This is a genomic window from Streptomyces sp. NPDC096324 (assembly GCF_044763015.1).
Taxonomy (GTDB): domain Bacteria; phylum Actinomycetota; class Actinomycetes; order Streptomycetales; family Streptomycetaceae; genus Streptomyces.
Genome location: NZ_JBIWFK010000007.1, coordinates 495,143 through 594,562, shown reverse-complemented (window position 1 = coordinate 594,562; position 99,420 = coordinate 495,143). Strand labels below are relative to the sequence as shown.

The window sequence follows — 99,420 nt, the reverse complement described above, 5'->3', positions numbered from 1 at the left end:
CCCGTGAACGTCTCCACCCACAACGGCTCAACCCTCAACACCCCACGCATATAAGGAAAATGCCCAGATCACGGCATTGTGCAACGCGCTTTAGGCGGGAGCGCCGAGTTCCGCCCAGACCGTCTTGCCCGCGACTCCGGACGTCCGCAGGACCCCCCAGTCCAGGCAGAGCCGCTGCACGATGAACATGCCGTGGCCGCCGGGACGGCCGGCGCGGTGCGGGGTGCGCGGGGCGGGCTGGCCCGACCCCCGGTCGGAGACCTCGATGCGCAGCACCTTGTTGTCGAGGGAGATCCGGAGCCCGTCCGGGCCCTCGGCGTGCAGACAGGCGTTGGTGACCAGCTCGGAGACGACCAGCAGGACGTCCTCGGCGGCCGCCCGCCGGTCGGCGCCGGCCGCGGGCAGCCAGCCCCACGCGTACAGCGCCTGCCGGGCGAAGTCGCGGGCGAGCGGCACGACACCGCTCTCGCCGGCGAGACTCAGCGACCGGACCTGACGGCCGACGGACTCGGAAGCCGCTCCGGCGGCCGGGGACGCGCCGCCGACGGGCGTCGCGCCGGCCATGGAGGCACGGTCGGCGGGCGTCTCCCCGGCCGGGGAGACGCTCTCGCCGGGCGTCGCGCCGTCCACGGGCGCCACGCTCCGCGCGGACACCGCGGAAGCCCCGCCGTCGCCCGGATCCGGGCCGCGGTCGCCCGGCGTGCAGGGCCGGGTGGTGCTCATCAGCGCTTCACCTCACCGATTCACCGGTTCACGATTCAAGACTCAGTACGCAGTACTCAGTACGGATGGAGCAACGGCTTTCGCCGCTGGTGGATCAACAACTTCCGCCGCCCCGGCCGCCGACCCCTGGACCGCCGGCGCATCCAGGATGTCTCCTGCCCGACGGAACGGTCCGAACACCCATTTTTTCGGCACGAGCCCCGTGACGCCAGTAACGCGGCGATCACGCAGAGGCGCCCGGGGCGGGAACGGCGACATGGCGAAGGCCTGCGGCTCAGCCGGACAGCGCCGCTTCGAGCGTGTCGTGGACGGTGAAAACGGCCTCCGCCCCGGTGATCTCGAAGACCCGCGCGACCACCGGCTGCATCGCCGCCAGATGCACCCCGCCGCCCGCGGCCTCGGCCTTGAGCCGGGCGCCGAGCAGCACATTGAGCCCGGTGGAGTCGCAGAACTCCAGACGGGAACAGTCGATGATCAGGCGCGCATACCCCTTTTCGAGGCAGCCATCGAGTGGCTCACGCAACAAATCGGCCGTGTGGTGATCGAGCTCACCCGCGGGAGTCACGACGGCACTCGTGCCCTCTTCCCGCACCTCGACAAGAAGCCGGCCAGACTGTGCGCTGCCGACCGTCCCGCGGTCCATGCCGTCTCACTTCCGAGTGTCGCGACTACTGACGTACGCACTCGAACACTACGCCTTCTCTACGTCACCCGACACCCGAACAACCCTATGAAAACGGACATTTCACCACGAATGACACTTGCGGTGGGTTCGGGAAACCGGGTAGGGCTAGTAGAGACACCTATCCGACCCGGCCGGCTTTGGAGGCGCCGCACACCGCAGTGCACGTATTGGCATCGGCGGCCATATGCCGAGAACGATGGAGGACACATGTCACCCCGGCTCGACGCATCGCAGACCCTGACGGCGACGTCGACTCCTTCTCCGGGTTCCCCGGAGCACGTCGACGCGACCGGAACCCACGGAGTCGACGCACTCACCGGACTCGACGGACTTCCGGAGATCCCCCCGTACGACAAGGTGGGGCCGGTGGACGCGCGGGCTCTGTCCAAGACGCTCTTCGCGCGGCTGGAGTCCCTCGAAGAGGGCACGCACGACTACGCGTACGTACGCAACACCCTCGTCGAACTCAACCTCGCGCTGGTGAAGTTCGCCGCCTCCCGCTTCCGCTCCCGCAGCGAGCCGATGGAGGACATCATCCAGGTCGGCACCATCGGCCTGATCAAGGCGATCGACCGCTTCGAGCTGAGCCGGGGCGTCGAGTTCCCCACCTTCGCGATGCCGACGATCATCGGCGAGATCAAGCGCTTCTTCCGCGACACCTCCTGGTCGGTGCGGGTGCCCCGCAGGCTCCAGGAACTCCGGCTCGACCTGGCCAAGGCCGGCGACGAGCTGGCCCAGCGCCTCGACCGCGCCCCGACCGCGAACGAGCTCGCGGAACGGCTCGGCATCAGCCGCGACGAGGTCGTCGAGGGCATGGCCGCGTCGAACGCCTACACGGCCAGCTCGCTGGACGCCCAGCCCGAGGAGGACGACTCCGAGGGCGCGCTCGCGGACCGCATCGGCTACGAGGACAACGGACTCGAGGGCATCGAGTACGTGGAGTCCCTCAAGCCGCTGATCGCGGAACTCCCGCAGCGCGACCGGCAGATCCTCTCCCTGCGCTTCGTGGCCAACATGACCCAGTCCGAGATCGGCGACGAACTCGGCATCTCCCAGATGCATGTCTCCCGGCTCCTGTCGCGCACCCTCGTGCGACTCCGGAAGGGCCTGACCGTCGAGGAGTGACACGGCTTCGCGGCCCGCGCGGCCGTGCGTCCGAGCGGTCCGGCGCCGACGGCGCCGGACCGCTCCGTGTTTCTCCCCGGATGTCCGCCCCGCCCCACTGGCAACCTCCTTGTCCCGCAGGGGGGTTGGGGGCGCGGAGGATGAGAGCGCTCCCAAGGAATCGTTGTCCGGCAGCTCTTTCCCCAGAAGGCCGATCCCGTCACCATGGGCATCCCAAACTGGCCGGTACGTCAGGACGGGACGAGCACGCACCAGGTGCGGGGAGGCGGAGAGACATGGCACAGGGCGACCCGGCCGACAGAGACATCCCGGCCGAGGCCGACGGACTGCCCGCGGGGGCGTCCGACGCACGGCTGACCGAGCTGCTGCGCGCCGGCACCTCGACCGCGTACGCGGCCCTCCAGGAACTGCGCGCACGCCACCGCGCCCCGGTCCTCGCCTACGCCCGGATGTGCACCACCGGCGACTCCGGAGCCGGACAGCTCGCCGCGCAGACCTTCACCCTCGCGGCCCGCGAGACGGCGCGCGGCATCGACCCGAACGTCCCCTGGCGGCACCAGCTCCAGCTGCTGACCGGGCGCGTGGCCGCCTCCTGGGCCCGGGACCAGCGGGCCGCGGGACTCGACCCCGGGCTGCTCCTCGTCCTCAGCACCGCGGGCCCCGGCGGCCCCGTCCCCTCCCTGCTCCCCGCCTTCCAGTCCCTCCCGTCCCGCGCCCAGGGGCTCATCTGGTACGCGGTCGTGGAGCGCGAGCCCGCCGAGCGGACGGCGGTCCTGCTCGGTCTCACGGCCGAGGACGTCACGTACGGCACCGAGCAGGCGCTCCAGTCCCTGGGCCAGGCCTGTCTGCGGTACCGGCTGGCCGCCTCGGACGATCCGCGCTGCGGGGACTTCCGCCGGCTGATCGAGGAGTCGGTACGGCCCGACAACCCCCGCTCCAGCACCGACCTGCACACGCACATGGCGCGCTGCCCGCACTGCTCGGCCGCGTACGAGGAACTGACCGCGCTGCGCGACCACCCGCGCTCCGCCCTGGCCGAGGGCCTGCTGCCGTGGGCGGGCACGGCGTACGTCTCGGACGACCCGCCGGGGACGGGAGCCGTCCCGCCCGTTCCCGCCGTCCCTCGGACGTCGGTGCTGCCCTGGCCGCCGTCCCGCCGGTTCGTCCTGACCTCGGCGGCGGCGCTCGGGGTGGCCCTGGCGCCGGTGCTGTTCCTGCTGCTGTCCTCGGGCGAGGCGCCGTCCACGGGTGCGGCGGGCTCGGTCGGCACGCCCTCGGGCCCGCCCCCGGTGACCGTCACGGCGACGGTCCCGGTCACCCCGTCGGCCCCCACGCCCTCGGCCTCGGCCTCGCCCTCTCCTTCGGCGACCTCAGCGTCGCCCTCGCCGTCCCGCACTTCGGCGCCGAGGTCACCGAGCCCGAGGCCGACCCCGACCGTCGTCCTCCGCCCGCCGGGCGGAGCCGCCACCCAGGTGGTGAACGTCGCCTCGGGGCTGTGCCTGGACATCCGCGACGGCGACTTCGACAAGGGCACCGACGTCATCACGGCGCCCTGCACTTCCTCCTCCACCCAGCGCTGGCGCGTCGACAGCGGTTCCCTGCGGTCGGCCGCGGACGACGACTTCTGCCTGGACAGCCGCGGCTCCGTCGACCGGGGCGTGGGCATCTGGGAGTGCTCCTCGCTCGACGGCGGCCACGGCGACAACCTCCGTTTCACCGTCGACGGGGACGGGGTGATCCGCCCGGCCGTGGCCATCGAGACGGCCGTGACACCGGACGGCGACGGCGGGCTGTCCCTGGTGCCGCTGACCGGGGGCACGGGCCAGCGCTGGCGCGCGGGCAGCGCCTGAGGGATGGGTGGCCCGCCCCCGTCGGCGGGCTCAGATCTCGCGGACGCCGCGCCGCCAGACGCCGGTGACCAGCGGGACGCCCGGACGGTAGGCGAGGTGGACGTGGCTCGGGGCGTCCAGCAGGGTCAGGTCCGCGTAGGCACCCGGCGCGATCCGGCCGACGTCGTCCCGGCGCAGCGCCCGCGCGCCGCCCGCCGTCGCGGACCACACGGCCTCGTCCGGGGTCATCCGCATGTCCCGTACGGCGAGGGCGATGCAGAAGGGCACGGACGAGGTGAACGACGAGCCGGGGTTGCAGTCGGTGGACAGGGCCACCGTGACACCGGCGTCGATCAGCCTGCGGGCGTCGGGCCACTCGGCGCGGGTGGAGAACTCGGCACCGGGGAGCAGGGTCGCCACGGTGTCGCCGCTCGCGAGGGCGTCGACGTCCGCGTCCGTCAGGTGGGTGCAGTGGTCGGCGCTCGCCGCGTCCAGCTCGACGGCGAGCTGGACACCGGGGCCGTACGAGAGCTGGTTGGCGTGCACACGCGGGTGCAGGCCCTTGGCCTTGCCGGCCGTGAGGATCGCCCGCGCCTGGTCGCCGTCGAAGGCGCCCTTCTCGCAGAAGACGTCCACCCAACGCGCGTACGGGGCGCAGGCGTCGAGCATCTCGCCGGTCACCAGGGCGACATACGCGGCCGGGTCGTCGGCGTAGTCCGGGGAGACGATGTGCGCGCCGAGGTAGGTGACCTCGTCGGTGTGCGAGGCGGCGATGCGCAGCGCGCGGGCCTCGTCCTCGACGGTCAGGCCGTAGCCCGACTTGGTCTCGAAGGTCGTGGTGCCCTGGCGCAGGGCCTCGCGCAGGTAGCGGGTGAGGTTGCGCTCCAGTTCTTCGTCGGAGGCGGCGCGGGTGGCGGCGACGGTGGTGCGGATGCCGCCCGCGCTGTAGGCGCGGCCGGACATGCGGGCGTTGAACTCCTGGGTGCGGTCACCGGCGAAGACCAGGTGCGAGTGGGAGTCGACGAAGCCCGGGAGCACCGCGCGGCCACCGGCGTCGACGCGGTTGTCAGTGGCGGGTGCTTTGCTTGATTCACCGGTCCACGCGACACGGTCGCCGTCGATGACGACGGCCGCGTCCTGGATCAGACCGAGCGGGGAGCCGTCACCTTGGGAGGGATCGTTGGTGACCAGACTGGCGATGTTGGTGATGACGGTCGTGCTGCTCATGGCGTCCTCAGGGGTGGCGGGACTGCTGGTGGGGGGCGTCGGGCGGGCGGTGTCTCCCGCCCGCCCGGGAGTCAGGAGCGCAGCGCCTGGACGGCGTCCGCGAGCGCTGCCGGCACATCGGGGACGAGCGTGTGCGCGCCGTCGCGCACGACGTGCCGGCCCGCCACGACCGTGTGCCGGACATCGGCGGCCGTGGCCGCGAATACGGCTGTCTCCGCGCCCAGGCGGGGCACCGGTCCCGCTGTTCTGACCGAGTCGAGGGCGATCGTCGTGAAGTCGGCGAGGGCGCCCGGCTCGATGGTGCCCGCGTCGTCCCAGCCGAGGGCCGCGTGGCCGTCGGCGGAGGCGGCGCGCAGCAGGGCGGCGGCCGTCCAGTGACCTCGGGTGCGGGTGCGCAGCCGTTCGTTCAGCTCCATCGCGCGGGCCTCTTCGAGGAGGTCGATGACGGCGTGGCTGTCGGAGCCGAGCGAGAGGGGTGAGCCCGCGCGCTGGAGGGCGACGGCGGGGCCGATGCCGTCGGCGAGGTCGCGTTCGGTGGTGGGGCACATGCAGGTGCCGGTGCCGGAGCCGCCGAGCAGGGCGATGTCCTCGTCGGTGAGGTGCGTGTTGTGGACGCCGGTGGTGCGCGGTCCGAGGACGCCGTGGTCGGCGAGCAGGCGGGTGGGGGTGCGGCCGTGGGCGGCGAGGCAGGCCTCGTTCTCGGCCGTCTGCTCGGACAGGTGGACATGGAGCGGGGCGCGCCGCTCCTCGGCCCAGCGCGCCACGGTGGCGAGCTGTCCGGCGGGCACGGCCCGTACGGAGTGGATCGCCGCGCCGATCCGTGCGTGATCCCGGTCCTTGAGAAGTGAAGAGCGTTCCGCCCAGGCGTCGGCGGTGCCGTCGGAGAAGCGCCGCTGGTGCGGGTTGGGCGGCTGGCCGAAGCCGGAGGAGAGGTAGGCCGTGTCGAGCAGGGTGATGCGGATGCCCGCGTCGGAGGCGGCGGCGACGAGGGCCTCGCCCATGGCGTTGGGGTCGGCGTAGGGGGTGCCGTCGTGGGCGTGGTGCACGTAGTGGAACTCGCCGACGGCGGTGACTCCGGCGAGCGCCATCTCCGCGTACACCGCGCGGGCCAGCGCGTGGTAGGTGTCCGGGGTCAGCCGGTCGGCGAAGGAGTACATGATCTCGCGCCAGGTCCAGAAGGTGCCGGAGCCGACCTGGACGGTGCCGCGCAGGGCGCGGTGGAAGGCGTGGGAGTGGGCGTTGGCGAGGCCCGGGAGGGTGAGTCCGCGCAGGATCTCGGCGCCCGGCGGCGGGGTGTCGACGCCGGTGCGGACGTCGGTGACGCGGCCGTCGGCACCGGCTTCGGAGCCGCCGGCCGACACGGTCACGGCGACGCCCGGCTCGACGTGGGTGTCGAGCCAGGCGTGTTCCAGCCAGTACGTCTTGGTCACCTGCAGGCCAGCCCTTCGAGTACGTCGGCGAGTGCGGTCACCCCGGCCACGCAGTCGTCCTCGGCGGCGTACTCGGCCGGGGAGTGCGAGACACCCGTGGGGTTGCGTACGAACAGCATGGCGGTCGGGACGGTGCCGGAGAGGATTCCGGCGTCGTGTCCGGCGCCGGTCCCGAGCACGGGGACGTTCAGGACGGCTTCCCGGTCCTTGCCCAGGATGCGGGCGAGTTCGTCGCGCAGGGCGTGCTCGAACTCGACGACGGGGGTGAACGACTCGCGGATCACGTCGAGTTCGACGCCCTGTGCCTCGGCGTACTCGCGGGCCGCCTTCTCGACGCCGCCCACGACGGTGTCGAGGGTGGCCTGGTCGGCGGCGCGGGAGTCGAGCCAGCCACGCACCAGGGAGGGGATGGCGTTGACGCCGTTCGGCTCGACGGCGATCTTGCCGAACGTGGCGACGGCGCCGGCGAGCCGGGCCTCGCGGCGGGCGGCGAGGACGGTCTCGGCGTAGGGCAGCATCGGGTCGTGGCGGTCCACGAGCCGGGTGGTGCCGGCGTGGTTGGCCTCGCCGCGGAAGTCGAAGCGCCAGCGGCCGTGCGGCCAGATGGCGCTGGCGATGCCGACCTGGTCGCCGCTGAGGTCCAGGGCGCGGCCCTGCTCGACGTGGAGTTCGACGAACGCGCCGATCCGGCCGAGGCGTTCGGGGTCGGGGCCGATGGCGGCGGGGTCGTGTCCGGCGCGCTCCATGGCCTGCGGCAGGGTGATGCCGTCGGCGTCGGTGAGCCGGTGCGCCTGCTCGACGGTGAGCTGTCCGGCGGCGAGCCGGGAGCCGACGCAGGCGAGACCGAAGCGGGCGCCTTCCTCGTCGCCGAAGTTGACGATGGCGAGGGGCTTGGCCAACCGGACGCCCCGGGCGCGGAGTTCGTCGAGGGCGGCGAAGGAGGAGACGACGCCGAGGGGGCCGTCGAAGGCGCCGCCGTCGGGCACGGAGTCCAGGTGCGAGCCGGTGACCACGGCGTCGCCCTCGGCGGGGTCGCCGAGCCAGGCCCATTGGTTGCCGTTGCGGTCGAGCTCGTAGGTGAGTCCGCGGGACTCGGCCTGCTGCCGGAACCAGGCGCGGCAGTCGGTGTCGGCCCCGGTCCAGGCGAACCGGCGGTAGCCACCGGAGGCGGAGCTGCGGCCGATCGGCAGCAGCTCCGCCCACATGCTGTGGAACGTCACGCGTCGCCGCCCTCGTGGCCCTCGCGCATCGGGATGCGCACACCGCGCTCGTCCGCGACGGACTCGGCGATGTCGTAGCCGGCGTCGACGTGGCGGATGACGCCCATGCCGGGGTCGTTGGTCAGCACGCGGCGGATCTTCTCGCCCGCGAGCTTGGTGCCGTCGGCCACGGAGACCTGGCCGGCGTGGATGGAGCGGCCCATGCCGACACCGCCGCCGTGGTGGATGGAGACCCAGGAGGCGCCGGAGGCGACGTTCACCATGGCGTTCAGCAGCGGCCAGTCGGCGATCGCGTCGGAGCCGTCGAGCATGGCCTCGGTCTCGCGGTACGGGGAGGCGACGGAGCCGCAGTCCAGGTGGTCGCGGCCGATGGCGAGAGGCGCGGCGAGCTCGCCGGAGGCCACCATGTCGTTGAAGCGCTCGCCGGCCTTGTCGCGCTCGCCGTAGCCGAGCCAGCAGATACGGGCGGGCAGGCCCTGGAAGTGGACGCGCTCGCCGGCCAGCTTGATCCAGCGGTGCAGGGACTCGTTCTCCGGGAAGAGGTCGAGGATCGCCTTGTCCGTCTTGTGGATGTCGGAGGCCTCGCCGGACAGGGCCGCCCAGCGGAAGGGGCCCTTGCCCTCGGAGAAGAGCGGGCGGATGTAGGCGGGGACGAAGCCGGGGAAGGCGAACGCGCGGTCGTACCCGGCGAGCTGGGCCTCGCCGCGGATCGAGTTGCCGTAGTCGAAGACCTCGGCGCCGGCGTCCATGAAGCCGACCATCGCCTCGACGTGCTTGGCCATGGACTCACGGGCGCGGGTGGTGAAGCCCGCCGGGTCCTTGGCGGCCGCGTCGGCCATGTCGTCGAAGTCGACGCCGATGGGGAGGTAGGCGAGCGGGTCGTGGGCCGAGGTCTGGTCGGTCACGATGTCGATGGGCGCGCCCTCGGCGAGCATGCGGGGCAGCAGCTCGGCGGCGTTGCCCAGGAGGCCGATGGAGAGCGGCTTGCGCTGGTCGCGGGCCTCGACGGCGAGCTGGAGGGCGTGCTCCAGGGAGTCGGCCCTCACGTCCAGGTAGCGGTGCTCGATGCGGCGCTCGATGGCGCGGGGGTCGACGTCGATGCAGATCGCGACGCCGTCGTTCATCGTCACGGCGAGCGGCTGGGCGCCGCCCATGCCGCCGAGGCCGGCGGTCAGGGTGATGGTGCCCGCGAGCGTGCCGTTGAACTTCTTCGCGGCGACGGCGGAGAAGGTCTCGTAGGTGCCCTGGAGGATGCCCTGGGTGCCGATGTAGATCCAGGAACCGGCGGTCATCTGGCCGTACATGGTCAGGCCGAGCTGCTCCAGGCGCCTGAACTCCTCCCAGTTGGCCCAGTCGCCGACCAGGTTGGAGTTGGCGATGAGGACGCGCGGGGCCCACTCGTGGGTCTGCATGACACCGACGGGGCGGCCGGACTGGACGAGCATCGTCTCGTCCTGCTTGAGGGTCCGCAGCGTGCGGACCATGGCGTCGAAGGAGCGCCAGTCGCGGGCGGCCTTGCCGGTGCCGCCGTAGACGACGAGCTTGTCGGGGTGCTCGGCGACCTCGGGGTCGAGATTGTTCTGCAGCATCCGCAGGGCGGCTTCCTGCTGCCATCCCAGGGCGCTCAGTTCCGTACCGCGTGGCGCTCGGACGGGGCGGGGTCCTGACATGGTCTGCCTCCTAGCGGACTGTTGCTGTGGATATTCACATCCTGGCTCTTTGAATAGAGCTAGTCAATAGGTGCGCGGCCCCGCGCGCGGCCCTCCCGGATGTTTGGCTGGGACGCATGGGCGCAGACATGGACAGGGCAGGGGATCGGGCGGACGACGGCGACGACCGGGCGGACGGGGCTGCGATGTCTTCGGCGGAAGCTTCGGACGCGACACGGGTCGCACGGCGGGACGACGCCGTGCGGGCCGCCCTTGAACAGGGGCTCCTCACTCCGGACCGTCCCATCGTCGCGCTCCTGGACGTCCCCGGCATCCGGGCCTCGGCCGCCGCGCTGCGCGCCGCCTTCGAGACGGTGACCGCCCCCGGCACTCCGGTGCTGCACGCCTTCGCGGTCAAGGCCACACCCCTCGTGCCCGTCCTGCGACTGCTGCGCGAGGAGGGCATCGGCGCCGAGGTGGCGAGCCCCGGGGAGCTCGCGCTCGCCAGGGCGGCCGGGATCGCGCCCGGACGGACCGTGCTCGACTCGCCGGCCAAGACGCCCGCCGACCTGCGCGAGGCGCTGGCGCTGGGTATCGCGGTCAACGCGGACAGCCCGCAGGAGCTGGACCGCATCGACGCCGCCGTCCGCTCCGCGGCCACCCGCTCCCCCCTCGGAATCCGGGTGAACCCGCAGGTCGGCGGGGGTTCGATCGGGGCAATGTCGACGGCGACGGCGACCTCCAAGTTCGGGGTCGCGCTACGGGACGAGGGGGCCCGCGCCTGGATCGTGCGGGCGTACGCCGACCGGCCCTGGCTGACCCGGCTGCACGCGCACTCGGGCTCGCAGGGCATGCCGCTCCCGCTGATGGCACGGGGTGTCGCGGAGACGTACGCGCTGGCGGAGGAGATCAACCAGCACGTCGGACGACGGCAGGTCGACACGATCGACATCGGCGGCGGACTGCCGGTCGACTTCGGCTCCGACGCCATGGCACCGACGTACGGGCAGTACGCGCGGCTCCTCGCGGAGGTGACACCGGGGCTGTTCGACGGACGGTACGGGCTGGTCACCGAGTTCGGGCGGTCCCTGCTGGCCAAGCACGGGACGGTGCTGGCCCGGGTCGAGTACACGAAGTCCGCCGGGGGCCGGGCGGTCGCGGTCACCCACGCCGGGGTGCAGGTGGCGACCCGCACGGTGTACGCGCCGGGATCGTGGCCGCTGCGGATCGCCGCGTACGACGCGAAGGGCCGGCCCAAGACGGGGCCGGACGTCGTCCAGGACGTCGCGGGCCCGGCCTGCTTCGCGGGTGACCTGCTCGCCGAGGGCCGCCCGCTGCCGCTGCTCGAACAGGGCGACCACGTGGCCGCGCTGGACACCGGCGCGTACTACTTCGCCCACCACTACGCGTACAACTCCCTGGCCCGCCCCGGCGTCTACGGCTACGCCCCGGCCGAGGGCGACCCGGGAACCACCCGCTTCGCGGTCGTACGGGCCCCCCAGACCCTCGCCGAGATCGTCACCGAATCAGGCGGCCCCCACACCCGCTCACTCACCGCGCTGTAGGAAATCCAGCCCCTCCGGCCGACCGACGAATCCAGCCCCTCCGGCGCTTGAGGAGCGGGGTCCGGGCGGAGCCCCGAGGCGACACCGGCGGACACCCACGGCGCACTGAAAACGCCGGGCGCCCTTTCGCACCCAGGTGCGCCCCCGCCACACGGCTCCAGGGCAGCACAAACCGCCTCCAGGGGGTTTAGGCGCGCCCGAGAATGTGGTCAATCGACCCACCTTAGTCATCCCGGGCATTTTCCACAGGAAAATGCCCGATCACTCCCTTCCCGTGCACACAGTGCGTAACTTCGTCGTCACTCGGCCGAACCCTTTGGCGGGAGGGAGACACGGTGCCCGGTATCGACGAGTGCCTGCTGGAGGCCATGACACTGCCCGGTGCGCGGGGCGCCTCGGTGGTCGACTGGACCAGCGGCCTGGCCCTGGGCACGGTCGGCGACGCTCCGGGCGACGACCACGAGACGACCGCGGCGGAGGCCGCCGAGCTGGCCCGGCTCGCCGCGGAGAACCGCTCGTTCGCCCCCAAGGGCGGCTCCGACTGGTCCGAGTGGTCCGATCAGGAGACCCCGATCGAAGACCTGATCATCAGCAACCGCGACAGCTATCACGTCCTGCGCTTCGTCCGCACCGCCTTCGACAGCAGCGTGTTCCTGCACCTGTGGCTGGCCCGTTCGGACGGCAACCTCGCCCTGGCCCGCATCCGGCTGGGCGAGATGGCCGGACGGCTGGTGCTCGTATGACCACCGTCAGGACACCTCCCCCGCCCCGGCTCCCGATACGGGACCCGGCACCGGGCGCCGCCGGCGGCGCCTCACCGATGCTCAGCAGGCTCGCCGACGAACGGGCCACCGGCGTCCTCATCCGCGAGCGCGGCACCCTCTACCTCGCCGACGGCGAGGTAGTGCACGCCGAGAGCCCGGCCACACCCGGGCTCGACGTCCTCTTCTCCGTCCACGGCGTCCTGGACCCCGAGGTGTGGCGGGAGGCGGTCGCCACGGCCGGCGCCCGCCGCCGGGTCGGCCGGTTCCTGATCGACACCGGACGGATCGCGGAGGGCGCGCTGGAACTGTGCCACCTCGGCTCCCTCTACGACGCCGCGTACTTCGTGCTCGGTCCGAGCAGCACCCCGAGCCGCTTCCGGTACGGCGCCGCGCACTGGTTCGGCCCGCTGCGCCCCGTCCCGGTCGCCGCGCTGGAGCGCGAGACGGTGCGCCGGCGCGAACTCCTGCACCGGATCTGGCCCGACCCGGCGACCGACACCGCACCACTGCGGCGCGCCCTGCTCGCCGCGGGACCGTCGGTGCCGCTGCGCCAGGAGGCCGTCCTCGGCCGGGTGGACGGCGTCCGCACGGCGGCGGACGTGTCCCTCGCACTGGGCCGGCCGGCCTTCCACACGCTCGTCGACCTGCGCCGGCTCGCCGCCGCCGGACTCGTGACGGCCGCGCCCGAACCGCAGCCGCTCCCCCCGCCCAGCGTGCTCACCCAGACCTCCGCCGATCCCGACGTCGCGTTGCTGCGGCGACTCAGAGACGCGCTGGAGGCCTTGTGAGTCCCAACCCCGCGGGAGGCCTTGTGATCCGCGCGCTACGACAGCGTGCCGAGAGGAGACTGCTGATGGCGGCGGAGGCCGAAGTCCTGGACGAACTCCATCGGCTCCGGGCCCGGGTGCCCCAGCTGACCGGAGCGCTCGCGGCCAGCGCCGACGGTCTCGTCCTCGCCCACGACACGCCCGGCGTGGAGCCGGACGGCCTGGCCGCGCTCACCGCGGCCGCCCTGGGGGTCGCCATACGGATGGCCGAGTCCACCGGTCACGGCGACCTGCGCGAGCTGCTGGTGCGCGGCGTGCACGGCTACGTGGCGACGTACGCCGCGGGCGGCTCCGCCGTGCTGACCCTGCTCGCCCAGGACCGGGTCAACGTCGGCCGGCTGCACCTGGAGGGGCGGCGCTCCGGCACCCGGATCGGCGAACTCGTCGACGCCGCCACGGCTCGCGGGGAGCCGGCCGCCGAACCGGCCAAGCCCACCGCCAAGCCCTCCGCGAAGACCCCACTGCGCACGCGCACCCCCCGCGGCACCACTCCGCGGTCCACATCCACTCCTGCCACCAACCACCCGAGAACATCAGAGAGCTGAAGGAGCACCCCATCATGACGAACACCGAGACCGCCCTCAAAGAGGCTCTGGCGTCCATCGAGGGCGCGACCGGTGCCGCCCTCGTCGACTACACGAGCGGAATGGCGCTGGGCACCATCGGCGGCAGCAAGAGCTTCGACCTCACGGTCGCGGCCGCCGGCAACACCGACGTCGTCCGCGCGAAACTGCGCACGATGGAACACCTGGGCCTGAAGGGCGACATCGAGGACATCCTGATCACGCTGTCCGACCAGTACCACCTGATCCGGCTGATGAAGGGGCGGGGCGGAAACGGCCTCTTCCTGTACCTGGTGCTCGACCAGAAGCGCGCCAACCTGGCCATGGCCCGGCACCAGTTGAAGCGGATCGAGGCCGATCTGGAGATCTAGTTCCGCACCGGGTCCGGTTCCGTTCCGGTCAGTGACGCCGCGCCCCACCGGGCGCGGCGTCACCCGCCACCACTCCGGTGGCCCGGACGGCGCGGACGGGCTTGCCCACGGGCGCTCCGGCGCGCGGGCCGAGCCAGTCGACACGCACCCAGATCAGCGCCTGCTCGTTCCGCTCCACCCGGCCGAGCCTGGTGGCCTTCAGCCACAGTCCGACACCCGCCCCGGCGAGCAGCATGCCGCCCGCGGCGGGCACGGCGAACGAACTGCCCAGCGCTGCGGCGAAGGCGAGCAGCAGCCACCAGCGGTGACCCCGGCGCCAGTTGCGCACGGTCACGGCACGGTCCTGGAGCACATCGTGCTTGCCGGCGCGGGCGGCCGAGCGGACCAGGGCGTCGTACCGCTTCGTACGCCGGCGCGCCACGACGGCGGCCGTGACGAGAAACAGCGCGGCGCCCGCCATGACGCCGATCCTGCGCCCGGTCAGCCCGGGGAGCAGTACGCCCACCCCGGCGGCCAGTACCCCGCACCACCACAGCGGCGATGCTCCCGCCCGCACCACGACGGCCACTCGGGCCAGTCCCTGTCCTCCACGCGCCACGATCCGCCTCCCGTCCCCGCGCCTGCCCGTCCACGGGCAGGCCGCCGACGGCCGCCACGCCCGTATGTCCTCGGGCGCGCAGGTTAGCCACGGAAGGTGAGACGCGTCTGAGAAACAGCCGCACTCACCGCGCGGGCGCCGGGAGGGACGCCTCCTACTCCACGAACAGGCCCCGTACGGCGGCCCGTGCGTCGAACTGCTCCAGCCGCGCCTGGGCGTCCGGCAGGTCGTCGCACATGGCCTCCAGCAGGACGCGGCCCAGCAGCATCGGCGCGCACGCGGTGTCGAAGGCGAGTCCGGTGCCGACGGCGGCGGGGAGCAGCAGGTCGGACACCTTCGCCACCGGCGCGAACGCCGAGTCGGCGACCGTGACGACGGTCAGCCCGGCCTCCTTCGCGTGACCGAGGGCGTCGAGGACCTCGCGCGGGTGGCGGGGCAGCGCGAAGCACAGCAGGGCCGTGGCCCCGGCCCGTACGGCCGCGTCGATGCGGTCCTGGAGCATCGTGCCGCCCTCGTGCAGCAGCCGGACGTCGGGGTGCACCTTGGCGGCGAAGTAGGCGAAGCCGTAGGCCTGGGAGGCGGCGGCGCGCAGCCCGAGGACGGGCAGCGGGCGGGACGCGGCGAGCAGCCGCCCCGCCCGCGCGACCGGCCGCGGATCGGAGAGCACGGCGGCGAGGTGACGCAGGTTCTCGATCTCGGCCTCGACGGCCTGCTGGTACTCGTTGTACGAGGCGGTGTCGGCGGCCGGTTCGGCGGGCGCGACCTCGCGCAGGTGGCGGCGCAGCGCCGGATAGCCGTCGAAGCCGAGCGCGACCGCGAAGCGGGTGACGGAGGGCTGGCTGACTCCGGCGAGTTCGGCGAGTTCGACGCTGGACAGGAAGGGCACGTCGGCGGCGCTGCGCACCATGCTGTGGGCGATGCGCCGCTGGGTCGGGGTGAGCCGGTGCCCCTCGAAGAGACTCTGGAGCCGTCCGGCGGGGCTGTCGCTCACGCCCGGGTCGCCTTCCGCCCCGCCGTCCCGCCTCGCCTCGTCGGCACGCGTCGCCCCGCCGTCACGCGCAGCCGCGTCGCCCCGCGTCACCCCGTCGCCGCTCGTCGCGCCGCCGACGCCCGTCACTTCGCCGACCCCCGTCGCCGTGCCGTCCTCCATCGTCCCGCCGCCCCCCATCGCGTCGCCGTCCCCGTCCTTGTCGCCGCCTGCGGCCCTGTCGCCGAGCGTGCTCATGACGTGCTCCCCCTCCAGATGTCCGTGAACCGGTCGAGCAGCGCGGCGGCCGCCGTCACGTCGTCCGTGAGCGGCCGGTCGGTCTGCTCCGCGTCGAGCACCGCCTCGGCCAGCTCCAGTGCCCGCCCGGCCGGCAGCTCCGGGTCGGGCCGCAGGTCGCGCTGGCGCAGCGCCCGTACCGCGGCGACCAGTTCACAGCCGACGACGAGACGGTACGCACCACACGCACGCAGCGTCTGGCGTGCGGCGAGTGAGGCGAAGCTCGCCTGTTCCTCGACGCCCCGGGAGAGTACAGCGTGGCCGAGCGAGGCGGGCGCGGAGAAGGCCCGCAGGTCACCGAGCGCGGCACCGGCGGCGTACTCCAGGATCATCACGCCCGAGGACGCGGGCTCGTGGTCGGCGAGGAAGGGGCGCAGCCGGGTGTAGGCGGGTTCGTTGAGGGTGGACAGCCGGGAGGTGGACAGGCGTGCCACCTGGGTGACGGCGAGCCTGAAGTGGTCCAGGGCGAGGGCGAGTTGGGCCTGGTAGAAGCCGCCGTGGTGGTAGGCGGCCATGTCCTCGGGGCAGATGAGAGGGTTCTCCGCGGCGGCGTTGATCTCCACCGTGAAGACCGCCTCCAGCGCGTCCGCCGCGTCGTGGGCGGGGCCGTGGATCTGCGGCAGGCAGCGGAAGCCGTACGGGTCCTGGATGCGTCCGAGCGGTGGCGTGGGCCGGTCGGCGGCGCCGATCAGCTCCCGCATCCGGCGCGCCACCTCGATGGACCCCCGGTGCGGGCGGGCCGCGTGCACGGGTTCGGCGTAGGCCTCGTGGGACCCGTCGACCGCGAACAGGGACAGCGCCGCGACGACCTGGGTGGCCCCGATCAGCCCGCGCAGTTCGTGCAGCGCGAGGGCGGACTGTCCGAGGGTGAGGGCGTTGCTGCTGATGAGCGCGAGCGCGTCGTTGTTGTCGAGCTGCTGCGGCTCGGGGACGAGGTCCTCGCCGGACCGGGCCGGCGAGCCGTCGGGGCCTCTCCACGGGTGTTCCCCCGCGAGGGCGAGGCCCATCTGGGCCAGGGCCGCGATGTCCCCGGTCCCGACCGAGCCGAACTCGTTGACGGCCGGGTACGCGCCGCTCTCCAGTGCCGCGCACAGCGCCGTCACGACGGTGGGCCGCAGTCCCGCGCCGCCGGCGAGGAGCTGGTTCGCGCGGACGGCGAGCATCGCCCGGACCTGCCGGGCGGGCAGTTCCGCGCCGATGGCGCCCGCGTGGCTGCGCAGCAGGCGCAGTCCGTGGCCGGCGGCCGCCTCGGTCGGGACGTCCTCGCCGCGGTTGGCGCCGACGCCGGTGGAGCGGCCGTAGACGCGACCGGTGGCGGCGATGCGCCGGGCGGCGCACCAGGACTCCTCGACGCGCTTCATGGCGTCCGTGCCGGGAACCGGCCGCGCGGCCCCGTCGGCGAGCCGTACGACGTCGTCGACTCCGGTGCCGCGGCCGTCCAGGACCACGAGCGCGACGGCCGCCGGAGGGGTCACCGCACACGACGTGTCCACGATCCGGGACGACACCACGCGCACACCTTTCCATTCAGGTACCGAGAACTCTGCATGACGATATGCAGACCGGCAAGGGGCGTCTTCCGGGGGCCCGGCCCCGCCGCAACAGGGGGGCTATCCCCAGTGCCAGACGCGTCCCGGCTGCCTAACGTGATGGACATGACCGGTATGAACGCCCGCCATGACGACGCGGAGCTGAAGAAGGAACTCGACGCCACCCTGCACGCGCGCAGGGAACTGGGCGAGGAGTACGAGTCCGCGCTGGTCGACTCGTTCCTGGAGAAGGTCGAGCAGCACCTCGACGGCGCGGTCGACCGCCGGGTGCGGCGCCGGCTCGCCGAACAGCAGATGGTGGTGGCGCGCGGGTCGCGCTCGCCCCAGTCCGCCGACTCCTGGGGCGAGCGCTTCGGTTTCGGCATCGTCTCGCTCGTCCTCGCGATCCCGCTGTCCGCGATCGGCGCCGCCCAGGCCCACCTGCCCGGTCTGCTCGTCGCCTGGGGCGGCATCGTCGGAGTGAACGTGGTCCAGGCGGCGCGCCTGTCCCCCGGTTTCTTCGGCCGCCGCGCGTCCCGGCAGGAGTCGGACTGGGAGGAGTAGGGGCCGGAAGTGCATACGAAAGGGCCCGGCGCTCGGGATGAGCGCCGGGCCCTTTCGACGTTATGCGCGGGGACCGCCGCACCCCCGGTGAAGGGGGGCGGGACGACGGCGGTCCCCGCGAGGGACGCGGGCCGGGTCAGGACCGGGCTTGCGCGTCCTAGGCGTCCATGGAGGTCCGGGAGCCGCTCCGGAGGTCCTTGGCGCCGTTCGGCGCCGGCCTGGCGGGGAGCCGCTCCCGCCCTGCCGACACCCACTAATGTGCCGGACCCGTGTTAAGCGGGTGCTGCGCGGACGTGACGCGCTCGTACCACTTCCGCGAAGTTCACCCCGGCCGGCGCCGGAAGATCCACACGGATCCGACACTTCGAGCGGAAATCCTGCTCAGGCCCCGGACGGGGTCAGGCCCTGGTGCCGCCCTTGGCCAGGAAGGACAGCAGGTCCTGCCGGCTGACGACACCGGTGGGCTTGCCCTCGACGAGCACGATCGCCGCGTCGGCACCGCCGAGCACGGACATCAGGTCGCCGACCGGCTCACCGGAACCGACCTGGGGCAGCGGCGCCGACATGTGCTTCTCCAGCGGGTCCTCCAGGGAGGCCCGCTTGGTGAACAGCGCGTCCAGGAGCTCGCGCTCCACGACCGACCCGATGACCTCGGCGGCCATCACGTCCGGGTGACCGGCGCCCGGCTTGACGATCGGCATCTGCGAGACGCCGTACTCGCGCAGCACCTCGATGGCCTCGCCGACGGTCTCCTCCGGGTGCATGTGCACCAGCGAGGGGATCGAGGCGCCCGCCTTGTCGTTCAGGACGTCGGCGACACGGGCGCTCGGGCCGGTGTCCTCCAGGAAGCCGTAGTCGGCCATCCACTCGTCGTTGAAGATCTTGCTGAGGTAGCCGCGACCGCTGTCGGGGAGCAGCACGACGACGACGTCGTCGGGGCCGAGGCGCTCGGCGACCCGCAGCGCGGCCACGACGGCCATGCCGCAGGAGCCGCCGACGAGCAGCCCCTCCTCCTTGGCCAGGCGGCGCGTCATCTGGAAAGAGTCCTTGTCGGACACCGCGACGATCTCGTCCGCGACCGTACGGTCGTACGCGGTCGGCCAGAAGTCCTCACCGACGCCCTCGACGAGGTAGGGCCGGCCCGAGCCGCCCGAGTACACGGACCCCTCGGGGTCGGCGCCGACGACCTGCACCTTGCCGTCGCTGGCGTCCTTCAGATAACGGCCGGTGCCGGAGATCGTGCCGCCGGTGCCGACACCCGCGACGAAGTGCGTGATCTTCCCCTCGGTCTGCTCCCACAGCTCGGGGCCGGTCGAGTGATAGTGCGAGAGGGGGTTGTTCGGGTTGGAGTACTGGTCCGGCTTCCAGGCGCCCGGGGTCTCCCGCACGAGCCGGTCGGAGACGTTGTAGTACGAGTCCGGGTGCTCCGGGTCGACGGCGGTGGGGCAGACCACGACCTCGGCCCCGTACGCGCGCATGACGTTGATCTTGTCCGTGGAGACCTTGTCGGGGCAGACGAAGATGCACCTGTACCCCTTCTGCTGCGCCACGATCGCGAGGCCGACACCGGTGTTGCCACTGGTCGGCTCGACGATCGTGCCGCCGGGCTTGAGCGCGCCGCTCTCCTCCGCGGCCTCGATCATGCGCAGGGCGATGCGGTCCTTCACGGATCCGCCGGGGTTGAAGTACTCGACCTTCGCCAGGACGGTCGCCTGGATGCCCGCGGTCACGTTGTTGAGCCTCAACAGCGGGGTGTTGCCGACGAGACTGATCATCGAGTCGTGGAATTGCACCGTTGTCTCCGGAGCTGCGTTTTTTACAGGAATGGTCCCGTCAGCCTACGGCCCTGCGCAGGCGTTCACCCGCAGTTGAGATTGGCCCACCCGCACTTCGGGGCAAGCAGTGGTTGTACGGCTACAGGAGGTGGCGGCGACGGATGTCGAGCATGTCGAGGGCGAGGGTGGCCCGGCGGATCGCCGCGGGCGCGGCGTACGGCGGGGGCGGCATCGGGCTGGTGGGTGCGGCGACTGTCGGTCTGGTGCTGGCCGAGGTGCAGTTCGTGAAGCGGCATGTGAACAACGGACACGCTCCCTACGCCCCGCGCGCCGACGGTCTGTACGGGTACGACTACACCGGCGCCTCTCCTGACGAACCCCCGCTGCGGCTGACGATGCTCGGTGACTCGACGGCCGCCGGCCAGGGAGTGCGCAGGGCCCGCCAGACGCCGGGCGCGCTGCTGTCCTCGGGGCTCGCGGCGGTGGCCGAGCGGCCGGTGGAGCTGTGCAACGTGGCGCTGCCCGGCGCCCAGTCGGACGACCTGGACCGCCAGGTCGCGCTCGCCCTCACGGACACCGCACGGCTGCCCGACATCTGCGTGATCATGATCGGTGCGAACGACGTGACGCACCGGATGCCGCCGACGCGCTCCGTGCGTCATCTGTCCGCGGCGGTACGCAGGCTGCGCACGGCCGGTGCGGAGGTGGTCGTCGGCACCTGTCCCGACCTGGGCACGGTCGAGCAGGTGCAGCAGCCGCTGCGGTGGCTGGCGCGGCGCGCGTCCCGGCAGCTCGCGGCCGCCCAGACGATCGGGACGGTCGAGCAGGGGGGCCGTACGGTGTCGCTGGGCGACCTGCTGGGCCCCGAGTTCGAGGCGAACCCGCGCGAGCTGTTCGGGCCGGACCACTACCACCCATCGGCCGAGGGGTACGCGACGGCCGCCATGGCCCTGCTGCCCACCGTCTGCGCGGCGCTGGGCCTCTGGCCGGCAGAGGAGGAGCGGCCCGACGTCTCGCGTCACGAGGGGTTCCTGCCGGTCGCCCGTGCCGCCGCGGAGGCCGCGTCCGAGCCCGGCACCGAGGTCGCCGCCGCGATGCCCACCGGGCCCCGTGGCCCCTGGGCCCTCCTGAAACGCCGCCGCCGCCAACGCCTCCCGGCAACGGACCCGGCCCCGACCCCGTCCAACTGACCCCACCGGCTCCCGTCCGGGGGATCCGGCCCCACCCGCCCGCGGGTGCGTGGGGGGGCGGGCCGCGCAGTTCCCCGCGCCCCTGCCTCTCTCACCCCGACCGGCACCGGAATGCGACCCCGGTCGGGCCGCCAGGCGAGGCCGTACCCGACTGCGGGCCCGTGGGGCCGGCCGCGCAGTTCCCCGCGCCCCTGGCTCCGTCACCCAGCCCGGCACCGAATGCCCAGCCCCGATCCGGGCAGGCCCGTAGCCGGGTGCGGCTCCATGGGGGCGGGCCGCACAGTTCCCCGCGCCCCTGGGTCCGTCGCCCTGCCCTGTGTCTGAAAGGCGGAGGCACGAATTTTCAGCCCCTCCGGCGATTGAGGAGCGGGGTCCGGGGCGGAGCCCCGTGGGCGGTCACCCCTGCGCGGGGGCACCTGTCCACCCCTCCCGGGAAACGCACCCCTCCCCCAAGGCGCCCCCGCCAGCAAAAAGCAAGCGCTTAGAAAAGTGCGGCCGGTGTCACACCCCCGCACCGGTGACCTCGACGGTACGTACGGGTAACTTCCCAAGCAGCCCTGCACACTTCCCGTACGCCAATGGAGCCGTGATGCCCGAAGCCGTGATCGTCTCAGCCGCCCGATCCCCGATCGGCCGCGCCTTCAAGGGCTCTCTGAAGGACGTGCGCCCCGACGACCTGACCGCCACGATCATCCAGGCCGCCCTCGCCAAGGTCCCCGAGCTGGACCCGAAGCTCATCGACGACCTGATGCTCGGCTGTGGCCTCCCCGGCGGCGAGCAGGGCCACAACCTCGCCCGCATCGTGGCCGTGCAGATGGGCATGGACCACCTCCCGGGCTGCACCATCACCCGCTACTGTTCCTCGTCCCTCCAGACCTCCCGCATGGCCCTGCACGCCATCAAGGCGGGCGAGGGCGACGTCTTCATCTCGGCGGGCGTCGAGATGGTGTCGCGGTCCGTCAAGGGCACCTCCGACGGCATGCCCGACACCCACAACCCCCTCTTCACCGACGCCGAGGCCCGCACCCTCGAGGTCGCACAGTCGGAGGGTTCGGCCTGGCACGACCCGCGCGAGGACAGCCTGATCCCGGACGCGTACATCTCGATGGGTCAGACCGCCGAGAACCTGGCCCGCCTCAAGGGCGTCACCCGCCAGGACATGGACGAGTTCGGCGTGCGCTCGCAGAACCTCGCCGAGGAAGCCATCAAGAACGGCTTCTGGGAGCGCGAGATCACCCCGATCACGACCCCGGACGGAACGGTCGTCAGCAAGGACGACGGCCCGCGCGCGGGTGTGACGCTGGAGGCCGTCCAGGGCCTCAAGCCGGTCTTCCGCCCCGACGGCCTGGTCACCGCCGGCAACTGCTGCCCGCTGAACGACGGCGCCGCCGCCCTCGTGATCATGTCCGACACGAAGGCCCGCGAGCTCGGCCTGACCCCGCTCGCCCGCATCGTCTCGACCGGCGTCACCGGCCTGTCCCCCGAGATCATGGGCCTCGGCCCGGTGGAGGCCAGCAAGCAGGCGCTCGGCCGCGCCGGCCTCACGGTCGACGACATCGACCTGTTCGAGATCAACGAGGCCTTCGCCGCCCAGGTGATCCCGAGCGCCCGTGACCTCGGCATCCCGCTGGACAAGCTGAACGTGAACGGCGGCGCGATCGCCATCGGCCACCCCTTCGGCATGACCGGCGCCCGCATCACCGGCACGCTCATCAACAGCCTCCAGTTCCACGACAAGCAGTTCGGTCTGGAGACCATGTGCGTCGGCGGCGGTCAGGGCATGGCGATGGTCATCGAGCGTCTGAGCTGACCGCGATGACCCGTTCCTGTGACGGGAATTGAACCCAGCGTGAACGAATCGGCCCAGAAGCCCGGAACCACCGGGCCTCTGGGCCGATTTGTGATCCAATCCCATCCAAGATGTGACCTATGTCCCCCTGGAAGGGTATTTCCGCAGGTCAGGTGCATTGCACAGCTAAACCCGAGGCCCAAAGTCCTGTCCTATTCGTGACGTTACGCACTGACAGTTTGATGGTTCGCCCTTCAAGCTGATGTAGGAAGTCGGGGGCCGACCTTGAACCGGGAGTACGTCAGTGAGCGCCATGCCGATTGCTCTGCTGCTCGCCACCGCCGCAAGCGCGGCCGTGGGCGTCGCCGTTCTGCGCACCCTGTGGGGTGTGCGTCGGCAGGTGGCAGCCCTGCACAGCGAACTCGTCGCGAGCCGTGCCAGTGCGGCACGGGCTCTCGTGCCCGCGGCGCGCGGATCCGCCGACGCGGACGAGATACGCACGGCCGTGGCCGATGCGCTGGCCGAGGAGCGGGAGCGGGAGCTCGCCGAGGCGCGGGCCTTCTGGGCCGCCCAGGAGGCGCGTGACGCCTCCGACGCGCCGTCGCTGCTCGGGCTGCCGGACAGCGAGCTGTTCCTGCCGCGACACTCCGACTTCGTGGGCCTCGACCACCTGGAGCCGGTGACCGAGACCGGCACGGACCTGGAGGACTTCCACCAGAGCGGTACCGCCGGCGACTCCCCGGAGCTCGCCGCGGCCCGCCGCCGTCACCCCTCGCACCCGGACTTCGTCCCGGTCCAGTCGCCGGTGGTCAGCGACCACGAACGCACGGTGGCCCGCCTGGAGGAGCTCGCCGAGTCCCGTACGGAACTGGCGGACGTCCGCCCCGGCCCGCTCGGCACCCTCGACGTCTACGTCTTCGCCGACGGCACGACCCTGTGCATGACCCCGGGCCACCGCGAGACCGCGCAGCGGCTCGCCGCCGCGCTGACGGCGGGTGAGGCCCCGGTCCTGCTCGGCGGCTCCGGCGTCTCGGGCGCGTACGCGCTGACCTTCTCCTTCGGCGAGGAGAGCGTCTACATCCTGGCGGACCGCGTCATAGCGTCGCTGTAGCGTCCGCCCCGGGGGGCGGACCGCGGCACCCCGCGCGCCGGAGTCGACCGAGCAGGTCAGACCCCGGCGCGTTTCTGCGCCTCGGCCACGAGCGTGACCGCTTCGGCCAGTTCCTCCTCGTTCTTCAGTACGAGGGCCAAGTCGTGCGCGGCGACCGTGATTTGGTCGGCGGCGGCGAACATCCCGGCGTCGGGCATCTCCCGGGGCTCCCCCGACGGGTCCTCGACCCGCTGGGCGCGCAGCGCGAACTCCCTGGCCAGCCCCAGTGCCTCGGCCGCGGCACTGCGTTGCAGACGGCTCTGCGGGGCGGCTCGCAACCGGTCGGCGAAGTGGTCCACGGCTCGGGTCAACGGCGTCGTATCCAGCACGCCGCGAGACTACGCGCAGCGGCGGGACTGTTGCCAACAACCCAACCCTCAGGCACGGTGGCGTGAAGGACCGGCTTACATCCCCTTTGCGTTCGGAGGCGCCGATGTCCCAAGTCTTCTCCGAGGAGACCCATCGCAACCTGCTCGCCCGCATCCCCCATTGCACCGGTCGTGAGATCTCCGACTGGCTTCGCACCGTCGACGAAGGCCCCGCCCTCTTCCGTTTCGAGGAGAAGGTGAGCTGGCTCCGCGCCGAACACGACCTCGCGTACGGCCACGCCAAAGCGATCATCCACGAGTACGACCTGAGGAGGGCCGCGCGCAAACTGCTGTGAGCGCGCACCACCGGAAGACCAGCGTCCGACGACACACACGCGACGAGGCACCCATGACGAAGGGCCCGCGAACTGGTGGTTCGCGGGCCCTTCACATCGGCTGACGGCCTGTCCGGCCGCCGGCGTGACTAGTCTCTGCCGCTGAAGATGGCGACCAGCCTCAGCATCTCGACGTAGATCCACACGAGGGTCATGGTCAGGCCGAACGCGGCCAGCCAGGCCTCTTCCTTCGGCGCACCGTAGGTGATGCCGTCCTCGATCTGCTTGAAGTCGAGGGTCAGGAAGAACGCGCCGATCAGGATCGCCAGGATGCCGACGGCGATGCCCAGCGGGCCACTGCTGCGCAGTCCGCCGTCGGGGGCGACCCCGAAGGCGACCAGCAGGAGGTTCACCGCCATGACGGCGATGAAGGCGATGGCGATGGTGATGCCGATGCGCGCGTACCGCGCGGTGACACGGATCCAGCCCGCCTTGTAGACGAGGAGGGTGGCGCCGGCGACCGCCATGGTGCCGAGCACGGCCTGGAAGGGCGCGCCGTGCCACTGCGAGTTGTACATCTCGCTGATGACACCGAGGAACACGCCCTCGAAGGCGGCGTACCCGATGATCAGCGCGGGCGAGGCCGCGCGCTTGAAGGACTGAACCATCGCGAGGACGAAGGCCACCAGGCCGGAGCCGATGGCCAGGCCGTAGCTCGTGCTGGAGACGGGCAGCAGCGCCCAGGCCAGGACGGCGCCGACGACGACCGTGCCGAGCGTCATGGCCGAACGCATGACGACGTCGTCCATCGTCATACGGCCGGTGGTGACCGGGGCCTGCGGCGGAGCGCCCTGCTGGAGGCCCTGCTGTGCGTAGGGGTTCTGCGCGTACGGGTTCTGCGCGTAGGGGTTGCCGCCCTGCTGGGCGTACGGGTTCCCCTGCGTGCCGACAGCGGGTCCCCCGGCCTGCGGCGCCGCGTTGAAGCCCGCGTAGCCGTTGTCGCGGCTGAACCCCCGTCGCGAGAAGACCGGGTTACTGCTCCTCATTTCACTCCTCCATGGCCACCGTGCGTGGCCTTGGCCTCAAGGGTAATGGGTAGGCAAAGGAAGGACCCTAGTGCTTGAGGAGGATCTTTCCCTCGTTGTGCCACCGTACGCGTGTGCCCCCTGCTGCGCCCGCACTGGTACGAAGCCGTGACACCGCTCTTCGCGACGGCGGCTCGCCGCGCTCGGACGGGGAGGCCCGTACGGCCCTCCGCGGGGTCCGCCGCGGCGGTACGCATCCCCCGCCCTCCCCTTCCTGTTCGTTCGGTGAAAATTCCTTCACCTCGTGGGGCGGCGAGAGTCCGCCGCCGGGGAACGGCCGTCAATGGGTGAGCGGGATGCCGCGCAGAGGGCGAAGGCGAGGGGGATGCAGCCGGCGGGCCACGCTCGGAGAGTTCCGACTGTGGCCCGCGTCCTGCGTCACAGGGGCGGGAAGTGCCCGGAACCGGACTTGAACCGGTACGCCCGCGAGGGGCAGCGAGGTTTAAGCTCGCCGTGTCTGCATTCCACCATCCGGGCAGACCATGGGCTCCGCATCGAGGTTCCGAGCCTATCGGGGCGCGTCCCCCGAACAGCGGGCGTGCGTACCGATGTTGTCTTATTTTATTGACGTCTGAGGGTGCATCAGACCGCCGCACAGGCCGTCAGCACTTGCCAACAGCCTCCCGGACCCGCGCAGCCCGCGTACGGGGATTGACGGAATTTCACCGTCCGAGCGCGATCACGCCGAGCCCCGGACCAGGTCCCGGGCCGGCTCCCGGGAGTACGGCCGCGCGCCGCGCGCTCCCCGGCGGCGACCCGGACGGCTCTCAGGGCGTTCCGTCATACCCAGGTATGACACGACCGCTCGCGGTCCGACCCGAGGCTGCCCCCGGAACCGGAACAGCGGGTGACTACAGGGCGCGAATCGGCACGGACGATGGAACACGTCCCCAGCAACGTCCTCGTCCCGACAGGAGCACCCTCCCGTGACCACCACTCCCCTCGCCGGCACAAGCACCGCGGTCGCAGCCCGCGCCACGGAACTGTCGAAGGTCTACGGGCAGGGCGAGACCCAGGTGGTCGCGCTCGACCGGGTCAGCGTCGACTTCCGGCAGGCCGAGTTCACCGCGATCATGGGCCCCTCGGGGTCGGGCAAGTCCACGCTGATGCACTGCGTGGCGGGACTCGACACCTTCTCCTCCGGCTCGGTGCGCATCGGCGACACCGAACTCGGCTCCCTGAAGGACAAGCGGCTCACCAAACTGCGCCGGGACAAGATCGGCTTCATCTTCCAGGCGTTCAACCTGCTGCCGACGCTGACCGCCCTGGAGAACATCACGCTCCCGATGGACATCGCGGGCCGCAAGCCCGACAAGGAGTGGCTGGACACCGTCATCAAGATGGTCGGCCTCGCGGACCGGCTGAGCCACCGGCCCTCCCAGCTCTCCGGCGGCCAGCAGCAGCGCGTCGCCGTCGCCCGCGCCCTCGCCTCCCGCCCCGAGATCATCTTCGGCGACGAGCCGACCGGGAACCTCGACTCCCGCTCGGGCGCGGAGGTCCTCGGCTTCCTGCGCAACTCCGTCCGCGAACTCGGCCAGACCGTGGTGATGGTGACGCACGACCCGGTGGCCGCCGCCTACGCGGACCGGGTCGTCTTCCTCGCGGACGGACGGATCGTCGACGAGGTGCACGAGCCGACCGCCGACTCGGTCCTCGACCGCATGCGGAAACTTCCCGGGGGAAACCCCCGGACCCCCGAATTCGACGGCGAGAACCGCACGAGCTGACGCGGGCCGAGCCTCCCGACGCGCCCCCACTCCTCGTACACCTGGACTGAGACACACCATGTTCCGTACCGCCTTGCGCAACGTGTTCGCGCACAAGGCCAGACTCCTGATGACCGTGCTCGCCGTCCTCCTCGGCGTCGCCTTCGTCTCGGGGACCCTGGTCTTCACCAACACCATCTCGGACGCCTACCAGAAGAGCTCCGCCAAGGGCTTCGACCAGGTCGACGTCGCCATCCGCCCCGAGAGCGCGGCGGACAAGGGCGACACCCTCGGCCGGACGCACAAGCTGACGCGGCCGCTGCTCGACAAGGCGGCCGGCGTCCCGGGAGCCGCCTCCGCGATCGGAGTCGTCAACGGCTTCACCGCCATCGCCGACAAGGACGGCAAGCTCATCGGCGGCGGCTTCCAGTCCCAGGGCGGCAACTTCTGGGGCGACAAGGACCCCCGCTATCCCCTGACGGCCGGGCACGCGCCGCACGGCACCGGCGAGATCGCGATCGACGCCGAGACCGCGAAGCGGGCCGGCTACAAGGTCGGCGACACCGTACGCCTGTCGGTCGACGGTCCCGTCCTCGAGCCCGTCGTCGCCGGCGTCTTCAGCACCGACGACGGCAACGTGGCCGCGGGCGGCAGCCTCGCCCTGTTCGACACCGCGACCGCGCAGCGGCTGTTCCACTCGGCCGGCTCCTACGACGAGATCGACGTGAAGGCCGCGCCGGGCACCAGCCAGAACGCGCTGCGCGAGGCGCTCGACGCCGTCCTGCCGAAGGACACCGCCTCCACGGTCACCGGCCGTCAGCTCGCCGACGACCAGGCCGAGCAGATCTCCGCGGCGATGAGCGGCATGAAGACGGGCCTGCTCGTCTTCGCCGGGATCGCGCTGTTCGTCGGCACGTTCATCATCGCCAACACCTTCACCATGCTGGTCGCCCAGCGCACCAAGGAACTGGCGCTCCTGCGCGCCGTCGGCGCCTCCCGCCGCCAGGTCACCCGGTCGGTGCTGATCGAGGCCTTCGTGGTCGGCGCGGTGGCCGCCGTCGGCGGGCTCGCCGCGGGCATCGGCATCGGTGCCGCGATGCGCTCCCTCATGGGCACGCTCGGCGCCACGGTGCCGGACGGCCCGCTGGTCGTCTCGCCCGGCACCGTCGCCACGGCGCTGCTCGTCGGCGTCCTCGTCACGATGCTGGCCGCGTGGCTGCCCGGCCGGCGCGCCGCGAAGATCCCGCCGGTCGCCGCGATGAGCAGCCTCCACGCGAAGGCGACGACGAAGTCCCTGGTCCTGCGGAACACGATCGGCGCCCTGCTCGCTGCCGCGGGTGTCGCCGTGGTCCTCTACGCCACGACGATGGACGGCTCGGACGGCCAGGCCCCGATGGGCCTCGGCGCCGTGCTGCTCATCATCGGCGTCTTCGTCCTCACCCCGCTGCTGTCCCGGCCGCTGATCGCCGCGGCGGCTCCGGTCCTGCGGGTCTTCGGGATCTCCGGCAAGCTGGCCCGGCAGAACTCGGTGCGCAATCCGCGCCGCACCGCCGCCACCGCCTCGGCGCTGATGATCGGTCTCACGCTGATCACCGGCATGACCGTGATGGCCGGCAGCCTCCAGAAGTCGATCGACAAGATGGCCAGTTCGGCGATCAAGGCGGACTACGTCGTGTCGATGGCGAACGGCAACTCCCTCTCCCCGGACGTCGAGAAGAAGCTCGCCTCGGTCGGCGGGGTCACCGACATCAGCCCGCTGCGCAACGCGCCCTCCCGCATCGACCGGCGGACGGAGTTCCTGACCGGCGTCAACGGCGCGGCCATCGGCAAGCTCACCGAACTCGACGTCACCGACGGCGCCTTCGAGGTCGGCGGCACCAAGGTCGTGGTCGACTCGGACACGGCGAAGTCCCATGGCTGGAAGGCCGGTTCGCGCTTCCAGGTCGCGTACGAGGACGGGGCGAAGGAACGCCTGACCGTCGCCGGTGTCTATGAGGGCAACGAGATGATCCAGGGCATCATCCTCGACACCGCCGCGCTCTCCCCGCACCAGCGGGACACCTCCGACATGCAGGTCATGGTGAAGACGGCGGGCGGCGCCTCGGCCTCGGCCAAGGACAAGCTGGAGAAGGCCCTCGGCGACAACCCCGCCGTAAAGGTCCAGGACAGGCAGGACATCTCCGACGGCATCGCCCAGATGTTCACACTGATGCTGAACATGCTCTACGGCCTGCTGGCCATGGCGGTGATCGTCGCCGTCCTCGGCGTCATCAACACCCTCGCGATGTCGGTCTTCGAGCGCTCGCAGGAGATCGGGATGCTCCGCGCGATCGGCCTGGACCGCAAGGGCATCAAGCGGATGGTCCGTCTGGAGTCCCTGGTCATCTCGCTCTTCGGCGGTGTCCTCGGCATCGGTCTCGGCGTCTTCTTCGGCTGGGCGGCCGGCGAGTTGCTGGGCAGCAGGATGGCGACGTACGAACTCGTCCTGCCCTGGGGCCGGATGGCGCTCTTCCTGCTGCTCGCGGCGACCGTCGGCGTCCTGGCCGCGCTCTGGCCGGCCCGCCGGGCGGCCCGCCTGAACATGCTGGGGGCGATCAAGTCCGAGTGACCGGACACGACGACCGGGCCCGGCGACCGGGCACGGCGGCGGCCCGGGAGGACGGGTGAGCCCGGGAAGACAGGTTGAGGGGGTCCCGTTCCGGACGGAACGGGACCCCCTCCGCGTGCGCGCCGGCACTTCGGGCGCGTCAGGTCCAGGTTCTCGCCCGCAGCGGCATCCCGGAGGAGCCGGACGTGCCCGGAGTCTTCACCGCGAGCACCTGGTTGACGCCGATCTGGTTGCGCTCGAAGGCGACCGCGCTCGCCGCCATGTACAGCCGCCAGACGCGGGCCCGGCCGACACCGGTGAGCCGGACGGCGCGGGACCAGCCCGCCTCCAGATTGGCGACCCAGCGGCGCAGGGTGAGCGCGTAGTGCTCGCGCAGGGCCTCGACGTCACGCACCTCGAACCCGGCCCGTTCGAGCAGCGCCACGGTCGTCCCGACGGGGGCGAGTTCCCCGTCGGGGAACACATAGGCGTCGATGAACGCGTCGACGGCGTACGAGGATTCGTCGCGCTGCGGTCGCCGGCCGATCTGGTGGTTGAGCAGCCGCCCTCCGGGGGCGAGGAGGCGGCCGAGCGTCTCGGCGTACTCCAGGTAGCGCTCGGCGCCGACGTGTTCGGCCATCCCGATGGAGGAGATCGCGTCGTAGGGCCCGTCGGTGACGTCCCGGTAGTCCTGCACCCTGATCTCCACCCGGTCGGTCAGGCCCTCCTCCGCGACCCGTTTACGGGCGTACGCGGCCTGTTCCTGCGACAGGGTCACCCCGACCACCCGCACGCCGTGGTCGCGGGCGGCGTGCACGGCCATCGAGCCCCAGCCGCAGCCGACGTCCAGGAGCCGCTGACCGGGCTTCAGAGCCAGCTTCCGGGCGACGAGTTCGAGCTTGTCGCGCTGCGCCTCCTCCAGGGTGGCGCCCTCCTGCCAGTAGGCGCACGAGTAGACCATGGACGGGCCGAGGACGAGCGCGTAGAAGTCGTTGCCGACGTCGTAGTGGTGGCTGATCGCGCTCCGGTCGGTGCGCCTGGTGTGCAGGTGGCGGCGTCGGCGCACCTCCTCGGGGGGCGGGGCGGGCGGCAGCGGCAGTCCCGCCATCCTCACCAGCCCGCGGACGGCCGCGCGCACCTCGGGATCGCGCAGCGCCGCCCCGAGGCCGCGCGCGTCCTCGCCGCGCTCCCAGACGAGCCCGGAGATCAGGTCCAGGGCGGTGTACAGGTCCCCCTCGATGCCCAGGTCGCCGGAGACCCAGGCGCGGGCCAGCCCCAACTCGCCCGGCTTCCACAGCAGTCGGCGCAGGGCCCGCCGATTGCGGACGACGAGGGCCGGTGCCGCGGGCGGACCCGCTTCCGAACCGTCCCAGGCGCGGACGCGCAACGGGAGCGGGGTTCCCAGCAATTGTTCGACAAGGCCTTTGAGCCGCGGCGCGGCATCCTGCATGGCGTACACCTCCGAGACAGCACTCCCGAACGCTCCGACACCCGGTAAACATCTACCCGCTCAGCGCGCAGTCCCGCTTCCGCGACACAGATTCGCAAAATGTGTGTACGCGCCACACTTCAAGGAGTGCGTCGGGCGGGCCGAGCCGCGCGGGACGGAGGGAACGCCGAAGGGGCCGCCCGCACCACGGATGGCGGGCGGCCCCCTCGGGGCGTTCGGTGACCGGAGGTCAGGAGGCCTTGGCCTTCTCCTCGGTCTTGACGGCGGGCGCCGGGGCGGCCGGAGCCGGCTTGGCGGCCTCGTAGAACTCCTCGCGCGGAGTCTCCATGGCGCCCAGGGAGACGACCTCGCGCTTGAGGAACATCGCGAGCGTCCAGTCCGCGAAGACGCGGATCTTGCGGTTCCAGGTCGGCATGGCCAGACCGTGGTAGCCGCGGTGCATGTACCAGGCGAGACGGCCCTTGAGCTTGATCTTCATCTTGCCCATGACGATCATCGCGACGCCCTTGTGCAGACCGAGACCGGCCACGGCGCCCTTGTTGGCGTGCGCGTACTCCTTCTGCGGGAAGCCCCGCATACCGGAGATCACGTTGTCGCCGAGGATCTTGGCCTGACGCAGCGCGTGCTGCGCGTTCGGCGGGCACCAGGCGTTCTCGACGCCGGCCTTGCGGGCGGCGACGTCCGGCACCTGGGCGTTGTCGCCCGCGGCCCAGATGTAGTCCGTGCCCTGCACCTGGAGGGTGGTCTGGGTGTCCACGTGGCCACGCGGGCCGAGCGGCAGACCGAAGCGGGAGAGAACGGGGTTCGGCTTGACGCCGGCCGTCCAGACGATCGTGTTGGAGTCGACCTCGAGGCCGTTCTTCAGCACGACGTGGCCGTCGACGCAGGAGTCCATGGAGGTGGAGAGGTAGATCTCCACACCGCGGCTCTCCAGGTGCTCCTTGCCGTACTGGCCGAGCTTGGGGCCGACCTCGGGAAGGATCTTGTCCGCGGCGTCGACGAGGATGAAGCGCATGTCCTCGCGGGACACGCTGCTGTAGTACTTGGCCGCGTCACGGGCCATGTCCTCGACTTCACCGATGGTCTCGGCGCCGGCGAAGCCGCCACCCACGAAGACGAAGGTCAGCGCCTTGCGGCGGACGTCCTCGTCCGTGGTGGAGTCGGCCTTGTCGAGCTGCTCGAGAACGTGGTTGCGCAGGCCGATGGCCTCCTCGATGCCCTTCATGCCGATGCCCTGCTCGGCGAGACCGGGGATCGGGAAGGTGCGGGAGACCGCGCCCATCGCGATGACGAGGTAGTCGAAAGGCAGCTCGTACGCCTCGCCCACGAGGGGGGCGACCGTGGCGACCTTGCGGTCCTGGTCGATGGTGGTGACCCGGCCGGTGAGGACCTCCGCCTTGGGAAGTACACGCCGCAGCGGGACGACGACGTGCCGCGGCGAGATGCTGCCGGCGGCTGCTTCGGGGAGGAAGGGCTGGTAGGTCATGTACGACCGGGGGTCGACGACCGTGACGGTCGCCTCTCCGTAGCGCATCTGCTTGAGGATGCGCCGAGCTGCGTACAGGCCTACGTACCCACCGCCTACTACGAGGATCCTGGGACGCTCCGTGGTGCTCATGCCATCGAGTATCCACCCGCTTCAGGGGGGTCGCTCGTGCGCCCCTTCACAAGCTCGGACAGGGGCTCTGCTACACTCCGCCGCCCCCGTGACCGGGGCCATGGCGGCGGGGGTGGACCGCCGTACGGTTCGTACCGTTGTCAACACCGCGTGAGCTGCGGCCCAACCCGTTCGGCCGAGCGGACCACACCTGTGTTTCACCGCCCCGAAACGCGGCCGCAACGCTTCACCGACGATGCTGCCGGACCCGCCCGGCCCCACGGAAGGGCCCAAGTGGCCCCTTCGTGGCCTCTTCGTCGCTCAGCAGGGGCTTTTTCCTTGTGAAGAACTTCACGAAGTTTCTCGACGAAGCCCTACGGGACGGCGTCCGGGACCCCCTCCAGCACGCTCATACGCTATCCGACCCGCTCAGCCGAGGCTACCGATCAGTAGCAAAGGAGACCCGTGCCACGCCCGCGCGGCCCGGCCCACACGGCCCTCCAGAGCCCTGTTCGGCCGCCGGAGAACGCCGACGGCCCCGGCCCCTCGGGAGGGGAACCGGGGCCGCCTCACACCCGTTCTCGACGCGTCACCGGGCGCCGGGACACCCGGCCGGCACCAGTCGCCCGGCCCGCGCCGGTCACCCTGCCGGTGTCAGTCGCCCTGCCGGGCCGCTTCGGCGTCCTCCGCGACCTTGAAGGCGATGCCGTCGAGGATGTCGTGCTCGCTGACCACGACCTCCTCGGCCCCGGTCCGCTCCATGATCGAGAGCAGGACGAGGGCACCGGCCCCGATCACGTCCACCCGGCCCGGGTGCATGGAGGGGACGGCCGCGCGCTCGGCGTGGGTGGAGCGCAGCAGCCACTCGGTGATCTCGCGGACGCGCGCGAGGGAGACGCGGGAGTGGTGGATCCGCTCGGAGTCGTACTCGGCGAGGTCCAGCGCGATGGCCGCGATCGTGGTGACCGAGCCGGCCAGCCCCACCAGGGTGCGCGCCTCGCGCAGCGGGACCGTCTCCTCGGCGAGGTCGAGGGCGGCCTCGATGTCGGCGCGCATGGCCGCGACCTGCTCGGCGGTGGGCGGGTCGGTGACCGCGCCGTCGCGCACGAGGTGACGCTCCGTCATCCGTACGCAGCCGATGTCCACGGAGCGTGCCGCGCGCACCCGGTCGGCGCCGACGACGAACTCCGTCGAGCCGCCGCCGATGTCCACGACCAGGTAGGGCGTGGCGAGGTCGTCGCGCCCGGACAGTTCCCTGGTCGCGCCGGTGAAGGAGAACTCGGCCTCCTGGTCCCCGGTGACGACCTCGGGCTCGACGCCGAGGATGTCCAGGACCCCGCGCACGAACTCGTCGCGGTTCTCCGCGTCCCGGGAGGCGGAGGTGGCGACGAAGCGCAGCCGCTCGGCGCCGTGCTCCTTGATGGTCCGCGCGTAGGCGTGGCAGGCGGCGAAGGTCCGCTCCAGCGCCTCGGGGGCGAGCCGCCCGGTGCGGTCGACGCCCTGGCCCAGCCGGACGATGGTCATCCGCCGGTCCAGGTCGGTGAGTTCGCCCGTCCGCGGGTCCGCGTCGGCCACCAGGAGCCGGATGGAGTTCGTACCGCAGTCGACGGCGGCGACGCGGGTCACCGGCCGTCCTCGGCGGACTCCGCGGAACCGGTGGACTCGGCGGACTCGACGGGCTTCACGGCGAAGTGGCCGGTACCGTCCTCGGTCGTCTCGCCGGCCGGCGCGTCCGGGGTCGTCACGCACGCGCCCTTGCGCCACCACTCGGGCAGCATGGCGATGGCCTCGTCGCCGAGCGGGTTGACGCCGGGTCCGGCGGCCAGCGAGTGCGCCACCAGGACGTGCAGGCACTTCACCCGGTCCGGCATGCCGCCCGCGCTCGGGAAGCCCTCCAGGACCTCGATCGCGTCACGGCGCGCGATGTAGTCCTCGTGGGCGGCGCGGTAGGCCGCGGCCAGCTCGGGATCGGTGGCCAGCCGTTCGGTCATCTCCTTCATGACCCCGTTGGCCTCCAGCGTCCCGATCGCGGACGCGGCCCGCGGGCACGTCAGGTAGTACGTGGTCGGGAACGGCGTGCCGTCGGGGAGGCGGGGCGCCGTCTCGACCACGTCCGGCTGGCCGCAGGGGCAGCGGTGCACGATCGCGCGCAGTCCGCGCGGCGGCCGGCCGAGCTGCTGCTTGAAGGCCTCGACGTCGGCGTCGGTGGGCTCGGTGCGCGGGGTGGTGGGGGGTGGCGTTTCCATGCCGTGAGTCACGTGTCTTTCTGGTCAGTTCATGGGTCGTCAGCGGTCGGCGGCGTCGGATTTGTCCACGCCGTCCCAGACATCGGTGTACCAGGGGCGGTCGGCGGTGTCCTGTTCGGCCCGGGACTGTTTCGCGGCGTCCGGGTCGATCACGATGTAGCCGGTCTCGCCCGGCATGACGTAGTGCAGCCGCTGCCGGATCTGCTGCTCGGCGTACGCGTCGTCCTGCCAGCGCGCCTTGAGGTCGCGAAGCTGTTCGACCCGCTGCCGGGCCTGCTCCCGCTGCCGCTCCAGATCGCCGATCTGGGCGCGCTGGGAGACGTACTGCCGCATCGGGTACGCGAGGGCGACGATCAGGGAGCACAGGACCATGGCGAGCAGCGCGGCCCGGCCGGTGAGCCGGGAGCGGCGCGCCTGCCGCTTGGTCTGGGAGCGGTAGACCCTGGCCGCCGTCTGCTCGCCGAGCAGCTTCAGCCTGGTCGAGGTGGAGAACCGGTCCCGGTCCTTCACGGCCATGAGTCCCGCCTCCCCAGTACCGGCCCGCCGTACGGGCCCCTCACGTGCGTACGTCCCCGCACACGGTACGGGACCGGGTACGGGGACGTACGGAGGACGCTTCCTGAGGCGCGCGGGGCTCAGCCCTTGAAGCGCGGGAAGGCGCTGCGGCCGGCGTAGACCGCGGCGTCGTCGAGGATCTCCTCGATGCGCAGGAGCTGGTTGTACTTGGCGACGCGGTCCGAGCGGGCCGGGGCGCCGGTCTTGATCTGACCGCAGTTCACGGCGACCGCGAGGTCGGCGATGGTGACGTCCTCGGTCTCGCCGGAACGGTGGGACATCATGCACTTGAAGCCGTTGCGCTGGGCCAGCTCGACGGCGTCCAGGGTCTCGGTCAGCGAACCGATCTGGTTGACCTTGACGAGCAGGGCGTTGGCGGAGCCCTCCTCGATGCCGCGGGCCAGGCGCTCCGGGTTGGTGACGAAGAGGTCGTCGCCGACGATCTGGACCTTCTCGCCCAGCTTGTCGGTGATGACCTTCCAGCCGGCCCAGTCGTCCTCGTACAGCGGGTCCTCGATGGAGACGAGCGGGTACGCGGAGACGAGCTCCTCGTAGTACTCGGTCATCTCGGCGGCCGAGCGGGACTTGCCCTCGAACTCGTACTTGCCGTCCTTGTAGAACTCGGACGCGGCGACGTCGAGCGCGAGCGCGATCTGCTCGCCGGGGACGTAACCGGCCTGCTTGATGGCCTCGAGGATGAGGTCGAGGGCGGCGCGGTTGGACTCCAGGTTCGGGGCGAAGCCGCCCTCGTCGCCGAGGCCGGTGGACAGGCCCTTGGTCTTCAGCACCTTCTTGAGGGTGTGGTAGACCTCGGCGCCCCAGCGCAGGGCCTCGGAGAAGGACTCCGCGCCGATCGGGGCGATCATGAACTCCTGGATGTCCACGTTGGAGTCGGCGTGCGAGCCGCCGTTCAGGATGTTCATCATCGGAACGGGCAGCAGGTGCGCGTTCGGTCCGCCCAGGTAGCGGAACAGCGGCAGGTCGGACGCCTCGGAGGCGGCGTGCGCGACGGCGAGCGAGACGCCGAGGATGGCGTTGGCGCCGAGCGAGCCCTTGTTGTCGGTGGCGTCGAGGTCGAACATCGCCTGGTCGATCAGGCGCTGCTCGGTGGCGTCGTAGCCGACGAGCTCCGGGCCGATCTGCTCGATGACGGCGAGGACGGCCTTCTCGACACCCTTGCCCTGGTAGCGGTTCGGGTCACCGTCGCGAAGCTCGATGGCCTCGAACGCTCCGGTGGAGGCGCCGGACGGAACGGCGGCACGACCCGTGCTGCCGTCGTCGAGGCCGACCTCGACCTCGACCGTGGGGTTGCCTCGGGAGTCCAGGATTTCCCGGGCTACGACGACGTCGATGGACGGCACGAGCATCTCCTTATTGGGATGTGACGCGGTACGCGGAGCTTGTCAGCCCCGCGGGATGAGCCTAACCGGCTCAGGGGGATCGGCCAGCGATCGACCACCCCTTGGGCGGACTGAGCCTACATATTGTTCCTGAACGGAACAAAAAAAGAAATAAAAAACCCCGCTCCGACACGTGCGGGGGAACACGTGCCGGAGCGGGGAGCCCGTGGGGACGGGGGACCTCGGCGGGCCTCCGGTGCGTGCGGAGACCCCACGAGGGGGCGTTGCCGGCCGGGCGTCGCCCCACGAGGGGACGTTGCCTGCCGGGCGTCGCGGCGCGGTGCCGGAATCGCGGCCACCCTCCGCCGAAAGCGGCCGGGTCGACCGGCGTGCCGCGCTGCTCAGCGCAGGTGGAGCTGCTGGCCCGGGTAGATGACGTCGGCGTCGGCGACGATGTCCTTGTTCAGCTTGAACAGCTTCTGCCAGCCGCCCTTGACGTGCTTCTTCTCGGCGATCGAGCTGAGGGTGTCGCCCTTGACGACCTTGTACTCGCCGTCGCCCTTCTTGACCTTCTTGCCGGTCGGGGTGGTGACGGTCTTCTGGGCGGCGGGGCGCTCCGCGGAACGGGAGGCGGGCTGCTCCGTCGTACGGGTGGCCGGGGCGCTCTGCTGCGAGGCGCTCGACGAGGAGGGCGCCGCCGGGGCCGCCGGGGCCGAGCCGCCGCCGTACGGGGTGCTCGACAGGCCGGTGCCGCAGGTCGGCCAGGCACCCTTGCCCTGCGCGGCGAGGACCTTCTCGCCGATGGCGATCTGCTGGGACTTCGAGGCCTGGTCGGCGGTCGAGGCGTAGGCGGTACCGCCGTACGCGGCCCAGGTGGAGGACGAGAACTGCAGGCCGCCGTAGTAGCCGTTGCCGGTGTTGATCGACCAGTTGCCGCCGGACTCGCACTGGGCGACGGCGTCCCACTCGGAGCCGGTGGCCGCGGAGGCGTTGCCGGCCGCCATCAGCGGGGCCGCGATGGCGACGCCGGTGACACCGGCGAGCGTGGCGACACGGGTGGCCTTGTTCGGGCGGCGGTGCTTGCCCTTGCCGGAGAACAGCATGGAGAGATCCCCTCACCGACGCCTGCGAGGTGAGCTGTCGGGTTCGGGCCGAATGAGTTGCCCGGCCGCATGCCCTCGGTCCTGTCTCCAGGACGTCCGGCACGCGGCTTCACCCCAAGCCGTTCCCGGGTGTCTCTCGACTCCCGGACCCGGCACTTACCTTGGGTCCCCCGCTCCTGCCTACGGCGCATGACGCGACGACTGTTCCCGTACGGCCGTTGGCAGGATTCGGCGTTGCGACCGTCGGAGCCCGCTGTGGCGAGCGGTCACGACCGTAAGCAGTCGATTGCCCTAATTTCAAAGACGATCAGGGCTTCTGAGACCCATCTCTCACTTGCGCCAAATAGGACATTCCACAGCGAACCGTGACGCGAACTGCCGCTAGTTCTGCACCGTTTCGACCGTGTCCGCGATGCTCCGACCAGGAATGACGAGGCCGGGACCGCTGTCGGCCGGGGCCGTGTCCACCTTGGGCAGATCGCCCCATCCGCTTTCGAGGCCAAGGGCGTCGGAAACGCTCCAGAGGTTCCCGATGGCCTGGGCCACGTACTCGCTGTCGGCGCCGTCGGTCTCGGAGGCCGCGGCGTGACGCCCCGCGGAGCCGTCGGCCCGGCTGTCGGCCGTGCTCTCCGCCGCGCCCCCGCCACGGTGTCGCCCGGTGCCGGAACTCGACGAGGTGGAGGGGGTCGAAGATGCTTCCTTCTGACCCGACTTGGGCGATTCATCACCCTTGCCGGTCGCCGCGTCCGCGCCGTCGGAGCTCTGCGAGGCACTGGGCGTGGCGGTGCCGGTCTCCGTGCCGGAGGAGTCGCTCGAACTGGACGAATCACTCGAAGGGGATGAACTGGGCGAAGTCGCCAGGCCGGACGAGATGTACGAACCGGCGTCGTCGCCGCTGCTCGACGAGTCGCCGGCCACGCCCGTGTCGACGCTGACCCCGCCGGAGCCCTTGCTGAGACCCGAGAGCGGCCCGCACGTCGGCCAGGCCACGAGGCCCGTGTCGGCGAGCACCTTCTCGGCGACGGCTATCTGCTGCGAGCGGCTGGCCTGGTCGGCCGTCGGGGCGTACTCGAGGCCGCCGTGCGCCTCCCAGTTGTCCTGGTCGAGCTGGAGGCCGCCGTAGTACCCGTTGCCTTCGTTGGCGCTCCACGCGCCACCACTCTCGCACTGCGCGACCCGGTCCCAGGTGGTCCCGTCGGCCGCGTTCGCGCTCGCCGCGGCGAGCAACGGGATGACGATCGCCGATCCGGTCACCCCTGCGGCGACGATGAGAGCCGGGGCCTGGCGAGGGCGACGGTGACGGCCGTTCCCGGAGAGCATGCGAGAGCCTTTCGAGCGACAGCGGGGAGCACGGCGACTCCTGCTGAACGAGTGGCGCAGGTGCCGCGTTGTTGATGGGTGAAGGTAGTCGCACTCGAACGCTGGTTACAAGTCGATGCAGTACTGATCACATGAAGATCACGAATTTGACGGAGCGTCATGTCCTGGTGGCCCCAAGGGTCTTATTCCGGTATGCGGAATCACCGCTTCGACTCGACCGCCGAAGGGTCACCGATGCACCGATCGCGTCCTATTTGACCGGGGTGAACTCCACCGGAAGCGTGCGCAATCCACGCATAATGAGGCCCCCGCGCCAGCGCAAATCGGCCGAATCTCCAGCGAGTTGGAGGTCGGGAAGACGGCTGAGGAGCGTACCGAGCGCGGTCTGCCCCTCCAGCCGGGCGAGCGGCGCGCCCAGGCAGTAGTGGATGCCGTGGCCGTAGCCCAAGTGCTGAAGGTCACGTCGTGAGAGATCGAGCGTGTCCGGCTGTTCGAAGCGCTCGGGGTCGCGGTCCGCGGCCGCGAGGACCACGAGCACGGGGTCTCCGGCCGCGATGTCCTGCCCGCCGATCCGCACGTCCTCGGTCGCGAACCGCCACGTGGCCAGTTCGACGGGCCCGTCGTAGCGCAGGAGTTCCTCCACGCCCGTCTCCAGCAGCCCGCTCTCCCCCGCCGCGAGGGAGGCTTGCAGCCGGGCCCGCTGCCCGGGGTGGGTGAGCAGCGCGTGCATCCCGTTCCCGATGAGGTTGACCGTGGTCTCGAACCCGGCGAAGAGCAGGATGAAGGCCATCGCGGCGGCCTCGTTCTCGGTGAGGTGCTCGCCGTGGTCGGAGGCGCGGATGAGCCCGGAGATGAGGTCCTCGCCGGGCTCGGGCTCCGCGGTCAGCGCCTCGCGCTTGCGGTGGATGAGCTCGGCGAGATAGCCGCGCATCTTCTTCACGGACCGGGCGACCCCGCCCCTCGGCCCGCCGCCGTGCCGGATCATCATGCCCGCCCAGTCCCGGAAGTCGTCCTGGTCCTCGCGCGGGACGCCGAGCAGGTCGCAGATGGCGTAGATGGGGAGCGGGAAGGCGAACTCGTGGATGAGGTCGGCGGAACCCCTGGCCGCGAACCCGGCGATGAGCTGATCCGTCAGCTCCTGCACCCGCGGGGCGAATTCGGCCACGCGCCGGGGCGTGAACGCCTTGCTGACGAGTTTCCGCAGCCGGGTGTGGTCCGGCGGGTCGATGTTCAGCAGATGTGTCATCAGCTCGGCCTTGCGTTCCCCGGGGATCCCGGTCCGGCCCTTCGCGTGCGCGGGCTCGTCGTGATGCGCGGGATTCTTGGACAGCCGCTGGTCGGCGAGCGTCTGCTTGGCGTCGGCGTACCGCGTGACGAGCCAGGCCTCCACCCCGCTGGGCAGCCGTGTGCGGTGCACGGGCGCGTTCTCCCTGAGCCAGGCGTAGGCCGGGTAGGGGTCGGTGGCGAACTCCCAGGTGAAGAGTTCGGGGGCGGCGCTGGCGGAGGCTTCGTGCTCGGTCACTCCCCGACGGTATCCGCACCGGCGCACGGGCCCCTGCCCGACCGGAGCCGACGCCGCCCTGCCGCGCGACCGTGCGGTGTCACGGGGTGCGGCCGGTGGGTGGGGCGGGGCCGTGCCGGTGGGTGGGGCGGGGCCGTGCCGGTGGGTGGGACGGGGTGCGGCCGGTGGGTGGGGCGGGGCCGTGCCGGTGCATCAGCCCGTCGCCGTCGGACGGAGAGGTGACCGTCGGTGGCGACGGGCATCGATGTACCGGCACGTCCCCTCACGCCGGATCCCGGCCGCGGGTGCGGGATCCAGACGGTCACAGCCCCGGCCGGGGAAAGTTCAGCCCCTCCGGCGACGGTGGCGAGGGGGGGGCTCCGTCCGGTTCGTCATGGACCGTCCTGACATGGGCGACTGTTTGACCCCGGCGCCCGGCGGCTCCCTACTTTCCTGCCGTGGACCCCGAAATTCTCAGATCCAGCTTCGCGGTCGTGGAACGACGGGCCGAGTTCGCGGTCAAGTACTTCTACTCGCACCTCTTCCGCCACAACCCGCAGCTCCGCGCGCTGTTCCCGGCGGACCTCGCCCAGGACATGGAACGGCAGCGGGACCGGCTCTTCGCGTCGCTCACCTTCGTCATGGACAAGCTGGAGGATCCGGACCTGCCGCGGTATTTACGGAGCCTCGGCCGCGACCACCGCAAGTACCTGACTCGGCCCGAGCACTACGCGGCCGTGGGGGAGAGCCTGCTCGCCGCGTTCGCGGTCGTCTCGGGCTCCGCCTGGAGCGCCGAGACCGAGAAGGCCTGGACCGCCGCGTACGGGTCGATCGCCCGGAGCATGCTGCAGGGAGCCTGGGAGGCCCGGCACCACGGCGAGCCGCTCTGGTGGGACGCTGAGATCGTCTCCCGCACCCGGCACGGCGACGACCTCGTCGTCCTCACCCTGCGGCCACGGCAGCGGCTCACCTACTCCCCCGGCCAGTACGTCAGTGTCAGCGTGCCCCATCTGCCACGTGTCTGGCGCCCCTACTCCCTCGCGAACGCACCCCGCGCCGACCGCACCGTCGACCTGCACGTCAGCCGTGTCGAGGACGGCGCCCTCTCCACCGCCCTCGTCCGGCGGACCCGGGTGGGCGACGTACTGCGGCTGGGCCCGCCCGGCGGCGGCCTCACCCTGCGGACTCCGGCCGACCGGCCCCTCACCCTCATCGCGGCCGGCACGGGCTGGGCACCGGTGAAGGCCCTGCTGGAACAGCTCGACCCCGCCCACGAGGCCCGTCTGTTCCTCGTGGCCCGCGACATCGCGCACCTCTACGACCGGCCCGCCGTCGAACGCCTGCGGGCCGCGCTCCCCCGGCTCTCCGTCACCTTCATCACCCCCGCGCCCGGCCGCCCCAAGGCCCAGGCGACCGAACGGCTGCTCACCGCGCTGGGCAACCGGGCGGGCTGGACCCGGCACGACGTCTACGTCGCCGGTCCGCCCGATCTCGTCGAGGAGGTCGGCGACGCTCTCCCCCTTCTGGGGACACCGGCCGAGCGGTTCTTCCACGACCCGCTGCCACCGACCGGCGAGGGACGTCCCCGCCCGGTGGGCGCGGCCCAGTGGCTCCTGGACCGCCCACCGGCCGCCTGGCACAACCCGACCGATCGCACCCTCGGCCCCTGACCCGGCTCCCTCAGTCCTGCCCGCCCTTCTCCTCCGCCCCGCGGATCGCGTCGCGGTACGTGCGTGCCGCCGCCCGCAGGGCGGCCTCGGGGTCGACGCCCTCGGCCTCGGCCCGGACGGCCATCGCCAGCAGTTCGTACCCCACGCCCTCACCCGACGGCAGCGGAACGTCGAGTCCCGCCGTCCGCGCCCGGGACGACAGCTTGGCCGACAGGGCCAGGCCCGGCTGGCCGAGCGGCACGCCCTCGGTGACGGAGGTGCGCCGCTTCTCCTCGGCCTTGGTGCGCAGCCAGTGCTCCTTGACCTCCTCGGGCGTCGTGGCCGTCTCGTCGCCGAAGACATGGGGGTGCCGGTGGATCAGCTTGGCGACGATCCCGGCGGCCACGTCGTCGATCGAGAACGGGGCGTCCGTGTCGTCCTCGGCGATCCGGGAGTGGAACACGACCTGGAGCAGGACGTCACCGAGCTCCTCCCGCAGCTCGTCCCGGTCGCCCTCCTCGATGGCCTCGACGAGCTCGTACGCCTCCTCCAGGCCGTACTTGGCGAGGCCCTCGTGCGTCTGCCGGGACGACCAGGGGCACTCGGCGCGGATGCGGTCCATCACCTGGACGAGGTCGAGCAGGCGCGCGCCCGGCAGGTCGTACGAGGCGGGCAGGAGCTCCAGGTCCGGCATGGATATGCGGCCGGAGCCCGCGAGACGGGCCAGACCGTCGGTGAGCCGGGGTTCGCCCTCCCCGGTGGCGACGACGACCACCGAGCGGCCGCCGGCACACGCGTCGACCAGTTCCCGCGCGGTCGGGGACTCCTCGTCGACCGCGACACCGGCCTCGCGCAGATACGGCACCTGCGGATGCGCGCCGTCCGAGCACAGCACCCGGTCCGCGCCGTGCAGCGCCTGCCAGGCGGGCCAGGAGAGCAGGCCGGGCGCGACCCGGTGGCTGGTGGTGAGCAGGACGATGCGGCCGGGGCCGGCGGCGCTCGCGCCGTCGACGGTCACATCGGCCGCGGTCGCGTCGGCCGCGGTCACATCGCCGGCGGTCGCATCGGCCGCGGGCCCCTCGCCGCCCTGAGCGGTCCCCGTCGGTTCACTGGTTGCGTTCACCCCTCGAACGTAACCCACTCCGCCGACACCCCCGGAGTTGTCCACAGGGCCGGGGGCTCAGCCGATCCACCGGCCCGCGCGACGGGCTACGCGGGCTGCTGGGGCGCCGCCGAGGACACCTCGCGCACCCACGGGGTCTTCGCGTCGACGCGGCTGCTCTTCTGGACGTCCCAGGTGCCGTAGCGCGGGTTCAGGTCGACGTGGAGTTCCTTGGACGCGGCGGACATCGCCTTCCAGAAGGTGGCCTTGCCGTCGGTGGTGTTCATGTCGACACCGAGCGCGGAGGCGAGCTTGCGGGCCTCGATCTCGGTGCGCAGGCTGTCGTCGAGGCGCTCGGGCGCCACACCGTAGTTCGACAGCCAGGTCGCCTCCAGCGCCTTCGCGCCGCCCGCCTGCTGTTCGAGGGCCGACCGCATCCCTTGCGAGTCCTTGCGGGTCACCTTCACGCCGGCGTTCTCGGCCGCGCGGTCCAGCACCCGGTCCAGGACCATGCTGTGCAGGGTGTCGCGGGTGAGGGTGGCGGTGCTCGCGACGACCTGCGCGTACTGGGCGTCGTCCTTGCTGGCGGCCCGCTGTGCCGAGCGCACCTCGTCCACCCGGTCCTGCAACTGGGCGACGGTGATCCGGCTGTCTCCGACGACGGCCGCCGCACCCGGATGGGCATCGCTGCCGCACGCGGTGAGCAGAGGGGCCGCGGCGACGAGCGCGGCGGAGAGGACGAGCGCGGTGCGACGGCGGCGGTGCAAGGAAGCCTCCCGAGGAGATTGTGCGACGGTGCACAAAGTCTTGCGGTGATCGATGGTAGGCAGTGGCCCGCCTCTCGGCCAGCCATTCGACCAACGATTCACGACGACTTCAGGCACCGCCGAAGGTTCCCCGCCTCGTGGAACGCCCAGGGTCCGCCCGTACGAGTGACCGCGGCCGGCCGGTGATCCGGCCGGCCCGGCGGATGCCGCCCCTTCCCGCGACCCTCCGCGCGTCAGCCGGTGATGGCGACGGGCGCGTCCCAGGCGTCGCGGTCCACGGTGATCGTGACGCCGCCGATGGTCTCCTTGCTGTTGACCATGTACTGGTGCGCGCGGCTGTGGCCGGTGAACTGGGTCGCGCCCCAAGGCCAGTCGGTGGTCGTCGTGTTCGACTTGTCCCACAGCGCGTACCAGAGGTTGCCGGGCAGGTCCGTCTTGTCGGTCGCGGTCGCGATGGCCTTGGCGCTGGAGCTGGTGAAGCCGTAGTACCCGGAGCGGTACGTCTTGGCGCGCAGGGTCTTGTCGAAGGCGCGCACGTAGGTGAGCACGGCGTCGTTGCACGCCTTGTTCGTGATGTCGTACGACTCCATGTCGAGGTAGACCGGGCTGCCGGCCTTCATGCCGAGGGCGGCGGCCTTGGCGACCGCGTCCGCTCCGTCGGCCGCGCCGAGCGAGGCCGCGGTCGCGGTGGTGATCTTCTCGGGGCTGCTCCCGGTCTGGCAGGACGGCTGGGCGCCGACGTACAGCGGGATGAGCTTCCAGCCCAGTGTGCTGACCGACTTCACCCAGGACGCGGTGAGGTTGGGCTGGTTGCACCCGCGGTTCTTGCCGCCGATGTACACGGCCGCGGCCCCGTAGAAGCCGGTGTGCCAGGCCTTCATCGCGGTGAGCGAGGGCGCGGCGCAGGTGTCGAAGGCACGGCCGGTGTAGGTCTTCTGGGCGGGCCAGGTCGTGGCGGCCATGGAGGTCTGCGCGGCGATACCGGCACCGGCGACGACGGCGGCCCCGGCCACCCCCCACGTGATGTACCGGCGCTTCCTCGACTGACGATGGTCGGACATGTGGATCCACCCCTGATTGTGCCGGTGATACCGGCGGGTTGTGCGATGACAGCACACGCGGCGCGGAGCGCGGCGCGCGGCATGAAACAGAGCGCAACCTAACCGGCCGCGTATGCCTGTTCGGGAAAGAGAGTCTCTGGAGAATCACAAGATCCTCTATGCGCACGGCAAAAACCAGTGCCGCGACGGGCGGACGTCGCCTACGCCACCGAATCTCCGACTCAGTTCACTGGCCCCGCACCTGCCCCAGCCATTGCAGGGTCCGCCTGATCTCGACGGCGAGCGGGTGTCCGGGGCCGTGCGTCCGCTCCACGTCGTGCAGCAGCCGGGCCAGTGTGTCGTGGGCGGCGGCGCGGTCGCCCAGCGCCAGCAGCAGGTGACCGATGCGGCGGCGGACGTCGAAGGCGAGTTCCGGGTCGTCGGCCGCGTACTGGTTCTCGTAGTACGGCAGCAGCGAGCGGTACTCGGCGAGCGCCGCCGCCGGGTCGCCCAACTGCTCCAGGCACTGGGCGGATTCGTAGCGGTAGCGCAGGGACTGGGGGTCGGCCAGGCCGGCTTCGGAGGCGCGTTCGTCGGCGAGGCGGCGCAGTTCGGGCAGTGCGCGCCGGTACTGGCCGTCGTCCATGAGCGTCGCCGCGTACTGCTTGCGCAGGGTGCGCACGACCGGGGAGCGTTCGCCGTGCTGCTGTGCGGCGACGGGCAGGATCGCGCCGAGGATGTCGACGGCCTGCGTGATGCGGCCCTCTCCGAGAAGGCGCTTCACCTCGTCGACGGCGCCCGCGACATCGCTCGTCTCCGCTCGCACCGCGGGGGCCGGCCGGGGCGCGGGTGTGCGCGCACGGTCCGGCCAGGGGGCGTGCGGGCGCAGAAAAGGGCGTGTGGGGTCGAGCGGTGCCCCGGTGGGCGTTCCGCGCGCGGGCAGGAGCGGCACCAGGTCCTCGTACACCTCCTGCGCGGAGGCGGGCCGGTGCTGCGGGTCCTTGGCGAGCAGGCGCAGGACCAGGCTCTCCAGCGCCTCCGGGATCTCGGGTCGCAGCCGGCGCACGGGCAGCGGCGGCTCGTACAGGTGCCGGTGCAGCACGCCGAGCGCCGTCGAACCCTTGAACGGGACGTCGCCACTGAGCAGCTCGTGTATGAGCACGCCGAGCGCGTACAGGTCGGTGTACGGGCCCACGGCGCCGCCCATCGCCTGCTCGGGCGCCATGTAGGCGGGCGAGCCGATGGGGGAGCCGGTGTGGGTGAGGCGGGTCGTGTCGGTGTCCATGACGGAGGCGACGCCGAGGTCGAGGACGGTCACCGTGCCGTCCTGCTTCACCATCACGTTCCGCGGCTTGAGGTCGCGGTGGACGATCGGCACGGAGTGCACGGCGCTCAGTACGGCGCACAGTTGCGCGGCGACCGCGACCGCCCACTGCCACGGGTAGGGGTCGTGTTCGGCGAGGTGATCGGAGAGGTCGGCGCCGTCGACGTACTGCATGACGAGGAACAGCTCCTCGCCCTCGCTGCCCGCGTCGTGCACGGTGACCAGCCCGGGGTGGTCGACCTGGGCGGTCACCCGGCACTCGCGCGCGAAGCGGCGGCGCAGTTCGTCGGCCTCCTGGCCGACCACCTTGTCGGGGCGCAGCAGCTTCACCGCGACGCGCCGGTCGAGCCGTTGGTCGTAGGCCGTCCAGACCTGGCCCATGCCGCCCTGCCCGATGAGCGTCGCCAGTTCGTACCGCCCGGCGACGACGCGCCCGGCCTCCGCGGTCACCGGCCGCCCTCGTGATCGCCGTCGCGCCGGTCCCCGTGCCTGCGCAGATAGTCGCTGAGTTCGTCGAGCTCGGCCCGCACCTGGTCGATACGGGCGGGCGCGACGCGCTGCGGCGGGGGCTGGGGCATCGGCGTGTTCGGCGGGTACGCCCGCGGTACGGGCGGCTGCGGCTGCGGCTGCGGCTGCGGCTGCGGCTGCGGCTGCGGCTGCGATACGAGGATGCCCGGATACGGCGGGGCGGGCTGCGCGGGCCCCGGAGCGCCGTACGGTCCGTGCGCGGTCTGCATGTGGGGCGGCGCGTAGCCCGTGGACCTCCGCCACGCGTTGTGGAGGCGGATGTCGTTGGCCAGGTAGTAGGCGACGCTGCCGGCGCCGAGGATCAGTGCCACGGTCAGCGCGACATCGCCTCTCCTGTCGCTCTCCGGCACCGTACCGACGACCATGAGCGCGCCGATGGACACCGGCAGCGACACCCAGGCCGCCGTCCAGTCGAACCACCGCCCGCGCTGGATCGCCACCCGGAACAGCGGAACACAGGCGAGCAGACCGCACGACAGGAGCCCGGCGGCGGTGAACAGCACGCGCAACGTGATGACGGTTCCCGCGCTGCGGGTGGGTGGCGTCCCGCCGTGGCCGTACATGACTGCTCCCGGGCCTGTGTTCGATGTCGGAGTTCGAGCGTATAGGCCGACACGGAGGACCGGTCCCGGGTTGTACGGAGCCGTTGTCGTACCGGTCACCCCGTACGACGCCGCGGGTGACCCCTGTACGGCGGACCCTCGGCGGCCCGGGGCGACGGACGGGGCGCGCGGGACCTCTAGCCCGGGGGCACCGTCCCGTCCGTCAGTCCGTCGTACATGCCGCGGACGAGCTGGTCCCCCAGCCGGCCCGCGTGCCTGAGCGCCCGCTCGAACTCGTCGAGCGCGCGGAACCGGGCGCCGTAACGCCGCTGTTCGTCCAGCGGGAGCCGGGGCAGTTGCAGCCGGCGTACGTCGAGGCGGGTGGCGGTGGACGCGTAGCTGCTGGCCTGGCGGTTGTTGGCGGTGCCCCGCAGGAACCCGGCGAGGAACCACGGGTCGAGCGCCGCCGGATCGGGGTGCAGGAGCACGAGGTTGCGCCCCAGGACGGCGCCCGCCGTCGTGCCGTCGACCACCCGGACCACCGAGCCGCCGCCGAGCACGGGCACGACCACGTCGCCCGCCTCCGTCAGCACGGCTTCCTCGTCGCTCTCGGGCAGGGTCCCGGTGGGGCCGGTGCCGGCGAGCACGTCGTGGTCGGTGAGGACGGGCACGCGCGTCGGGCCGCCGTTCCCGCCCGTACGCATCACCAGGGCGCTCCCTCGGGCGAGTTCACCGACGGTGGTGAGCGGCCAGCGGGAGGACCGCGCGGTCGTGGCGGGGAGAGGGGTGAGACCGGAGGCCAGACGCAGTGTCTCGTCGAGGCACTCGCGCACGGCCGTGAGCTGCTCGGCACCGTCGGCCGCCGCCGGGGGCGGGAGGTGGCGGGCCGGGGCCAGGTCGACGTCGTCGTCGAGGAGTTCGATGACGGGCACCGACCGCGCCAGACCGGGCCGCTCCTGGAGCGTGCCGTCCCGGTCGTGGGCCCGCCAGGCATCGAGCACGACGTCCCTGACGGCCTGCCAGTCGGGACCGCCACGCCCCTCGCCGGCGAACTGCCCGGCGTCGGCGAGCAGCACCTCGGGCCGGGCGGGCGCCTTCTCGGGCCGGCGCAGCACCCACAGGTGCAGGGGAATGTTGTACGGGGCCGCCGCGCCGACCGGCAGCGCGACGACGGCCCGCAGCGCGCCGCGGCGCAGCAGGTCGGCGCGGATCCGGCGGCCGGAACGGCGGGAGGCCGTCGCGGGCGGCATGAGCAGAACGGCCGTGCCGCCGTCCCGCAGCCGGGCCAGCGCGTGCTGCACCCAGGCCAGCTCGGACTCGGCACGGGCCGGGAAGCCGTACTCCCAGCGGGGGTCGTAGGCCAGTTCGTCATGGCCCCAGTTGCGTTCGTTGAACGGGGGGTGGCACAGGACGGTGTCGGCGCGCAGCCGAGGAAAGGCGTCGGAGCGCAGGGTGTCGCCGACGGCCGCGCGCACGGTGGCCGGGCCGTGCAGGGCGAGCCGGAGCGCGGTGAGCGTGGCGAGTTCGGGGGCGCTGTCCTGGGCGTGGAGCTCTTGACCGGGGCCGGCGTCGAGGGCGCGCAGCAGGGCGCCGGTGCCGCAGGCCGGGTCGAGGACGGTGCGGGCGGGGCCGGCGAGGTCGGCCATGAGGCGGGCGAGCTCGGTGGGGGTGGGCGTGTACTGGCGCGGGTTGGCGTCGAGGTGCCGCCCGAGCAGGAACTCGAAGGCCTGACGGGCACCCAGTTCGGCGGCGAGCTCGGCCACCCCGCGGAGGAGGGGAGCGGAGGGGAGGAGCTGGGGGCCGGTGGGGAGGTGCACCGCTGGGGCGGCGGAGGCTGCGGTGAGTGCGGGGGTGGCGGGGGCTACCGGGGCGGTGGGGGTGTGCGGGGCCGGCGATCCCCCCGGATCGCCTTCCGGAGTGTTCACGGTGGCCGGTCGGTTCACAGCCGCCGGTCGGTTCACAGTCGCCGAGGGTGCCGCCTCCGTACCGGCGTGAACACCCCGTTCAGCCCGCACCGGCCCGATCCGTGGGGTGACCGCCTGCTCCAGCGCGGTCGGCAACAGCGCGGCGAGGCGTTCGTCGGAGCCGGCGCCCGCTTCGAGCCAGACCGTGGGCCGGTCATGGATGAGCAGCAGGACGTATCCGGCGTGGGTGAGTGCGACGGCCGGGCCCTCGGGGTGGCCGACGAGTTGCTGCCAGACGCGTTCCCGCAGGGGCACTTCGGCGAGTTTCCCCTGGTGCCGCAGCCACGCCTCGACCTCGACGAGAGCGAACGACGGACTGGTCTCCGTGCCGCCGACGGGCTTGGGGAAATCGGCGTGCCGACGGCGCCAGTTGCTCACGGCCGCGCGGCCGACGCCGGCCAGCCGTGCGATTCCGGCCGCGGTCACCTCGGTCGCGTTGTCCTGCACTCGCCCGCTCCTCTCGTCCCGCCTCGCCCCTGTGTGGCGTCGAGCATACCGATGTAGGCAAGATCTACCGGTTCACGCCGTGTACACGAATGATTTTGTGAACCATGTTGACTCGATTCACAGACCCTGGTCTTATTGACCCAGCGAACGAGCGGCTGCCGTTGAGGCGTCCGCCGGGGGAGGGGAACAGTCGTGGGCATGAAGGGCAGGGCCGCGCTGAGTGCCGCCGTGGGTCTCGTCGTCCTCGGCGTGGTCTCGGCGAACGCCGAGGAGAAGGCCGCGTTCGCGGGGAACGGCGACTTCCGGGTCGGCCCGGACATCGAGCCCGGCACCTATCGCACCACCGGCAACACCGGCGGCTCCTGCCACTGGGAACGCACCAGGGGCACCGGTCACGGCCTGGACTCCCTCATCGCGAAAGGCGACGTGACCGGCACCGCCGTCGTCACGATCAGCCCCGAGGACACCTACTTCAGGACGTCCGGCTGCGGGAACTGGAAGAAGGCCGGCTGACCCGCCGCCGTACGCCCCGCCCGTCGCACCACCCCGGCCGCCGACACCGCGCCGGCGGCGCGAGCACCTCAGAACCACACCAGAACACCGCACGGCACCGCACCACTCCACACAGCGCGACACCACACCGCACCGCACCGCACCGCACCGCACCGACCATGCACGGCCTGTGTGTTCACAGCCCCGCATCCGAAAGCCCGCCCGGGACGGCCACTCGGCCCGTACCGGCCTCACTCTCGAAGGACAGATCCCGATGCGTCATCCCTCCCGCGCGGCCAAGGCACTGCTCGCCGCCGCCGTGCTCCCGCTCGCCCTGACGGCCTGTTCCTCCGCGACAGACACCTCGACCTCCTCGTCCGCCACGGCGAAGAAGCCGTCCAAGGAGCCCAACGCCGGTCTGCTGACGGGCGCGCAGCTCAAGAAGGCACTGGCGCCCGCCTCCTTCTTCGCCGCCGGTTTCGCGGTGGATCCGAGCGGCGCGCGGGACTCCGGCACCACGTACACGGCGCCGAGCTCCTCGCCCGCGGCGAAGCCCGACTGCACGCTGCTCGGTGGTACGAGCTGGATAGCGATCACCGGCGACGCAGGGGTCTCCTTCGCCCAGAACGACTACGTCAGCAAGGACACGTCCGAGGACATCGCCCAGGAGATCGACACCTTCCGCGGCACGACCGCGGCGAAGGTGATGGCGAATCTGAAGAAGGCCGTCACCGCCTGCGCGACCTACACCGACGCGGACACGCACACCAAGGTGAAGGTCACCGGCGCCGACACCACCGGTCTCGGCGACGCGGCCTACACGATCACCCTGACCAACAGTGCCTGGCAGAACGGATCGACGCTGATCGCCGCGCAGTCCGGAACGGACGTCGTCACGGTGCTGTCCACGGACGGACACGACAACGGCGCGGCCACGGCGAAGAAGCTGACCGCCCGGATCGTGACCTCTCTGAAGGGCGAACACGAGCACGCCTGACCGCCCGGATGGGAACATGGCGCCCCCGAGCCATTTCTCGGGAGCCCGGGAATCCTCTCGGGGGTTCATGGGGTATTCGGGGGTGTGATGCACAAGCGCGTGGAAGCCGGCTGGTTCCAGCGGCTGGCGTGGTCGGTTCTGGCGGTCGGATCGTTCGGCCTGCTGGTATGGGTGCCTTTCCTGTACGTGGCGATCCGCCGGGGGCGGGGGGCCGACTGGAGCGCCTTCGTCTCGTTCGCGCTGTACGAGGTGGGGTTCGTGTCGTTGGCGAGCCTCCCGACGGGCAAGGGTGAGGCGACCTTGGGCCTGGTCGTCCTGGCCACCCTGGGCCTGGCCGTGTGGCTCCTTCTGGGCCCGCTGTTCGACAAGGTCACGCCGCGGAACGCCATGGCCGGCGTGGGCCCTGCCCCCTGGCCGGGCCAGGGAGCGGGCAACCCTTACCTGCGCTGACACCCGGCAGCGCGACGGGAGCGAGGCACCGGGCGGTTCGTCGCCGCCGGGTGCCGCGGACTCCCTCCCCGCCGGGAGCCCGACTCGATCCCGACGACCGGCCCGGCGGACAGCCCCCGACCCACCGGGCGCGGACCGGCAGCCCTCCGACGCACCGGAGCGAACCGGCAGCGCAACACTCCGACACGCCGGAACAGCCGGGTGAGCGCCGCTCATTCCCCGGCAGCCTCCGCCAGCCCTCGCCAGCCCTCGGCTCCACCTCCCCACGCATCCCGTCGACACGTGGCCCTCGGCGCCCGTCGACGCCGATGAGCCGACGCACGCCTCGCACACGCGTCGCGTACGCCTCGCGCACGGGTGCCCGCTTGACTCCCCCGTGAATGACCTTGACTCCTCCATGACGCGAACTTGAGTTCGTCATGCATGAATTGATCATTCAACGTATCCCTGGCTTGAAACACTCCATGGGCAAGTGAGGGGAGTTGGGCGAGGGTCGGTGACGGGGGACCGGCGGCGGCCGCGACGGCGGCCGGCGCGACCAGACCCGACGACCCGCTCGTCCCCACCCCGTCACACCAGGAGTCCACCCATGGCCATCAACGCCCGCCGCAACAGACAACTGCTGGAGACCTCGGCCCCCTTGCTGCTCCCGGGCGAACAGGTCGAACTCACCAGCCTCGCCTCCGTCGGCACGGTCTCGGTACGCAAGCAGGCCCTCACCGCGATCGTGGTCGGCGTCCTCACCCTGGGCATGGTGATGGCGACGGTCCGGCCGCGTGCGGTCTACGTCGTCCTGACGAACCAGCGGATCCTGTTCTTCGACGGCAACCGGGGCGGCAAGCCGGGCGCGTTGCTGATGAACATCGCCCGCCCGTACGTCACCGCGACCTCGGCCAAGAAGGCGTTCCTCGGCCTGAAGACCGTCACCCACCTGAGCATCGAGGGCCAGGAGGGCACGCTCAAGGTCGATTTCCCGGTCCAGACCCGTGCCGACGGCCACGTGTTCGCCGGGGCCCTGCCCGTCACGCGCTGACGCACACCGGGGCCGCCACGGTCGGCGGCCCCACCTCGCACCACAGCAGCTTCCCGCTCGTACCGAAGAGATCGTCACCGAGCGGGTGCCCGCCCCAGGCGTCCGCGTAGTGGCATACGAGGAAGAGCCCGCGCCCGCCGTCCGCCTCGGCCGGCACGGGACCGAGGACGCCGTGCCGCTTGTCGAACGGGGGCGGGATACGCGGGTCGGCGTCCCAGACGCTGATCCGCAGCCGGCCCCCGTCGAGCGCCCGGAGCCGGAGCGTCGCGCGCCCGCCGGAGTGCCGGTAGGCGTTGGTGACGAGCTCCGAGGCCAACAACTCGGCGGCGTCGGTGATTTCCGTCATTCCATGTCCGGCGAGAACAGCCCTGAGGGTGACCCGGGCGACGCGGGGCGCGAGCGGATCATGCGGAAGCTGGAGGGCGTACGCCCAAGAGGGGGACGCATCGGACTTCTGCGGGGATACGGTGACCATGAACGCCTCCTGCGGTGGGGGTATCCGGGTTCGCTCCACTGATCCGGCCGGGCGGTGGCATGTCGCGCGAGCACGCGGGGCGCGGTGCGCTTCCGGCTTACGGGCGGGGGGAGTTGAGCGACTTGGACTCCATGACCGTAGAGCGTTTCATGGACTACATTCCATGAGTTGCGGGGAATGTAGCCCCTAATACCTTCGTGTGGGTGACCCACGCGCCATACGTACGAACGGGAAGTCGCCGCTCATGCCGCAGTCGAGCCCACTACCCACCGCGCGACGCCGACGACTGGGTGTCGAGCTGCGGAGACTGCGCGAGCGCGCGGACCTGTCCGCCACCCAAGCCGCCGTACTGCTGGGCGCCACGCAGTCGCGCGTGAGCAACATCGAGGCCGGTCGCTACGGCGTCAGCGCGGACCGGGTGCGCACCATGGCCCGCCACTACGACTGCACGGACGAGCCACTGATCGACGCGCTCGCGGCGATGACCGGCGAGCGTCGGCGGGGCTGGTGGGAGGAGTACCGCGAGATCCTGTCACCGCGCATGCTGGACCTCACCGAGGTCGAGCACCACGCCATGGCGCTCCGGGTCACACAGGTCATCAACATCCCCGGCCTGCTGCAGACCACGGACCATGCCCGCGCCCTGTTCGGCCACACCGTCCCCGCCCTGAAACCCCACGAGATCGAGCACCGCGTCTCGCACCGCGTCAAACGCCAGGGACTGCTGCACCGCCAACAGCCGCCGCCATACACCGCGGTGATCCACGAAGCAGCCCTGCGCATGCGCTTCGGCGACCGCGTGACGGTCAAGACTCAGCTCCATCATCTCAACGAGATGAGCGAACTGGACCACGTCACGATCGTCGTCGTCCCCTTTGCCGGAGGCCCCTTCCATACGTCCGGCCAGGGCATCGACTACTTCCACGGCCCGGTCAGTCAGCTCGACACGGTCCAGCTCGACACCGACCACGGAGCCGAACTCATCGACGCTCCAGCCCAATTGGAACGTCAACACCTCGCCCTGGACCGCATGCGACAAGTCGCTCTCTCTCAGACCGAGTCCCGCGACTTCATCGCCCATCTCGCCAAGGACGCCTGAAGGAGCCCCGATGTCCGAACTGACCTGGCAGAAGTCCACCCACAGCCAGGAGGCGTCCTCCTGCGTCTATCTCGCCACAACCGCCACCGGCAAGATCCTCCTACGCGAGAGCGACGCCCCGGAAACCGTTCTCGCCACCGGGCCGCGCCAACTCGCCGCCCTGATATCCGCTCTGCGCCCGGTCCGGCGTTAGCGTCGCGGCCGCTGTCAGAGGGGGTCTGTAGGGTCGGCGCACCTGATCGATCGAGGAGCGTGCGCATGAGATCTCCGGCCGAGCTGGACGACGTCCGGTGGTCCGACCTGACCCACGCCTACGGCCCCGCCGAGGACGTACCGGAGCTGATCAGGGCGCTCTACGGGGACGACGAGGAAGCCGCCGACGAGGCGGTCTACGAGCTCTACGGCAACATCCACCACCAGGGCACGATCTACCAGGCCTCGGCCCCCGCCGTCCCCTTCCTCGCGCACGCCGCCCTGCACGCACCGCGCAAGCGCGAGGACTTGCTGATGCTGCTGGCCGTCCTCGCCGACCACGGCCCCGACTTCGTCGAGTCCCCGCACTGGCCCCGCAGTGACGTCGCCGCCATCTGCGCGGAGCTGTGCGCGGTGCTCCCGGAGCTACTGCCGTGCCTGGCGGATCCCGAGCGCGGGGTGCGCCGGGCGGCGCTCCGGACGGTCGCGGCCGTGGCCGACGTACTGCCGGACAAGCAGCGGGCCCTGGCGGTGGAGCAGGTCGAGGCGCTCTACGCCGACGATCCCGTCCCCGCCGTACGGGCGGACGCGCTGATCGTCCTGAACCGGTTCGGCCGGGCCCTGGAGCCGCTGGACAGCCCGTTGCCCGAGGTCAGACTGGCCGCGGCCCAGTCGGTGGCGGAACGGTCGGGACCGCCGTACGCACCGGAGCTCGTGGAGATCTTCGCCGAGGACGGCGCCGAACCGGACCCCGGGGACGACGACTTCCCCTGGTCGGACACCACCACCCCGGATCAGCGGCTCACCGAGCTGCTCACCCAGGATCCGGACGTGGGCCTCACCGTGGCCGCCCGCTGGATCGGGGCCGGGGACTTCGGCTCACGGGGTTCCTGGCTGGCGGAAGGGATCGCCGCGAGCTGGCGCGACAAGGAGCGCGAGGTCCTGAGCCTGTCGGCGGCCGCCCTCCCCCACGCGAGGGACACCGCCGCCCTCCGCACCCGCTTCCGCGTGATCGGCCACTGGATCGACCTCCTGCCCGACCCGGACGCCGGCCTGCGGGACGCGCTCCACCGGCACGCCGTCGCCGAGGACGAGAGCGCCGAACCGGCGCTCCTCGCCCTGACGCACTCCCGCGACCCGCGCGCCGTGGACCTCGTGATCGAGCGCCCCACCGCCCGGCTGCTCGAAGCGGCGGCCCGGCGCTTCCCGGAGGCGGCCCACCGGCTGATACCGGTGATACGCCGAGAGCTGGCCGCGGGCGCCACCGGGAACGACGGCATCGCCCTGGTCCGGGCCCTGGACGCGTTCGGCGCCGAGGCCCGCGCGGCCCGGCCCGAGCTGATCGACTGCCTGAGGACCCGCCGCGCGGCCATCGTCGCCGCGCGCCGGCTCGGCGCCGACGCGGTGAACACGCCGGAGATCACCGACCTGCTGCACGAAGCCACGCGGAGCTCGGACGCCTCGCTGAGGGCCTCGGCCGCAGTGGCCCACCACCGCCTGACCGGCGACCCCGACACGGCACTTCGCACCTACGAGGAGCTGCTCTCCTCCAGAAGCCAGGCCCACTGGTACCTGAGCGGTCTGGAGCCGATGGGCGGCGCGGCCGCTCCCCTGCTCCCCCGTATCGAGCCGCTGCTGGAGTCCGGCCACGACTGGACGCGCAAGGCGGCCGCCGAGGCCCACCACTGGATCACCGGTTCCCCGGACCGCGCCGTCCCCGTCCTCGCCGACCTGGCCGGCACCACCCCGGTGGGCCTCAGCGCCCTCAAGGCCCTCGTCACGACGGGCTGTTGCCCGGAGGAACTCCACCCGTCCCTCCAGTCCTACGCGTCCTCCCCGAAGCGCCTGCTCACCGACACCCCCTTCTCGGGCCAGGGCCACCCGGACGAAGAACTCCGCACCACGTCCCGACTGCTGCTCGCGATCGGCTGACAGGACGAATGCGGCGCTCCCGGGCTAGGAACCGATCCGGTCGCGGCACGAGTACGTATCCAGCTGCGCGTCCCTCGGCTTGAAGCGGCTCTCCCAGTTCGGATCGGCGGCCGGGATCGAGGGAAGTTCGTTCTTGAAATCCCGGCTCCAGTCCTCCGAGTTCACGTACTCCTTCAATGCCTTCTTGATGTCCGCACAGGCTCCGCGATGCTTTTTGGGCAGCCCGACGCCGTAGTACTGGGCGTCCCCGATCGTCAGATGCGGAACGACTTCGAGGTCCTTGTGGAGCTGTGTGAAGCCGTAAAGGATCAACTGGTCCGAGGAGACGGCGTCCACCGCGCCCGACAGCAGATCGGCGACGCACTTCGATGCGTCGGAGTCCTGGACGGGTACCAGCCCCGTCGTCCTCTGGTCGATGGTCGGGGACGAGGTCGTACCGGTCCAGGTGCAGACCCGCTTGCCCTTGAGATCGCTCATGCCCCGGACCCGCGGGCCCTTCTTGCGTACGAGGAACCCCTGATAGGTGACCGCGTACGGCCCGGCGAAGTCATGGGCGGGAAGCCCGTTCGAACCCGTGAGCCGGGGATTGTTGATCGAGTAGGTGGCTACGACGAGGTCGATGTGATGCTTTCCGTCGAGGTCGGTCTGCCGGTCCTCCGACGGCACGTTCCTGAACTCGGGCGGCTTGTGGAGGGCGTCCGCGGCCAGTCGTGCGATCTTGATGTCGAACCCCGACCGCACCGCGTACGAACCGTTCTGGAATCCCGTACCTGGCTGGTCGCCCTTCACTCCGATCCGGACTTCCTCGCCACCGGGCCATGCGTCCGATCCGCAAGCGGTGGTGGCGGGAGCGAGCAACGCACAGGACATGAGAGCGGTCCAGGACCGTATTCGCCTCACGGCAGCCACCATTCATCGTCGTGCAGGACGGCGGGCTCGAAGGCGAGGTCCATCAAGCACCCTTCGCCGGCGTGGATCACGACGGTCAGTTCAACGTCCTTGCGGGCCCCATGCAGATTGATGTCCCCGGTCTGCCCGCTCATCAGCGTGACCGCCTCCGACTTCTGCGCCATGCCGTCAACGCCGGCCGCCACCTCGGCCTGCGCCGACGCGACACACGTGCCCGTGGGGTAGTGGTCCGGCAGCGTGACGCGCACCCTCACGTGCGAGCGGGTGGGAGTCGCGTCGATGTCCGCGGTGGCCTGGTCCTTGTCGGCCAAGGGTTTCTGGCGCCGCACCGTGACCGGGACGGTCAGGTCCCCGTGGTCGGCCAGCGCCTTGTAGCAGCCGGCCGCGATCGTCGCGCTCAGGACAGCGCCGACGACCAGCACGAGAGACGCGGCGAACCTCTTCTTGCCCCATTCGCAGGCGAACCAGAGACAGAGCGCGGCAGTGATCGCGCACAGGACGACCAGCACGCCGTAGAGAACGTGCTGTGCACCGGATGCTTCAGGCGCCATCACCAGCTCGGTGGCCGCGCCGGCGGCCACCACGATCAGAGCGACCACCTGAACCCAGGAGGCCCCGACGAACGTGATGAACTGGTTTCCGCCCCCCGTGTGAGTGGGGCTGTTGTCACCGCTGTGGACGGACTGCCGTCGAGGTGCGCGAGTCGCGTTTCCGTCCGCCATCAGTGATAGGTGATGTGCTGGTCGCCGGGACCGGTGTGGGTGGGGCTCTTGTCACCGCTGAAGACGATCGACGACGAGTGGGTCGGCGTACTCAGCTCGGCGGCGATCGCCGCCCGGTCCTCCGGCGACAGCCGCGCCAACGCGGCGGCCAATCGCTGCTCGCGGTCAGCCTCCCCTTCGCTCTCCAGCGCTTGCGTCAATTCCGAGTCATCGGCACGCCCCCGCCGGGACAGCACACCCTTGACCCGTGCACCGATCTGCGACCAGGGAACCTGGCTGATCAACCCCGCCAGTGCGTTCACTCCGGCCGTGACAGCGACGGCTTCCAGATCCTCGCTCATCCTCAAATCCCCCCGCATCAAATCCCGTTGGGGCGACCGTAGAACCAGCAGGACGATCTCCATGAAATTTCGGGAGATTTACCACTGCGCCAGGCTCATCGTGGTAACGACCATCCCGGCTGCCGTCGAGACACCGGCCGGGCCTGCGCGATGGCCCGGCTGAGGGTGTCGGGGCCGTCGTCCGCCACACACGACCTCCCCTCGTCCACAACCTTCTACCCCGGCACTGAGGGGGAGGACTTAGTTCGCGTGGAACCTCTTCGGCGCCTCCGTCGGGTTCCCGCCCGAGGGGAGCTTCTGGCCCGGGCATCCGCCCAGCACCTTCTTCATGGCCGCCTTCTCGGCGCCGGTGACCCAGAGCCCGTACTTCTTCTTCACCGCCACCTGCGCGGCGACATACGTGCAGCGGTACGCCTTGTTCGGCGGGAGCCAGGTCGCGGTGTCGCCGTCACCCTTGCTGCGGTTGGCGCTCGCGCCGACGGCACGCAGGTTGAGCGGGTCGTTGGCCAGCGCTATCCGCTTGCTCGCGTCCCAGTACTTGGCGCCCTTCTGCCAGGCGTCCGAGAGCGCGACGAGGTGGTCGATGTCGACCAGGCTGCGTCCGCGGACGAACGTGACCTCCTTGCCGCCGTACGGATCGGGGTCGAGCACCCCGTGGGACACCCGGCACGCGCCGTCGCTGAACTTCACGTCCTTCAGGTCCCGCTTGAGGATGTCGTCACGGGTGTCGCACCGGTTCGCGTCGGTGTCTGCCCAGGCCGTACCGAACCGCTCCCTGCTGTACCCGGTCTTGGGCGCGCGCCCCTTGACGGCCAGCGAGTCCACGGCGGTGAGCGCGGCCCCACCGCCGCCCGCGGCCGTCTCCTGCGGCCCCTCCGAGCCCAGCGCGTCCTTCTTGCAGCCACTGACCCCGGCACCCATGACGAGCACCACCAACGCGGCAGCCGCCGCCCCACCCCTCACACGCAGCACGACGCCCCTCCCCTTCGCCTCCCCGGACCCGTCCCCGATCGGACGTGATTCCCGTCTGCCCAAGGTAATGGCCGCCATGCTCCCGCCATACCGGGCATCAATGGGCAAGAGGCGCACGCCGGGCGTATCGTCGATCGTGAGTCACCCCGGAAGGAGCTCTGGATGGGCATCTTCGACAAGTTCAAGAGCAACCGGGCGGCACAGGACAAAGCATCGGACATGTCCGACGCCGCCGAGAAGCAGGTCAACAAGAAGACCGGCGACAAATACACGGACAAGGTCGACGACGCGCAGCAGAAGGCCGAAGGCGCGATGGGCATGGACCGCAACCGCGACAGGCCCCCACAGTCATAGCCGGAGCGATCCGAGCAATCCCCTCCAATCCGAGCCCCACCGCGGCATCCCCGCCGGGTGGGGTCGGGGTCGTTGACGACCCGAGCCGGGGTCGGGGTCGCCGCTTCTCCCCGCCCCGATCACGTGGACCCCCGCCACGCCGGACCTCGTCGCGCGCGTCAGACCTTCCCGATCTCCAGCGCGCCTCAGACCTTCCCGATCCCCAGCGTCGACTCCGACGGCAGCAGTCCCGAGCCCAGCACCGCGACCCAGAACTCGCCGAGCAGATCGGAGAGGCGGGAGACGGACTCCGGGCCGAGCGCCTGCCAGGGGGCGGCGGCGAGCCGATCGGTGTGACGCTCGACCCGGCGGCGCAGCTCGCGGCCGGCCTCCGTGGCGATGCCGTCCTTGCCGACCAGACCCCGGACGGTCAGCCGGTCCCGGGCGGCGGCCCACTCCTCGGGGCTCCAGCCACGACTCTCGAAGCGCTCCACGGAGGCCGCGCCTATCGCCGCGAAGGAGACCAGCGATTCGGCCGGGTCCAGGTCCTCGACGAGCAGGGCCGCGAGATGACCGTCGCCGCGGTGTTCGCGCAGGATCGTCGCCGCGTGCCAGAGCTGGAGATGCGGGGCCTCGGGCCAGGGCACCTCGGCGTTGGCCGCGGCGAGCTGACGGCCCGCGGTGTCCGCGGCCTCGGCGGCCCGGCGGGCCAGCGCGGCGGCCTCGGCCAGCTCGGGGCTGTCCACGCGATCGCCGAGGATCGCGCGGTACGCCCGGTCGACCGCGCGCTCGCGCGCCGCGAGCACCTGCTCCGGACTCGCCGTCCGCCACGCGGACTTGATGTACTCGTCCACCATGCGGGGGCTGAAACTGTAGAAGGCGGAGGCCACCCGCCGGCCGCTGACCGCCCCCAACGGCGCCGCACGGTAGGGGAAGTAGCCGGGCCAGCGCTCCTCGGTCCCGTAACCGAGCGCCGCCGCCTCCTCGAAGGCCTCCGGCGCGTAGTACAGCACGGCGTGCAGGGGCTCCAGCAGATGCCAGAGCTGACGCACCCGCCCGAGGTCGACACCCGCGGCGTCCGCACGTACGACCCCGTGACCACCGGCCATGCCCGCCCCACCGGCCTCGCCCGCTCCGCCGGTCGCCCTCGTCCCGCTCACGTTCCCGGACATGACTCCACCCCTCGTCACGTATCGACACGCTCACAACTTGACACTGCCAAGATTGCATCCGCCGACCGAACTTGTCAACGACTAGATTCGGCGTACGCTGCTGTCATGGATCCCGCGAAGACCAGTGGCTCAGCTCGCCCCTACCACCACGGGGACCTGCGCCGCGCCATCCTCGGTGCCGCTCTCGACGTCATCGCCGCCGAAGGGCCCTCCGCGGTGAGCCTGCGCGACCTGGCCCGCCGCGCGGGCGTCTCGCACGCGGCACCGGCTCACCACTTCAAGGACCGCGTCGGCCTCCTCACGGCCATCGCGGCGGAGGGCTTCGGGCTCCTGGCGACCGCGCTCGACGACGCCGAGGACCTGCGGGACGCGGGCGTGCGCTACGTACGCTTCGCGCGGGAGCATCCCGCCCACTTCCAGGTCATGTTCGCCCCGGAGCTGCTCCGCGCGAACGACCTGGAGCTCGCGACGGCCCGGACACTCGCCGGCGCGCGGCTGCGGGCCGCCGTGTCCGCGATCCCCTCGGAGGGCCGCGGCCCCGACGCCCGCCTCGCCGGCATCGCGGCCTGGTCCCTCGCTCACGGCTTCGCCACACTCCTGATCAGCCACAACCTGGACGGCCAGGTGGGCGGACAGGACGCGGACGAGGTCTTCCACGCCCTGACGGGCATGCTGTTCCGCTCCCCGCAGCCCTGATCGCCCGCGGGCGCGCCGCCCCCGGCGCGACCACCGGCTCCAGGGGCTCCGGCAGCCGCTTGCCTCGACCCCGGCGCCCGCTCCCCTCGCCCCGACCCCGGCGGCTACGACCCCCGCCGCTACGACCCCAGGATCGAAGCCAGGAACTCCCCGGTCCAGCCGAGCAGTTCCCGGCCCACCAGCGGCCTTCCGCCGACCTTCGCGGTCTTCGGGCGCGGGACGAGGACCTGGTGGGCCGTCGGCTTGATGACGGTTCCCGGGTACAGACGCTGAAGGCGAAGCTCCTGGGACTCCCTCAACTCCACCGGCGCGAAGCGGATGTTGTTGCCCTGAAGGACGATCTCGCCGACCCCGCAGGCGCGCGCGAGCATCCGCAGGCCCGCCACCAGGAGCAGGTTCTCGACCGGCTCCGGGAGCTTGCCGTAGCGGTCGACCAGTTCCTCGCGTACGGCCTTGACGTCCTCCTCCGTGTTCGCGGAGGCGATGGACCGGTACGCCTGGAGGCGCAGCCGCTCGCCCGGCGCGTACTCGTGCGGGACGTGCGCGTCGACCGGAAGCTCGATCTTGACCTCCAGCGGCGGCTCCTCCTCCACGCCGCCCTCCAGCGAGGCGCGGTAGTCCGCGACCGCCTCGCCCACCATGCGGACATACAGGTCGAAGCCGACACCGGCGATGTGACCCGACTGCTCCCCGCCGAGCAGATTGCCCGCTCCGCGGATCTCCAGGTCCTTCATCGCCACATACATGCCCGCGCCCATCTCCGTGTGCTGGGCGATCGTCGCGAGCCGCTCGTGGGCGGTCTCCGTCAGCGGCTTCTCCGGCGGGTACAGGAAGTAGGCGTAGCCGCGTTCCCGGCCGCGGCCGACCCGGCCGCGGAGCTGGTGGAGCTGCGACAGGCCGAAGTTGTCGCCGCGCTCCACGATCAGCGTGTTCGCGTTCGAGATGTCGATGCCCGACTCGACGATCGTCGTCGAGACCAGCACGTCGAACTTCTTCTCCCAGAAGTCGACGACCACCTGCTCCAGCGCCTGCTCCGACATCTGGCCGTGGGCCGTGGCGATCCGCGCCTCCGGGACGATCTCGCGGAGCCGGGCGGCCGCCCGGTCGATGGACTCGACCCGGTTGTGGATGTAGAAGACCTGGCCCTCGCGCAGCAGCTCACGGCGGATCGCCGCGCCGATCTGCTTCTCCTCGTACGGGCCGACGAAGGTCAGCACCGGGTGCCGCTCCTCCGGCGGGGTGGTGATCGTGGACATCTCCCGGATGCCCGTCACCGCCATTTCGAGCGTACGGGGGATGGGGGTGGCCGACATCGTCAGGACGTCGACGTTGGCGCGCAGCTTCTTGAGCTGCTCCTTGTGCTCGACGCCGAAGCGCTGCTCCTCATCGACGATGACCAGGCCCAGGTCCTTGAACTTCGTCTCCGAGGAGAACAGGCGGTGGGTGCCGATGACGAGGTCCACCGAGCCCTCGCGCAGGCCCTCCAGGACCGCCTTGGCCTCGGTCTCCGTCTGGAAGCGGGACAGCGCGCGGACGTTCACAGGGAACTGCGAGTAGCGCTCGGAGAACGTGCCGAAGTGCTGCTGCACGAGCAGGGTCGTGGGCACCAGGACCGCGACCTGCTTGCCGTCCTGCACCGCCTTGAACGCGGCGCGGACCGCGATCTCCGTCTTGCCGTAGCCGACGTCGCCGCAGATCAGACGGTCCATCGGGACCGTCTTCTCCATGTCCTCCTTGACCTCGGCGATCGTCGTGAGCTGGTCGGGGGTCTCCGCGTACGGGAACGCGTCCTCCAGCTCGCGCTGCCAGGGCGTGTCGGCGCCGAAGGCGTGGCCGGGGGCCGCCATGCGCGCCGAGTACAGCTTGATCAGGTCGGCGGCGATCTCCTTGACCGCCTTCTTGGCGCGCGCCTTGGTCTTGGTCCAGTCGGCGCCGCCGAGGCGGTGCAGGGTCGGGGCCTCGCCACCGACGTACTTGGTGATCTGTTCGAGCTGGTCGGTGGGGATGTAGAGCCGGTCGCCGGGCTGGCCGCGCTTGGCGGGGGCGTACTCGACGACCAGGTACTCGCGGGTCGCGGACTGGACGGTGCGCTGCACCATCTCGATGTAGCGGCCGACACCGTGCTGTTCGTGGACGATGTAGTCGCCGGTCTCCAGGGTCAGCGGGTCGATCGTCTTGCGGCGGCGGGCCGGCATCCGGGCGCCGTCCTTGCCGGCCGCCTTCTGGCCGGAGAGGTCGGTCTCGGTCAGGACGGCGAGGCGCAGCGCCGGGTCGACGAAACCGTAGTCGATGGAGCCGCACGCCACGTGCACGACGGAAGGGCCGATGTCGGTGAGGTCGGTGTCCAGCCGGGCGGCGATGCCCTCGCCGCCGAGCACCTCGACGGTGCGGGCGGCCGGGCCGTGGGCCTCGGTGACGTAGACCGTGTGCCAGCCGTCGGCCAGCCAGCCCTTGGTGTCGGCGAGCGCCCGGGCGGTGTCACCGCGGTAGGTCTCGGGGGCGTGCATGCCCAGTTTGAGGGTGTCCCCCACCCCGCCGGCGAAGGCGTCCGTGAGTTCTCCGTCGGCGGCGAACGGCGACACCGACCACCACATCATGTCCAGCTCGCGGGCCCGGTCCCGTACGTCCGCGATGGACCACAGGGAGGCCGCGCCGACGTCGATGGGTGCCTCGCCGCCGCCGGCCGTGGCCGCCCAGGACGCCTGGAGGAACTCCTGCGAGGTCGCGACGAGGTCCGAGGCCCGGGTCCGTACCCGCTCCGGGTCGCACACGATCGTCATCGCGCCCTCGGGCAGGACGTCGAGGAGCAGTTCCATGTCGTCGACGAGGACCGGGGCGAGCGATTCCATGCCCTCCACGGCGATGCCCTCGGCGATCTTGCCGAGGAGTTCGCCGAGCTCCGGGTGGGCCTCGGCGAGGGCCTCGGCCCGCGCCCGGACGTCCTCCGTGAGCAGCAGTTCGCGGCAGGGCGCGGCCCACAGGCCGTGTTCGGCGACCTCCAGCGAACGCTGGTCCGCGATCTTGAAGTAGCGGATCTCCTCGACGTCGTCGCCCCAGAACTCCACGCGCAGTGGGTGCTCCTCGGTGGGCGGGAAGACGTCCAGGATGCCGCCGCGGACGGCGAACTCGCCGCGCTTCTCGACGAGTTCGACACGGGAGTACGCGGCTGCCGCGAGCGCCTCGACGGTCTCGCCGAGGTCGGCGCTCACGCCGGTGCGCAGGATCACGGGCTCCAGGTCGCCCAGGCCCTTGACCTGGGGCTGGAGGACCGAGCGGATGGGAGCGACGACGACGGACACCGGGCCGGTCTCGGGGTCGTCGGGGCGCGGGTGGGTGAGGCGCCGCAGGACGGCGAGGCGCCGGCCGACGGTGTCGGAGCGGGGCGAGAGCCGCTCGTGGGGCAGCGTCTCCCACGAGGGGTACTCCGCGACGCCGTCCGGCGGGAGCAGGGTGCGCAGGGCGGCGGCCAGGTCCTCGGCCTCGCGGCCCGTGGCCGTGACCGCGAGGACCGTACGGCCGGTCTCGCGGGCGAGCGCGGCGACGGCGAACGGGCGGGCCGCCGGTGGGCCGACCAGGTCGACATGCATCCGGTTGCCGTCGGCGGCGGCCTTCGCCGCCTCCGTGAGGGCGGCGTCCTTGACGACGGCGTCGAGCAGACCGTGCAGGCTCATGAAGGGCTTCCATCCCGGGGAGTGGGCAACGCGAGACGCCCGACACGTGGGACGGGCCGGGGGCATCCAGCCTACGACTCCGGGCCCGCCCGCGCGTGACCGTCCACCGAGGGCCGGTCCCGCTCCGGGGCGACCGGCCCGGCACCCGGCCCGCCCCGGCCGGGCCGCATCCCGAACGCGCCGCGGGCCCGGTCCGAGGAGAGTGTCTCCTCGGACCGGGCCCGCCGGGGCCACCGCGACCCCCGTACGCGGTGACCCCTTCGACCGCCCGCCGAACCGCCCGGACCGGTTCCTGGCCTCCGAAGGGCCGGGACCGCTCCTAGTCGGTGGCGATCGCGTTCAGTACGTTCATCCGGCCCGCCCGGAACGCCGGGATCAGGGCGGCGAACAGGCCCACGAAGGCCGATCCGACGAAGACCCCGATGATGGTCGGCCAGGGGATCTCCAGGACGTTCAGCCCCTCCAGGGCGAGGAGCTTCTGGGCCGTCGCGCCCCAGCCCATGCCCAGGCCGAGGCCGAGCAGCGCGCCGAAGAGGGCGATGACCACCGACTCCATCCGGATCATGCGGCGGAGCTGGCGGCGCGAGAGGCCGATGGCCCGCATCAGACCGATCTCCCTGGTGCGCTCGACCACGGACAGGGCGAGGGTGTTCACCACACCCAGGACCGCGACGATGATCGCGAGGGCCAGCAGGCCGTAGATGAGGTTCAGGAGCTGGCCGATCTGGTCCTTCATGGCCTGCTTGTAGTCGGTCTGGTCGCGGACCTGGTACTGCGGGTAGTCGTGCAGGGAGGACTTCAGGGCCTTGTACGCGCTGTCCTGCTGTCCGTCCTTGGCCGAGGCGAAGACCAGCTCGTCCAGCGGCATCTTGTCGGCCGGCACGTACTTGGCGAGCGTGGCGATGGAGATGTACTTCGAGCCCTTGTCGATGACGGCGTCGCTGCTGGTGATGGCGCGGACCGTCAGGTTCGCGGTGGCGCCGTCCTTGAAGGCGACCTTGATCTTCGACCCGAGGTGGATGCCGTGGTCCTTGGCGAACTTGTCGTGCACGGACATCGAGTCGGGCAGGTAGGCGTCCTTCAGGTCACCGGCGACGGTTTTGGTCCGCAGGTCGGTGGCGTACGAAGGGTCGGCCGCCGTGATGTCGGTGTTCTTGAGCGTCTTGCCGTCGGGGGTGGTGTAGTCGCCCTCGGTGACCCGGTACTCGGTGACCCGGGACAGCCCCGCCGTCTTCTTCACGGCCTGCACGGCCTGCGGGGTGATCGGCTGACCACCGTCGTTCTGGATGATGAAGTCGGTGCCGACGGTCTTGTCGAGCTCGTCGGTCGCGGAGGCGACCATGGAGGAGCCGACCACCGACAGGCAGGCGACCAGCGCGAGGCCGATCATGAGCGCGGCGCCGGTGGCGCCGGTGCGGCGCGGGTTGCGCAGGGCGTTGCGCTCGGCCAGGCGTCCCACCGGGCCGAACGCCCGCAGCAGGACCGCGCCCAGGACGCGCACCACACCGCTCGCGAGCAGCGGGCCGATGACGACGAACCCGAGCAGGCTGAGCACCACGCCGAGGCCGAGCCACATCGAGCCCTCGCTCGCCTTGGTGGCGTCGGCGGCGAGGTAGAGGCCGAGGCCGCCGGCGCCGGTGAGGAGCAGGCCGAGCGCGGCCCGTACGACTCCGGCCTTCGCGTCGGCCGGGGCACCGGCGTCGCGCAGGGCGGCCATCGGGGAGACCTTGCCGGCCCGGCGGGCGGGCAGATAGGCCGCCAGGACCGTGACGACGATGCCGAGCACCATGCCGATCACCGGGGTCGTCCACGCCACCGTCAGGTCGTCGGTGGACAGGTTCATGCCGGTCATGCCCATGAGCTTCATCAGGCCGACGGCGATGCCGATGCCCGCGCCGACACCGAGGACGGAGCCGACCGTGCCGAGGAGCAGGGCCTCGACCAGGACCGAGCGGTTGACCTGCTTGCGGCTGGAGCCGATGGCCCGCATCAGACCGATCTCGCGGGTGCGCTGGGCGACCAGCATCGAGAAGGTGTTGATGATCAGGAAGATGCCGACCAGGAAGGCGATCCCGGCGAAGCCGAGCATCGCGTACTTCATGACGTCCAGGAAGCCGCTCACGTCCTGGCTGTTGGCGTCGGCGGTCTCCTTGGCGGTCTGCACCTTGAAGTGGCCGCCGGTCGCGGCCTTCACGTCCTGCTTGAGCCGGGCGTCGCTGACTCCGGCGGCGGCGGTGACGTTCACGTTGGTGTAGACGCCGGTCCGGCCGACGAGCGTCTTCTGGGCGGTCGGCGTGTCCAGGTAGAAGATCGCCGCGCCGGGGTTGGTGACGGTGAAGTGCGCGATGCCGGAGATCTTCGCGGTGTGCGTGCCGACCGCGCTGATCACTCCGATCTCGTCACCGAGCTTCAGGTGGTGCTTGTCGGCGGTGTCCTCGTCGACCATCACCTGGCCGGATCCCTTCGGCGCCGCACCGGAGGTGATCTTCATGGTGCGCGCTTCGTTGGCGTTCCAGCTGCCGACGATGGTGGGCGCGCCGCTGGAGGGCGACAGGTTGTCCTTGTCGGCGTCGACGACGGTCACGGCGCTGGAGAAGACCGCGCCCTCGGCCGACTTCACGCCCGGCGCCGACCGCACCTGGCCGAGCACCGAGGCGGGCATGACCGGCGGCTTGCCGTTGCCGGACGTCGTCTCACCGGTGTCCGAGGCGCTCTTCGCGCTCACGGTCACATCGGACGAGGTGGCCGCGAACAGCTTGTCGAACGTCGTGTTCATCGTGTCGCTGAACACGAGCGTCCCGCAGACGAAGGCCACCGACAGCAGGACGGCGACGGCCGACAGGGCCATGCGTCCCTTGTGCGCGAAGAAGTTGCGCATCGAGGTCTTGAGGACGGTCATGACGTCCGCCCGCGGGAGTCGAAGTCCTTCATGCGGTCCAGGACCTGATCGGCCGTCGGCTGGTGCATCTCGTCGACGATCCTGCCGTCCGCGAGATACAGCACCCGGTCCGCGTACGAGGCCGCCACCGGGTCGTGCGTGACCATCACGATGGTCTGGCCGAGGTCGTCGACCGAACGCCGCAGGAAGCCCAGCACCTCGGCGCCGGCCCGGGAGTCCAGGTTTCCGGTCGGCTCGTCGCCGAAGATGATCTCGGGGCGGGCCGCCAGCGCCCGCGCCACGGCGACGCGCTGCTGCTGGCCGCCGGAGAGCTGGGTCGGACGGTGCTTGAGCCGGTCCGCGAGGCCGACGGTCTCCACGACCTGGTTCAGCCAGGCCCGGTCGGGCTTGCGGCCCGCGATGTCCATCGGGAGCGTGATGTTCTCCAGGGCGTTCAGCGTCGGCAGCAGGTTGAACGCCTGGAAGATGAAGCCGATCCGGTCCCGGCGAAGCTGCGTCAGCTTCTTGTCCTTGAGCCCGGTGATCTCGGTCTCGTCGAGGAAGATCTGGCCGGAGGTGACGGTGTCGAGCCCGGCGAGGCAGTGCATGAGGGTGGACTTGCCGGACCCCGACGGGCCCATGATCGCGGTGAACCGGCCCCGCGCGATGTCCACGTCGACCTGGTCGAGGGCCACGACGCGGGTCTCCCCGGACCCGTACGCCTTGACGACCTGTCGCGCCCGCGCGGCGACGGCCGTACGCCCTCCAGTGCTCTCGTGCCTGGGAATGCTTACAGCCGATGTCACGGTATGTCTCCTAAGTCGGCCGGCAGGGGGACCTGCCGGGCTGCGAAAGTCTGTGAGCGGGTGCGACGGGCCACGGAGGTCCACGCCGTTCGGACGCGGTGCGCCGGCCACGTCCGTAAGTCTGCTGCCGCCGGGGGGTCGTACGCGCTGGTGCACGGCCCCGTCTTCTGCTGGGGAAAACCCCACCCCCGGAGGTGCGGTCCGTACGACCGGAGCGCGACCCCGACGACGTAAAACCAGGTTAAGAACGGCTTCGGCCCGTCTCCTCCTCCGACGGGACGAACCCTCCCCGAGCCCTGGTACGGAGATCCCCCTAGGGGTTCTCCACCCTCCGGTGGACAACCCCTCGGGGTCGGGTCCACCCCCGGGCCCACACAGCCTCCACCCTCCCCCGGCGTGAGGCTCAAGTGGGAAGCTGGCCACGGCAGATGGATGCAGGGGGAAGGAATCCCGTGGGCGAGGGGAACACCGGGACACCGGTCGTACGGGAGCACGCCGCCCGCGCGGGCCGGGCCGAGACCCGGCGGCGGCGCGCCGTCGTCGCCGCGCTCATGCTGGCGATGGGGCTCGCCGCCCTCGACTCCACCGTCGTGTCCACCGCCGTTCCGCAGATCGTCGGCGACCTCGGCGGCTTCTCGGTCTTCTCCTGGCTGTTCTCGGGCTACCTGCTGGCCGTCACGGTCACGCTCCCCGTCTACGGCAAGCTCTCCGACACCTTCGGCCGCAAACCGGTCCTCATGGCGGGCGCCGCGCTCTTCCTCCTCGGCTCCCTGCTCTGCGCCGGCGCGTGGAACATGGCCGCGCTCATCGCCTTCCGCGTCGTCCAGGGCCTGGGCGGCGGCGCCCTCCAGGGCACCGTGCAGACGCTCGCCGCGGATCTGTACCCGCTCAAGGAACGCCCGAAGATCCAGGCCAAGCTGTCCACGGTGTGGGCGACCTCGGCCGTCGCGGGCCCCGCCCTGGGCGGCCTCCTCGCGACGTACGCCGACTGGCGGTGGATCTTCCTCGTCAATCTGCCGGTCGGCGCCCTCGCCCTGTGGCTGATCGCCCGTCATCTGCGCGAACCGGAGCGGACCGTCCCCGACCGGCGGCCGCGGATCGACTGGGCGGGTGCCCTCGCGGTGTTCGCCTGCGGCGGTGTCCTGCTGACCGCGCTCGTGCAGGGCGGTGTCGCGTGGGACTGGCTCTCGGCCCCCTCGATCGCCCTGTTCACCGCGGGAGCGTGCCTGCTCGCGGTCGTCGTGGCCGTGGAGCGGCGCGCCGCCGAACCGATCATCCCCGGCTGGGTGTGGCGCCGCCGGACGATCGCCGCGGTCAACCTGGCGCTCGGGGCACTGGGACTGCTCATGGTCGCGCCCACGGTCTTCCTGCCCACCTACGCGCAGGCGGTCCTCGGCCTCGCCCCGGTCTCCGCCGGATTCGTGCTCTCCGTATGGACGTTGAGCTGGCCGGTGTCCGCCGCGCTCAGCCAGCACGTCTACCGCCGCATCGGCTTCCGCGACACCGCCGTGCTCGGCATCGGCGCGGCGGCTCTGCTCCTGCTCGCCTTCCCCTTCCTGCCCACCCCGGGCGAGCCGTGGCAGCCCGTCCTGCTGATGCTGCTGCTCGGCGGCGCCCTCGGACTCTTCCAGCTCCCCCTGATCGTCGGCGTCCAGTCCACCGTCGGATGGGCCGAACGCGGCACGACCACCGCCTCCGTCCTGTTCTGCCGGCAGACCGGACAGACCCTCGGCGCCGCCCTCTTCGGCGCCGTCGCCAACGGGGTGCTGGCCGCGCGGCTCGGCGGCGCCGGAGATCTCGACGCGGTGACCCGCGCGCTGAACTCGGGAACCCCTGATGGGCAGTTGCGCCACGCGGTCGCGGACGCGGTGCACGCCGTCTATCTGGGCGCCGCCGGTGCCGCCGCACTCGCCTTCCTGGTCCTGCTGCTCGTCGCACCGCGCCGCTTCCCGGTCCTCGACGACCTCACGGACTGACCCCGGCCGCCGGCACATCGACGCCCGTCACCACCACGAACCACCCGCACCCGGCCGCGCACGCGAGGGGGCCGTGCCAGCACATCGACGACCGTCGCACCACGAACCACCCGCAGCCGGGATCCGGCGTGAGGGGACGTGCCGGTACATCGATGCCCGTCGCCACCGACGGTCACGTCTCCGTCCAACGGCGACGGGCTGATGCACCGGCACGGCCCCGACCCACCCACCGGACCGGAACCGCGCCCGGCCCTCCGCCCACCACCCGCTCCCCCACGCGAAAACCGGAAAACCTTCAGGCCTGCTCCAGGAGAGCTCCACAGGTAAACGCGGGTAACACCCCAGGTCACCGAAGTAAGCGCGTACCGACCGCCCAGTTGGGCGAAAGGGTCGCGCCGCCCCGCTACCTACGAGTAGCGTGCGCGCTGCTCACCCCCCGCTCCCTGCGGTCCCGCCCCGGACCCGAGCCACGCAAGGAGAACCGGGATGCCCGACACGTTCTCGTCCCCCGAGCACCCAAGGCCACGCCGGCAACAACCGCACCAACGCCCCTACTCGCCGCCCCCGTCCCCGCGAGCCCCCCTGTACCAGCCCTACGAGCCCTACGCGGACGACCCCCTGCACCCCGGTTATCCGCCGCCCGAGCCGGCCCCCGACCCCACGCGGCTGACCTACCCCTGGCAGCCCCGGCCCCGGCCTCCCGAGCCCGAGCGACGGCGGATGCCCCGCCAGAAGCCCCTCGGACAGCACAGCGACATCAGACGCCTGCGCGGCGCCTACCGCCGCCAGCGCCGCGTCGCGACCCTCACCGCACTCGGCTACTTCACCCTCTTCCTCATCCTGTCAGCCTTCGCGCCGTCCCTGATGACGAGCACGGTCTCCGGCGGACTGTCGACCGGCCTGCTGCTCGGCCTGCTCCAGGTCCCCGTCACCTGCCTGGCCATCGCCCTGTACGAGCACTCCGCGCGCCGCCGCCTCGACCCCATCGCGGACCGGATCCGCAGACAGAGCGAACTGGACGCGAAAAGGGAGGCGGCGCGATGACGGGATTCACCACGTCCGCCCAGACCATGTCGCTCGTGGCGTTCACGGCCGTCGCCACGGTCACCCTGCTGCTGTGCGTGATGACCGGCCCCGACCGGGACGACCTGGACGAGTTCTACACCGGCTACGGATCGCTCTCCCCGATGCGCAACGGCCTCGCCATCGCCGGGGACTACATCTCCGCCGCGAGCGTGCTCGGCACGAGCGGCGTCATCGCGCTGGCCGGCTACGACGGCGTGGTCCTCGCCCTGAGCACGGCCCTGTCCCTGATGCTGCTGATGTTCCTGCTGGCCGAACCCCTGCGCAACGCGGGCCGGTTCACCATGGGCGACGCCCTCGCACGCCGCATGCCCGGCCGCGCCGTCCGCAACACGGCCTGCGCGGTGACCATCGTGGCGCTGCTGCCCCTCATGCTGGTCCAACTCGCGGGCGCGGGCGACCTGCTGGCGTTCATCCTCGGCTTCTCCGCCGACTCCCTGAAGACCGGCTGCGTCATCGGCCTCGGCGCGCTGATGATCAGCTACGCGGCGATCGGCGGCATGAAGGGCACCGCCCTCATCCAGATCCTGAAGATCGTGATGCTGCTCGGCTCGGGCGCCGTGATCGCCGTCCTCGTCCTGCACCGTTTCGACTGGAACCCCGGCACCCTGCTGGCCGCCGCGGCCGGCAACAGCGGTGTGGGCGACGCCTACCTCCGCTCCGGTCTCCAGTTCGCGGGCGGCGCCAGCCCCCGCCTGGACATGATCACCTCGGAGCTGACGGTGGTCCTCGGCGGCGCGTGCCTCCCCCACATCACCATGCGCATGTACACCGCGGACAGCGCCCGCCAGGTACGCAGGTCACTGTCCTGGGCGGTGCCGTGCGTGGCCCTGTTCGTCCTCATCGTCAGCGTCGTCGGCTTCGGCGCCACGGCCCTGATCGGCCGTGAGGCGATCGCGACGGCCGACCCGCAGGGCAACACCGCCTACCTGCTGGGTTCCCAAGCCGCTTTCGGCACCTCGGTCTCCGCCGCCGAGACCCTGCTGTTCACCACCGTGACCACAGCGATCTTCCTCACGCTGCTCGCGTCCGTCGCCGGGATGATCCTGGCCTGCGCCAACTCCCTCGCCCACGACGTGTTCGCGCACAGCCGGCTCTTCCGCGGCCGCCGCCGCGACGACGAACTCTCCCCGCGCCGCGAGATGCTCCTCGCCCGCATCTCCGCGCTGGCGGTGGGGGCACCGGCCATCCTGCTCGCCACCCTCGTCCAGCATCACAGCCTTCAGCCCCTGGTCACCCTGTCCTTCTGCCTCGGCGCCTCCGCGATCGCGCCCGCGCTGGTCTACGGGCTCTTCTGGCGCCGCTACACCCGCGCCGGCCTCCTCGCCACCCTGATCGGCGGCACCCTCACCGTCCTCGTGCTCATGCCCGGCACCAACCTCGTCTCCGGCTCCCCCACCGCCGCGTTCCCCGACGCCGACTTCAACTGGTTCCCGTTCACCACGACCGGCATCGTGTCGATCCCGCTGGGGTTCGCCTACGGCTGGCTGGGGACGGTGGCCTCGGGCCGCCGCAAGGCGGGAGAACAGCGGAAGCAGTACGAGGCGGTGGAGGGGTGGATCCTGGCGGGGGCGATACGGAGGGGAAGATGAGACCGGAGCCGGAACCCGGAACCGGAACCCGGAACCGGAACCGGAGTCGGAACCCGGAGCCGGATCGGGAGCCGGAGTCGGAACCCGGAGCCGGAGCCGGAGCCGGAGCGGGAGCGGGAGCCGGAGCCGGAGCCGGAGTCGGAACCCGGAACCAGAGCCCGGGACCGGAACCGGAGCACGGAGCCGGAGCCGGAACCCGGAGCCGGAACCCGGCCGAGACGGGTGGGTGGGTGGGAAACACGCCGCGGAGCGGCGAAGAGGCACCGCGCAGCGGGGGAAGCCGGGACCTCGGAACGGAGAACGGCCCGGGCCCGGTGCCACCTACTCGGCCGGGGCCCGCCCGGTGAGAGACGTGAGACTGCTCTGCACGTGCTCCATCTGCGCCCGCACGTGATCCCACCGCTCCCCGTGCTCCCGCAACACCCGATCCGTCTCCCGGGCGATCCGCTCCTCACTGACCCGCGCCTCGGCGACCAGCTCCGCGCCCCGCGCCCCCGCGTCCTCCTGCCGGTGCCGGTCCCACTCCTTCGCCTCCGCGAGAGCCCGCTCGGCCCGGGCGAGCGACTCCCCGGCGCGCGCCTCCCGGTCGAGCAGCCCGGCCTCGTCCGCGGCCTCGCGTTCGCCGGCGGCCCGCTCGAACTCCGCCCACCGCGCGGCGTGCTCCGCCTCCTGCCCGGCGGCCAGGACCTCCGCCCGCCGCCGCACCTCGCGCAGCGCGGTGAGCACCTCTCCCCGGTTCTCCTTGATCTCCCGGCGCGCGGAGACGCGTACCTCGTCGGCCTCGTCACGCGCGACACCCAGCCGCGCGAGGGCCCACTCCTCCGCCGCGTCGCGCAGCTCGTCGGCGTACGCACGCGCCGCCTCCCGTACGTCACTCCCCACCGCCTCGGCCACCTCGGCCTCCGCACGGGCCTCCCGCCGGGCCTCCTCCCGCAGGGCCTCGGCCTCCTCCACTCCGAGCTCGAGGATCCGGCGCGCCCGCTCGCCGAGTTCCTCGTACGTCTGCGGGGCGAGCCGCGTCACGGCCTCCCGCAGCCGTTCCGCCTCGGCCTCCATGTCCTTCGCCAGCACGGTGAGCCGGGCGGCCCGCTCCCAGGCCGCGTCCCGGTTCCGGGAGAGCGTCGCGGCGTACACGTCGACCTGTTCGGGACGGTAGCCACGCCCCCGTACGGCCACGAAGCCGTACGGCGACACCCGTGTGCTGCTCATCCTTGGACCCCTCTCCGCCCGACCCACACGAAAAGACGATTTCGCGCACATCTTGATGGATCACGCGGAAGTGTTCATAACGCGACACTCCGCCCGCCCATTCGGCCGAAACCAGGTCACAGGCACGTCATTCGAGGTCAGGGACGGCATTTGCGGGCGAACGGATGAGGCGCCCGACCCGTGACCCGGGCCGAGCGCCTCATCCGTACCGCTGTTGCTTCGTCCGTCCCGCGCCGCCACGGGAAGCCGCCGTCAGGCACCGCCGGACGGGAGTGGCCGGACAGGTCCTAGAGCAGCCCGTCCCACATCTCCTCCAGCAGGACCGACCACCAGCTCTCCGGCGAGGCCAGGGCCGCCGGGTCGAGCGAGGCGAGCTGGGCCTGGAAGTCGACCGTCCAGCGGCCCGCCTGCTCCTGGTTGAGTCCGAACCGCAGCCGCCACATCCGGCCGAGCAGCGCCAGACAGCGCGCGAACTCGGGCAGCCCGGAGTTCACGAACTGCGGCGGCACCGGAGCACCTCCGGGACCGGCCTCCACCGGCACCGCGACGATGTTCGCCGTGCCGTACTGGACGCAGATCGCCTTGCCGAAGTCGCTGCCCATGACGAGGTACGAGCCCGCGTCGTGGGACGCCGGCACCCCGCGCTCCTGCGCCAGTTCGGCGAGCGTGGGCACCGGACGGCCCGGCTGGGCCTGCGCCCAGAAGAACGGGCCCATGTCGACCGGCAGCCCCGCCACGACCAGGGCGTGCGCCACGATCGGCGGCACACCCTGCCGCGACACGGCCGCGTGGTCGAACCGGAAGACCCCCGGCCCGAACGCCGCCGCCAGCTCCTGCGCGATCGCCTCCGGCGGGATCGGCGGCGCGGGCTGCACGGGCGGAATCGGCGCCCGCACCGGGGCCGGACGCGCCGGACCGTCCGCGACCTGGTGCAACTCGCTGTGATGCGCGAGGAGTTGGTCCATGCCCTGCTGCCGGCTCGCGTGATCCGTGCCGTAGGGCGCGATGCTCGTGATCCGCGCCTGCGGGAAGGTCTCCCTGATCATCCGCGCGCAGTACGCGCCCGGCAGCTCACAGGACTCCAACTCCGTGTGCAGTTCCAGCACTTGCTGCGGCGGTACGTTCATCGCGCGCAGCTCGTGCAGGATCTGCCACTCCGGGTGCGGCATACCCGGCGCGGACCGCCGGATGAGCTGCTGCTCGGACCCGTCCTGCGCCCGATAGCGCAGCACGGCCTGGTAGCCGGGTCCGACGGTCGGCTGCCCCGACTGCGGATAGCCGTACGCCGGCTGCTGACCCGGCACGGGCTGGCCGGGCACGGGCCCGCCGGGCAGCGGCTGCGGGACGCCCGGCGGCATGCCGGGCCCCTGCGGAGGCTGCGGCGCGCCGGGGCCACCGGCCGGAGGGGCGAACATCGTCGCCGCGTGGTGCACCTCACCGGAGGGCGTACCCACCGGAGCGCCGGGGGCGCCCGGAGGCTGCGGCGCGCCCGGCCCGCCCACCGCGGGCCCGGCCAGCATCGTCGCGGCGTGGTGCGCCCCGCCCGGAGGAGGCGTGGCGCCCGGCGGGGGCGGCACACCGGGACCCGCCTGCTGCCAGGGCGCTCCCGGGACGCCGGGGGCGCCCGGAGGCTGCGGCGCGCCGGGACCGCCCACCGCGGGCCCCGCCAGCATCGTCGCGGCGTGGTGGACACCGCCCGGAGGAGGCGTGGCGCCGGGCGGCGTGGGCGCACCGGGCACCGGCTCGGGCCCGTCCGGCCCGAGCTGTGAGACGAGCTGGGTCGGCACGTAGCCGCCCGCGGGCGCGCCCGGTCCGGGCGGCGGAGGCGTACTGCCCGGCCGCGCTCCCGGCACACCCGGGGCGCTCGGCGGATGCGGAGTGCCCGCGGAGGCGCCGCGCGCCGCTCGGGGCGGCTGCGCCTTGCTGGTCGCGGCGTCGGCGATGTCACCCGCGTTCGGCGGCAGCGGCCGCGACGGCACGGCGGGCGGCGGCGTACCGGGGGCACCCGGAGCCGACGGAGTGCCGGGCGGCGGAGTGCCCGGTCCCGCGCCGGGACCCTGCGGATAACCGTAGGCCGAGGCGTCCGGCACACCGTGGCCCGGCGAACCACCCGACGGCGCGGGCGGGTTCGGGCCTGCGGCGACCGGCGACACCGTCGTGCGCGGGAGCCGGCTGCCCCCGGACATCAGGGCGGTCTGATCGTGCGCGGCCACCGGCGGCGGAGTGTGCGAGTCGTCGACGTCCGTCAGCGGCGGGGCGAACACGGTCGCCGGCAGCGGTACGGAACGGTCGTCCCCGGGATCGGCGTTCGTGTCCGTCCCCGCCCAGGGGGTCGCGTCGGCGGGAACGGCCGGCCTCATGTCCTGCCGGTCCGGGACCTCGTCGTCGGTCGCGGCGTCCGGCCACGGCGTGGCGCCGCCGGGAACCGGGGCGGAAGCGGGGCCCGGCACGGGCACACCCGGCGTGGTAGCCGGGGAGGCGGCGTGCACTCCCGGCGCGGCCGCGGCCCCGTGCTCCCCGGAGTCCCCCGGCGCACCGGAAGGCGAACTCCCGCCCGTCGCGGCCCCGTTCGCGGAGCCGCCCGCCGAAGCGGCGGCGGGACGGGAACCGGCCCCGTCGGAGCCGGAGGATCCCGACCCGGCACGCCGGTCCGGGATCCCCATCCTGTCCGCGGCCTCCTGAAGCCACTCCGGAGGACTCAGCAGGAACGACGTCTGGTTCAGATCGACCCGGGCCGCGGGCGCCGGCGCCGGTTCGGGGGCCCCGGCCGGCGCCCCGTACTCCTCCTCGTACCGGCGGATGACCTCACCCACCGGCAGCGCGGGCCACAGCGTGGCCTCCCCGCTGTCCCGCGCGATGACGAGCCGCTGCGCGCCCCCGTCGGAACGCGGCCCCTCGGCGCGGTCCTCCGCCCATACGACGAAACCGAGTTCGAACTCGCGCACCCGCACCTCACGGTGCTGGTACCCGGGCACATCCCCGTTGATCCACTCTTCCGCGCGCTCCTGCGCCTGTGCGAAGGTCACCATCGCAACCTCACTCCCCCACCGAAGAGACGGGCACGGCGTGAGCGAAGCCGCCGTCCACCATCAGATTCGCCACCGTCTCCAGCTCCGGCGGATTGCCGGCGAGCCGCGACAGGAACTGGTCGAAGTCGTCACCGCACGGCAGCAGCAGCCGCTGCACCCGCTCGGCCGCCGGCCACTCGTCCTGGTCACGGGCGTCGTCGAACGCGCAGAACCAGACCGAACCGATCCGGTCGCCCTTCACCTTCACGGCCAGCAGACCGCCCTGCACGAACCCGACGCCCAGGTAGTCCTTGGTCAGATGGTCGCGCAGACACTTGTTGACGTACACCAGGTCGTTGACCGCGGCCTCGTCGCGCACGGTGAACAGCGGCTGGTCCACCAGCAGTCCGAGCTCCGCGTCGAGCGCGGCGCCGACCGGAGCGCACCCGCCCGCGGCCTTCAGGAAGGACCGGTAGGCGCCGGGCAGCCGGTAACCGAGGTCCTCCTCGACCGCCTGCACCTGCTGCTCGGTCACCGCGACCGACGACTTCGGCAGACCGAAGTGCGCGGGCCGCGTCTCCTGCAACGGCCGCGTCCCCCGCTTGGAGTGGTCGACGGCCGCGGTCGCGACACCGCCGTGGTGCCGCAGCAGCGCCTTCACCTCGACCGGCACCAGTTCGAGCCGCCGGGTGCCCGCCACGTGGTGCCACGTCCAGCCGTGCGGAGTCGCCACCGAGGGAATCGTGTCCCACAGCTCGTGCCCGGACTCGGCGAGCGCGGCGTTCGCGGAGACGTAGTCCGTCAGCCTCAACTCGTCGACGCCGAAGCCCTCCGGGGGCTCGGCGATCTCCGCCGCGGCACGCGCGTAGAGCGAGAAGTCGGGATAGCCGCGCTCGTCGATCCGCACGCCTCTGGGGTGGCGCGCTGCCCGGACCGGATCCGGGAAGTGCACGACTTGCCCGGCGTAGGCCGCGTTCGGCGGCGCGGCTTGTTGCCCGAGCCGACCTGTCGTCATGGCGGTTGCCCCCTGCGGCGTCTTCAGTAGCTGGATGGAGCGCGGATGTCGACAGCCTATTCGGTTGTACGACACCGGTCACCGGGCCTCCGGTTCCGTGACCAGCCGTCACCCCGCCGTGACCGTATGCCGAAGCCCTGGCGTGTCGCGGCGCCCCAGCTACCGCTCCCGCCATGGCATTTGGCAGTCTGTCTCCGCACCGGGGGATGCACGGGAGGGAAAGACGATCATGAACGCGACGCATACGGGCACGTCCGGGGACCCCCGGGTCGGCTGGAGCAGCGCCGAAGCGCTGCACGCTCCCGCCCTGCTGTACCGCCGCGACGGCATACTCCCCACCGTCGCCGCCGCCCTCTCCGTCCGCGGCGCCACCCTCACCGGCACGGCAGCGCGCGGCGACCAGCCACCCGTCCTTCACCCGCTGGTCCAGGACTTCCTCGACACCCTCACGAACGCGCAGCGCGACCGCTTCACCGGCCGCTGCGCCGAGGCCATCCTGATCTCCCGGCAGATCGCCTCGGCCGACGCCGAACGCAGCAGGCGTGCCGGCCGCAAGCCGATGTCCAACGGCGAGGCCCGCAGGGCCCTCAAGGGAGCCAAGCTCACCGCGCGCCGCATCCGCGAGGACGGCGACCCGCTGCACGGCAGTTTCGCCCCGCCCTGCCGCTCCTGCACGGCGCTCAGCGGCCACTTCGGCGTACGCGTCGTCGACCCGGCCGCACCGGACGCCTGAACTCCCCCTCCCCCGGCTACGTACGTATGACGGCGTCCCGCGACGCCGATGTCCCATCCCTCGACGAACGAAGGGCAGATGCACTCCGAACGCTCCTCCTCCAGCCTCTTCTCCCCACCCGGACAGGGGGGACCTCCGTCGCGCTTCCCCGAACCGGTGGACGCCGCACTGCGCTCGGCGGGATGGCAGCCGGGACGCTGGGACATAAAGCAGGCCGAGTACTGGGCCGACGAGCTGCGCGGACACGCGTCGCCGGCCGGGCACCGGCACTCCGTGTTCCCTGCGGCGGTCGAGGCCTGGGCGGAGTTCGGGGGGCTGCGGGTCGGTGCCGCGGGGCCCGGGCGCCAGGTGGCCCCCGCCCTGCTGCATCTCGATCCCCTGCACGGGCTGCACATGGCCCGGACCCTCGGCGATCTCGGGCGCGCGCTCGACACCGAGGTGTGCCCGCTGGGTGAGGAACCCGACTCCCACGCGCTGCTCGCCATCGACGCCGAGGGGCGCGTCTACGCCCTCGACCACACCGGCGACTGGTATCTGGGCCCCCACATCGACGCGGCCCTGACCACCCTCCTCACCGGCACAGCCCCACCCCGCCTGACCACGGCGTAACCCCACCCAGCCTTCTTCGCCCCCTCCGCCCCTACCCGACCCACACCCGGGGCTCCGCCCCGGACCCCGCTCCTCAAACGCCGGAGGGGCTGAAATTTCCCGGCCGGAGCTGAAACTTTGCCCGGCCAGGGCTGGGATGTGGACGGGTCACCACGACGCACCCGCAGCCGGCCGCGGGCCGTCGGGGACGTGCCGGTACATCGATGCCCGTCGCCACCGACGGCCACATCTCCGTCCGACGGCGACGGGCTGATGCACCGGCACGGCCCCGACCCACCCACCGGCCGAACCCGGACCCGGACCCGGACCCGGACCCGGCGAGCGCCCGGAGGGCTACGCCGGGATGACCGCCGACACCCGGAACCCACCCGCATCCGTAGGCCCCGACACGAACACACCCCCGAGCGCGGCCACCCGTTCCTTCATCCCCAGCAGCCCGTTCCCCCCACTGGGCAGCCCGACGGAGGACCCCGCCGCCACCTCCGGCGGACACTCGTTCTCCACCTGCATCGCGATCTCGGACACCCGATGCGCCAGCCGGACATACGTCTTGGCCCCCGCCGCGTGCTTGTGGACGTTCGTCAACGCCTCCTGCACCACCCGGTACGCGGTCTGCTCGATCTCACGGGCGTACGCCCGCATGTCCCCCTCGACCGACAGGGCCACGACCATCCCGGCCGCCGCCGACTGCCCGATCAGCTCGTCGATCTCGGCCAGACTCGGCCCCTCACCGGCCCCGGAGGAGTCGCCGGCCGCCCGCGACGCGGCGGCGGCCGCGGCGGCCCCCACGGCCGCCAGCGGCACCGACGGCACGCGCGCCCGCAACCCGTCCCCCGTGCGGAGCACCCCCAGCATCTCTCTCAGCTCGGTCAGCGCCTGCCGCCCCATGTCCCCCACCAGAGCGGCGTTCTTCACGGCCTTCTCGGGATCCTTCCGGGCGACAGCCTGAAGCGCCGCCGCGTGGACGACCATCAGCGAGACCCGGTGCGCGACCACGTCGTGCATCTCCCGCGCGATCCGGGTGCGCTCCTCGTTGCGCGCCCACTCCGCCCGCTCCTCCGCCCGCTCCGCGAGAAGCTGCAACTCCCGCTCCAGCGAGTCCGCCCGCTCCCGCAGGCTCTCCATGAGCCGGCGCCTGGCCCCCATGTACAGCCCGAGCAGCACGGGCGGCGCGGTCATCCCGATGGCCGTCGTGATGGAGGCGAAGGGGACGAGCCAGTTCCCCATCGGCACGTCCCCGTCCACGACGCTCTGGTGCGCCCGGACGAACGTGACGATCAGCATGCCGGCGAAGGACATCCCGGCCAGTGCCGCGGTGATGCGCCGCGGCAGCTCGGAGGCGGCGAGTGTGTAGAGCCCGACGAGTCCCATCAGGAACCCCATCTGGGCGGGCGTGATGGCGATGGACACCAGGACGACCGCGATCGGCCACTTCCGCCGTACCAGCAGTACGGACCCGGCCACCGTCCCGAACGCGACCCCCACCGGAACGGGCAGCCCCGCGTCGTGGGCGAAGCGGACCCCCTCGCCTCCGCACTCGAACGCGGACGCCAGAGCGAGCCCCCCGTCCAACACCGCACCGCGCCATCCGACCCACCACCACGGCCCGTTCCCGGCCCCGGTGTGCTCTTCCCCCGTCGTGGTCATGCCTCCAGCCTACGGTTGCACCCCGAACCATTTCCGGTGAGTTTCTCCGACTGGCCTACACCACACCCCCGCCGGATTCAGCCGCCCCGGGAACGCCACCGGCCCCGGGCCGCTCCCGGTCCCGCGTGCACAGGAACGCAAACACCGGACCGCCGCGGACGCCTCGGACGGCCTCCGGGACCACTCGGTCATCTGCCGCGCGGGAAGCGCCGAGTTGTACCGTCGCACGGAGGGCATCCGGTACGGCATAGTGTTGGGTGCCGACTCGACGAGCCGACCAATTGTCCGGTTCGATCGAGTTCATTCCCCCGTGGTGTAATTGGCAGCACTGTGGCTTTTGGTGCCATCTGTCCGGGTTCGAGTCCTGGCGGGGGAGCCTTGGTCGATCCGGCCCCTGACAGTGCCATCAGGCCCTCTCCCGCGTCCCTCCTGATTCGCCCCGGTATCCTGCGGATGTCCACACCCCGCCATCCGAAGCCGAAGGGCAACCCCGTGAGCACCAATCGCCCGGCAGCCGTCGTCGTACTCGCAGCGGGTGAGGGCACCCGTATGAAATCGGCCACACCCAAGGTTCTGCACGACATCTGCGGACGCTCCCTCGTCGGTCATGTGCTGGCCGCCGCACGTGAGTTGGACCCCGAGAACCTGGTCGTCGTCATCGGTCACGCCCGCGAGAAGGTCGTCGGGCACCTCGCGGAGATCGACTCCGACGTCCGGACGGCGGTGCAGGCCGAGCAGAACGGCACCGGGCACGCGGTACGGATGGGCCTCGAAGAGCTCGGCGGCGGCGTGGACGGCACTGTCGTCGTGGTCTGCGGCGACACCCCCCTGCTCAGCGGAGAGACCCTGCTCGCGCTGGCCTCGACCCACAGCGCCGACGGCAACGCCGTCACCGTGCTGACCGCCGAGGTCCCCGACGCCACCGGCTACGGCCGCATCGTGCGGGACGGCGCCAGCGGCGCGGTCACCGCGATCGTCGAGCACAAGGACGCGACCGACTCGCAGCGCGCGATCCGCGAGATCAACTCGGGCGTCTTCGCCTTCGACGGCCAGCTCCTCGCCGACGCGCTCGGCAAGGTGCGCACGGACAACAGCCAGGGCGAGGAGTACCTGACGGACGTCCTCGGGATCCTGCGCGAGGCCGGGCACCGGGTGGGCGCGGCCGTCGCCGCCGACCACCGCGAGATCGCCGGCATCAACAACCGCGTCCAGCTCGCCGAGGCCCGCCGCATCCTGAACGACCGGCTGCTCACGCGGGCCATGCTCGCGGGCGTCAGCGTGATCGACCCCGCGACGACCTGGGTCGACGCGACGGTCACCTTCGAGCAGGACGCGATCGTGCACCCCGGGACGCAGCTCCAGGGCGCCACGCATGTCGCCGAGGGCGCCGAGGTCGGGCCCAACTGCCGTCTGAAGGACACCCGGGTGGGTGCCGGCGCCCGCGTCGACAACACCGTGGCCGACACCGCCGAGGTGGGCCCGCAGGCCAAGGTGGGCCCGTTCGCGTATCTGCGTCCGGGCACCCGGATCGGCCTGAAGGCCAAGGTCGGCACGTACGTCGAGACGAAGAACGCGACGATCGGCGAGGGGACGAAGATCCCGCACCTGTCGTACGTCGGTGACGCGACGATCGGCGAGTACTCGAACATCGGTGCCGCCAGCGTGTTCGTGAACTACGACGGGCAGGAGAAGCACCACACCACGATCGGCTCGCACTGCCGTACGGGTTCGGACAACATGTTTGTGGCTCCTGTCACGGTCGGGGACGGCGCGTACACCGCGGCGGGCTCCGTCATCACGAAGGACGTGCCGCCCGGTTCGCTGGCCGTGGCCCGTGGCCAGCAGCGCAATATCGAGGGCTGGGTGGCTCGCAAGCGCCCCGGAAGCGCCGCCGCGAAGGCCGCGGAGACCGCCTCCCGGGAACCGGAAGGCGAAGGCTGACCGGAAAACGGCACGTCTGGGACGGCGTACCGTGATAAGTGCACACCCGCACCCCGCTGAGAAGCCCTCTCGCGACCCAGCCGAGAAGACCTCTCACGCCCGCTGAGATGACCTCTGAGGAGACAGTGCTGTGACCGGGATCAAGACGACCGGCAAGAAGAAGATGATGTTCTTCTCCGGCCGCGCCCACCCCGAGCTTGCCCAGGAGGTCGCCCACAAGCTGGGTGTCGGGGTCGTCCCGACGAAGGCCTTCGACTTCGCGAACGGCGAGATCTACATCCGCTACCAGGAGTCCGCGCGCGGCGCCGACTGCTTCCTGATGCAGAGCCACACGGCTCCCATCAACAAGTGGATCATGGAACAGCTCATCATGATCGACGCTCTCAAGCGGGCCTCCGCCCGGAGCATCACCGTGATCGTGCCCTTCTACGGTTACGCCCGTCAGGACAAGAAGCACCGTGGACGTGAACCGATCTCGGCGCGTCTGGTCGCGGACCTGATGAAGACGGCCGGCGCGGACCGCATCCTCACGGTCGATCTGCACACCGACCAGATCCAGGGCTTCTTCGACGGCCCGGTGGACCACCTGTTCGCGCTGCCGATCCTCGCCGACTACGTGGGCGCGAAGGTCGACAGGTCCAAGCTCACCGTCGTCTCCCCGGACGCCGGCCGGGTGCGGGTCGCCGACCGCTGGTGCGACCGCCTGGACGCTCCGCTGGCCATCGTGCACAAGCGCCGCGACAAGGACGTCGCCAACCAGGTCACCGTCCACGAGGTGGTCGGTGACGTGAAGGGCCGCGTCTGCGTCCTCGTCGACGACATGATCGACACCGGCGGCACCATCTGCGCCGCCGCCGACGCGCTCTTCGCGCACGGCGCGGAGGACGTCATCGTGACGGCCACGCACGGTGTGCTCTCCGGCCCGGCGGCCGACCGTCTGAAGAACTCCAAGGTCAGCGAGTTCATCTTCACGGACACCCTGCCGACCCCGGGCGAGCTGGAGCTCGACAAGATCACGGTGCTGTCGATCGCTCCGACGATCGCCGACGCGGTGCGTGAGGTCTTCGAGGACGGCTCGGTGACGAGCCTGTTCGAGGAGCAGTAGGCCATACCCCGCCGGTCGGCAGCGGACCTCGCCGCCGACCGGCCGCCTAGATCGATTTCTTGTACGGCCTCCCCGCCCCGTAAGCTGTCACAGTTGCTCGGCGAGGGAGGCCGCACTTCTGTGTGCGGCGGTCCGTTATCGACGCGCTCTTCGTAGCAGGCCGATGTTTTGGCCGGGTGACCTCTTTCCCCACGTTCTACGAGGAGTGAACATGTCCGAGGTCAAGCTCGCCGCCGAGACCCGCACCGAGTTCGGCAAGGGTGCCGCCCGCCGCATCCGCCGTGAGGCCAGGGTTCCCGCGGTCGTCTACGGCCACGGCACCGAGCCGGTCCACATCACGCTTCCGGGCCACGAGCTGCTTCTCGCCCTGCGTACCCCGAACGTCCTGCTCACCCTGGACATCGAGGGCAAGACCGAGCTGGCGATCCCGAAGGCCGTCCAGCGTGACGCCATCAAGGGCAGCCTCGACCACGTCGACCTGCTCCTCGTGAAGCGCGGCGAGAAGGTCACCGTCGAGGTCTTCGTGCAGACCGAGGGCGAGCTGGCCCCGGGCAGCTTCCTCGTCGAGAACGTGCTGAACACCCTGACGGTCGAGGCCGAGGCCACCCACATCCCGGAGTCGGTCACCGTCTCCATCGCGGGCCTGGAGGCCGGTGCCTCCATCCACGCCAAGGACATCAAGCTCCCCAAGGGCACCACGCTGGCGATCGACGAGGACGCGGTCGTCATCCAGGTCCTGTCGGCGCAGGCCGAGGAGCCGGCCGCCGAGGGCGAGACCGCGGGCGACGCGGCCGCCGAGGCCTGATCCCCCGGGAAATCTTCATCTGCGGCAGCCGCCGCTCCTGCCGGGAGCGGCGGCTGCCGCGTATCAAGGACACATGGGAGACACGGACGTGACGACCGACGCCAATGCGCCCTGGCTGATCGTGGGCCTCGGCAACCCGGGCCCCGAGTACGCCATGAACCGGCACAACGTGGGCTTCATGGTGGCCGACCTGCTGGCCGGGCGGATCGGCGGGAAGTTCAAGCGGGCGGGCAAGGCGCAGGCCCAGGTGATCGAGGGGCGGATCGGACCGCCCGGCCCGGCCAACCGCCGGGTGATCCTGGCCAAGCCGATGTCGTACATGAACCTGTCCGGCGGCCCGGTGACCGCGCTGCGGGACTTCTACAAGGTGCCGACGGCGAACATCGTGGCGGTCCACGACGAGCTCGACATCGACTACGGCGTGCTGCGGCTGAAGCTGGGCGGCGGCGACAACGGCCACAACGGTCTGAAGTCCATGACGAAGGCGATGGGCGCGGACTATCACCGGGTGCGGTTCGGCATCGGGCGTCCTCCGGGCCGTATGCAGGTCGCGGACTTCGTGCTGAAGGACTTCGGGTCCACCGAGCGCAAGGAGCTGGACTACTTCGTCGACCGGGCGGCGGACGCGGTGGAGTGTCTGGTGATCGAGGGCCTGGAGCGGGCCCAGGGCACGTACAACTCCTGACGGGCGGCCCGTGAGGACCCCGGGAACCGCGCACGCGGGCCGGGCGGCCGGGGCCCGGTGGTCGACGTACGCGCACAACTGCCGACTTGTCCCCCGCCGGGGTTGACCCAGCGCGCGGCCATGGCCAATGATCCCCGCCATGCGTGCCGTCACCTCACGTCAGAGCGCGTTCGCGGCGCTGCGTTTCGGACAGCTCGCGGCGATGGGCGTGGTCACCGGGCTCATCCTGATCGCGGGCGTGTGGGCCTCCTGGGGCACCGCGCAGCACGTGATGCTGAGCAAGGGCCGGGAACAGGGCACGATCGCGGTGCGGTCGTGCTCGGGGGACGTCTGTACGGGTCCGTACACGCCGGCGTCGTCCGGTTCGCGGGCACGGGCCCATGTCGTCATCGACGAGTCGGTGGCGGTGGAGAAGGGCCGGACGTACACGGTCACGGTGAAGCCGGGCAGCGACGAGGTCGTCCGCAGCGGCCCGGCCGGCCTGCTCTACGCCTGGGTCCCGCTCGGGGGCGCCCTGCTGCTCGCCTCGGTCGTGGTGGCGGGCGGTCTGCGGCTGACCCGCGTGGCCTGGCTGATGGCGGGCACGGGGATGGCCCTGCTGACGGCGACGTTCCTGGTCGTGTAGGCGGACACGCGGCACGGACACATGAAGGCGCCCTTCGCGCTCGTACGGGTACGAGCGCGAAGGGCGCCTTCTCGTCCGTCCGCCGGTGTCCGGCGGCGCCGACTCAGCCGGTGTTGCGCAGGCCCGCCGCCACACCGTTGACGGTCAGGAGCAGGGCCCGCGAGAGCAGCGGGTCGGCCGCCTGGCCGGCCGCGGCCTCGTCGCGCTGACGCTTGAGGAGCGCGACCTGGAGGTAGGAGATCGGGTCCAGGTAGGCGTCGCGGATGGCGAAGGTCTGCTGGAGCACCGGGTGGGTGTCGAGCAGCTTCTCGCCGCCGGTGATGCGCAGCACCTCGCGCACGGTGAGCTCGTGCTCGGCCTCGATGGCGTCGAAGACGTGCTTGAGCTCGTCGGGGACGAGGGTGTCGACGTAGTGGCGGGCGATCCGCAGATCGGTCTTCGCGAGGGTCATCTCGACGTTCGAGAGGAAGTTCCGGAAGAAGTGCCACTGCTCGTGCATCTCGTCGAGCACGGTGTCCAGGCCGGCCTCGCGCAGCGCCTTGAGGCCGGAGCCGACGCCGAACCAGCCGGGCACGATCTGCCGGGACTGGGTCCAGCCGAAGACCCACGGGATGGCGCGCAGTCCGTCGAGTGAGACGCCCGAGCCGGGGCGGCGGGAGGGCCGCGAGCCCAGGTGCAGGTCGGCGAGCTGGTCGACCGGCGTGGAGGCGAGGAAGTACGTCGGCAGGTCGGGGTCCTCGACGAGCCTGCGGTAGGCGGAGTGGGCGGCGTCGGAGACGACGTCCATCGCCGCGTCCCAGCGGGCCAGCGCCTCGTCGGACTGGCGGGGCGCGGTGTGCAGGGCGGACGCCTGGAGGGTGGCGGCGACCGTCAGTTCGAGGTTCTCGCGGGCGAGCGAGGGGACCAGGTACTTGTCGGAGATGACCTCGCCCTGCTCGGTCACCTTGATCTCGCCCTCCAGGGTGCCCCAGGGCTGCGCGAGGATCGCGTCGTGCGAGGGGCCGCCGCCGCGGCCGACGGTGCCGCCGCGGCCGTGGAAGAGCCGCAGACGTACGCCGTAGCGGTGGGCGACGTCGCGGAGCCGGCGCTGGGCGCGGTGGATCTCCCACTGCGAGGTGGTGATGCCGCCGAACTTGGAGGAGTCGGAGTAGCCGAGCATGACCTCCTGGACGTCCCCGCGCAGCGCCACGAGCCGGCGGTACGAGGGGTCGGAGAGCATGTCCTCCAGGATGGTGTCCGCGGCCTTGAGCTCGTCGGTGGTCTCCAGGAGCGGCACGATGCCGATCTTCGCCCAGCCGGCGTGCAGGTCGAGGAGTCCGGCCTCGCGGGCGAGGACGGCGGCGGCGAAGACGTCGTCGGCGCCCTGGCACATCGAGATGATGTACGACTCGATGACCTCGGGCCCGAAGATCTTCAGGGCCTTCTTGACGGTCTCGAAGACGCCGAGGGTCTTCTCTCCCGCGGCGTCGAGCGGCGCGGGGGTGGGGGCGAGCGGCCGCCGGGAGCGCAGTTCCTTGGCGAGGAGCTTGGCGCGGTAGTCGCGCGGCATGTCCACGTAGCGCCAGGACTCCTCGCCGAGGCGGTCGAAGAGCTGGCCGAGGGCGTGGTGGTGGGCGTCCGCGTGCTCGCGTACGTCCATGGTGGCGAGCTGGAGGCCGAACGCGGCGAGCGTGCGGATGGTGCGGTTCATCCGGCCGTCGGCGAACAGGGCACCGCGGTGCTCGCGCAGCGAGGACTGGATGAGGGTGAGGTCGCGCAGCAGCTCGCCGGTGCCGAGGTAGTCGCGGCCGTCCTCGTGGGGCGTGCCCTTGGCCAGGCGGAGCTTGGTGTTCTCCAGCTTCTGCCGGATGCAGGTGGCCTTGAGGCGGTAGGGCTCTTCGGCGTTGAGGCGCTTGTAGCGGGGGCTGATCTCCGGCAGGCGCTCCAGGTCGCACTGGAGGGACTCCAGGAGCTCCTCGGTCGCGCCGGTGTAGCGGATGGAGTTCGACAGGAAACCGCGGAGCTCGTCGATGAGTTCCAGGGCGTCGTTGATGCCGTGCTCGTGCTGGAGGATCAGGACGTCCCAGGTGACGTCCGGGGTGACGTTCGGGTTGCCGTCGCGGTCCCCGCCGATCCAGGTGCCGAAGGTGAGGGGACGGGTGTCCTCCGGGAGGGCGACGCCGACGCGTTCGAGTTCGGCGGTGAGGTCCTCCAGGACGTCGCCGACGGCGCCGGCGTGCAGCTCGTCCAGGTAATAGATGGCGTTGCGGGCCTCGTCGGCGGGCTCGGGACGCACGACGCGGAGCTCGTCGGTCTGCCACACGAGGTCGATGTTCTCGGCGAGGCGGGTGTCGTACCGGCGGCGGTCGGCCTCGATGACGGGGGTCTCGAGGAGCGCGGCGATGCGCCGCAGCTTGTTGAGGACCGAGCGCCGGGCCGCCTCCGTGGGGTGGGCGGTGAACACCGGGCGGACGTTGAGGTTCTTGACCGTCTGGCGCAGGTGCTCGGGGTCGGCGTCCTTGAGCCGGTCGGCCGTACGGGCGAGGAGGCCGCCCTCGGCGGCGCGCTTGGCGCGCAGCTCGCGGCCGCGGTGCACCTGCTCGGTGACGTTGGCGAGGTGGAAGTAGGTCGAAAAGGCGCGGACCAGCTTGGCGGCGGTCTCCAGCTCGGTGCCGCGCAGCAGCTCGGCGGCGGCCTCGCCGTCCTCGCGGGTCAGGCGGCGGACCTTCTCGACCAGTTCCAGTAGCTCGGGACCCTCCTGCCGTACGAGGGTCTCTCCGAGCAGGTCGCCCAGGCGGCGGATGTCGGCGCGCAGTTCGCTGCTGGTCGTCGTGGTCTGGTCGTCGGCACTGCTCACAGGTGCGGCTCCTTGCAGTGGTGAAGCTCGTCTGAAGAGTGGGGGAATCTCGTCTGAAGCTCGGCTGGGAGGGAACCCGGGTGACGACCGCGCGCGGCGGGTGCCGCTTGAAGAGGTGGCATCCGGGAAGAAATCAGAACGGACCGCGCTGTCCGACCGATACCAAGGATAGGTGTCCCCTCGGACGCGCAGGCTCACGGGCTCTTGCCGCCGGGCTACGCGCTGACATACTTACGACGCCGTAGGTTACGGACCCGTAGGTACTCCCGTCGGACGACGGGGAGACCCTGGGTTTCGCACCCGGACACTCTTCCCCGCCGTTCCTCACCCTCGAACCCCACAGGGGACGCCCATGACCACGAGTTCCGATGTGATCGACGACGCCCCGCGGGCGGACGACGGCACCTCGCTCCCCGCCGCGACCCTCGGCGGCGAGAAGAAGGGGTCACTCGAACAGATCACCCTTCTCCTCTTCATCGCTGTTCCGTTCCTGGCTCTGCTGGCGGCGGTGCCGCTGGCCTGGGGACGGGGGCTGAGCTGGCTGGACGTCGGCCTGCTGGTCTTCTTCTACTACCTGGGCTGCCACGGTGTGACGATCGGTTACCACCGCTACTTCACGCACGGCTCCTTCAAGGCGAAGCAGCCCCTGCGGATCGCGATCGCGGTCGCGGGATCGATGGCGGTCGAGGGCCCACTCGTGCGCTGGGTCGCCGACCACCGCAAGCACCACAAGTTCTCCGACGCGGAGGGTGACCCGCACTCGCCGTGGCGTTACGGCGAGACGGTCCCCGCGCTGATGAAGGGCCTGTGGTGGGCGCACATCGGATGGATGTTCGACGAGGAGCGGACCTCGCAGGAGAAGTACGCGCCCGATCTGGTCAAGGACCCGGTGATCCGGGCGATCTCGCGTCAGTTCCTCCTCTGGACCCTGCTCTCGCTGGCCCTGCCGGCCCTGATCGGCGGTCTGGTGACGATGTCGTGGTGGGGCGCCTTCACCGGATTCTTCTGGGGGTCACTCGTCCGGGTCGCGCTGCTGCACCACGTGACCTGGTCGATCAACTCGATCTGTCACGCGGTCGGCAAGCGTCCGTTCAAGTCGCGTGACCGTTCGGGCAACGTGTGGTGGCTGGCGGTGCTCTCGTGCGGGGAGTCCTGGCACAACCTCCACCACTCCGACCCGACGTCCGCCCGGCACGGTGTGGACCGCGGCCAGATCGACTCGTCGGCGCGGATCATCCGCTGGTGCGAGCAGCTCGGCTGGGCCTACGACGTGCGCTGGCCGTCACGCTCGCGTATCGATTCGCGCCGCAACGACGACGGGAACAACTCCCGACGCAAGACGGAAACCGCTGAAGCGGCATGATTGACGGCGTGGCGACCGACTCCAGCAGCACCCCGAGCAGCAACGAAAAGCCGCGGCGCGCGCGCCGCACCCGCATGACCGGCGCCGAGCGCCGTCAGCAGCTGCTGGAGATCGGCCGCACCCTGTTCGCGGCCAAGGGGTTCGAGGGCACGTCGGTGGAGGAGATCGCGGCCAAGGCCGGTGTCTCCAAGCCGGTGGTCTACGAGCACTTCGGCGGCAAGGAGGGTCTCTACGCGGTGGTGGTGGACCGCGAGATGCGGCGACTCCTCGACATGGTGACCGGGTCGCTGACGGCGGGCCATCCGCGGGAGCTGTGCGAGCAGGCGGCGTTCGCTCTCCTGGACTACATCGAGGAGTACACGGACGGGTTCCGCATCCTGGTCCGTGACTCCCCCATCCCGCAGTCGACGGGTTCGTTCGCGTCCTTGATCTCGGACATCGCCACCCAGGTGGAGGACATCCTGGGCCGCGAGTTCAAGAGCCGCGGCTTCGACTCGAAGCTGGCGCCGCTGTACGCCCAGGCCCTGGTCGGCATGGTCGCGCTGACGGGCCAGTGGTGGCTGGACGTCCGCAAGCCGCGCAAGGCGGAGGTGGCCGCGCATCTGGTGAATCTGGCGTGGCACGGCCTGGACGGCCTGGAGCCGAAGCCGCGCTTGATAGGGCATCGCAAGGCCTAGGGCGTAAGTCCCACCCCCGGCCCGGTCTCGGCCGGGCTCGGCCCGAGTCGCCCCCGGCCCCCCGCGCCGGGGGCGACTCGGCGCTTCACCGCCCGGTCCGGCTCCCCGCGCCGCAGGCGGCTCAGCCCGGCGCCGGGTCCGGCTCCAGGAATTCGAGGCGGTTGCCGACGGGGTCCTCGGAGAAGAAGCGCCGGTGGCCGGGCAGGTCCTCGTCCCAGACGACGGGGAAGCCGGCGGCCTCGATCCGTGCGGCACAGGCGTCGATGCCTCTGACACGCAGTCCGGGGTGGGCCTTCTTCGCGGGACGGAAGGACGCCTCGATCCCGAGGTGCAGCTCGACGGCCCCCGCCCGGAACCAGCAGCCCCCGCGGGCGGCGAGGACGGGCGGCTTGGGCGTCTCGGTCATGCCGAGGGCGTCGGCGTAGTACGCGCGCAGCCGGTCCTCGGAGCCCGGCGGGGCGGCGAGCTGGACATGGTCGAGCGCGGTGAGCATCAGGCCTCCTTGCGGGCGACGGCGAACAGCCGGCGAAACGGCAGGACCGTGCCGTACGGCCGGGCGGGGTAGGCCTCGCGCAGCAGGTCCCGGTAGGCGCCGAGGAAGGTGTCCACGGCCTCGGGGTCGTCCGCGAGGGCGGTCAGCACGGGCCGCAGCGCGGTCCCCTTCGCCCAGTCGAGCACGGGGTCGGGACCGGTCAGCAGTTGCATGTACGTGGTCTCCCAGACGTCCGTCCGGCAGCCGGCGCTCTCCAGCCGGTCCAGGTAGACGAGCGGGTCGTGGACCGAGTCGGCGGGGCGGAGGGTGTCGCCGAGGAGGCCTTTCCAGCGCGGGGAGGTGGCGAGTTCGCGCAGGAGGACGTGCAGCGGGGCGTCGGTGTTGTGCGGCATCTGGAAGGCGAGGGTGCCGCCGGGCGCGAGGGCGTCGAGCCAGCCCGGCAGCGCGTCCAGGTGTCCCGGCACCCACTGGAGGGCGGCGTTCGAGGTGATCAGGTCGTACGTCTCGGTGGGCGCCCAGTCGGTGAGGTCGGCGTGGGCGAAGTCGAGCCGTCCGCCGCCGGCCGTGGGACCGGCGTGCTCCTCGGTCCTGGCGAGCATGTCGGCGGAGTTGTCGTAGCCGGTGATGCGGGCGGTGGGCCAGCGGGCGGCGAGCTGGACGGTGACGTTGCCGGGGCCGCAGCCGAGGTCCGCGATGCGGGCGGGGTCGCGCGGAAGATCGGAGACCTGGGCGAGAAGGTCGGCGAAGGGGCGGGCCCGGTGCCGGGAGTGGCGCAGGTACTGACCCGGGTCCCAGGTGGGTGTGGCAGCCATGGGTGGCCTCCTCGAAGTCGCCGCGGGGTCGCGGACCGCTGGAGGGGCGGCGGTGACCGGACCGTTCGGGTCTCCAGCCTCACAGGAAATATATCTCGACGTCAAGAGACTCGCTGTCGAGAAACTCCACATCAAGAGACTTCATGTCGACACAACCACTACACTGATCGTCATGGAGGACGAGGTCGATCGGCTGGTCGCTGCGTGGCGCCGGGAGCGCCCGGACCTCGACGTGGAACCGCTCGAGGTGCTCAGCCGGGTGAGCAGGCTGGCCCGGCACCTGGACCGAGCGCGCCGGCTCGCTTTCGCCGAGCACAGCCTGGAGCCCTGGGAGTTCGACGTCCTGACGGCGCTGCGGCGCGCGGGATCCCCGTATCAGCTCTCTCCCGGACAGTTGCTGACCCAGACGCTCGTCACCTCCGGCACGATGACGAACCGCATCGACCGTCTGACCAAGAAGGGTCTGGTGGAGCGCCTCCCGGACCCGAGCGACCGCAGGGGCGTGCTCGTGCGTCTCACGGACGAGGGGTGCGACCGCGCCGATCAGGCGCTGGCCGGTCTGCTCGACCAGGAGCGTGCGATCCTCGCCGAGCTCAGCCGGGCACAGCGCGGTGAACTGGCCGGACTGCTACGCCAGTTGACCGCCCCGTTCGACAACATCCCCGGTTAGGTCGACGGGTCCGACACCGGCACGTCTGGCCAGGGCGACGGCGGCGAGGGTGGAGTGCACCCCGAGCTTGCCGAGGACGTTCTGCATATGGGTGCGGACGGTGTGCGGCGACAGGAACAGCCGCTCGGCCACGGCCTTGCGCCCGAGCCCGGCGACCATGCACCGCAGCACCTCGCGCTCGCGGGGCGTCAGCGACTCGACGAGCCGCTCGCTCTCGGTGCGGTGCTTGCGCGCGGCGGTGAGCTCGCGGAGCACCCCGGTCAGCAGGGCGGGCGGCAGATGGGTCTCGTCGCGCAGCACACCCCTTATGACCGTGAGCAGGCGCGACAGCGAACAGTCCTTGGCGACCCATCCCGAGGCTCCCGCCTGGAGGGCGAGCGCGGCCCGGCGCGGGTCGTCCTTCTCGGCCAGCACGACGGTCCGTACGCCCGGCTGTCCCGAACGCACTCCGGCGACCAGCGAGATGCCGTCGACCAGGCCGTCCTCGTTGCTCTCCTGGACGGGCACCGCCGGGCGCATGCCGGGCACATTGCCGCCCAGGTCGGCGTCGACGAGCAGCACGTCGAAGCGGCGGCCCTCGGCCGCCGCGCGTTCGAGGCAGCGCAGCGCGGCCGGACCGCTGCCGGCGGCGGACACGTCGACATCGGGCTCGGCCGCGAGCGCGGCGGCGAGCGACTCGGCGAAGATGCGATGGTCGTCGACGACCAGTACTCGGATGCGAACCACAGAAACCCCCACTGTCGGGGGACGATCCGTACGGGTACGGCGCCTGAGGTGATCCCGGGTCCGCTTGCGACCCGGAAAACGGGGTGCCTCCGCCGCACGGCCGCCGCCGTGCTGGAAGTGCTACCCCCACTTCGGGCGTCGTACCCGACTGTCTCGCCCCCTGATCAGCACCGGCCCCCACCGGCACTGCCCATCAGAGTACGGGCGAGGGCGGAGAGCGGAAGGCAATTTGCAGAACTGGTTGGCCAGCGCGTTTATGGTGAGCCGTATGTTTCGTATCGAGACAGGAGACGACAAGGAGCGGCGGGATCTGCTCCGCAGACGGCTGCTGGACACGAACACGGCGGCGTCCCCGGTGCTGCGCGCGCTGCGCGGAACCCCGGCTGAACGGGAACTCCCGCTGCACGTCTGGGCCTTGGACGAGGCCGGCGCCCTGGCCGGCGGCCTGGCGGGCCACACCTGGACGACGTGGCTGCACGTGACCTACCTGTGGGTCGACGACCGCCACCGCGGCACGGGCCTGGGCACCCGGCTCCTCGCGCGGGCCGAGCGGACCGCCACCGAGCGCGGCTGCCACGCGGCCCGCCTGGAGACCTGGGACTTCCAGGCCCCGGACTTCTACCGCAGACACGGCTACGAGGTGGTGTCCGTGATCCCCGACTACCCCCCGGGAATCACGGAGTACACCCTGACGAAGCGGTGGAGTCCACCCTCTTCCGGCGACTGAGAATTCCAGCACGCGTTTCAGCCCCTCCGGCGTTTGAGGAGCGGGGGTCCGGGGGCGGAGCCCCCGGGTACGGGGCGGAGGGGGCGAAACAACCCGAGGTCAGCCGACCCGCCGGGCACCCGCCGAAGGAACAGCCGGAAACACCCGCGGAGCGGTATGGCCCGCCTCGGCAAAGGCCTCCACCACGGCCTTGGTGACACCGTCGATGTCGGCGGACTCCACCAGCACGACAGCGGACCCCCCGAACCCACCCCCCGTCATACGGGCCCCCAACGCACCGGCGGAGTTCGCCGCGGAGACCGCGAGATCCAGCTCGGGACAGGAGATCCGCAGATCGTCCCGCAGCGAGGCATGACCGTCCGTCAGGACCGGCCCGATCGCCCGCACGTCCCCCGCGTCCAGCAGCGAGACGACCAGATCCACCCGGTGGTCGTCGGAGACGACATGGCGGACATAGCGCCGGACGCGTTCGTCGGAGAGACGGGCGAGCGCCACGTCGAGCCCCTCGTAGGGGACATCGCGCAGATGGGACACCCCGAGCTGCCGAGCCCCCTCCTCACAGCCCGCCCGCCGCTCGGCGTACGCCCCGTCACCGAGCGCGTGCTTCACCCGGGTGTCGACGACGAGGAGTTCGAGACCCTGGGAGGCGAGGTCGAAGGGGATCTGGCGGATGGAGAGGTCGCGGCAGTCGAGGTGCAGGGCGTGGCCCTCGGTGCAGCACGCCGACGCCGTCTGGTCCATGACCCCGCAGGGCACGCCGACGAAGTCGTTCTCGGCGCGCTGGGCGAGCCGTGCCAGCTCGGGCCGGGTGAGCCCGAGTCCGTACAGCTCGTCGAGAGCGAGGGCGGTGACGACCTCCAGGGCCGCCGAGGAGGACAGCCCGGCGCCGGTGGGGACCGTCGAGGCCAGATGGATGTCCGCGCCGGCGACGGCGTGTCCCGCCTCGCGCAGCGCCCACACCACCCCCGCCGGATAGGCGGCCCAGCCGGTGTCCGACCGGGGCGTCAGTTCGTCGACGCGCAGTTCGACGACGGGTCCTTCGATGTCCGCCGAGTGCAGCCGCAGCACTCCGTCGGACCGGCGGGACACCGCCGCGACCGCCGTGTGCGGCAGCGCGAGCGGCATCACGAACCCCTCGTTGAAGTCCGTGTACTCGCCGATCAGGTTGACCCGGCCGGGCGCCGCCCAGACGCCCTCGGGCGCGGCGCCGTACAGCTCCTCGAAGCCCTCACGTACCCCACGTACCCCTACCTGCTCCACCCGCTCCACCCGCTATCCCTTCGCTGTGTTCTGTGCGAACTCCCACGCGTCCGCGACGATCCCCGCGAGATCCGCGCGGGACGGGTTCCAGCCGAGCCGCTCCCGGGCGGTCTCGGCCGAGGCGACCAGGACCGCCGGGTCCCCGGCGCGGCGCGGTGCCACGACCTCGGGGATCGGGTGTCCGGTCACCCGGCGCACCGTCTCGATGACCTCGCGGACGGAGAAGCCGTTGCCGTTGCCGAGGTTGCAGATCAGGTGCTCGCCGGGGGTCGCGGCCGAGAGGGCCAGCAGGTGCGCGTCGGCGAGGTCCGCGACGTGGATGTAGTCGCGGACACAGGTGCCGTCGGGCGTCGGGTAGTCGTCGCCGAAGACGGAGATCGCGTCGCGACGGCCCTGCGCGACCTGGAGGACCAGCGGGATGAGGTGCGACTCGGGGTCGTGCCGCTCGCCGCTCTCGCCGTAGGCGCCGGCCACGTTGAAGTAGCGCAGCGAGACGGCGCCGAGTCCGTGCGCGGCGGCCTCGCCGGTGATCATGTGGTCGACGGCGAGCTTGGAGGCGCCGTAGGGGTTGGTGGGCCGGGTCGGCGCGGACTCCACGATCGGGGTGGTCTCGGGCTCGCCGTAGGTCGCGGCGGTGGAGGAGAAGACCAGCGTGCGCACGCCCGCGTCGCGCATCGCGGCGAGCAGGGCCATGGTGCCGCCGACGTTGTTGTCCCAGTACTTCTCGGGCTTCACCACGGACTCGCCGACCTGCGAGAACGCGGCGAAGTGCAGGACGGCGTCGTACGAGGGGTCAAGCCACTTGGCGGCGTCGCGGATGTCGCCCTCGACGAAGGCGGCACCGGCGGGCACGCCCTCGCGGAAGCCCGTCGAGAGGTTGTCGAGGACGGTGACCTCGTGGCCCGCCTCGATCAGGTGGCGCGCGACCACGCTGCCCACATAGCCGGCTCCACCCGTGACCAGGTACTTCCCACTCATGAACTCGCTACCTCTCGCAGTCGCTGAGCCGCGGATTCCGGCGGCACGTCGTTGATGAACACGTTCATGCCGGACTCGGAACCCGCGAGGAACTTCAGCTTGCCGGAAGTGCGGCGAATGGTGAAAAGCTCGAGGTGGAGCGCGAAGTCGTCCCGGTTGACGCCTTCGAACTCCTCCAGCGGGCCGAAGGGAGCCTGGTGCCACGCCGCGATGTACGGCGTCGGCGGCTCTCCGGCCCCTTCCTCACCACCGTCCCCCGCGTCGAAGATCCGGTCGAAGCGTCTCAAGAGTTCCAGATAGACCTGGGGGAATTCTGTGCGCGCGTCCTCGTCGAGGCCGAGCAGGTCGGGCACACGGCGGCGCGGGTAGAGGTGGACCTCGTAGGGCCAGTGGGCGGCGTACGGGACGAAGGCGACCCAGTGGTCGCTCGACAGGACGATCCGGGAGCCGTCGGCGAGTTCACGTGCGAGGACGTCGTCGAACAGATTCTCCCCGCCGGTCGCCTCCTTGTGCGCGGCGAGGGAACGCAGCATCAGTGCGGTACGGGGGGTGGTGAAGGGGTAGCCGTAGATCTGCCCGTGCGGGTGACCGAGCGTCACGCCGATCTCGGCGCCGCGGTTCTCGAAGCAGAAGACCTGGTGGACGGAGGGCAGATGGGAGAGTTCGGCGGTGCGGTCCGTCCAGGCCTCCAGGACGAGGGCCGCCTGTGCCTCCGTCAGGTCCGCGAAGGACGCGTCGTGGTCGGAGGTGAAACAGACGACCTCGCAGCGGCCGGAGTCGCCGGCCAGCGAGGGGAAGCGGTTCTCGAACACGACGACGTCGTACGAGGAGTCGGGGATCTCGCTCAGCCGGTCGCCCGAGGACGGGCACAGCGGGCACTCGTCGGCCGGGGGGTGGTAGATGCGCCCCTGGCGGTGCGAGGCGATCGCGACCGAGTCGCCGAGCAGCGGGTCGCGGCGCACCTCCGAGGTGGTGACGGTCGGATCGAGCGGGCGCCGGTCCACCGCGTCGCGCACCTGGTCGTCGCCCGCGTCGTAGTAGATGAGCTCACGACCGTCGGCGAGCCGGGTCGAGGTCTTCTTCACAGTCGGACTCCCCATCAACACCCGATCAAACCTTCAAACATAACCCAACACAACAAACCACAAGCCACCACGACAGTCAACGTCACAATCAAACAAAGGACACCATCGGAAGGGCGTATTTCCTGAATGCGGAGGCATGCGTCCCGCTCCGACTGGTTCACGCGACGAAGCGAGTTCTGATGCAGTCCCCCACACATCCGCCCCAACCGGGCGCCCTGCTCGCCGCCGAGCTGCGTCTCCCCACGAACGCACTCGAC

At 71.6% G+C, this 99,420-nt stretch carries 86 protein-coding genes, 2 tRNA genes and 1 riboswitch (1 of these 89 running past the window's edge); of the genes, 40 read left to right on the top strand and 48 right to left on the bottom strand.

Going from position 1 to position 99,420, the window contains the following annotated elements:
- Positions 1–90 precede the first annotated feature (90 nt).
- Together ACIQ7M_RS22510 and ACIQ7M_RS22505 are read right to left on the bottom strand one after the other, a co-directional pair.
- Entirely contained in the window at positions 91–723 is a 633-nt protein-coding gene (locus tag ACIQ7M_RS22510; RefSeq protein WP_403646951.1) for an ATP-binding protein, read from the bottom strand.
- Between the two features lie 274 nt (positions 724–997).
- Positions 998–1,366: an STAS domain-containing protein gene (locus ACIQ7M_RS22505; RefSeq protein WP_355776046.1), complete on the bottom strand. Its 369-nt coding sequence runs from the start codon at positions 1,364–1,366 to the stop codon at positions 998–1,000.
- 249 nt (positions 1,367–1,615) lie between these two features.
- On the opposite strand from ACIQ7M_RS22505, the gene ACIQ7M_RS22500 reads away from it, so the two are divergent.
- Together ACIQ7M_RS22500 and ACIQ7M_RS22495 are read left to right on the top strand one after the other, a co-directional pair.
- A complete protein-coding gene (locus ACIQ7M_RS22500; RefSeq protein WP_355776044.1) occupies positions 1,616–2,533 on the top strand; it encodes an RNA polymerase sigma factor SigF in 918 nt (305 codons plus the stop codon).
- A gap of 275 nt (positions 2,534–2,808) precedes the next feature.
- Positions 2,809–4,383: a ricin-type beta-trefoil lectin domain protein gene (locus ACIQ7M_RS22495; protein ID WP_403646946.1), complete on the top strand. Its 1,575-nt coding sequence runs from the start codon at positions 2,809–2,811 to the stop codon at positions 4,381–4,383.
- A 30-nt stretch (positions 4,384–4,413) separates the two neighbouring features.
- Here the strand turns inward: ACIQ7M_RS22495 and hutI are convergent, their stop codons facing one another.
- The 4 genes from hutI to hutU all read right to left on the bottom strand — a co-directional run bounded on the left by hutI (position 4,414) and on the right by hutU (position 9,909).
- Complete coding sequence (gene hutI, locus ACIQ7M_RS22490) at positions 4,414–5,589, bottom strand: imidazolonepropionase (protein WP_403646943.1); 1,176 nt, start codon at positions 5,587–5,589, stop codon at positions 4,414–4,416.
- A 71-nt stretch (positions 5,590–5,660) separates the two neighbouring features.
- Positions 5,661–7,019, bottom strand: a complete 1,359-nt coding sequence (locus tag ACIQ7M_RS22485; protein WP_403646940.1) for a formimidoylglutamate deiminase — start codon at positions 7,017–7,019, stop codon at positions 5,661–5,663.
- Positions 7,016–8,239 (bottom strand): allantoate amidohydrolase, encoded by a 1,224-nt coding sequence (locus ACIQ7M_RS22480; protein WP_403646937.1) that lies wholly within the window; start codon positions 8,237–8,239, stop codon positions 7,016–7,018. Before ACIQ7M_RS22480 ends, ACIQ7M_RS22485 begins: the two co-directional genes overlap by 4 nt.
- Positions 8,236–9,909 (bottom strand): urocanate hydratase, encoded by a 1,674-nt coding sequence (hutU, locus tag ACIQ7M_RS22475; protein ID WP_355763811.1) that lies wholly within the window; start codon positions 9,907–9,909, stop codon positions 8,236–8,238. The genes ACIQ7M_RS22480 and hutU overlap by 4 nt, the downstream gene beginning before the upstream one ends.
- A 185-nt stretch (positions 9,910–10,094) precedes the next feature.
- Here hutU and ACIQ7M_RS22470 point away from each other — a divergent pair, with 185 nt between their 5' ends.
- The 5 genes from ACIQ7M_RS22470 (at position 10,095) to ACIQ7M_RS22450 (ending at position 13,978) form a co-directional block, all read left to right on the top strand.
- Entirely contained in the window at positions 10,095–11,453 is a 1,359-nt protein-coding gene (locus ACIQ7M_RS22470) for a diaminopimelate decarboxylase (RefSeq protein WP_403646933.1), read from the top strand.
- Between the two features lie 335 nt (positions 11,454–11,788).
- Positions 11,789–12,196 carry a hypothetical protein gene (locus ACIQ7M_RS22465; RefSeq protein ID WP_037628227.1) on the top strand — a complete coding sequence of 136 codons (408 nt, stop codon included), beginning with the start codon at positions 11,789–11,791 and terminating at the stop codon, positions 12,194–12,196.
- The gene (locus tag ACIQ7M_RS22460; RefSeq protein WP_355763806.1) at positions 12,193–13,005 is read left to right on the top strand and encodes a hypothetical protein; all 813 of its coding nucleotides are present in this window, start codon (positions 12,193–12,195) and stop codon (positions 13,003–13,005) included. The genes ACIQ7M_RS22465 and ACIQ7M_RS22460 overlap by 4 nt, the downstream gene beginning before the upstream one ends.
- Positions 13,006–13,070: 65 nt before the next feature.
- Positions 13,071–13,589: a roadblock/LC7 domain-containing protein gene (locus ACIQ7M_RS22455; protein WP_355763803.1), complete on the top strand. Its 519-nt coding sequence runs from the start codon at positions 13,071–13,073 to the stop codon at positions 13,587–13,589.
- A gap of 14 nt (positions 13,590–13,603) precedes the next feature.
- Positions 13,604–13,978 carry a hypothetical protein gene (locus ACIQ7M_RS22450; RefSeq protein WP_355763800.1) on the top strand — a complete coding sequence of 125 codons (375 nt, stop codon included), beginning with the start codon at positions 13,604–13,606 and terminating at the stop codon, positions 13,976–13,978.
- A 28-nt stretch (positions 13,979–14,006) separates the two neighbouring features.
- Here the strand turns inward: ACIQ7M_RS22450 and ACIQ7M_RS22445 are convergent, their stop codons facing one another.
- From ACIQ7M_RS22445 to ACIQ7M_RS22435, 3 genes are all read right to left on the bottom strand, one after another.
- On the bottom strand, positions 14,007–14,576 hold the full coding sequence (locus tag ACIQ7M_RS22445) for a hypothetical protein (protein WP_355763797.1): 570 nt from the start codon (positions 14,574–14,576) through the stop codon (positions 14,007–14,009).
- A 154-nt stretch (positions 14,577–14,730) separates the two neighbouring features.
- On the bottom strand, positions 14,731–15,801 hold the full coding sequence (locus tag ACIQ7M_RS22440) for a MurR/RpiR family transcriptional regulator (protein ID WP_403646926.1): 1,071 nt from the start codon (positions 15,799–15,801) through the stop codon (positions 14,731–14,733).
- On the bottom strand, positions 15,798–17,348 hold the full coding sequence (locus ACIQ7M_RS22435; protein WP_403647002.1) for an aromatic amino acid ammonia-lyase: 1,551 nt from the start codon (positions 17,346–17,348) through the stop codon (positions 15,798–15,800). Before ACIQ7M_RS22435 ends, ACIQ7M_RS22440 begins: the two co-directional genes overlap by 4 nt.
- A gap of 147 nt (positions 17,349–17,495) precedes the next feature.
- Between ACIQ7M_RS22435 and ACIQ7M_RS22430 the strand changes: the two genes are divergently transcribed.
- The gene (locus ACIQ7M_RS22430; RefSeq protein WP_386982224.1) at positions 17,496–17,933 is read left to right on the top strand and encodes a hypothetical protein; all 438 of its coding nucleotides are present in this window, start codon (positions 17,496–17,498) and stop codon (positions 17,931–17,933) included.
- A gap of 398 nt (positions 17,934–18,331) precedes the next feature.
- On the opposite strand, the gene ACIQ7M_RS22425 is transcribed toward ACIQ7M_RS22430, so the two are convergent.
- Entirely contained in the window at positions 18,332–19,726 is a 1,395-nt protein-coding gene (locus ACIQ7M_RS22425; RefSeq protein WP_355763791.1) for a cystathionine beta-synthase, read from the bottom strand.
- 143 nt (positions 19,727–19,869) lie between these two features.
- Between ACIQ7M_RS22425 and ACIQ7M_RS22420 the strand changes: the two genes are divergently transcribed.
- The 3 genes from ACIQ7M_RS22420 to ACIQ7M_RS22410 all read left to right on the top strand — a co-directional run bounded on the left by ACIQ7M_RS22420 (position 19,870) and on the right by ACIQ7M_RS22410 (position 23,798).
- Positions 19,870–20,898 (top strand): SGNH/GDSL hydrolase family protein, encoded by a 1,029-nt coding sequence (locus tag ACIQ7M_RS22420; RefSeq protein ID WP_355763788.1) that lies wholly within the window; start codon positions 19,870–19,872, stop codon positions 20,896–20,898.
- A gap of 589 nt (positions 20,899–21,487) precedes the next feature.
- A complete protein-coding gene (locus tag ACIQ7M_RS22415) occupies positions 21,488–22,708 on the top strand; it encodes an acetyl-CoA C-acetyltransferase (protein WP_389849113.1) in 1,221 nt (406 codons plus the stop codon).
- 283 nt (positions 22,709–22,991) lie between these two features.
- Positions 22,992–23,798: a hypothetical protein gene (locus ACIQ7M_RS22410; protein ID WP_386982219.1), complete on the top strand. Its 807-nt coding sequence runs from the start codon at positions 22,992–22,994 to the stop codon at positions 23,796–23,798.
- A gap of 56 nt (positions 23,799–23,854) precedes the next feature.
- Here ACIQ7M_RS22410 and ACIQ7M_RS22405 read toward each other — a convergent pair whose 3' ends face one another.
- Positions 23,855–24,166, bottom strand: a complete 312-nt coding sequence (locus ACIQ7M_RS22405; protein WP_326787337.1) for a hypothetical protein — start codon at positions 24,164–24,166, stop codon at positions 23,855–23,857.
- A gap of 104 nt (positions 24,167–24,270) precedes the next feature.
- On the opposite strand from ACIQ7M_RS22405, the gene ACIQ7M_RS22400 reads away from it, so the two are divergent.
- A complete protein-coding gene (locus tag ACIQ7M_RS22400; RefSeq protein WP_103550712.1) occupies positions 24,271–24,501 on the top strand; it encodes a DUF4287 domain-containing protein in 231 nt (76 codons plus the stop codon).
- 128 nt (positions 24,502–24,629) lie between these two features.
- On the opposite strand, the gene ACIQ7M_RS22395 is transcribed toward ACIQ7M_RS22400, so the two are convergent.
- Together ACIQ7M_RS22395 and ACIQ7M_RS22390 are read right to left on the bottom strand one after the other, a co-directional pair.
- Complete coding sequence (locus tag ACIQ7M_RS22395) at positions 24,630–25,526, bottom strand: Bax inhibitor-1/YccA family protein (RefSeq protein ID WP_355763779.1); 897 nt, start codon at positions 25,524–25,526, stop codon at positions 24,630–24,632.
- Positions 25,527–25,959: 433 nt separating this feature from the next.
- Positions 25,960–26,042, bottom strand: a tRNA-Leu gene (locus tag ACIQ7M_RS22390).
- A gap of 449 nt (positions 26,043–26,491) precedes the next feature.
- Between ACIQ7M_RS22390 and ACIQ7M_RS22385 the strand changes: the two genes are divergently transcribed.
- Both ACIQ7M_RS22385 and ACIQ7M_RS22380 read left to right on the top strand, forming a co-directional pair.
- A complete protein-coding gene (locus ACIQ7M_RS22385; RefSeq protein WP_403646918.1) occupies positions 26,492–27,292 on the top strand; it encodes an ABC transporter ATP-binding protein in 801 nt (266 codons plus the stop codon).
- 58 nt (positions 27,293–27,350) lie between these two features.
- Positions 27,351–29,879, top strand: coding sequence for an ABC transporter permease (locus ACIQ7M_RS22380; protein WP_403646915.1), 2,529 nt, complete (start codon positions 27,351–27,353; stop codon positions 29,877–29,879).
- 139 nt (positions 29,880–30,018) lie between these two features.
- Here ACIQ7M_RS22380 and ACIQ7M_RS22375 read toward each other — a convergent pair whose 3' ends face one another.
- The 9 genes from ACIQ7M_RS22375 to ACIQ7M_RS22335 form a co-directional block, all read right to left on the bottom strand.
- Positions 30,019–31,308 (bottom strand): class I SAM-dependent methyltransferase, encoded by a 1,290-nt coding sequence (locus ACIQ7M_RS22375; protein ID WP_403646912.1) that lies wholly within the window; start codon positions 31,306–31,308, stop codon positions 30,019–30,021.
- A 229-nt stretch (positions 31,309–31,537) separates the two neighbouring features.
- Positions 31,538–32,926: an NAD(P)/FAD-dependent oxidoreductase gene (locus tag ACIQ7M_RS22370; RefSeq protein WP_326787331.1), complete on the bottom strand. Its 1,389-nt coding sequence runs from the start codon at positions 32,924–32,926 to the stop codon at positions 31,538–31,540.
- A 633-nt stretch (positions 32,927–33,559) separates the two neighbouring features.
- The gene (locus ACIQ7M_RS22365) at positions 33,560–34,531 is read right to left on the bottom strand and encodes an exopolyphosphatase (RefSeq protein ID WP_403646908.1); all 972 of its coding nucleotides are present in this window, start codon (positions 34,529–34,531) and stop codon (positions 33,560–33,562) included.
- A complete protein-coding gene (locus ACIQ7M_RS22360) occupies positions 34,528–35,151 on the bottom strand; it encodes a DUF501 domain-containing protein (RefSeq protein ID WP_403646905.1) in 624 nt (207 codons plus the stop codon). The genes ACIQ7M_RS22365 and ACIQ7M_RS22360 overlap by 4 nt, the downstream gene beginning before the upstream one ends.
- Before the next feature lie 39 nt (positions 35,152–35,190).
- Complete coding sequence (locus ACIQ7M_RS22355) at positions 35,191–35,667, bottom strand: septum formation initiator family protein (RefSeq protein ID WP_355763761.1); 477 nt, start codon at positions 35,665–35,667, stop codon at positions 35,191–35,193.
- A 119-nt stretch (positions 35,668–35,786) separates the two neighbouring features.
- Complete coding sequence (gene eno / locus ACIQ7M_RS22350) at positions 35,787–37,073, bottom strand: phosphopyruvate hydratase (protein WP_355763758.1); 1,287 nt, start codon at positions 37,071–37,073, stop codon at positions 35,787–35,789.
- A 374-nt stretch (positions 37,074–37,447) separates the two neighbouring features.
- Entirely contained in the window at positions 37,448–38,149 is a 702-nt protein-coding gene (locus ACIQ7M_RS22345; RefSeq protein WP_389849138.1) for a transglycosylase family protein, read from the bottom strand.
- 4 nt (positions 38,150–38,153) lie between these two features.
- Positions 38,154–38,347: riboswitch (cyclic di-AMP (ydaO/yuaA leader) on the bottom strand.
- 183 nt (positions 38,348–38,530) lie between these two features.
- Complete coding sequence (locus ACIQ7M_RS22340; protein WP_403646901.1) at positions 38,531–39,403, bottom strand: transglycosylase family protein; 873 nt, start codon at positions 39,401–39,403, stop codon at positions 38,531–38,533.
- 316 nt (positions 39,404–39,719) lie between these two features.
- Positions 39,720–40,991 carry a cytochrome P450 gene (locus tag ACIQ7M_RS22335; RefSeq protein WP_355763751.1) on the bottom strand — a complete coding sequence of 424 codons (1,272 nt, stop codon included), beginning with the start codon at positions 40,989–40,991 and terminating at the stop codon, positions 39,720–39,722.
- A 437-nt stretch (positions 40,992–41,428) separates the two neighbouring features.
- Between ACIQ7M_RS22335 and ACIQ7M_RS22330 the strand changes: the two genes are divergently transcribed.
- On the top strand, positions 41,429–42,640 hold the full coding sequence (locus tag ACIQ7M_RS22330; protein WP_403646898.1) for a globin domain-containing protein: 1,212 nt from the start codon (positions 41,429–41,431) through the stop codon (positions 42,638–42,640).
- A gap of 10 nt (positions 42,641–42,650) precedes the next feature.
- Here the strand turns inward: ACIQ7M_RS22330 and ACIQ7M_RS22325 are convergent, their stop codons facing one another.
- The 6 genes from ACIQ7M_RS22325 to ACIQ7M_RS22300 form a co-directional block, all read right to left on the bottom strand.
- Entirely contained in the window at positions 42,651–43,637 is a 987-nt protein-coding gene (locus ACIQ7M_RS22325) for a nucleoside triphosphate pyrophosphohydrolase (RefSeq protein ID WP_403646999.1), read from the bottom strand.
- A gap of 191 nt (positions 43,638–43,828) precedes the next feature.
- Complete coding sequence (locus tag ACIQ7M_RS22320) at positions 43,829–44,488, bottom strand: SurA N-terminal domain-containing protein (protein WP_403646895.1); 660 nt, start codon at positions 44,486–44,488, stop codon at positions 43,829–43,831.
- 233 nt (positions 44,489–44,721) lie between these two features.
- Complete coding sequence (locus tag ACIQ7M_RS22315) at positions 44,722–45,549, bottom strand: glycoside hydrolase domain-containing protein (protein ID WP_355763742.1); 828 nt, start codon at positions 45,547–45,549, stop codon at positions 44,722–44,724.
- A 226-nt stretch (positions 45,550–45,775) separates the two neighbouring features.
- A complete protein-coding gene (locus ACIQ7M_RS22310; protein ID WP_403646996.1) occupies positions 45,776–47,260 on the bottom strand; it encodes a protein kinase in 1,485 nt (494 codons plus the stop codon).
- A gap of 38 nt (positions 47,261–47,298) precedes the next feature.
- Positions 47,299–47,943: a hypothetical protein gene (locus tag ACIQ7M_RS22305; RefSeq protein WP_403646892.1), complete on the bottom strand. Its 645-nt coding sequence runs from the start codon at positions 47,941–47,943 to the stop codon at positions 47,299–47,301.
- Positions 47,944–48,119: 176 nt separating this feature from the next.
- The gene (locus tag ACIQ7M_RS22300; RefSeq protein WP_403646889.1) at positions 48,120–50,333 is read right to left on the bottom strand and encodes an N-6 DNA methylase; all 2,214 of its coding nucleotides are present in this window, start codon (positions 50,331–50,333) and stop codon (positions 48,120–48,122) included.
- Positions 50,334–50,531: 198 nt separating this feature from the next.
- Here ACIQ7M_RS22300 and ACIQ7M_RS22295 point away from each other — a divergent pair, with 198 nt between their 5' ends.
- The 4 genes from ACIQ7M_RS22295 to ACIQ7M_RS22280 all read left to right on the top strand — a co-directional run bounded on the left by ACIQ7M_RS22295 (position 50,532) and on the right by ACIQ7M_RS22280 (position 53,305).
- Entirely contained in the window at positions 50,532–50,846 is a 315-nt protein-coding gene (locus tag ACIQ7M_RS22295) for a hypothetical protein (protein WP_403646886.1), read from the top strand.
- A 253-nt stretch (positions 50,847–51,099) separates the two neighbouring features.
- The gene (locus tag ACIQ7M_RS22290) at positions 51,100–51,822 is read left to right on the top strand and encodes a hypothetical protein (RefSeq protein WP_403646883.1); all 723 of its coding nucleotides are present in this window, start codon (positions 51,100–51,102) and stop codon (positions 51,820–51,822) included.
- An 87-nt stretch (positions 51,823–51,909) separates the two neighbouring features.
- The gene (locus ACIQ7M_RS22285; RefSeq protein WP_403646993.1) at positions 51,910–52,272 is read left to right on the top strand and encodes a hypothetical protein; all 363 of its coding nucleotides are present in this window, start codon (positions 51,910–51,912) and stop codon (positions 52,270–52,272) included.
- A 589-nt stretch (positions 52,273–52,861) separates the two neighbouring features.
- Positions 52,862–53,305, top strand: coding sequence for a hypothetical protein (locus ACIQ7M_RS22280; protein ID WP_403646880.1), 444 nt, complete (start codon positions 52,862–52,864; stop codon positions 53,303–53,305).
- Here ACIQ7M_RS22280 and ACIQ7M_RS22275 read toward each other — a convergent pair.
- Positions 53,295–53,780, bottom strand: a complete 486-nt coding sequence (locus tag ACIQ7M_RS22275; protein WP_403646877.1) for an ATP-binding protein — start codon at positions 53,778–53,780, stop codon at positions 53,295–53,297. The genes ACIQ7M_RS22280 and ACIQ7M_RS22275 overlap by 11 nt on opposite strands.
- Before the next feature lie 244 nt (positions 53,781–54,024).
- Here ACIQ7M_RS22275 and ACIQ7M_RS22270 point away from each other — a divergent pair, with 244 nt between their 5' ends.
- The 3 genes from ACIQ7M_RS22270 to ACIQ7M_RS22260 all read left to right on the top strand — a co-directional run bounded on the left by ACIQ7M_RS22270 (position 54,025) and on the right by ACIQ7M_RS22260 (position 57,003).
- Entirely contained in the window at positions 54,025–54,879 is an 855-nt protein-coding gene (locus ACIQ7M_RS22270; RefSeq protein ID WP_403646874.1) for a helix-turn-helix domain-containing protein, read from the top strand.
- Between the two features lie 10 nt (positions 54,880–54,889).
- A complete protein-coding gene (locus ACIQ7M_RS22265; RefSeq protein ID WP_403646871.1) occupies positions 54,890–55,072 on the top strand; it encodes a DUF397 domain-containing protein in 183 nt (60 codons plus the stop codon).
- 65 nt (positions 55,073–55,137) lie between these two features.
- Entirely contained in the window at positions 55,138–57,003 is a 1,866-nt protein-coding gene (locus ACIQ7M_RS22260; RefSeq protein ID WP_403646868.1) for a hypothetical protein, read from the top strand.
- 24 nt (positions 57,004–57,027) lie between these two features.
- Here ACIQ7M_RS22260 and ACIQ7M_RS22255 read toward each other — a convergent pair whose 3' ends face one another.
- The 4 genes from ACIQ7M_RS22255 to ACIQ7M_RS22240 form a co-directional block, all read right to left on the bottom strand.
- The gene (locus ACIQ7M_RS22255) at positions 57,028–57,873 is read right to left on the bottom strand and encodes a transporter substrate-binding domain-containing protein (RefSeq protein ID WP_403646865.1); all 846 of its coding nucleotides are present in this window, start codon (positions 57,871–57,873) and stop codon (positions 57,028–57,030) included.
- Positions 57,874–57,899: 26 nt separating this feature from the next.
- A complete protein-coding gene (locus ACIQ7M_RS22250; protein WP_403646862.1) occupies positions 57,900–58,511 on the bottom strand; it encodes a hypothetical protein in 612 nt (203 codons plus the stop codon).
- A 122-nt stretch (positions 58,512–58,633) separates the two neighbouring features.
- Complete coding sequence (locus ACIQ7M_RS22245; RefSeq protein WP_403646859.1) at positions 58,634–58,975, bottom strand: hypothetical protein; 342 nt, start codon at positions 58,973–58,975, stop codon at positions 58,634–58,636.
- Positions 58,976–59,215: 240 nt separating this feature from the next.
- Positions 59,216–59,947 carry an HNH endonuclease family protein gene (locus ACIQ7M_RS22240; protein ID WP_403646857.1) on the bottom strand — a complete coding sequence of 244 codons (732 nt, stop codon included), beginning with the start codon at positions 59,945–59,947 and terminating at the stop codon, positions 59,216–59,218.
- 162 nt (positions 59,948–60,109) lie between these two features.
- Here ACIQ7M_RS22240 and ACIQ7M_RS22235 point away from each other — a divergent pair, with 162 nt between their 5' ends.
- A complete protein-coding gene (locus ACIQ7M_RS22235) occupies positions 60,110–60,301 on the top strand; it encodes an antitoxin (RefSeq protein WP_355771551.1) in 192 nt (63 codons plus the stop codon).
- 185 nt (positions 60,302–60,486) lie between these two features.
- Here ACIQ7M_RS22235 and ACIQ7M_RS22230 read toward each other — a convergent pair whose 3' ends face one another.
- Entirely contained in the window at positions 60,487–61,389 is a 903-nt protein-coding gene (locus ACIQ7M_RS22230; protein ID WP_403646990.1) for a hypothetical protein, read from the bottom strand.
- A gap of 168 nt (positions 61,390–61,557) precedes the next feature.
- Between ACIQ7M_RS22230 and ACIQ7M_RS22225 the strand changes: the two genes are divergently transcribed.
- Positions 61,558–62,148 (top strand): TetR/AcrR family transcriptional regulator, encoded by a 591-nt coding sequence (locus ACIQ7M_RS22225; protein WP_355771545.1) that lies wholly within the window; start codon positions 61,558–61,560, stop codon positions 62,146–62,148.
- Between the two features lie 119 nt (positions 62,149–62,267).
- On the opposite strand, the gene mfd is transcribed toward ACIQ7M_RS22225, so the two are convergent.
- The 3 genes from mfd to ACIQ7M_RS22210 all read right to left on the bottom strand — a co-directional run bounded on the left by mfd (position 62,268) and on the right by ACIQ7M_RS22210 (position 69,503).
- Positions 62,268–65,819, bottom strand: coding sequence for a transcription-repair coupling factor (gene mfd / locus ACIQ7M_RS22220; protein WP_403646852.1), 3,552 nt, complete (start codon positions 65,817–65,819; stop codon positions 62,268–62,270).
- Positions 65,820–66,138: 319 nt separating this feature from the next.
- Positions 66,139–68,718 (bottom strand): ABC transporter permease, encoded by a 2,580-nt coding sequence (locus tag ACIQ7M_RS22215; protein ID WP_403646849.1) that lies wholly within the window; start codon positions 68,716–68,718, stop codon positions 66,139–66,141.
- Positions 68,715–69,503 (bottom strand): ABC transporter ATP-binding protein, encoded by a 789-nt coding sequence (locus ACIQ7M_RS22210; RefSeq protein ID WP_355771601.1) that lies wholly within the window; start codon positions 69,501–69,503, stop codon positions 68,715–68,717. The genes ACIQ7M_RS22215 and ACIQ7M_RS22210 overlap by 4 nt, the downstream gene beginning before the upstream one ends.
- Before the next feature lie 428 nt (positions 69,504–69,931).
- Between ACIQ7M_RS22210 and ACIQ7M_RS22205 the strand changes: the two genes are divergently transcribed.
- The 3 genes from ACIQ7M_RS22205 (at position 69,932) to ACIQ7M_RS22195 (ending at position 74,154) form a co-directional block, all read left to right on the top strand.
- Entirely contained in the window at positions 69,932–71,479 is a 1,548-nt protein-coding gene (locus ACIQ7M_RS22205) for an MFS transporter (RefSeq protein WP_403646844.1), read from the top strand.
- A 486-nt stretch (positions 71,480–71,965) separates the two neighbouring features.
- Positions 71,966–72,523 (top strand): DUF485 domain-containing protein, encoded by a 558-nt coding sequence (locus ACIQ7M_RS22200; RefSeq protein ID WP_403646841.1) that lies wholly within the window; start codon positions 71,966–71,968, stop codon positions 72,521–72,523.
- Positions 72,520–74,154, top strand: a complete 1,635-nt coding sequence (locus tag ACIQ7M_RS22195; RefSeq protein WP_355771610.1) for a cation acetate symporter — start codon at positions 72,520–72,522, stop codon at positions 74,152–74,154. The genes ACIQ7M_RS22200 and ACIQ7M_RS22195 overlap by 4 nt, the downstream gene beginning before the upstream one ends.
- A gap of 321 nt (positions 74,155–74,475) precedes the next feature.
- Here the strand turns inward: ACIQ7M_RS22195 and ACIQ7M_RS22190 are convergent, their stop codons facing one another.
- The 3 genes from ACIQ7M_RS22190 to ACIQ7M_RS22180 all read right to left on the bottom strand — a co-directional run bounded on the left by ACIQ7M_RS22190 (position 74,476) and on the right by ACIQ7M_RS22180 (position 79,386).
- Complete coding sequence (locus ACIQ7M_RS22190; protein ID WP_403646838.1) at positions 74,476–75,363, bottom strand: cellulose-binding protein; 888 nt, start codon at positions 75,361–75,363, stop codon at positions 74,476–74,478.
- A 287-nt stretch (positions 75,364–75,650) separates the two neighbouring features.
- On the bottom strand, positions 75,651–78,392 hold the full coding sequence (locus ACIQ7M_RS22185; protein WP_403646835.1) for an SUKH-4 family immunity protein: 2,742 nt from the start codon (positions 78,390–78,392) through the stop codon (positions 75,651–75,653).
- 7 nt (positions 78,393–78,399) lie between these two features.
- Complete coding sequence (locus tag ACIQ7M_RS22180; protein ID WP_355771617.1) at positions 78,400–79,386, bottom strand: SMI1/KNR4 family protein; 987 nt, start codon at positions 79,384–79,386, stop codon at positions 78,400–78,402.
- A gap of 229 nt (positions 79,387–79,615) precedes the next feature.
- Between ACIQ7M_RS22180 and ACIQ7M_RS22175 the strand changes: the two genes are divergently transcribed.
- Both ACIQ7M_RS22175 and ACIQ7M_RS22170 read left to right on the top strand, forming a co-directional pair.
- Entirely contained in the window at positions 79,616–80,119 is a 504-nt protein-coding gene (locus tag ACIQ7M_RS22175) for a YwqJ-related putative deaminase (protein WP_355771620.1), read from the top strand.
- 78 nt (positions 80,120–80,197) lie between these two features.
- Positions 80,198–80,728 carry an SUKH-3 domain-containing protein gene (locus ACIQ7M_RS22170; protein ID WP_355771623.1) on the top strand — a complete coding sequence of 177 codons (531 nt, stop codon included), beginning with the start codon at positions 80,198–80,200 and terminating at the stop codon, positions 80,726–80,728.
- Between the two features lie 333 nt (positions 80,729–81,061).
- Here the strand turns inward: ACIQ7M_RS22170 and ACIQ7M_RS22165 are convergent, their stop codons facing one another.
- Positions 81,062–82,375 (bottom strand): histidine kinase, encoded by a 1,314-nt coding sequence (locus tag ACIQ7M_RS22165; RefSeq protein ID WP_355774920.1) that lies wholly within the window; start codon positions 82,373–82,375, stop codon positions 81,062–81,064.
- A 304-nt stretch (positions 82,376–82,679) separates the two neighbouring features.
- On the opposite strand from ACIQ7M_RS22165, the gene ACIQ7M_RS22160 reads away from it, so the two are divergent.
- The 6 genes from ACIQ7M_RS22160 to ACIQ7M_RS22135 all read left to right on the top strand — a co-directional run bounded on the left by ACIQ7M_RS22160 (position 82,680) and on the right by ACIQ7M_RS22135 (position 87,536).
- Positions 82,680–82,751: transfer RNA gene (locus ACIQ7M_RS22160), tRNA-Gln, on the top strand.
- Between the two features lie 116 nt (positions 82,752–82,867).
- The gene (gene glmU / locus ACIQ7M_RS22155) at positions 82,868–84,316 is read left to right on the top strand and encodes a bifunctional UDP-N-acetylglucosamine diphosphorylase/glucosamine-1-phosphate N-acetyltransferase GlmU (RefSeq protein WP_403646829.1); all 1,449 of its coding nucleotides are present in this window, start codon (positions 82,868–82,870) and stop codon (positions 84,314–84,316) included.
- A 130-nt stretch (positions 84,317–84,446) separates the two neighbouring features.
- Complete coding sequence (locus tag ACIQ7M_RS22150; RefSeq protein ID WP_355774915.1) at positions 84,447–85,421, top strand: ribose-phosphate diphosphokinase; 975 nt, start codon at positions 84,447–84,449, stop codon at positions 85,419–85,421.
- Positions 85,422–85,632: 211 nt separating this feature from the next.
- Positions 85,633–86,226, top strand: coding sequence for a 50S ribosomal protein L25/general stress protein Ctc (locus ACIQ7M_RS22145; protein ID WP_355774912.1), 594 nt, complete (start codon positions 85,633–85,635; stop codon positions 86,224–86,226).
- Positions 86,227–86,299: 73 nt separating this feature from the next.
- A complete protein-coding gene (pth, locus tag ACIQ7M_RS22140) occupies positions 86,300–86,911 on the top strand; it encodes an aminoacyl-tRNA hydrolase (RefSeq protein ID WP_355774909.1) in 612 nt (203 codons plus the stop codon).
- 127 nt (positions 86,912–87,038) lie between these two features.
- Complete coding sequence (locus ACIQ7M_RS22135) at positions 87,039–87,536, top strand: hypothetical protein (protein WP_355774907.1); 498 nt, start codon at positions 87,039–87,041, stop codon at positions 87,534–87,536.
- 103 nt (positions 87,537–87,639) lie between these two features.
- On the opposite strand, the gene ppc is transcribed toward ACIQ7M_RS22135, so the two are convergent.
- Entirely contained in the window at positions 87,640–90,372 is a 2,733-nt protein-coding gene (gene ppc, locus ACIQ7M_RS22130; RefSeq protein WP_355761076.1) for a phosphoenolpyruvate carboxylase, read from the bottom strand.
- Between the two features lie 352 nt (positions 90,373–90,724).
- Here ppc and ACIQ7M_RS22125 point away from each other — a divergent pair, with 352 nt between their 5' ends.
- Both ACIQ7M_RS22125 and ACIQ7M_RS22120 read left to right on the top strand, forming a co-directional pair.
- Positions 90,725–91,735 carry a fatty acid desaturase gene (locus ACIQ7M_RS22125; protein WP_355761079.1) on the top strand — a complete coding sequence of 337 codons (1,011 nt, stop codon included), beginning with the start codon at positions 90,725–90,727 and terminating at the stop codon, positions 91,733–91,735.
- Positions 91,732–92,412, top strand: coding sequence for a TetR/AcrR family transcriptional regulator (locus tag ACIQ7M_RS22120; protein WP_355761080.1), 681 nt, complete (start codon positions 91,732–91,734; stop codon positions 92,410–92,412). Before ACIQ7M_RS22125 ends, ACIQ7M_RS22120 begins: the two co-directional genes overlap by 4 nt.
- A gap of 121 nt (positions 92,413–92,533) precedes the next feature.
- On the opposite strand, the gene ACIQ7M_RS22115 is transcribed toward ACIQ7M_RS22120, so the two are convergent.
- Together ACIQ7M_RS22115 and ACIQ7M_RS22110 are read right to left on the bottom strand one after the other, a co-directional pair.
- Positions 92,534–92,905 (bottom strand): VOC family protein, encoded by a 372-nt coding sequence (locus ACIQ7M_RS22115; protein WP_403646817.1) that lies wholly within the window; start codon positions 92,903–92,905, stop codon positions 92,534–92,536.
- Complete coding sequence (locus ACIQ7M_RS22110; protein ID WP_403646814.1) at positions 92,905–93,717, bottom strand: trans-aconitate 2-methyltransferase; 813 nt, start codon at positions 93,715–93,717, stop codon at positions 92,905–92,907. The genes ACIQ7M_RS22115 and ACIQ7M_RS22110 overlap by 1 nt, the downstream gene beginning before the upstream one ends.
- 172 nt (positions 93,718–93,889) lie before the next feature.
- Between ACIQ7M_RS22110 and ACIQ7M_RS22105 the strand changes: the two genes are divergently transcribed.
- Complete coding sequence (locus ACIQ7M_RS22105) at positions 93,890–94,387, top strand: MarR family winged helix-turn-helix transcriptional regulator (protein WP_261703948.1); 498 nt, start codon at positions 93,890–93,892, stop codon at positions 94,385–94,387.
- Here the strand turns inward: ACIQ7M_RS22105 and ACIQ7M_RS22100 are convergent.
- Complete coding sequence (locus ACIQ7M_RS22100; protein WP_355761089.1) at positions 94,346–95,113, bottom strand: response regulator transcription factor; 768 nt, start codon at positions 95,111–95,113, stop codon at positions 94,346–94,348. The genes ACIQ7M_RS22105 and ACIQ7M_RS22100 overlap by 42 nt on opposite strands.
- Positions 95,114–95,369: 256 nt before the next feature.
- Between ACIQ7M_RS22100 and ACIQ7M_RS22095 the strand changes: the two genes are divergently transcribed.
- The gene (locus ACIQ7M_RS22095; RefSeq protein ID WP_403646987.1) at positions 95,370–95,840 is read left to right on the top strand and encodes a GNAT family N-acetyltransferase; all 471 of its coding nucleotides are present in this window, start codon (positions 95,370–95,372) and stop codon (positions 95,838–95,840) included.
- 99 nt (positions 95,841–95,939) lie between these two features.
- Here the strand turns inward: ACIQ7M_RS22095 and galK are convergent, their stop codons facing one another.
- Genes galK through galT form a run of 3 tightly spaced genes read right to left on the bottom strand, consistent with a single transcriptional unit; the run spans position 95,940 to position 99,163 of the window.
- On the bottom strand, positions 95,940–97,100 hold the full coding sequence (gene galK, locus ACIQ7M_RS22090) for a galactokinase (protein ID WP_386981915.1): 1,161 nt from the start codon (positions 97,098–97,100) through the stop codon (positions 95,940–95,942).
- 12 nt (positions 97,101–97,112) lie between these two features.
- Positions 97,113–98,078, bottom strand: a complete 966-nt coding sequence (galE, locus tag ACIQ7M_RS22085; RefSeq protein WP_386981912.1) for a UDP-glucose 4-epimerase GalE — start codon at positions 98,076–98,078, stop codon at positions 97,113–97,115.
- Positions 98,075–99,163 (bottom strand): galactose-1-phosphate uridylyltransferase, encoded by a 1,089-nt coding sequence (galT, locus tag ACIQ7M_RS22080; RefSeq protein WP_355761098.1) that lies wholly within the window; start codon positions 99,161–99,163, stop codon positions 98,075–98,077. Before galT ends, galE begins: the two co-directional genes overlap by 4 nt.
- A gap of 179 nt (positions 99,164–99,342) precedes the next feature.
- Between galT and ACIQ7M_RS22075 the strand changes: the two genes are divergently transcribed.
- Positions 99,343–99,420 carry the beginning of a sodium:solute symporter family protein gene (locus ACIQ7M_RS22075; RefSeq protein WP_403646809.1) on the top strand. The gene runs 1,623 nt beyond the window's last position, so the window shows 78 of its 1,701 coding nt (coding positions 1–78); it begins with the start codon at positions 99,343–99,345; the stop codon falls past the right edge of the window.

Excerpts from the sequence above, each read along its gene's own strand:
- ACIQ7M_RS22510 (WP_403646951.1), bottom strand. The coding sequence starts at position 723 with ATGAGCACCACCCGGCCCTGCACGCCGGGCGACCGCGGCCCGGATCCG.
- ACIQ7M_RS22505 (WP_355776046.1), bottom strand. The coding sequence starts at position 1,366 with ATGGACCGCGGGACGGTCGGCAGCGCACAGTCTGGCCGGCTTCTTGTC.
- ACIQ7M_RS22500 (WP_355776044.1), top strand. The coding sequence starts at position 1,616 with ATGTCACCCCGGCTCGACGCATCGCAGACCCTGACGGCGACGTCGACT.
- ACIQ7M_RS22495 (WP_403646946.1), top strand. The coding sequence starts at position 2,809 with ATGGCACAGGGCGACCCGGCCGACAGAGACATCCCGGCCGAGGCCGAC.
- hutI (WP_403646943.1), bottom strand. The coding sequence starts at position 5,589 with ATGAGCAGCACGACCGTCATCACCAACATCGCCAGTCTGGTCACCAAC.
- hutU (WP_355763811.1), bottom strand. The coding sequence starts at position 9,909 with ATGTCAGGACCCCGCCCCGTCCGAGCGCCACGCGGTACGGAACTGAGC.
- ACIQ7M_RS22470 (WP_403646933.1), top strand. The coding sequence starts at position 10,095 with ATGTCTTCGGCGGAAGCTTCGGACGCGACACGGGTCGCACGGCGGGAC.
- ACIQ7M_RS22460 (WP_355763806.1), top strand. The coding sequence starts at position 12,193 with ATGACCACCGTCAGGACACCTCCCCCGCCCCGGCTCCCGATACGGGAC.
- ACIQ7M_RS22455 (WP_355763803.1), top strand. The coding sequence starts at position 13,071 with ATGGCGGCGGAGGCCGAAGTCCTGGACGAACTCCATCGGCTCCGGGCC.
- ACIQ7M_RS22450 (WP_355763800.1), top strand. The coding sequence starts at position 13,604 with ATGACGAACACCGAGACCGCCCTCAAAGAGGCTCTGGCGTCCATCGAG.
- ACIQ7M_RS22440 (WP_403646926.1), bottom strand. The coding sequence starts at position 15,801 with ATGAGCACGCTCGGCGACAGGGCCGCAGGCGGCGACAAGGACGGGGAC.
- ACIQ7M_RS22430 (WP_386982224.1), top strand. The coding sequence starts at position 17,496 with ATGACCGGTATGAACGCCCGCCATGACGACGCGGAGCTGAAGAAGGAA.
- ACIQ7M_RS22420 (WP_355763788.1), top strand. The coding sequence starts at position 19,870 with ATGTCGAGCATGTCGAGGGCGAGGGTGGCCCGGCGGATCGCCGCGGGC.
- ACIQ7M_RS22415 (WP_389849113.1), top strand. The coding sequence starts at position 21,488 with ATGCCCGAAGCCGTGATCGTCTCAGCCGCCCGATCCCCGATCGGCCGC.
- ACIQ7M_RS22400 (WP_103550712.1), top strand. The coding sequence starts at position 24,271 with ATGTCCCAAGTCTTCTCCGAGGAGACCCATCGCAACCTGCTCGCCCGC.
- ACIQ7M_RS22395 (WP_355763779.1), bottom strand. The coding sequence starts at position 25,526 with ATGAGGAGCAGTAACCCGGTCTTCTCGCGACGGGGGTTCAGCCGCGAC.
- ACIQ7M_RS22380 (WP_403646915.1), top strand. The coding sequence starts at position 27,351 with ATGTTCCGTACCGCCTTGCGCAACGTGTTCGCGCACAAGGCCAGACTC.
- ACIQ7M_RS22375 (WP_403646912.1), bottom strand. The coding sequence starts at position 31,308 with ATGCAGGATGCCGCGCCGCGGCTCAAAGGCCTTGTCGAACAATTGCTG.
- ACIQ7M_RS22370 (WP_326787331.1), bottom strand. The coding sequence starts at position 32,926 with ATGAGCACCACGGAGCGTCCCAGGATCCTCGTAGTAGGCGGTGGGTAC.
- ACIQ7M_RS22360 (WP_403646905.1), bottom strand. The coding sequence starts at position 35,151 with ATGGAAACGCCACCCCCCACCACCCCGCGCACCGAGCCCACCGACGCC.
- ACIQ7M_RS22355 (WP_355763761.1), bottom strand. The coding sequence starts at position 35,667 with ATGGCCGTGAAGGACCGGGACCGGTTCTCCACCTCGACCAGGCTGAAG.
- eno (WP_355763758.1), bottom strand. The coding sequence starts at position 37,073 with ATGCTCGTGCCGTCCATCGACGTCGTCGTAGCCCGGGAAATCCTGGAC.
- ACIQ7M_RS22345 (WP_389849138.1), bottom strand. The coding sequence starts at position 38,149 with ATGCTGTTCTCCGGCAAGGGCAAGCACCGCCGCCCGAACAAGGCCACC.
- ACIQ7M_RS22315 (WP_355763742.1), bottom strand. The coding sequence starts at position 45,549 with ATGTCCGACCATCGTCAGTCGAGGAAGCGCCGGTACATCACGTGGGGG.
- ACIQ7M_RS22305 (WP_403646892.1), bottom strand. The coding sequence starts at position 47,943 with ATGTACGGCCACGGCGGGACGCCACCCACCCGCAGCGCGGGAACCGTC.
- ACIQ7M_RS22295 (WP_403646886.1), top strand. The coding sequence starts at position 50,532 with ATGAAGGGCAGGGCCGCGCTGAGTGCCGCCGTGGGTCTCGTCGTCCTC.
- ACIQ7M_RS22290 (WP_403646883.1), top strand. The coding sequence starts at position 51,100 with ATGCGTCATCCCTCCCGCGCGGCCAAGGCACTGCTCGCCGCCGCCGTG.
- ACIQ7M_RS22285 (WP_403646993.1), top strand. The coding sequence starts at position 51,910 with ATGCACAAGCGCGTGGAAGCCGGCTGGTTCCAGCGGCTGGCGTGGTCG.
- ACIQ7M_RS22280 (WP_403646880.1), top strand. The coding sequence starts at position 52,862 with ATGGCCATCAACGCCCGCCGCAACAGACAACTGCTGGAGACCTCGGCC.
- ACIQ7M_RS22275 (WP_403646877.1), bottom strand. The coding sequence starts at position 53,780 with ATGGTCACCGTATCCCCGCAGAAGTCCGATGCGTCCCCCTCTTGGGCG.
- ACIQ7M_RS22270 (WP_403646874.1), top strand. The coding sequence starts at position 54,025 with ATGCCGCAGTCGAGCCCACTACCCACCGCGCGACGCCGACGACTGGGT.
- ACIQ7M_RS22265 (WP_403646871.1), top strand. The coding sequence starts at position 54,890 with ATGTCCGAACTGACCTGGCAGAAGTCCACCCACAGCCAGGAGGCGTCC.
- ACIQ7M_RS22260 (WP_403646868.1), top strand. The coding sequence starts at position 55,138 with ATGAGATCTCCGGCCGAGCTGGACGACGTCCGGTGGTCCGACCTGACC.
- ACIQ7M_RS22255 (WP_403646865.1), bottom strand. The coding sequence starts at position 57,873 with ATGTCCTGTGCGTTGCTCGCTCCCGCCACCACCGCTTGCGGATCGGAC.
- ACIQ7M_RS22245 (WP_403646859.1), bottom strand. The coding sequence starts at position 58,975 with ATGAGCGAGGATCTGGAAGCCGTCGCTGTCACGGCCGGAGTGAACGCA.
- ACIQ7M_RS22235 (WP_355771551.1), top strand. The coding sequence starts at position 60,110 with ATGGGCATCTTCGACAAGTTCAAGAGCAACCGGGCGGCACAGGACAAA.
- ACIQ7M_RS22230 (WP_403646990.1), bottom strand. The coding sequence starts at position 61,389 with ATGGCCGGTGGTCACGGGGTCGTACGTGCGGACGCCGCGGGTGTCGAC.
- ACIQ7M_RS22225 (WP_355771545.1), top strand. The coding sequence starts at position 61,558 with ATGGATCCCGCGAAGACCAGTGGCTCAGCTCGCCCCTACCACCACGGG.
- mfd (WP_403646852.1), bottom strand. The coding sequence starts at position 65,819 with ATGAGCCTGCACGGTCTGCTCGACGCCGTCGTCAAGGACGCCGCCCTC.
- ACIQ7M_RS22215 (WP_403646849.1), bottom strand. The coding sequence starts at position 68,718 with ATGACCGTCCTCAAGACCTCGATGCGCAACTTCTTCGCGCACAAGGGA.
- ACIQ7M_RS22205 (WP_403646844.1), top strand. The coding sequence starts at position 69,932 with ATGGATGCAGGGGGAAGGAATCCCGTGGGCGAGGGGAACACCGGGACA.
- ACIQ7M_RS22200 (WP_403646841.1), top strand. The coding sequence starts at position 71,966 with ATGCCCGACACGTTCTCGTCCCCCGAGCACCCAAGGCCACGCCGGCAA.
- ACIQ7M_RS22195 (WP_355771610.1), top strand. The coding sequence starts at position 72,520 with ATGACGGGATTCACCACGTCCGCCCAGACCATGTCGCTCGTGGCGTTC.
- ACIQ7M_RS22190 (WP_403646838.1), bottom strand. The coding sequence starts at position 75,363 with ATGAGCAGCACACGGGTGTCGCCGTACGGCTTCGTGGCCGTACGGGGG.
- ACIQ7M_RS22185 (WP_403646835.1), bottom strand. The coding sequence starts at position 78,392 with ATGGTGACCTTCGCACAGGCGCAGGAGCGCGCGGAAGAGTGGATCAAC.
- ACIQ7M_RS22180 (WP_355771617.1), bottom strand. The coding sequence starts at position 79,386 with ATGACGACAGGTCGGCTCGGGCAACAAGCCGCGCCGCCGAACGCGGCC.
- ACIQ7M_RS22175 (WP_355771620.1), top strand. The coding sequence starts at position 79,616 with ATGAACGCGACGCATACGGGCACGTCCGGGGACCCCCGGGTCGGCTGG.
- ACIQ7M_RS22170 (WP_355771623.1), top strand. The coding sequence starts at position 80,198 with ATGCACTCCGAACGCTCCTCCTCCAGCCTCTTCTCCCCACCCGGACAG.
- ACIQ7M_RS22165 (WP_355774920.1), bottom strand. The coding sequence starts at position 82,375 with ATGACCACGACGGGGGAAGAGCACACCGGGGCCGGGAACGGGCCGTGG.
- ACIQ7M_RS22145 (WP_355774912.1), top strand. The coding sequence starts at position 85,633 with ATGTCCGAGGTCAAGCTCGCCGCCGAGACCCGCACCGAGTTCGGCAAG.
- pth (WP_355774909.1), top strand. The coding sequence starts at position 86,300 with ATGGGAGACACGGACGTGACGACCGACGCCAATGCGCCCTGGCTGATC.
- ACIQ7M_RS22135 (WP_355774907.1), top strand. The coding sequence starts at position 87,039 with ATGATCCCCGCCATGCGTGCCGTCACCTCACGTCAGAGCGCGTTCGCG.
- ACIQ7M_RS22125 (WP_355761079.1), top strand. The coding sequence starts at position 90,725 with ATGACCACGAGTTCCGATGTGATCGACGACGCCCCGCGGGCGGACGAC.
- ACIQ7M_RS22120 (WP_355761080.1), top strand. The coding sequence starts at position 91,732 with ATGATTGACGGCGTGGCGACCGACTCCAGCAGCACCCCGAGCAGCAAC.
- ACIQ7M_RS22115 (WP_403646817.1), bottom strand. The coding sequence starts at position 92,905 with ATGCTCACCGCGCTCGACCATGTCCAGCTCGCCGCCCCGCCGGGCTCC.
- ACIQ7M_RS22110 (WP_403646814.1), bottom strand. The coding sequence starts at position 93,717 with ATGGCTGCCACACCCACCTGGGACCCGGGTCAGTACCTGCGCCACTCC.
- ACIQ7M_RS22105 (WP_261703948.1), top strand. The coding sequence starts at position 93,890 with ATGGAGGACGAGGTCGATCGGCTGGTCGCTGCGTGGCGCCGGGAGCGC.
- ACIQ7M_RS22095 (WP_403646987.1), top strand. The coding sequence starts at position 95,370 with ATGGTGAGCCGTATGTTTCGTATCGAGACAGGAGACGACAAGGAGCGG.
- galE (WP_386981912.1), bottom strand. The coding sequence starts at position 98,078 with ATGAGTGGGAAGTACCTGGTCACGGGTGGAGCCGGCTATGTGGGCAGC.